Origin of the sequence: Streptosporangium sp. CA-115845, assembly GCF_050943795.1 — a bacterium.
In the GTDB taxonomy this organism is placed as follows: Bacteria; Actinomycetota; Actinomycetes; order Streptosporangiales; family Streptosporangiaceae; genus Streptosporangium.
In genome coordinates this window covers 4,330,530-4,445,872 of sequence record NZ_CP191988.1, presented here as the reverse complement: position 1 = coordinate 4,445,872, position 115,343 = coordinate 4,330,530, and the positions used below count along the sequence as shown (strand labels likewise).

Here is a 115,343-nt window from a genome sequence, read left to right as displayed (position 1 = left end):
CGCCAACCACATCGCTGACAACCGCTGAGCAAGGACGGTCACCCGGCGATCCGGGTTCCTATGTGCAGGCGGCCGGAAAAAGCGCGGAGGTCGACCTCGGGCCTACCAGCCTGCCGCCGGTGACGTGGTCCACCCCCGGCGCGTGCCGCTCGAACCGGGACGGCACGCGCCCCGGTTCCTGCCCGACGTCCAGCTGGGCACCCTCGCGCGACGGCTGTTCCGAACAGGTCACGAAAGCGGTGCTACCCGTCGCGCGTCACCCGATAGCTCAGCCGCGGACTCACCCGGTGTAGCGCGTTGAGCAGTCTGATTTTCCCCACATGGACGTGGTCGCGATCTCGGTCGACGGCCCGGGCGATGGTCCGGGCTGCGTCCTGCGGGCTGATCTTTCCCCTGCCACGGCCCGCGGTCATGTCGGTGTCGACGAGCGGCAGCATCGCCTCGGTGACCGCGACTCCCGATCCCGCGGCCTGTTCCTGATAGCGCAGGCTCCGGGTGAAGGTGCGCAGGCCCGATTTCGTCGCGCAGTACACCGCGGCCCCCCGCTTTGGCGCGATGGCCAGCCCCGAGGTCACGTTGACGATCCGAGAGCCCGGCCGGGCCCGTAGCAGCGGCAGGCAGTGCGCCGTCAACTGCAGGGGGCCGGTCAGGTTGATCGCGATCTCCCGGCTGATGCGATCGCAACCCTGATCCGGCGTCAGGTCTCCGAGTTCGTAGACGTCCTGGACGGCGGCATTGTTGACCAGCAGCGACAGCCCGCCCAGGCGGGCCGCCGCCTCGACCAGGAGAGGCAGTCGCGTCACATCGGCGAGATCGCACGGGACGGCCGTGGCCTGCGGCAGTGCGGCTGCGACACGGTCCAGAGCATCGGCGTCCCGGCCGCACAGCAGCAGCCGGTATCCACGTCGTGCCAGCTCGTGCGCCAGTGCGGCACCCACTCCGCGCGACCCTCCTGTGATCAACGCCAGGGGCATGACACGCTCCTCTCACTCTGATCCGTTACGTCTGTGTATCGTAACGTATCTAGGTGAGAGGATAAACCCATGCGTGACATCGACCGGCCGCGCGGCGGCAGACCCCTCGACAGTGACGCCTCTCAGCGCATCCTGCGGGCCACGCTCGAAATCGTCGCGGAGAACGGACTGGGCAGGACGACCATCGAGGCCATCGCGCGCCGCGCGGGCGTGGGCCGCCCCACCGTGTACCGGCGCTGGCCCGACATCGCCCCGCTGATCTCCGACGCGGTGGACATGGCCTTCACCCAGGTGGGCGAGACCACCGAGAAGGCCGACGACGTCGCCGCCGCCCTGGAAACCCTGCTCCACAAAAAGATCACTGTGCTGACGACCACCCTCGCCGGAGAGTTGATCAGACAGCTCGCACCGCATTTCGCTGCCGACGACGCCCTCGGAAAGGCCCTGTCACAGGTTCATCAGCACCAGCACGCGGCCCTGGCTCCCATCATGGAAAGGGCCCGGCGAGAAGACCGGCTGAACCTCCCAAGCGTCACGCTGGCCACGGAGGCCGTGCTGGGCATCATCTACCTGCGACTGCTGACCGCGATGCCACCGCTCCACCCCGCACAGGCGCCGGAGCTGGCCGCGATGGCCATACGCCCGCGTTCACCGTCGACGCCGACATAGATCACGACCGTGCACCACTGCCTCGACACTCGCGGGCGGATGACCACGCACTGGCCGCGCCGAGGCGAGACCTCGGCGGGTCACGGCGAGGCGCCGGGAGGCCGCACGGACCATGGCGCGACCAGTGAGGAGCAGTCCGCCGACGCGCACGGCGGTATTCGAGACGACCGGCGCCGACAGCACGAACTCAGCCGGGAACATCACCCACACCGTGCGGTTCGACATCAAACAGAGAACTCAAGGCTGTCTTGTTTAAATCTTCCTGCCATACGGTCCTGAGCAGTCAGCTTTTATCGATTCAAGGTACGCGTGTACCTGGTGCCGGTTGTAGCCACCTAAGGTGACACCGAACGCAGGCGCGGCAAGGGCTCTCCTCCTCTTGGTGGTGTCATTTAGCTGACGCACCAATGCCACGTAGTTGTCCACGTCCTTTCGGCTGTAACCGCGCACTGCCCTCTCGAAGAGAGGAGGCTCGCTGGTCTTCGGGTTCCTCTTTCGTAATACGTCGCGTACCATACCAATGGCGAGCCAGACACTAAGAAGTATGAAGGCCACGATTCCTGCGAGCTTGATTCCCGAAGGACGAGAAACCACCAAGCCTGCTACGCCGATTGCAAAAAACAGCGGTGGAGCAATAAACACAACGACTTTTTGCACGACAGGCAGGTCATCCCACCAAGGTCTGCCATCGACAGGACTCATGGGGTCAATGTGCCACGAGCAGAGCTTGTCTGTACATACCCATGATCATTATCCTCGATCCAACGGGAGCCAAGCGTCTCTGGCCGGCAGACTCGGCACTGATCCTGGTCCAGAATCGGACCGGTCGTGTTCGGGCGGCTCAGGCGAGATCGTCGAATTCGCCATCCCTGGCTCCGGACAGCCATGCGTTCCACTCTCCGGAAGTGAACACGAGCGTCTCCGCCGTGGGGGTGAGGCGCATCGCTATGTGGTCGTCAACGAACGCGATCGACAGACGGACGTCGCCCGGATTGGGGGTGGGCAGCCACTCGGCTGCGGTCAAGCCGAGGTTTCCGGCTTCCGGTTTGGGCAGGTGAGACGCTGTCTCGGGGAGGTGTCCTGGCAGGTCGTAGAAGCCGTTCCGTGCTTCGGTCACCAGGGATTTCCAGGCGTCGGGGGTGCACAGCAGCCTGGGACCATTCGAGTTCTTGGAGTCGCGGATGGCGACCCCGGATGCGGTTGATTTCATCTGGACGCACTGCTGGCCGCTGCCACTATAGCTACTGGTGATCCAACCCTGCTCGCTGGTCATCGAATCGCCTTCCTTACGTCCTTGATCAGCGTCACTGACTCGTCGGGGGCGAGGGCTTTGCCGCGTGCGGTCTCGGCGGCCCGGTAATACCGGGCGACGTCATCGGGTGCTTCCACGAAGATATCTCCGAAAAAACCTTCCTGATAGGCCACGGGTGAGTCTTCTTCGTCGGGAAAGTCCAGGATGGTGAATTCACCGTCCAAGCCGGGGTGACCGCCTGCGGCGAGAGGGATGATCTGAAGGGTGACCGCCGGGTGCGCGGCGACGTCGATCAAGTGTCCGAGTTGGGTGCGGGCGAGTATGGCAAACCTCACAACCGCTTCCGGATGACCGCCTGGTGCCTACCTGCAGGCAATGCGGCCCGGCGTGCTCGGGAGCTGTTCCGCGATCAGCTGGCCAAGCTTCCCCTGGCCGCCGACGTGCTCGACGAGCTGGAGATCGTGGTCTCCGAGCTGGTCACCAACGCCACCCGCTACGCCCCCGGACCCTACGAACTACGCCTCCTGCACCACCACGGCCTACCGGTCAGAGCCGAGGTCGTCGACGCCGGAGCCGGAACCACACTCATCGAACACCTCCTGCACCGCCCCCCGCCCATTCCCGAACGTCTCGACGACCTCGAACTCGGCGGCCGGGGCCTGCGGCATCGTCACCGAACTCACCCACGACCGCTGCGGCACCCAATGGACCCGCCTGTGCGGCACCGGCCAACTCGGCACCGGTGTCTGGTTCGACCTCCCCACCCGACCCCGACAGCCCTAACCTCCCCGACCTCCGGGTAGAAGGGATCCCCCGATCCCGCCGCCCCGGAGTCGGTCCACGCCGACGACTCCCCCCTGCCAGGCGTGGACCGTACCGAGGCCGGCGTCCACGGACCCGATCCCCCGTCCGGGACGTCGGCCTCCCCACCCCAAACCACGACGGAAAGCGACGCCTCCATGGTCACCCCGGCCAGCGAACCCCTCCGCCCCAGAGGCCGCCGCCGTCGCCGAGCAGGCCCCGCACGTACCAACCCTCACCCCGCGAACCCCGCGCCCAGCACGGACAACGCCACCGACCTGGCCCGCGACCTGGAATCCCGCCACCCAGGATGGGTCACCCCCTGGCGCCGCCGGGCCCGCCGCTACCGGGCCTTCCCACTCTGGCTCCCCAACGCCCCCGGACCCATCGAAGCCAGAAACGTCCAGGACCTGCTGACCCAGATGAACGACCTCGAACCCGGTCCCCGGCCACACCACGAGGTGCTGTGCTCCAGTGGTGTTCCCAAGGGCCCGACGTCGCCCCAACCGGTGTTTGTGTCGGGGCGCCTGCGGCGGATGGCATGCTGAAAGTGTGATCGAAGCTGACGTCCGCCTGCATATCGCCACCGAGTTGCTGCTGTTCCTGCCCGCGCGCCGGCGAGGCAAGTGGCAGCGGGTGACGCCCGACGGGACATCGACGCTGGGGCATGTCGTGGAGTCGCTTGGCATTCCGCTGCCGGAGGTGGGGCCCTTGACCGTCGAAGGCGCGGAGGTCGGCCCGTCCTACCAGCCCGCCGCCGGTGACGTGATCCATGTTCACGCCGTGCCCCGCCCCCAGCGGGTGCCACTCGAACCGGGACAGCAGGCGCCCAGGTTCCTGCTCGACGTCCACCTGGGCACCCTCGCGCGACGGCTCCGGCTGCTGGGCGTGGACGCGACCTACCACAACGACATGGACGACCCCTCCCTGGTCGTCGAGGCGAACCGGGAACGCCGCGTGCTGCTGACCCAGGACCACGGCCTGCTCTGCCGCCGGGCACTCTGGCTCGGCGCCTACGTACGAGGCATCAAGGCGAACGACCAGCTCCGCGACCTGCTGGAGCGATTCGCGCCACCGCTGCGGCCGTGGACCCGCTGCACGGCCTGCAACGGGGAGTTGATCCCCGTCGAAAAACACGAGATCGACCGCCTGCTGGAGCCCGGGACCAAGCGTTCCTACGACATATACGGCCGATGCTCGGAATGCGGTCAGATCTACTGGCACGGCGCGCACAGCGAGCATCTGGAAGAGATCGTACGATCGGCCATGCGCACGCCCTCCTAGGCGAACAGATCGGCGGCACACAGCCGTACCTGTTCCCGTTCGGCCCGTTCTTCGGCGGTCAGTCCGCCGCCCGGTGCGTACCGCAGGAATCGGGCACTGTCCTACAACCTGGGAACACCGCGAGTTGGAGATCAACAGTGACACAGGCCGGCTACGAGCTGGAGTTCGAGGACACCTTCGAGGGCGACCGCCTCGACGAAGGCCACTGGGTTCCTCGGTACCTGCCCCAGTGGAGCAGCCACGCGGCCTCCGCCGCCCGGTACGAACTGTCCGGCGGATACCTGCACCTGCTGATCGAGGAAGAGCAGCCGCCCTGGTCGCCCGAGCTTGAGGGATCGCTCCGCGTGTCGTCGCTGCAGACCGGTGTCTTCGCCGGGCCGGCGGGAAGCACGATCGGCCAGCATGGGCGCGATTCCAAGGCCGTCGTGCGTGAGGCCCAGCGCAACGTCCGGCTCTACACCCCGCAGTACGGGCTGATCGAAATGCGTGCCAGGGCGATCGACGATCCGAAATGCATGGTCGCGTTATGGATGATCGGCTACGAGGACGAGCCGGAGCGCTCCGCCGAGATATGCATATGTGAGATCTTCGGCCGCGACGTCGGATCGGACAGTGCGAAGATCGGGATGGGGGTTCATCCGTTCGGGGACTCGGAGATCACTGACGACTTCACGGTGGAGACCCTGCCCATCGATGCTCGGGAGTTCCATGTCTACGCCGCCGAATGGACTCCCGAGCACGTAGCCTTCTTCGTCGACGGGCGTCATGTCCGGACGGTTCGTCAGTCGCCGAGCTATCCGATGCAGCTGATGCTGAACATCTACGAATTCCCCGAACAGGGGGAGTCGCCGCGGCCTGAGCATCCCTATCCCAAGCGGTTCACGGTTGACTACATCAGGGGTTATCGTTCCATCGTCTCCGGCTGAGCCGGTCAACGTCACCGCCACAGCCCTACGGTCGCGAGACCATCGCGCTGCTCGCAGGTCGGCTCGTCAAGGCCGTCCTCGCTGCTGACTCCGCGCATCGTATCCGGCCTCCTTGACCGCGGCCGTGATCGCGGTGTCGTCGATCGGGCCGGCACTGTCGACGGTGAGCCGGCCGGTGGCCAGGTCCACCTCGGCACCGGTGACGCCGGGAACCGCGCCGACCTCTTCGGTGACCGAGCTGACGCAGTGGCCACAGGTCATGCCCTTGACCGTGTAGGTGGTGGTCATGACGATCACTCCTTCTGCGCGTTGGTTTCGCCGATCAGGAACGGACGAGCCGGGCGATGGCCTCGGAGGCCTCCTTGATCTTGGCCTCGGCCTCGGGGCCACCCTTGACGGCGGCTTCGGCAACGCAGTGCGCCATGTGCTCTTCCAGCAGGGACAGGGCGAAGGACTGCAGGGCCCGGTTGGCGGCCGAGACCTGGGTGAGGATGTCGATACAGTACTTGTCCTCTTCGACCATCCGCTGCAGGCCGCGCGCCTGGCCCTCGATCCTCCGCAGCCGCCGCAGATGATCCTGCTTGGTATCGGTGTATCCGGCCATTTCCCCCGCCTTTCGTCACCCTCGCGTCATCCGCACTAACACAATACCCCCCTCAGGTATTCCTGGGTGTTGAACACTCATGACGGACCACCCCCGGAGAACCGAGGTCACGCCGCATGTCCGGCAGCGCGACATCGGTGATCGAGGTGTCCGGATTCCTCACACCCGTCCACGGCGGCAGGACGCGACGGAGAGTTCGGGCGCGATGTCGACCCCCACGGGTGAGCGCGCAGGCCTCCGGCCCTTACCCGCACGGGCACCGCCTGCGGGTTTACCTCTAGCCCAGGTGTCGGTACTACGCCTACAGGCCCCACGCGCGTGAACCGGCCACACCGCACCGCGTCCGGCCGGGTACGTCTTCACGACACCGAAAGGCCCTTTCATGATCTCTTTTGTCGTGCCACGTCTGGCCGTCATGGCCGGCCTCACCGCGATCACCGCTGTCACCTCGGCCGGCTGCGGCTCCACCGGCGAGCACGCGACGCCGGCCGCCGGCCGCAACGCTCTCGCACCGGCCGTCGGCGGCACGAGCACGGCCGCGTTCAACGATGCCGACGTGCTGTTCGCCCAGATGATGATCCCCCACCACCGTCAAGCGGTGGAGATGGCCGACCTGGCCGCCACCCGGGCGACGGATGCCCAGGTCAGGAGGCTCGCCGCAACCATCAAGGCCGCCCAGGAGCCGGAGATCGCCACCATGACCGGATGGCTGAAGTCCTGGGGCAGGCCCGAGCCGAGTGCCGGTCACGGCGGGGATCACGGCATGAACCACGGCGAGATGCCGGGCATGATGTCCGAGACCTACATGGCCCGGCTCAGAGCCGCCTCCGGCAAGGACTTCGACAGACTGTTCCTCACCGGGATGATCGCCCATCACCAGGGCGCGGTCACCATGGCCAGGCAGGAGATCGCCAACGGTGCCAATCCGGGTGCCAAGGCACTCGCCGAGCGGATCGCCACCAGCCAGCAGGCCGAGATCGACACCATGAACAGGATCCTGGCCCGACTTTGACCTGAAAGCCGGAGCGCCGGCCCGCGATCCGATGCCCGGCCCAGCCACCACTCCCGGGCCGGCACGAGACAGATAGCGACAATATGTTGCTATAGTTCGCGACATGATGTCGCCAAATTCTCGTCAAAGCTGGCTTCCTCTCTTCGTGCTCGCGGTCGGTATGTCGATGGTCGTCATCGACGCGACGATCGTGAACGTCGCTGTTCCGGCGATGATCGATGATCTGGGGCTCACGGTCACCGATGTGGAGTGGGTCAACTCCCTCTACCTGCTGGTGTTCGCGTCCCTGCTCATCCCGCTGGGCCGTATCGGCGACCAGCGTGGCAGGCCACAGCTGTTCGCCGCGGGCATCGTGGTCTTCCTGGTGGCAAGCCTGCTGGCGGCGATCGCGGGGAGCGGCGCGATACTGATCGGGGCCAGAGGGATCCAGGGAGTGGGCGCCGCGATGGCCATCCCCATGACGCTCGCGATCATCAACTCCACCTACTTCGGCAGGCAGCGGGTGATCGGATTCGCGATCTGGGGTTCGATCGTCGGCGGCATGACCGCCATCGGGCCGCTGCTCGGCGGCTGGCTGGTCACCGACTACGGCTGGCGCGCGGCGTTCTGGATCAACCTGCCCATCGGCGCGCTGGTCCTGCTCGGCGCACTGCGCATCCCCGCCTCCCGTGAGGATCGGGCCACCGGTCACGACCCGCTGGGCATCGTGCTGATCGTGCTGGGCATGTTCTCCATCGTCTTCGGCCTCATCGAGGGTCAGAAGTACGGCTGGCTCGCTCCCCTGCGGACCGCCGAACTCTTCGGACTGCGGTTCGAGGGGGTCTCCCCGGCCCCCTTCGCGTTCGGCATCGGCATCCTGGCCGTGGCCGCCTTCATTCTGCTGGAGCGGCGACGCGAGCGGGCCGGGCGCCCCACGCTGATCGACCTGACGCTGTTCACGCTGCCCGGCTTCCGCTACGGCGCGATGGCCGCGATGATCGTGACGCTGGGCGAGTTCGGCGTGATCCTGGTGCTGCCGCTGTTCCTGCAGTCGGCGCTCGGCCACAGCGCGTTCACGGCCGGCCTCATCATCGCCACCCTCGCCATCGGCGCCTTCCTGGCCGGCGGCGTGGTCCCCAGTTTGACCAAGAAGTTGAGCTCACGGACGGTCGTGCAGATCGGCCTCGCCCTGGAGGTCGTGGGCGCCATCGGCATCGGCCTCTCCCTCGAGGCCGGCATGAGCCTGTGGCGGCTCGTGCCCTGGATGCTCGTCTACGGCATCGGCATCGGCTTCGCCACGGCCCAGCTCACGAGCGTGCTGATGGCCGACGTGCCCACCCGGCAGTCAGGTCAGGCCTCCGGGTTGCAGAGCGCGATCCGCCAGCTCGGTGCGGGGCTGGGAGTCGCCATCCTGGGCGGGGTGCTGGTCACCGGACTCGGCTCGTCGGTCGAGAAGAACATGGCGACCTACCCGGAGCAGGTCCGCACAGGCGTGGCGAACGCCGTGCAGGAGAGCGGTGGTGCGGCCATCCCGGGGCTGAGCGATCCAGCCGTCCATAAGGCGGCGGTCGCGGGCGCCGCGGAGGCGACCCGCAGGGTGCCGGTCATAACCGGGCTGCTCCTGCTGGCCGGGCTCGGCCTCACGTTCCTGCTCCCGCGCACTGCCGCTCCCACCCGGGACCGCGAGGACGGAGACGGGGACGGGGACGGGGACAATGACGGGGACGAAGCAGGGACGCCCGAGCCGGATACTGGAGGGCGCCACCAGGAGGTGTAGATGCCAAGGATCAGCGCGGCGACCGTCGCCGACCATCGGGCCAACCAGCATGCCGCCCTGCTGGAGGCGGCGCGCGAGATCCTGGCCGCGCAGGGTGTGCACGCGCTCACTCCGGCGGCGGTGGGCGCCAGGATCGGCCTGGCACGATCGAGCGTCTACCGCTACTTCTCCTCCACCGCCGACATCCTCGCCCAGCTCACCGAGGAGGCCTTCCCGCGCTGGGCCGACCGCCTGCGCGCCACCGTGGCGGAGCCCACGTCCGACGGGCCCGCCGTGTCGCTCGACGAGCGGGTCCGGGCGTACGGCAGGATCGCGCTGGAGTTCGTCGGCAGCCCCGACTACGCGCTGGTCCCGGCGACACAGACGCTCGGACTGCCGCCCGAGTGCCTGGCACGGCTGAACGAGCTGCACGAGTCGCTCATCGAACCGCTCGGCGACGTGCTCCGCGAGGCGGGATGTGACCATCCCGCGCTGCGGGCCGAACTCGCGTGGGGCGTGCTCCGTGCGGGCACCCGGCGCCTCGTCTCGGAGTCCTCCGGCGGCCCCGGCGCGGAAGACACGACCGAGATCATCGAGATCACCCTCGACATGTTCTGCCGGACTCTGCGCTGACCTACCGCCGGTCAAAATGACGGCGCTTTCCGAGTCCCCGCCCCGCCCGGCCTCGGCGGTCAGGAGAACAGGGCCCGGCCCCAGTAGTCGCCCGCGTCGCGTACGCCCGGCGGGCAGGCGAACAGGGCGCTGGAGACGTGCTTGATGTACTCGTTGAGGGAGTCCTTGCCCGCCAGGGAGCGCTGCACGGTGACGAACTGGCGGTGAGGGTCTCGCTGGTAGGCCATGAAGAACAGGCCGGCGTCCAGCCGGCCCAGGCCGTCGGAGCCGTCCACGTAGTTGTAGCCGCGGCGCAGCAGGTGCGCGCCGCCGTTGTGGGACGGGTGGGCGAGCCGCACGTGCGCGTCGTCGAAGATCAGGGCCTTTCCGTCGGAGCCCTTGGCCTCGAAGTCGATCAGGTCGAACTCGCTCTTCTTGCCCAGCGGGGCGCCCTCTCCCTTGTCCCGGCCGAAGATCTGCTCCTGCTCTGCCAGCGGTGCCCGGTCCCAGGTCTCGACCAGCATCCGGATCTTGCGGGTGACCAGGTAACTGCCACCGGTCATCCAGTCGGAGCCGTCACCTGGCCCCACCCAGAGCTGCTCCTTCAACAGCGACACGTCCTCCAGCTTGAGGTTGGCGGTGCCGTCCTTGAACCCCATCAGGTTGCGCGGCGTCGCCTGCGCGCGCGAGGTCGACGAGGTACGGCCGAAGCCGAGCTGGGACCAGCGCACCGAAACCCGGCCAAAGCCGATGCGCGCCAGGTTACGGATGGCGTGCACCGCCACCTGCGGGTCGTGCGCGCACGCCTGCACGCACAGGTCACCGCCGGAGATCTCCGGCAGCAGCGCGTCGCCGGGCAGGTGCGGCAGGTCGGCCAGCGCGGCCGGCCTGCGCGAGGCCAGCCCGAACCGGTCGTCGAAGAGCGATCCGCCGAAGCCGACGGTCAGCGTCAGCCCGGAGGCGGGCAGGCCGAGCGCCTCGCCGGTGTCGTCCGGCGGCGCCTCCGGCTGGCCACCGACCGCGCCGAACGTGCCCGCCTCCTGGCCCTGAGTCATCCTGGCCGCGGCGGCGGTCCACTCCTGGAGCAGCTCGGCCAGCTCCGCCTTCTTCTCGGTGATGACGTCGAAGGAGACGAAGTGCAGCCGGTCCTGTGCCGGGGTGACGATGCCCGCCTGGTGCTCGCCGTAGAAGGGAACCGCGTCGGAGACGGAGGCGACCGTGGTGGGCGCGGGCTCGTCACCGATCCCGCGCACCGCGATCACACCCGCGCCGGCGACCGCCACGCCGGCCGCCCCCATGCCGAACAGCTTCCTGCGGCTGATCCGCTCGTTCATCGCACCCCTCCCCCACACACGGAACGATCGTTACTTTGCCACCACCGCGGCGATCTTACTGATCGGCTCGGCGAGCGCGTTGATCGCGTCTGACAGCTTCTTGAGGTCGTCCTTGGACAGCTCGGTGTGCAGCTTCCAGCCTTCGCCCTTCTGGTGCGCACCGAGCGCGGCCTCGGCCCCGGCGAACTTCTCGTCCAGCGTCTTCACCAGTTCGGGGGCGCGCTCCTCCAGGACGGGGCGGAGCGACTGAACCGCGGCCTTGGAACCCTGCAGGTTGGCGTCGAAGTCCCACAGGTCGGTGTGCGAGTAGCGGTCCTCCTCACCGGTGATCTTCCCGGAGGCCACCTCGTCGAGCAGGCCCTTGGCACCGTTGGCCAGCAGCACCGGCGACAGCTCGGCGGAGTTGGCCTGCTCCACGATGGTCTTGATGTCGGCCATCAGCTTGTCGGCGATCGGGCCGTCCTTGCTGATGTCCTTCTTGACCCAGAGGTCCTTCTCGATCCGGTGGAAGCCGGTCCACTCCTCCCCCTCGGCCACGTCGTTCTCCCGGGCGTCGATGGCCGGGTCGAGGTCGCCGAAGATCTCCGCGACCGGCTCGATCCGCTCCCAGTAGGTGCGGGAGACCGGGAAGAGCGCCTTGGCCTTCTCGATGTCCTCGGCCTTGACCGCGTCGACGAACTCCTGCGCCTTGATCAGCAGCGTGTCGCTCTGCGACTTGATGTAGCGCTTGTAGCCGGCGGTCGCCTCGGCGAGCTGGGCGTCGTCGCTGAGCGGCTTGTGCTCGCCGGTGACCTTGAGCGGGCTGCGGACACCCTTGCCGACCATGCCGGGCTTGCAGGTGGCCTCGTAGCTGCCGGCCGGCAGCTCGACGATCACCTCGCGGGTCAGGCCCGGCACGATGTTCTCCACCTCGCCCATGACCCGGTCACCGGGTGCGTAGACGTAGAACTCGGTGACCTTGGCACCGCCGTTGGTGATCGCGAACGTCGAGGTGCCCGCGGCCAGCTCGGTGACGGCGACCTTGCACTCGGTGTCGGTGGCGGCCACCGCGACGGGGCCGCCCTTGGCCGGGGCGGCGGAGGCGCCCGCACCCGTGGCCGCGGTGGGCTCGGAGGAGCAGGCCACGAGGCCGGTGAAGGCGAGTGCACCCGCGGCGATGGCAAGGGAAGTACGCATGATCGTCCTGTTCAGGCGGTTTCAGCCCGCGGGCTGCGGGTCGGTCGACGGGGTGGCGGGTGAGGGCGTCGGGCGGCTACGCCACGGCCGCAGGAAGAGGATAAGCGTGGGCACCGCGTAGAGGGCCCACGCCACCATCTCCAGCACGCTCGGCTGCGGAGTGATGTTGAACATCCCGGACAGCAGGGTGCCGTACCAGGAGTCGGCGGGCAGCACGCCGCTGACGTCGAAGGCGTAGGTGGACAGGCCCGGCAGGACGGCGGCCTCCTGCAGGTCGTGCACGCCGTACTTGAAGATCCCGGCGGCGACCAGGATCAGCAGGAGACCGGTCCAGGTGAAGAACTTGGTCAGGTTGATGCGCATCGCGCTGCGGTAGATGGCCCAGCCCAGCACAACCGAGGTGATCAGGCCCAGACTGATCCCGATCAGCGGGACGGCGGTGGTGGTGGCGCCCTGCACCGAGGCGAAGAACAGCAGCGCGGTCTCCAGGCCCTCGCGCGCCACGGCGAGGAAGGCCATCACGACCACCGCGGTCGCGCCGACCTCCAGGGCCTCGCTCAGCTTGGCGCGCAGGTCGCCGGAGATCGTACGGGCGGCGCCCCGCATCCAGAAGATCATCCAGGTGACGAACACGGTGGCCAGCAGCGAGGTCGTCGCATCGAACAACTCCTGCTGCCGGTGCTCCAGATGGGCGACGGTGAAGGTGAGCAGCGCGCCGAACGCGATCGACAGCACGAGGGCGGCGCCGACCCCGGCCCAGACGAGGGGAAGCCGGTCACGTCGATCGCTTTTGACGAGGAGGGCGACGAGCACGGAGACGACGAGGGCGCCCTCCAAGCCTTCGCGTAGTCCGATGAGATAGCTGGCGAACACCGTCACTCCATGAGATGGAAAGCCTTACCTAAATTAGGGCAGGGCAACCTTACTCTTCACAAGGAGGTAATTCCCACAGGGGTACGAAAGACGTGAACAAGGCGGTGATAATGCCGTATGCGTACGATCAAGCGATTCACGCCATCTTGGGGCGTTCCACGCTTGACACCTCGTACCCTCTCCTACCTCGTCACCGAGGCCTCGGCGGCCCGCAGAGATCGCCAGATCCGCTCGGGAAGCAGCCGGGACGCCTCATCCAGGTCGATGCCGGGAACTCCGGCCAGCCAGCGGCGGGCCGTCTCCGCGACCGGGCCGACGACCAGCATCTCGATCAACTTGTCGGGCAGCTCCACGACCAGCCCCGCCTCGACGTACGGTCGTAGCCAGCCCAGGATCCAGGTCAGCCTGGGCTCCCTCTCCGCCGCGATCAGATCCGCGTGCGCGGCCAGGAAGTCGGCGTAGGCGGAGGCGTGGACGAAGCGCGCGGCGGCCCTGTGCTCGCGGGTGAAGCCGAGATATCCGGTGACCACGGCCCGGACGCCGGCGGCGGCCCGCGCCTCCGTGCCGTCGCGGGGGCCTCCCTCCTGCCCTTGCGGCACCGCGTCGAGTGCGGCGATGACGGCGTCGAGCAGATCGGACAGGCAGCGCGCGTAGAGGGCGGCCGCCAGCCCGTCGAAGCTGCCGAAGTGGTGGTAGAGGCTTCCGACGCTGACGCCGCTGGTAGCGGTCACCGCCGTCATGGTGAAGCCGCCGGTGCCCTTCTCCGCGTAGAGGTCCAGTGCCGCCGCCAGCAGCCGCTCCCGGGTCTCCTCGCCACGCCGATGTCTAGGCGACACCGGTCAGCTCCGCGGCCTGCGTCCACAGTTCTCCCGCCCACGCGGGGTCGGCGGCCACGGAGGCGAGGGGCAGTTCGCGGTCGACGTCGAAGTACCGTCCGGTGCCGGCCTGGTCGAGCGCCAGCCGTACGACCGGAGCCGCGCCGTCGGCCGGTGCCTTCCACAGCAGCTTCGCGATCTTCAGCAGCACCCCCACCGGGCCGCCCCGGTCACCGAGCCCGGTCCTGATCACTCCGGGGTGGACGGCGTCGATCGTGATGCCCCGCGGCTTCCAGCGCTCGGCCCACAGCGGCATCAGCGCCAGGTTGCGGAGCTTGGTGTCGGCGTAGGTGCGCAGGGGAGAGAAGTCCGTACCGGCCGGGGTGCGCACGAGGTCGGCACGGCCCTTGACGTACAGGCCGGCGGTGACCTGGACGACCCTGGTCAGGCGATCCTCCAGCAGGTGGTTGAGCAGGAAGGGCGCCAGGTGGTTGACGGCGAAGGACTCCTCGAACCCGTCCTCGGTGAGCCGCCGCGCCGACGGCCAGACCCCGGCGTTGTGCACCAGCACGTCGAGCCGCGGGCAGGTTCCGGCCAGCGCCTCGGCGACAGCCCGGACCCCTTTCAAAGTTGAGAGATCTCCGGCGACCAGATCGGCGCCGAGCCGGGCGGCCTCGCCCGCCGCGGCGGGATTCCTGGCCACGATCACCACCCGGTGATCGCGGCGGGCGAACTCCTCGGCCGTGGCCAGCCCGATCCCGCGGTTGCCACCGGTGATGACGACGGTAGGTCCCATGGCAAAATCGTAGCCGATTCTAGAGAGTCTCTCTAGAATCGAGAAGCCGCCGGACTGCCGGGCCGCGCGGCCGGCGCCGCACGGCCCGGCAGTCCCTCAGGTGCGGAACGGGCCGGTCACGCAGTAGGTGATCCCTCCGGAGGAGGAACCCGACGTGCCGCGCCGGGAGGAGAAGTACAGGCGATTGCCGGCGGAGGTGAAGGCCGGACCGGTGATCTCCGAGGACGGATTCAAGGTGGCCGAGGCGCCGCCGCCGGGGTCGATCTCCGAGTTGGACACGTAGATCCAGCCGCTGCCGTCGGCGAAACAGGCACCGCCGTCGGGGGCGCTGTGCCAGGTGCAGGAGGTGCCGGAGACCACCTGGCCGGATCGGGCGATCACCTGGCCGGTGAACCCGGCGGGGAGTTGGATGCCGTTGGCGTCGGCGGCCGGCAGGGGACCGTAGGGGCCTGCGGCGTTCTGGGCCGGGGCCGCGAGGGCCATTGACAAAATAAAATTTTATGTACAAGCTTATTTTGTCTTTGAGGGGCGCCCCGGATCGGCCGGGCCTCCGGCTCGCCCGCCGGACGCACCGGTTCCGGCACGTGGGCGAAGGGCCGCTCCGGCGCTCGACGCCCGGACCGGAGAACCACCAAACGGGAGGTACGAGATGTTGCTGGAGAGCAAGAACACCGTGATCTACGGCGGGGGCGGGGTCATCGGCGGCGCGGTCGCCCGCGCCTTCGCCCGTGAGGGGGCGACCGTCTTCCTCGCCGGGCGCACCCTGGCGAGGCTGGAGAAGGTCGCCGAGGAGATCCGCGCCGCCGGCGGGGTGGCGCGGACGGCCGAGGTCGACGCGCTGGACGCGAAGATGGTCGACGAGCACGCCGACGCCGTGGTGGCGGAGGCCGGAAGCATAGACGTGTCCTTCAACCTGATCTCGCACGGTGACGTGCAGGGCACCCCGATGGCCGACATGTCGCCGGAAGACTACGAACGGCCGGTCGTGACCGCGGTGCGGACGATGTTCCTGACCTCGCGGGCCGCCGCCCGCCACATGAGGCGGCAGGGCTCGGGGGTGATCCTGGCGTTCGGCGGCTCGGGTCACCCACTGCGCGACTACTACCTGGGAGGCCTCCAGGTCGCGTTCGAAGCGATCGAGTCCATGCGGAGGCAGCTGGCCTCCGAGCTCGGACCGCACGGCGTGCGCGTCGTGACCCTGCGCACCGGCGGCGTGCCCGAGACCATCCCCGAGGGCTTCGAGGGGCGCGAGGCGATCGTCGGGGGAATCGAGAAGATGACGATGCTCGGGCGGGCCGCGACGCTCGACGACGTGGGCAACGTGGCGGCCTTCGTCGCCTCCGACCGCGCTCGCGCCATGACCGCCGCCACCGCCAACATCAGCTGCGGCTCACTCGTCGACTAGAGGTCTTTTCGGCACGGCGACGGCCCGTGCTCCGCGGCGAGTGACGGTATCGGGCACGTACCGACATATCCACGGCATGTCATAACCAGGCTGGTTCCTTCAACGACGAGGACAACCGGGCCGCGGTGCGTGCCGTGCCCTCCGCTGAGCTCCGCCTGGTCGGGCTCGCGGTGCACGGACCGCGCAACGGGGTCGACAAGGTGCTCAAGGGGCTCGCCCTGCACCCCTGAAAGGGATATCCCCGTCGACGTGGAAGCCCCTGCGTCTGCCTTGTCCTGGGGCGAGGCTCCAGGACAGGAGCGGCCCGGCCCCGTCGACGATGGCGGCCGGGACTACCCGGGTGGCCGGGCGAGCAGATGCCCGCCCGGCCACCCGGCGCGCCGCGGGAACACCCGCGGCGAGCTTTCCCCGGCATGGACGGCACGACCGCGCGTACCCGGTCCACGGTGTCACGGCTCCGTCGGTCAGGGCCTGGTGATCTGGGCGGGAGGTGTCCCCGCGGGCTTGGGAACACGAACGGTCTCGGAAGGCTTCTCTCCCTTGTTACGCGCGGTCAGGGTCGGATAGCAGTCGTAGTAGCAGTAGTAGCGGTCGCAGTACCGCAGATAGCAGATCCAGCCGTGCGCGGCCGTGTGCGAGCAGGCGACCGCCGGTGCCACCTGGGACGACGCGGCGTGGGCGCCGGTCACGGGAAGCACGCCGAGCAGGCCGGCACCGGCCAGAACCGCCCCTGCCAGGCCGATACGGGCACTGCGGATGAAGGTATTCATGATCCTCCTCGGTTACCTACGGAACACAACGCAACCAAAGGTAATCAACCGAATACCTGGAGTCACGCAACCGTCCGCCCCGTGTCGGGACGTCACGGAGCCGTGAGTGAGGACGTTTCGCGGGGTTCGGCGCCACCTTCCAGAACGCCGGTTACGGCTCGACCCCCTGGGGGACCCCCGCCGAGCGCCGGGCGATGGAGCGAACGATCTCTCCGGTGCGGACGGCGGTCATGGACAGCAACGAGGAGGCGATCCCGTGGGTGTCCTCGGTGGCCCCCTGGAGGTAGACGCCCCAGGTCCGGCCGGGGGCGGTGGCGACCCGGTAGTCGCGCTCCACCAGCAGCTCGCCCGTCTCACCCGTGAGGCAGTGCTCGCCCGCCTCGCCGAGCAGGTCTCGCGGGTCGCGCTCGCGGTAGCCGGTCGCGCAGACGACCGCGTCGGCCTCGATCGTGCTCACCTCACCCGTGGGCAGGAAGCACATCCTGACCCGGGCGCTGTCGCCGTCGTCGTCCACGCCGAGCAGACGGGAGGCGTTCAGCATGCGCAGCCGCTCGACGCCGGCGACCTTCTCCGCGTAGGAACGCCGGTAGAGCTCGTCGATGAGGTCGAGGTCCACCACCGAGTAGTTGGTGTTTCTGGAGTAGGCGAGCAGCATGCGCTTCACCTCCTCGGGGGCGGCGAAGAAGTGGTCGACGGCCTGCGGGTCGAAGATGCGGTTGGCGAAGGGGCTGTCGTCGGCCGGCGAGTAACCGTACCTGGTGAAGACGGCGCAGACCTCCGCGGACGGGTAGGTGCGGTGCAGGTGCTCGGCGGCCTCGGCCGCGCTCTGCCCGGCGCCGACCACGACGAACCGTCCTGGGACGCGCTCGCCGAGGGATTCGAGCCGGGCCAGCAGTTCCTCGGTGTGCCAGATCCGCTCGCCCTGCCGCACGCCGTCGGGCAGCACGGGTTCGAGCCCGGCCGCGATCACGAGGTTGCGCGTCAGGCAGGTGTGCAGCTCGTCACCACGCTCCACGACGACCTCGAGGGTGTCGTCGTCGTACGGACGCACCGCGACGACCTCGGAGTCGTAGCGCACCAGACCGGCGAAGGAGGCGGCGACCCATTCCAGGTAGTCGTGGAACTCCAGCCGGGTGGGAAACATGGTCTTGTGGTTGATGAAGTCGACCAGCCTCCCCCTGTCCTGGAGGTAGGACAGAAAGGAGTAGGGGCTTGTCGGATTGCGCAGGGTGACCAGGTCCTTGAGGAAGTGCACCTGCATCGTGGCGCCCTCGATGAGCATGTTGCGGTGCCAGCCGAACCTGGGTTGCCTCTCGAAGAAGACCGCGTTCACGCCGGAGCCGTGCTCCTCTTCCAGGGCCACCGCGAGCGCGAGGTTGGAAGGACCGAAACCGATGCCCACGACGTCATAGACCGGGCTCGACATGTTCGCCTCTCACATGTTGAGGAGATGGTCCCCCACCACCGAGCCGGCGGGGGGAAGGGGCGGACGGGGTGTGTCAGGACGTGCCGACGGCCTTGGCCGCCTCGGCGACCCGCGGCACGATCTGGTCGATCACGTGAGGGACCGCCAGCGGTGTCGGCGTGCGCAGCGGCCAGAACGCGGTGAGGTCCAGCGCCACGTAGGAGCCCCGTCTGACCACGTCGAGGCCGGCGAAGAGCTTGCCGGCCTCGATCCTCTTCTGCGTGGCGGCGTCGTCGTTGTAGTGGCTGAGCAGCAGGTCGACGTCGAGGACCTTGACCTTCTCCATGCTCAGCTCGGCCGCGAAGCCGTCGCCGGGAAGCGTCCTGATCGCCTCGGGCAGCACCAGCCCGAACTGCTCGAAGAGCTGGACGCTGATGTCGGTGTCGGACTTCAGCACGCCGATGTTCCCCGAGGGGAAGACACTGGTCAGCGCGAATTTCTTGCCGGCCAGCTCGGGATAGGTGATCTTGACCGAGTCGATTCTCGCTTCGACGTCGGTGACGAGTTTCTCACCCTCGTCGGCCTTGCCGACCGCCTTGGCGACCTGGCGGGCCACCGTCTGCCAGGAGTCCTCTGCGGGGCCGGTCTCGTAGGCGGTGGTCGGCGCGAGCCGGGAGAGGTTGGCGTACTCCTTGTCGATGTAGTAGTCGCCGCCCGCGAGGATCAGGTCGGGCTTGAGCGCGGCGATCTGCTCCAGCGAGAAACCCGACTCACCGGCCTTCAGCAGCGTCGGCTTGGCCCCGGAGATCCTGGGCGCGGTCCAGGGGGCGAGCCCGTCGGCCTGGACGCCGGTCAGTTCGGCCATGGCGATCGGCTGCACGCCCAGGGCGAGCAGGGTGTCCTGGTCGACCTCGCCGAGGGCGACGATGCGCCGGGGGGCGGATTCGATCGTGGCGGTGCCGAGCTTGTGCGTGATGGTGACCGGGAATCCGGAGGCGGCCTGGGTCGCGGGGGCGCTCGCGGCGGGCTGTTCGCCGCCGCCACCGGCGCACGCGCCCACCAGGCCGAGGCCCAGCAGCAGCGTTCCTGTCGCGGCCAGGCGGCGCATCGTGTCGCGCATGGGTATGGGTGTCCTTCCAGAGCCGGCAAGGGCTCTAAAGATTAGGTAAGGCTAACCTAACTTAGCAATCTTTGGAGGCCGTGTGAAGCGCCTTATTCCAGCCGGTTCACGAGTTCGGCGACGGTCTGGGCGGTCATCAGGGTCGCGATCCTCATTCCGGCGCAGCCCGGCTCCCTGCGGATCCGGCGCACCAGTTCCATGGCGAGCAGCGAGTGACCGCCCAGTTCGAAGAAGTTGTCGTGCGGCCCGACCGCGTCCACCTCCAGGACCTCGGCGAACGCCCGGCACAGCAGCGCCTCGCGGTCGTCGTCGCGCCGGACGGCGTGCCCGGCGCCGGCCTGGGTGACCGTACGGGCCTCGAGTGCCACCGGCAGGTCGCTCAGCCGCGTCTCCGGGTCGTCCGCGACGGTCTCCAGCACGTCGAGGAGCGCGCGGAGCATCGTGTCGATCGTGGCCGGATCGAACAGGTCGGCCGAGTAGTCGACGACGAGATGGAGTTCCTCTGCCCGCTCCCTGAAGATGAAGTCCAGGTCGAACTTGGCCGCGGGCGGGCTGAAGAGCGCCTCCCGCTGCCGCAGCCCGGGGAAGCGCACCTCGCCCATGGCCTGGTTCTCGTAGCCGACCATCACCTGGAAGAGCGGGTTGCGGCCGGGCACCCGGGGTGGCCGCAGCGCCTCGACGAGCGCCTCGAACGGCAGGTCCTGGTTGGCCAGACCGGCCAGGTCGGTGTCGCGGACGCGGGCGAGCAACTCGGCGAAGGAGGGGTCGCCCGAGGCGTCGGCGCGGAGCACGAGCGTGTTGACGAAGAAGCCGACCAGGTCACCGGCCGCCTCGTCGGTGCGGCCCGCGACGGGACTGCCCAGCGGGATGTCATCCCCCGCACCCGCGCGGTGCAGCAGCGCGGCGACCGCGCTCTGGCAGACCATGAACATGCTCCCCTGTGCCCCGCGCGCGAGCCCGCGGAGCCGCTCGACCAGCGCCTGGGGCAGCCGCCTGGTCACGGTCGCGCCGCGCTGGCCGACGGTGGCCGGTCTGGGCCGGTCCACCGGCAGCGGGATCTCCGCCGGCATGCCCGACAGCGCCTTCGCCCAGTAGGCGAGCTGGCGGGCGTGCGGGCTGCCCGGGTCGACCGGATCGCCGAGCAGCTCACGCTGCCAGAGCGTGTAGTCGGCGTACTGCACCGTGGGGGGCTCCCCCGTGGGCGCCGCTCCGTCCAGCCGCGCGGCGTAGGCCCGCGCCACGTCCCTGGCGAACGGCCCGAAGGACCACTCGTCGAACGCGATGTGGTGGAAGACCGCGAGCAGTAGGTGCTCGTTCTCCCCCTCCGGGATGAGGGCGACCCGCAGCGGGATCCGGGTGGCCAGGTCGAACGGGCGCGCGATCACCTCCTCCGGCGAGCAGGTCGTGATCTCCAGGGCGGGGCGTGCCGACTCCGGCGGCAGGACCCGCTGGTAGGGCACGCCCTGGTGCTCGGCGAAGACGGTCCGCAGGCTCTCGTGCCTGGCCGTCACGTCGCCGAGCGCGGCCTCCAGCGCGGCCACGTCGATCTCGCCGCTCAGGCGCACGGCCAGCGGCAGGTGGTACGCCTCACGGGGCCCCTCGTCCTCACGCAGGATCTGGTCGAGCAGCCAGAGCCGGCGCTGCGCGTACGACAGCGGGATGCGTTCGGGACGCCGCCGGGGAGTCAGCGGGGGCCTGAGCGCGACACCGGCCGCCTCGTGCAACCGGGTGGCGAGCTCGGCGACGTTCGGCGCCTCGAACAGGTCCCGGATCGCGAGTTCGGCGCGGAGCACCGCGCGGACCCTGCCGACCAGCCGGGTCGCCAGCAGCGAGTGCCCGCCCAGCTCGAAGAAGTCGTCGTCGATCCCGACGCCGGCGACGTCGAGCACCTCGCCGAAGAGCGTGCACAGCAGCTGTTCCACGGCGGTCCTGGCCGCGCGGCCACTGCCGCGCGGCCCCTGCCGGTCGGGGGCGGGCAGTGCCCGCCGGTCCAGCTTGCCGTTGACGGTCAGCGGGAGCGCGTCCAGCGTCATGACCGCGCTCGGCACCATGTAGCCGGGCAGCCGCCGCCTGAGCCCCTCGCGCACCCGGGCGGCGAGCGCCCCGTGGTCGCGGGCCGCCGCCGGGTTGTTCGCGTACGACGCGGGCCTGCGCTCCGGATCGGCCGGCAGGAAGGCGGCCCCGCCGCCGAAGACCGCGTCGTAGTGACCGATCTCGGCCGAGGGGGTGGTCACCACGCCTGGGTCGAGCGCGTACAGCAGTTCGGGTTCGACGCCCCGCGGGGATGCCCGCAGCAGCTCGCGCGCCTCCCCCGCGCAGGCCCCACCCTCGATCGCGCGTAGCGCGGCGAGCTCGGCGGAGAGCCTGGGGTCGGGGATGGCACGCACCCTGAGCGGCCCGGGAAGACCGCCGGACAGCCGGGTGGCCAGGTCGCCGAGGCCCGCCCAGTCCACGACGGAGGTCTCGGTGGGGGGCACGGCGGGTGGCTCGGCGGGTGACTTCCAGAGTGTCACGTCGTAGCGGTGCCTGCTGAGCTCGTTGTGGTGGACGCCGCGCTTGGTACGGACCTCCACCCGCGCGGCCAGGTCGAGGGCTGCGAAGAACGCGGGGTCGAGGAGGAGTTCCTTCTCCATCCGCACCGCCCGGTCGATCACCGCCACACCGACGCCGGCGCCGGCGCCGCCGTCCCTGCCGAGCTGGATCGCCGCGTGCAGGCAGCGCACCGACCGCAGGTCGCGCACGTCGCCGATGAACAGCGCACCTCCGGGGGCGAGCAGGTCCATCGCGGCGGCGATCACGTCGGCGAGGTATCCGGCACCCGGGAAGTACTGGACCACGGAGTTGACGACCACCGTGTCGAAGTGGCCGGCGGGCAACCCCGCGGTGTCGTGGGCGGGCCGGCAGCTCAGCCGTACCGGCGAGCCGGGGCCGAGGTCCGCCTGGAGCTTGGCGATGACGGGGGCCGCGAAGTCGGTACCCCAGTACTCCTCGCAACCGGGGGCGAGCCGTGACAGCAGCAGGCCGGTGCCGACGCCGATCTCCAGCACCCGCCGGGGGTTGAGGTCCTGGATGCGGGCCACCGTGGTGTCGCGCCACTCGCGCATGTGCGCAAGCGGGATGGGCAGCCCGTCGTAGCTGCTGTCCCAGCCCGCGAAGTCCTCGGTGTGGACCGCCGTGCCGATCTCGGTGTACTCGGCGTCGTAGATCTGCCGCCACTCCGCCAGGTGCTCGCGCTCGGCGTCGGGCCGCGCGGCGCCGTCGGGCACCACGTAGCCGATGAGGCGCTTCACACCGGGCACGTCGGTACCGACCGCGATGACGGCCGCCTGTCCGACGCCGGGCTCGGCCGCCAGCGCGCTCTCGACCTCCTCAAGCTCGACCCGGTAGCCGCGGATCTTCACCTGCTCGTCGGTACGGCCCAGGAAGTCGATGTTGCCGTCCTGGCGCACCCGTACCAGGTCGCCGGTCCGGTACATCCGGCCGCCGCCGAAGGGATCGGCCACGAACCGTTCGGCGGTCAGGCCGGGCCGGTCGAGGTAGCCTCGGGCCAGGCCCGCGCCCGCGATGTAGAGCTCTCCCGGCGCGCCCGGCGGTACCGGCCGCAGCCAGCCGTCGAGCACGTAGCCGCGGGTGTTCCAGATCGGCCTGCCGACCGTGGGCGTGGCGCTGTCCTCGGTGCCGCCGCCCAGCGTGTTGATCGTGTACTCGGTCGGGCCGTAGAGGTTGTAGCCGAGCACCCCCTCGGCCCGCGCGAGCCGGTCCCAGACCGCCACGGGGACGGCCTCGCCGCCCAGCAGCACGAGCGGCGGGCGGTGCTCCCCTTCCAGCAGCCCCTCCTCCAGGAGCTGCTGCGCGTAGGTTGGCGTCACGTTGATCACGTCGATCCGGTGACGCCGCAGGTATTCGGTGAGCGCCTCGGCGTCGCGCCGCAGCTCCTCGTCGCAGACGTGCACCTCGTGGCCCTCGATGAGCCAGAGCAGTTCCTCCCACGACATGTCGAAGGAGAACGACACGGTGTGCGCGATCCGCAGCCGGCGCCCGGCCGAGGCCACCACCGGATCGAAGATGTTGGCCCGGTGGTTGAACTGCATGTTGGTCAGACCCCGGTAGGGGGTGACCACCCCCTTGGGGCGCCCGGTGGAGCCGGAGGTGTAGATCACGTACGCCGGGTGGTCCAGCCGGCCCGGCACGTCCCTGCCGAAATCGGGCAGCTCCTCCCCGGTCAGCCCGGTGCCGGGCAGCGTGGCCAGCCTCGCCTGTACGGCCGGGTCGTCGAGCAGGATCGAGTCACCCGGGCAGGTCAGTCCGGCGGCGATGGCACGGTGCGAGACCAGGCAGACCGGGGCGGCGTCGGCCAGCATGAAGTCGAGCCGCTCGGCCGGGTAGTCCAGCTCCAGGGGCAGGTAGGCGGCGCCCGTCTTGAGCACCGCGAACAGCGCGACGACCATCTCCGCCGACCGGGGCAGTGCCAGGGCGACCACCCGCTCGGGGCCCGCTCCGTGCGCCCTGAGCAGCCTGGCCAGGCGGTTGACGGCGGCGTCCAGCTCGGCGTAGGTGAGCCGCACGCCGGGCTGGGAGACCAGGGCCGGCTCGTGCGGGGTGCGCTCGGCCTGCTCGGCGAGCAGCTCGGCGATGGTGAGGCCGGGCACGGGCCGTTCGGCCTCGGCCCAGTCCCGGCGCAGCCGGTCGTGCTCGTCGGGCAGGAGCAGGTCGAGCCGGTGGCAGGGGGTCTCGGGCGCGGCGGCGAGCGTCTCCAGGACCCGCACGTACCGGTCGGTGAGCCGTTCGGTCTCGGCCTCGGTGAAGGCGTCGCCCCGGTACATGACGCGCAGGCCCGCACTGGGCTCGACGACCATGGTGATCGGGTAGTGGGTCGCGTCGCGGACCTGGCGGCCGAGCACTCGCACGTCGCCTCCGGGGCCGAAGCCGCGGTCGGTGGGCATGCCGGGGAAGTTCTGGAACACGAAGAGGGTGTCGAAGAGGGTCCCGAGGCCCGCCACCCGCTGCACGTCGGCGAGCGCGACGTAGGAGTGGTCGAACAGCTCCGACTGGAAGGCCTGCGTCCGTTCCAGCACGGCGCGCAGCGGGTCCGCCGCGCCGGCCCGCACCCGGACGGGGACCGTGTTGAACAGCAGCCCGACGACGGACTCGACACCGTCGACGTCGGGGTGGCGACCGGACACCGAGACGCCGAAGACCACGTCGTCACGGCCGGTGAGGCCCGCCAGCAGCAGTCCCCAGGCACTCTCGTACAGGGCCGCGAGGGTGAGCCCGGACTCTCGGGCGAGGGCACCGAGCCGGGCGGTGAGGCCCTCGGGCAGCGCGCGGTGGATCTCCCCGGCACCGGCGAGGTCGGCCGCCTCGGGCCTGAGCAGGGTCGGCTCGTCGAGCCCGTCCAGAGCGCGGCCCCAGGACTTGATCGCGGCCTGCCGGTCCTGCCCGTTCACCCAGTCGAGATAGGCGTGGAAACCGGCCACGGGGCGGTCCCGCTCGGCGTCGGCGTCGGTGTAGAACTCCAGCAGCGAGGTGACCAGCAGGCCACCCGACCAGCCGTCCAGCAGGATCAGCTCGGAGGTGAGCACCAGCCGGAAGTCGTCCTCGCCCACCCTGGTCAGCGCGAAGCGGATCAGCGGCGGTGAGTCGGGGACGAACGGCCGGGCGCGCTGTGCCTCGACGAACGCCTCCAGCGCCTCCGCCCCGCCGGTCTCGGCATAGGTCCAGTCGACCTCGAACCGCTCCGGGACGAACTGCACGGCCCGGCCGCCGTCGGTGCGGAACCCGGCCCGCAGGTTGGGGAACTTCAGCAGCACCTGGCGCGCGGCCCCGGCAAGGCGGCCGGGGTCGACGGGCCCTGACAGGGTCACCACGGCCTGCTGGACGTAGACGTCGCGGTCCTCACCGGCCAGCATCAGGTGGAACAGCAGTCCTTCCTGCAGCGGCGAGAGCGGCAGCTCGGCCCGCGCCCCAGACGACCCGCCGGGGGCGCCGAGCGGGGGTGCGGTGCCGGCGGTCATGCCCTCGGGGTGAGCCCGCGCGGCGTCGGCGGGCGCGTCACCGGGCACGTCACCGGGCACGTCACCGGGCAGGGCCACCGCGATCCGGGCCAGGGCCTCGACGGTACGCGACCGGAAGACGTCGCGGACCGTGAAGGAGAGACCCGCGCGGCGGGCGCGTCCCACGAGCAGGGCCGCGCTGATGCTGTCGCCGCCGGTGCGGAAGAAGTCGTCGTCGGCGTTGACGCCGTCCCGCCCGAGGGTCTCGGCGACGAGCTCGGTGAGGCCGCGCTCGGCGTCGGTCCGCGGCGCCCTGCCCTCACGGGCCGCCGGCTCGGGCAGCGCCCGCCGATCCAGCTTGCCGTTGGGAGTGAGCGGCAGCCGGTCGAGGCCGACGAGCACGGAGGGCACCAGGTACTCCGGCAGGATCTCGCCGAGCCCGGCGTGCAGCGCGTCGAGGTCGAGGCCGGCCTCACCCACGACGTAGCCGACCAGGCGCGGGCCCGAGCGGGCCGCCACGGCCGCCTGCCGCACGCCGGGCCGGGTGGCGAGCACCGCCTCGACCTCACCGGGTTCGACCCGGAAGCCACGGATCTTGATCTGGTCGTCGGCCCTGCCCAGGAAGTCCAGGGTGCCGTCGCGGCGGCGGCGCACCCGGTCGCCGGTGCGGTAGAGCCGCGAGCCCGGCGGGCCGAAGGGGTTGGCCACGAACCGCTCGGCGGTGCGGGCCGGGTCACCGAGATACCCGCGCGCCAGGCCGTCCCCTGCCAGGTAGAGCTCGCCGACCGGCATCTCGCGGAGCCCGGCGTCCAGCACGTACGCGACGGTGTTGGCGATCGGGACCAGCCCGCCGCCGCCCTCGGCGATCAGGCTGTCCCCGGCCGCCTCCGAGCAGCCGTACAGGTTGACCAGCCGGGCACCGACCCGCTCGGCCAGGGCGGCGGGCAGGGCCTCGCCGCTGCTCACCCACGTGGTCACGGAGCCGAGCTCCCCGGTCTCCAGGAGCGCGGCCAGCAGGCTCGGCACGACGGTCACCAGGTTCACCCCGTGGCCGCGGATCAGCTCGGCCAGGGCGAGCGCGTCGGTGGCGGTCTCGTCGTCCGCGACGACGACGGTGTCACCGGCGATGAGGCCGCCGAGCAGTTCGGTGCTGCCGTCGATGAAGGCCGGGGAGCTCTTGGCCACCCGCACGCCGGCCGCGGCGAGATCGGCGCCCCAGGCGAGCCGGTTGGCCAGCGCCCGCTGGGTCCCGACGACGGCCTTGGGCGTCCCGGTGGACCCCGAGGTGAAGATCACGTACGCGGGGTGGTCGGGGTGGAGCCGGGGCCGGTCGCGGGGCGGCGCCTCCAGGGGCGGCTCGTCGGCGCCGACCACCAGCAGGGGCCGGGCGACTCCGAGCATCATCTCGATCCGGGAGCGGGGATAGGTCGTGTCGATGGGCAGGTAGGCCGCACCGGTCTTGAGCACGGCGAGCAGCGCCACGACGAACTCGGCCGAGCGGGGCAGCGCGATCGCGACGATCTTCTCGGGGCCCGCTCCCGCGGCGGCGAGCCGGTCGGCGAGGGCCTCGGCCCGCGCGTCCAGTTCGGCGTAGCCGAGCACGGTGCCGCCGCAGACGACGGCCGTGGCGTGCGGGGTGCGCGCCGCCTGTGCCTCGATCCGCTCGGCGACGGTGAGCGGGGGGAACTCGCGGACGGTGTCGGGCCTGGTGGCCGGGGCGCCGAGCGACGACAGGCGCCGCGCCGGGTCCTCGGTGACCCGATCGAGCAGTTCGCCGAGGTCGGTGAGCAGGCCGGTGACGGTCCCGGCGTCGAAGAGGTCGGTGGCGTAGGCGACGAACCCCTCGATCCGCTCCTCTCCCTCGGCGAAGTAGATGTCCAGGTCGAACTTGACGCCGCCGGTCTCGGGCAGGAACGGCTCGGCGCGCACGCCGGGCAGCCGCAGCCGCACGTCCTCCAGCCGCTGGTGGACGATCATCACCTGGAACAAAGGGCTGCGGGCGAGCGAGCGCTCCGGTGCGAGCCGCTCCACGACCTGCTCGAACGGCACGTCGGAGTTGGAGAACGCGGCCAGGTCGGTGTGCCGGACCCGCTCAAGCAGTTCGGTGAAGGTCGGGTCCCCCGACAGGTCGGTGCGGAGCACGACGAGGTTGACGAACACCCCGACCAGGTCCGCGAGGTCCGCGTCCGCCCGGCCCGCGATGGGCGAGCCGAGCGCCACGTCGTCGCCCGCGCCCGCCCGGTGCAGGAGCGCGGCCACGGCGGCGTGCAGGACCATGAACACGCTGGTTCCGGTCTCCAGGGCCAGCCTGCGCGCACCGGCCGGCGGCAGCTCGAACGAGGCCGACCCGCCCCGGTGGCTCGCCTCGGCGGGCCGGGGCCGGTCGGCCGGCGGCGTGCTCTCCTCTGGCAGCTCGTGGAGCGTCCGCTCCCAGAAGGCGAGCTGGTCGGCGAACTCGGCGGTCCGGCTCTGCCAGACGGCGTAGTCGGCGTACTGCACGGGCAGCGGGGCCCAGTCCGGCGCGGTGCCCGCGCCGCGGGCGGTGTAGGCGCGAGACAGGTCGGCGAGCAGGGGCGTGAACGACCACTCGTCGGCGGCGGCGTGGTGCTGGAGCACGACCAGGACGGACTCCTCGGCGGAGACACGCAGCAGGGTCGCCCGGATCGGCAGGTCGGCGCCGAGGTCGAAGACGTGCGAGGCGGCCCGTGCCTCGGCGGCGCGCAGCCGCTCCTCGGTCCAGCCGCGTGCGTCCACCGCGTCGAACGCGACCCCGCCGGCCTTCAGGACCCGCTGGACCGGCAACCCGTCGGGGCCCTCCACCAGCAGGGTGCGCAGCGCCTCGTGCCGTGCCACGACGTCGCCGAACGCGGCGCGCAGCGCGTCGACGTCGACCGGGCCGCGCAGGCGCAGGCCGAGCGGGAGCGCGTCGGCGGCCGAGGGGCCGCGCAGCCGCTCCTCGAACCAGAAGCCGCGCTGGGCCGCCGAGGCGGGGACGACCTCGGATCTGGTCACGTCGCGCACCCTCGGCCGGGTGCCCCGCACCAGCCTGGGCGCCAGCGTGGCGACGGTGGGCGCCTCGAAGACGTCGGCGATGGTGAGCTCGGCGTCGAGCGTGGCGCGCACCCGGCCGGCGAGGCGGGTGGCCAGCAGGGAGTGGCCGCCCAGCGCGAAGAAGTCGTCGTCGATTCCCACCTCGATTCCCAGCGTGTCCAGGCCGAGCGTCTCGGCGAAGACCGCGCAGAGCGCCGCCTCGCGGTCGTCGCGCGGCCCCCGGCTCGACACCTGGACCTCGGGCGCGGGCAGCGCGGCCCGGTCGAGCTTGCCGTTGACGGTCCGCGGCAGTTCCTCAAGGGTGACCATCGCACCGGGCAGCATGTACTCGGGCAGCACTCTGGCCGCGGCGGCCCGCAGGTCCGCCTCCCGGAAGCCGGGGCGCGGCACGACGTAGGCGACGAGTCTCCGCTCGCCCGGGCTGTCCTCGCGGACCACGACGGCGACCCACGCGACACCGGGGTGGGCGGCGAGCACGGCCTGCACCTCGTCAGGCTCGATCCGGAATCCGCGGATCTTCACCTGGTCGTCGCCGCGCCCCAGGTACTCCAGCGACCCGTCGCGGCTCCAGCGGGCCAGGTCCCCGGTTCGGTACATGCGCTCGCCCGGCGGGCCGAAGGGGTCGGCGACGAAGCGTTCCGCGGTCAGATCCGGGCGGCCGGCGTAACCGCGGGCCAGCTGCTCGCCCGCGAGGTAGAGCTCCCCGGGGACGCCGACCGGCGCGGGGCGCAGCGCGGGATCCAGGACGTACGCGCGGGTGTTGGGGAACGGGCGGCCGATCCCCGTCGCAGGCAGGTCGGCGGAGGTCGCCCAGACCGTCGCCTCGGTCGGTCCGTACACGTTGACCGCCGACGCCGCCACCGAGTGGAGGGTCCCGGCGAGCGCGGCCGGCAGGGCCTCGCCGCCGACGAGCACCCGCAGCCCGGCGAGGGCGGCCGGCTCCAGCGAGCCCAGCAGCGACGGAGTGCCCTGGACGATGGTCGCCCCGGCGAGCAGGCCGCCCAGCGCCGCGGGATCGCGCACGGTCGCGCGCCCGGCCAGCACGACGGTCGCGCCGCTGATCAGCGGTATGTACAGCTCCAGCGCCGCGATGTCGAAGGCGATCGTGGTCACCGCGACGAGCCGGTCACCGGCGCCCAGGGCCAGGCGCTCCCGCATCGTGAGCAGGAACGCGGTGAGCGCGGAGTGCGGGACGGCCACGCCCTTGGGGCGGCCGGTCGAGCCCGAGGTGTAGATGAGGTACGCCAGGTCGCCGCCTCGGGCCGGGTGTGACGGCTCCGGCTCGGGCAGCGACCCGGACGGTGTCAGCACGGCGGTTCCCTCCGGGAGGAGGGCGGCGGTCTCCGGAGTCGCGATCACGCAGAGCGGGTCCGCGTCCTGGATCATGTAGGCCAGCCGGTCGGCCGGGTGGTCCGAGTCCAGTGGCAGGTAGGCGGCACCGGACTTCAGCACGGCCAGCAGCGCGACCACCAGGTCCGGGGTACGGGGCAGGGCCAGCGCGACGACCCGGTCAGGTCCCGCGCCACGCTCGCGCAGCAGCCGGGCGAGGCCCGAGGCCCGCCGGTCCAGCTCCGCGTAGGTGAGCGTGCCCGACTCACCGTCGACCTCACCGTCGACCTCACCCACGACGGCGACCGCGTCCGGGGTGCGCGCGACCTGCTCCTCGAACAGGGCGGTCACCGTCGTGTCCCGGACGGGACACCCGGTGTCGTTCCACTCCGCCAGCAGGGCCGGCTCGTCCGCGCCGAGCAGCTCCAGGTCGGCGATCCGCAGGTCCGGGCGGCTCAGCGCGCTCTCAAGCAGCGTCTCCAGGTGGACCAGGAGCGCGTCGACGCGCTCGTCGTCGAACAGCTCGCGCCGGAAGGTGGCCTCGACGGTCATGCCCTGTGGCCTGACGAACGCCTCAAGCGACAGGTCGAAGTGGGTGGTGCCGTTGTGGATGTGCGTCCAGCTCGTGGTGACGCCCGGCAGGTCCAGGTCGCCGATCTCCTGGGTGAGGAAGAGCAGCATGGTGTCGAAGAACGGCGACCTGCCGCGCTGCCGGGCGGGCCGCAGCTCCTGGACGATCGTGTCGTACGGCAGCGTCCGGTGGGCGAACCCCTCGGTGCAGGTGTCACGGACCCGGTGCAGGACCTCGCGGAAGGTGGGCGCGCCGGACAGGTCGGTGCGGAGCACGAGGGTGTTGCCGAAGTTGCCGGCCAGCCGCTCGATCTCGGTGTGCTCGCGGTTCATGACCGCCGAGCCGATCGCGATGTCGGTGGCGCCGGTGTAGCGGTACAGCAGCACCGCGTGGGCGGCGAGCATCACCATGTACGGGGTGACGTTCTCAGCGGCGGCCAGCTTCCGCATCCCCTCGGTGACCGCGTCGTCGAAACGGCGGGCCCGGCGTCCGCCCCGCTCGGAGACGGTCGCACCACGCGGGCGGTCGGCGGGCAGGTCGAGGGGCGCGGGCGGCGGGTCGAGGCGCCGCCGCCAGTAGTCCGTCTCCTCGGGAGAGTGCGGGCGGCCCTGTTCCCAGGCGGCGAAGTCCGGATACTGGACGGTCAGCGTGGGAAGCCCGTCGGGCTCCCCCAGGACGGCGGCCCGGTACATCGCCGACAGGTCGCGCGAGAGCGAACCCCAGGTCATGCCGTCCCAGGCGATGTGGTGCACGACCAGGACGAGGGCGTACCTCCGCGCGCCGAGCCGGAGCAGTTCCAGCCGGATCGGCCTCTCGGCGCACAGGTCGAAGGGGAGCGCCGCGAGTCGCCCGGCGCGCGCCTCGGCGTCGGCGCAGTCGCGCACCGGAAGGTCGAGGGAGTCGTCGGCGAGGACGTGCTGCACCGGCCCGCTCTCGTCATGGTCGTCGTAGACGGTGCGCAGCACCGCGTGGCGGCGGATGAGGGCGCGCAGCGCCTCGCGCAGCGCCTCCGGGTCGAGCTCACCCGACATGTGCACCAGCAGGCAGACGTTGTAGGCCGGGCTGGCGGGAAACGTCCGGTGGTGCAGCCACATGCTCTGCTGCGCGTAGGACAGCGGTGCGGGATCGCCGGACCCGCGTGGGACGATCCGGTCCCCGCCGGGGCTGAGCCCCGCCTCGGCCATCATCCGCCGCATCAGTTCGCGCCGCCGTGCGACGTCCTGCTGTTCCCGCACGCTCAACTCTTTCTTTGTGGGTCCGGGGGCCGGACAGCCGCCCCGCCTGAAGGTTAGGTTAGCCTTGCCTATTAAATCGACACAAGGTTAGCCTTACCTAAATTGATCGGATTTTCCGGTCCCTCAGAGGGGTGGGTCTTGTGTCCTTTGGCATCAGTACAGATGAGATGCGCACGGAGGTGGTCGTCGACAGCCCGGTCGATCCGCTGCACCTGGTCGCCCGTCTGGCCGGCTCAGGGCTGTTCGACGACTACACCGTGTACGAAAGACCGGGCCTGTGGACCTTCGCGGGCGGGGTGTCGGGCGAGGTGATCCTCAACCCCGGAGTCGTGCGCAGCCGCTGGCTGGACGGGCCTGCCGTGGACGAGGCCTGGTCGGGCCGGCCGGCCGCGGCGCTGGAGGCGGTGTTCGGCGCGGCCCCCTGGCCGGCCTGGAACGCCTACGGCTGGATCGCGTTCGAGTTCGCCGCGAGCGACCCGGCGGGCCGGCTCGCCCATCTGATCGTGCCTCGCACCGAGGTGCGCATCGAAGCGGGACGCGCGCTGGTGGTGAGCGCCGACGCCGGCGAGGCCGAGCGGGTCGCCAAGCTGCTGTCCGCCCCCGGCGCGTCCCGGATCGCGGCACCGTCGCCGGTCGACGTGCGCTCCGACGGCGACCACTACCGGGCGCGGGTCGCCCAGGCGATCTCCGAGATCGCCGCCGGGCTCTACCAGAAGATCATCGTCTCCCGCCGGCTGCCGATCCCGTTCCCCGTCGACGTCGTCGCGACGTACGTGTGCGGCCGTGCCGCCAACACCCCGGCCCGCTCGTTCCTCCTCGACCTGGACGGCTTCCAGGCCACCGGGTTCAGCCCCGAGGTGCTGGCGAGTGTCGACGGGCACGGCACGGTCACGACCCAGCCACTGGCCGGCACGCGAGCCTTCGGCCGGGGGGAGAGCACGGACTCACTGACCCGCCACGAGCTGGAGAGCGACCCCAAGGAGATCTTCGAGCACGCGGTCTCGGTGCGCACCTCGCAGCAGGAGCTGTATCGGGTGTGCGTGCCCGGCACGGTCCGGGTCACCGGCTTCATGGCGGTGAAGGAGCGCGGCAGCGTGCAGCACCTGGGCTCCAGTGTCAGCGGTGAACTGGCCCCCGGCCGCACCTGCTGGGACGCGCTCGACGCGCTGTTTCCCGGCGTGACCGCCTCCGGCATCCCCAAGCCGGAGGCGATCGACGCGATCACCCGGCTGGAGGAGCGCCGCGAACTCTACTCCGGAGCCGTCCTGACCGTCTCGCGGGACGGGTCGATGGACGCCGCCCTGGTGCTGCGCGCCCTCTACGCCGAGAACGGCCGGGCATGGCTGCGGGCCGGCGCCGGCATCGTGTCCGCTTCGACGCCCGAGCGCGAGTACGAGGAGACCTGCGAGAAGCTCTCCAGCATCGCCCCGTACGTGGTCGCGCGTGCGTGAGGGCGCCTTCCTCAGGTAGCGAACCGCACGAGCCGCCCGGGGGCCGGGTGGCTCGTGCGGGCGGGTGCTCAGCGCAGGCCGGCGGCGAGCTCCTTCTTGCTGACCTTGCCGACCGGGGTGCGGGGGAAGGCGTCGACCAGCTCGACACGGTCGGGCCACTTGTATCCCGCCACGCCGCGTTCCTTCAGGAACCGCTTGATCTCCCGCAGCGTCGGCGCCTGGTCCCGCACGATCAGGAAGGCGCAGGTGCGCTCCCCCATCACCGGATCCGGCGTACCGACCACGGCGGCGTCGTGCACCGCGGGATGGGCCAGCAGGTGGTTCTCCAGTTCCTCGGCCGAGATCTTGTCACCGCCCCGGTTGATCTGGTCCTTGACCCTGCCCTCCACGACGAGATGGCCGGAGGGGAGCATCCGCACCAGGTCTCCGCTCCGGTAGAAACCGTCGGGGGTGAAGGAGCGCGCGTTGTGCTCGGGCGCGCGGTAGTAGCCGCGCAGGGTGTAGGGACCCCGGGTGAGCAACTCGCCGACCTCGCCGGGGGCGACCTCCACGTCGCCGGAGTCGACCACCAGGATCTCGTCGGCCGGCGACAGCGGCCTGCCCTGCGTGGTGTCGACCAGCTCCCGGGGATCGTCCAGGCGGGTGAAGTTGAGCAGTCCCTCGGCCATCCCCAGCACCTGCTGCACCGCACAGCCCAGCACGCCGGGGACCTGCGCGGCCCGCTCGGCCGCGAACTTGGCGCCGCCCACCTGCAGCAGCTCCAGCGACGACAGGTCCTCCTTCGACCAGGACGCCGCCTCCAGCCAGAGCAGCGCGATGGGCGGCACCACCGCGCACACCGTCGCCCTCTCGCGCTCGATGAGGGGGAACGCCTCGTCGGGCGCCCCGGAGGGCGACAGCACGACCGTGCCGCCCTTGGCGAACACCCCGAGGATGCCCGGACAGGCGAGCGCGAAGTTGTGCGCGACCGGGAGCACCACGAGGTAGACGGTCTCGGAGGTGAAGCCACAGACCTCGGCGCCGGCCTCCAGGTTGTAGACGTAGTCGCGGTGAGTGCGCGGGATGAGCTTCGGAAGCCCGGTGGTGCCACCGGAGAGCAGGAACACCCCCACGTCTGCGGGGTCGGGCCGCTCGTAGGACACGTCCGCCCCCGCGCCGGTGCCGAGGTCGGCCAGCGCGCGGAACTCCTGGGCGTCCCCGTCCACCACGACATGTTCCACCGCCAGCGAGCGGGCCAGGTCGCGGTAGTCGAACCCGCCGTGCGTGTCGGGGATGACGTACGCCCTGGCCTCGCTCAGCTCGCACAGGTAGCCGATCTCGCTCCCCCGGTGCGCGGGCAGGGCCAGCACCGGAGCGGCGCCGATCCTGACCAGGGCGAGGAAGACGACGACGAAGGAGGCGGTGTTGGGCAGCTGCACCACGACGCGGTCACCCTGCCGGATGCCCAGCCGCGCGAAGCCGGCGGCGGTGCGTTCGGCGCGGCGATCCAGCTCCGCGTAGGTCAGCCGCTCCTCCCCGGCCACGAGCGCGGTCCGCTCCTTCTCGCCCCCGCCGAGCACATCACCGAGCAGCCGGTCGCCCCAGTAGCCCTCGGCCTGGTAGCGCGCCGCGAACTCCTCGGGCCACGGGGTGAACCCCTCCACCGGTCACCGCCCCGCGATCTGGGCCGCCGCACCGGCGACCGGTTCGGCCGGATCGGAGCCGAGCGCGACGACGCGGTTGGCGCCGTCCACGTGGACGACCTTGGGCCGGTGCGCCTTCGCCTCCGCGGCGTCGAACGTCCCGTACGAGATGATGATGACCAGGTGCCCCGGGTGGACCAGGTGGGCGGCCGCGCCGTTGACACCGATGATCCCGGTGCCGGCCTCACCGGTGATCGCGTAGGTGACGAGACGGGCACCGTTGTCGATGTCGACGACGTGGACCTGCTCACCCTCGACGATGTCGGCGGCGGCCATCAGCTCGGCGTCGATCGTCAGGGAACCCACGTAGTGCAGGTCCGCCTGGGTCACGGTGGCACGGTGGATCTTTCCATTCATAAGGACCCGCTGCACTGCTCTGTCCTCTCTCCCTAAGGTCAACTAAGGTTAGCCTCACCTTACTAACTCTGTCCGCCGAGGAGAACCCCGAAGATGTTGCGCCGCCTGGCCATGGACATCAGCCCGCTGAGAACCAGCAGGGCCTTCCGCGACGTGTTCGTCGCACGTACCGTGTCGGTCTTCGGCATCGGCATGCTCCTGGTCGCGGTGCCCGTACAGGTCTACGCGATGACCGGATCGACGGTACACGTCGGCGCCGTCTCCTCTGCCGAGGGGTTCGCCCTGCTTGCCGGGTTCCTGTGGGGCGGGGTGCTGGCCGACCGGCAGGACCGGCGCCGGTTGATGCTCCTGGCGCGCGGCGCGGCCGGCCTGGGCTTCGCGCTGCTGGCACTGAACGCCTTCCTGCCCTCCCCCTCGCTGGCCGCGATCTACGTGCTCGCGGCCTGGGACGGGCTGGCGACCGGTGTCAGCGTCACCGCACTGCTGGCCGCGACCCCCACCCTGGTCCCCCCGGACAAGCTCGTCGCGGCGGGCGCGCTCAACGCGCTGACCGTACGGCTCGGCTCGATGATCTCTCCCGCGCTCGGCGGCCTGACCATCTCGGCGTTCGGCGTCGGCTGGAACTACGCGGCCGCGGCCTTCGGCACCCTGGTCACCCTCGGCCTGCTGACGAGGCTCCCCGCCCTGAGACCGGCCGTCGTGGTCACCGAGAACCCGTTGAGGGCGATCGCCTCGGGGCTGAGGTTCGTGGCCTCGCACCGCGTCGTCGGCTCGCTCATGCTGCTCGGCCTGCTGTTCATGGTGGCGGGCGGCATCCCGGTGCTCATGCCCGCGTTCGCGACCCTGCAACTGGGCGGCGGCCCGGCCACGATCGGCCTGCTCTACACCGCGCCGGCCTGCGGCGCGGTGCTCGGCTCGCTCACCAGCGGCTGGATCGGGCGGTCACGCGCACCGGGCAGGGCGCTGCTCGCCGCCTCGGTCTGCGGCTTCGTGCTCCTGGCCTGCCTCGGACTGGCCGGGCATCCCGCGCTCGCGGTCGCGATCCTCTTCGGGTACGGCCTCATCTCCTCCATCGAGGAGATCCTCCGCTACGGCCTCATCCAGGCGCACACCCCCGACGGCTACCTCGGCCGGGTGAACGCCCTGTGGTCCGCCCAGGCGACCGGGGGCGAGGCCGTCGGCGCGCTCGGCGCGGGCGCGCTCGGCCGTTACCTGGCACCCGGTGCCGCCATCGTCGTGTACGGAGCGGCCAGCGCCGCGCTGGCGCTGGCCCTGGCCCTCACGCTCACCGGCCTGCGCGGTGCGACCCTGGAGACCGAACCTCAGGACGCCTAGCCGCGCCGCCCCGCGGTGACGACCGGTCAGTCGCCTCCGCCGCCCGTGCCCAGGCGCTCGGCGAGCTCGTCCTCGGACATGCCCTCCACCATGAGCCAGATCTCCGCGACCGCCTCCAGCCTGCCGGAGGTCTCCTCCACCTCGGCGAACCGGCGGGCGACGCCCGAGACGGTCCGCTCGGTGAACAGCGCCCTCAGCGGCAGGGACGAGGTGTCGAGCGCCTCGCGCAGCCGCGCGATGACGGTGGTGGCCAGCACCGAGTCGCCACCGAGCGCGAAGATGTCGTCGTGCGCGCCGACCCGCGGCACGCCGAGCACCTGGCCGACCACCCGGGCGAGCGCCCGCTCCAGCGCCGTGGCCGGAGCGGTGTAGGGCGTGCCCGGCTCCCCCGCAGCGGCGGCGACCAGGGCGGCGAGCGCCTTGCGGTCCACCTTGTTGTTGGCCGTGAGCGGCAGCGCGGCCAGGGGCACCAGCAGGTCCGGGACCATGTGCGAGGGCAGCAGCTCCCGTACGTGGGCGAGCAGCTCCGGCGTTCCGGTCTCCATTTCGGGCTCCTCCGCGAGCACGACCGCGGCGGCCAGCCGTGAGCCGGCGAGCAGGCCGACGGCCCTGCGTACCCGGGGGTGGCTCTCCAGCGCGGTCTCGACCTCGCCGAGCTCGATCCGGAACCCGCGCACCTTAACCTGGTGGTCGCGCCGCCCGAGGAACTCCAGCGTGCCGTCCGGCCGGTATCTGGCCATGTCCCCGGTCCGGTACCAGCGGGTGCCCTCGTGCACGACGAAACGGTCGGCGGTGCGCTCGGCGTCGCCGGTGTAGCCGTCCGCGACACCGGCGCCGCCGATCCACAGCTCGCCCCGCACCCAGTCGGGACGGTCGCGCCCGATCTCGTCCACGACCCGGCAGGCCACTCCCCGCAGCGGCACGCCGTAGGGGACCGCCGTCCAGTCGGCGGGCACCTCACCGTCGACCTCCAGCACCGTCGAGTGGATGGCCGTCTCCGTCGTACCGCCGAGCGCGACGAACCGGCACCTCGGCGAACGGTCACGCAGCAGCGCGGGCAGGTGGGTGCCGACCCAGTCGCCGCCGAGCAGGACCAGCCGCAGGCTCGGTACGGGGCCGATCCGCAGCAGCATCTCCAGCACCGAGGGCACGCAGTTCAGCACGGTCACCGACCATCGCTCGACCAGCTCGGCCCAGCGGGTGGCGTCGCGCCGCCCGTCCTCTTCCGGGATCACCACGGCGCCACCGCTGGACCAGGGCGCGAACAGGTCGAACACCGACAGGTCGAAGTCGAGGGCCGACACCGCGAGCGAGACGTCCGCCTCACCGAGCGAGAACCGCTCGACCAGGTCTCCGATCGTGTTCATCGCGGCCAGGTGCGAGACCTCCACCCCCTTGGGCTCCCCGGTGGAGCCCGAGGTGAACAGCACGTAGCCGACCTGCCCGGGAGGAACGGGCACCGGTCCTTCCAGCGGCGCGGGGTGCGTCACGGCCGCGGTGAGCGAGACCACGACTCCCGCCGCCTTCAGGATCCTCTCCCGGCGGGCGTCGGGCTGTCCGGGCCCGACGGGTACGTACGCGGCGCCGGCTGCCAGCGTGCCGAGCACCGCGACGGCCTGGTCGGGTCCCTTGGGTAGTTCGACCGAGACGCGGTCGCCGGGCCGCACCCCCCGCTCGGCGAGGTGGGCGGCGACGCGCAGGGCGCGGTCGGCCAGCTCGCCGTAGGTGAGCGTGCCGTCGGTGCCCCAGTGCAGCGCCGCCAGGTCCGGAGTACGCCGGGCCCGCGCGAAGAACCCCTCGTGCAGCGTCCGCGCGGGTGGCGGCGGCTGGGCGTTGAGCTCGTGCCGCCGGCGCAGCTGGTCCGGCGGGGCACCGATCCCCAGCGGCTCGCTCCAGTCGGCGCCCGGCGCGCCCAGGCGGGTGATCGCGCCCGTGTAGGCGGCGAACATCGCGTCGGCGACGCCGTCGGGGAAAGCCGGATCGCGCACGTCCCAGTTCAGCAGCAGGCCATCGGAGACCTCGGTGACCTGGGCGTCCAGCAGCACCTGCGGCCCCTGGGAGATGATCCATCCCGGCTCGCCGAAGCTGCGCCGCGCCCGCTCCCCGAACAGCTCGCCGAGGTTGAGAGCGCTGGTGTAGACGATCGGGGCCAGCACCTGCTCGCCCCGCGCCCGCGACAGGTCTCTCAGCACCTCCACCCCGGAGTAGTCGCTGTGCTCACCGGCCCTGTGCAGCAGCGCCTGCAGCTCGCGGGCGCGCTCGACGAACGGCAGTTCCCGCGACAGGTCCGCCTCCAGCAGGACGGAGCCGGTGAAGTCACCGACCAGGGCGTCCACGTCGGGGTGGATGGGCTCGCGGTGGAAGAGCGGCAGGTTCAGCAGGAAGCGCGGGGTCGCCGACCAGGCCCCCATCACCTCGGCGAAGACCGCGGCGAGCGCCATCGCCGGCGTGACACCCTCGCGGTGCGCGCGGGCGATCAGCCGCTGCCGGCCCTCGGGGGGCAACCAGTGGTGTTCGCGCACGACCTTCTCCCCCGGGAGCGGCACGACCGGCAGCTCCGGCGGCCCGGACAGCTCGCCGAGCCGCTCGCCCCACCACCTGCGGTCCCGGTCGCGGGCCTTCGCGCGGGGGTCGGCGGCGAGATAGCGCGCGTAGCCGTAGTCGATCGGCGGCAGGTTCTCGCCCTCGTACAGCGCGGCGAGGTCGGCCAGCAGCGTGCGGTAGCTCATCGCGTCGGCGGCGACCATGTCGACGTCCAGGTGCAGCCGCGCGGCCCCGGAGGGCAGCAGGCTCAGCCGCGCGTCGAAGACCCGGCCCGTCTCGATGGGAAGCCGTTGGGTGGACATCTGGGCGCGCAGCCGTTCCAGCTCCTGTTCGGAATCCGGCGCGGCGCGCAGGTCGTGCACCGTGACCGCGGGTCCCGGCCGCTCCGGCAGGACGCGCTGGGTGCCGTCGTCGCAGACGGCGACCCGCAGCATCGGATGCCGCTCGACGAGTGCCAGGACCGCCCTCTCAAGGCGTCCGGGGTCGATCTCGCGGCCGTCGAGCTCCACGTAGAGGTGTGCGGCGACGGAGCCGAGTGACTGGCCTGAGTCGCGGCCGATCCAGTAGGCGTGCTGCATGAGCGCGAGAGGGAACGACTCGCCCGGCTCCGTGGCCTCCCGCTCGGGATCGGGAACGCGGTCCTGGCCTGAACTCGGAACCGGGGCGAGGGCACCGCGTTCGGCGAGTAGCTCCCACCACTCGGCCAGCGTGGGCCGCCGCGCGAGTTCGGCGAAACCGATCTCGACGCCGAGGCGGCGCAGGCGGCCGGTCAATCCCATCAGCTGGATCGAGTCCATGCCCAGTTCGATGAGATTGTCGTCCGCCGCCACCGGCTCTCCGAGCAGTTCTGTCAGCGAATCACGCAGTTCTTCTCTGGTCAGCACAGAGCCCCCCTTAAGTTAGGTAAGGCTAACCTAATTTAAGGATGTTCGGGCGTCAACGCTCGCCTCCGGCCAACCGTGCGACCCGCTCACGCCCGCCCCCGCATCCCCTCGGCCGACAGCAGCCAGATCAGGTAGACGCCGCCCAGCACACCGGTGACCACACCGACCGGCAGCGTGACCGGCAGGTGCAGCGTCGCCAGGTCACTGAGGACGAGCAGCGCCGCGCCCGTCAGCGCGGCCGGCACGAGCTGCGTGCCGGGCCGGCGGGTGAGCCTCCGCACCAGCTGCGGTGCGGCCAGCGCGACGAACGGGACCGGTCCCACCGCCGCGGTCGCCACCGCCACCAGCCCCACGCCTGCCACCACCAGCGCGGCCCGCGTCCGCTGGACCGGCACACCGAGCGCCTGGGCCGCGTCGTCTCCGAGCTCCCCCATCCGCAGCCGGCGCCCGAACGCCAGCGCGACCGGGACGAGCACGGCCATGGCCATGGCCAGCGGCCACGCGTGCGGCCAGCCCCTGCCGGTCAGGCTGCCGGTGAGCCAGAACGCCGCCTCATACGCCTCGCGCAGTTCGGCCCGGGTGACGAGGTAGGCGTTGAACGACTCCAGCATCGCGGCCGCGGCGACCCCGACCAGTACCAGCCGGTAGCCGTGCACCCCGCCGCGGTAGGCGACCAGGTAGACGGCGAGCGCCGTCAGCACCGCGCCGAGGACGGAGCTGGCCGCGATGGCGGCGGTGCCGCCGCCGACGACCAGGATCTGCAGCAGCGCACCGGTGGCCGACCCCGTGGTGAACCCGATGAGGTCGGGACTGCCCAGCGGGTTGCGCGTGATGCTCTGGAAGATCGCACCGCTCAGGCCCAGGGCCGCCCCGGCGAGCAGGCCGGTGACGGCCCTGGGCAGGCGCAACGTGAGCACGATGAACTCCGTCGCGTGCTCTCCCCGCCCGGCCAGCGCCTCCACCACCTCGGTGACGGGGATGGGGAAGTCTCCACTGCCGACCGCGAGCACCGCCGCCCCCAGCGCGACGCCCGCCAGCACGACGCACACGGCGACGGCCCGCGGCCGCCACCGCACGGACATGCTCCCGACGCGCAGGACACGATTCACGCTCACAGCTGGGGAACCCTTCCGCGACGGACCATCAGTGCCAGCAGGGGTGCGCCCAGGAACGCGGTGACGATTCCCGTCTCCAGCTCGCCGGGCGCCGCGACCACGCGACCGACGATGTCCGCGCCGAGCAGCAGCACCGGCGCCAGCAGCAGCGAGTACGGCAGCACCCAGCGCTGGTCCGGGCCGGCCAGCGCCCGGGCCACGAAGGGCACCGCCAGCCCGACGAAGGCGATCGGCCCCACCGCCGCCGTGGCGGCGCCGCACAGCACCACGACCGCCAGCGCCCCCAGCGCGCGGGTCCGGCCCGCGCGTACGCCCAGCGCCTGTCCCGTCTCCTCCCCCAGGGCCAGCGCGTTGAGCGGGCGCGCCAGGCAGAGCGCCAGCACCGCCCCCGCCAGCAGGAACGGGCCGACCTGCGCGAAGACGCCGAGGTCGCGTCCGGACAGCGAGCCCACCTGCCAGAACCGGAAGCCGTTGAAACCACGCGGGCTGAGCAGCATCACCCCCGCCGTCAGCGAGCTGAACACCGCGTTGATCCCGGCTCCCGCCAGGACCAGCCGCGCGGGGGTGGCACCGGAACGGCCGCGCGACCCGATCACGTAGACCAGCAACGCGGCCCCGGCGGCCCCGAGGAACGCCGCCCACACGTAGACGAGGACCTCGTCCACCCGGAACAGGCCGACCACCGTCACGACCGCCATCGCCGCGCCGCCGTTGACGCCGAGCAGGCCGGGCTCGGCCAGGGGGTTACGGGTCAGCGCCTGCATCAGCGCGCCCGCCAGGCCGAGCGCCGCCCCCACGGCCACCCCCAGCAGCGTGCGCGGCAGCCGCAGCTCCTGGATGATCAGCGCGTTCTCCGAGCCGTCGGGAGCGAACACACCCGAGAGGACCTGGTCCAGCGGGATCTGCTTGGCGCCGATCGCGATGCCTGCCAGCACGGTGAGCAGCAACAGGCCACCGAGCAGACACAGGCCGGTCAGCCGTCTCCGGATATACGCGCTCTTCGCGGGGGGAGCCACAGAGATTAAGTTAGCCTAACCTAACAAGAATGGCGACGTACGGCCCCGAGCCTGCTCTTCGGCCTACACCCCGAGCCGATTGCCGCGGCGCTCCCTTGCCGCTTGCCCGGAGCCTGGCGACGCGAGAAGGCGGCCGAGGTCAGGAGATCTTTGTGAAGGTCATGTCCATCCAGTGCCGCCAATCCGAGCCATTGTCGACGCGTTCCCACCTGGCCGTCATGGTGTTGCGATCTTCAGCGATCACCAGTGTGGCCCGTTCTGTTTCACCGGTGAACGTCCAGACGCCGTCGTCGTTCACGCTCGCCCGCATCGTGACGAAGTTGCCCCGGTTGTCGAAGGAGCGCATGGGATAGGTCCGGGTCGCCGGATCGTAGGGGCCTATCATTTCGATGACTTCGACCTTGTCATCGTTGATGCGCACGTCCACACGGTGGATGAGGAAGAACCCACCCCCCAACCACTCGTATGTGTCGAATCCGGCGATCTGGATCACAGGTTCGACCGGAGTGGCGACCGCCTGCCCCTGTGAACGCCACCGGCCGACCAGCGCGTTCAGGCGCTCGTTCTCTGTCGTCGAGGCTCGATTCCTGTCAGTCATGACGTGTTTCCCCTGATCCGAAAAGTAGGTAAGATGTTGCTTAAATACTTACAATAGCTCCGGCGGATGCCGCAAGCGGACCCGAGGGAAGGCGGTGGACGGTGGACGAGGCGTTGCGAGCGGTCGCCGACCCAACCCGTCGCACGATCCTTATGCTGGTACGCGACCGTGAAGTATCGGCGGGCGACATTGCCCGGCATTTTTCCGATATCAGCCGCCCGGCGGTCTCCCAGCATCTGCGGATCCTGTTCACAGCCGGGCTCCTCGACATCCGTCGCGCCGGTAACCGGCGTTTCTATCGGCTACGCCCCGAAGGGCTCGCCGAGGCGGCGACGTTCCTGGAGACGATGTGGTCGGCCCCGCTTGGCCGGCTCAAGGACGCGGCCGAGCGAGAGGAACACGTGCGCACCGGTGAGGACGACGTGAAGGGATCATGATGAGCGCCAGGGAGAGCAGGACGATCGAGCAGACGTTGCGCATCCAGGCCCGGCCCGAGACGATCTGGCCGTTCTTCACCGATCCGGCCCGCTTGGCCCAATGGTGGGGTGCGGCAGAACTGGACGCCCGCTCTGGCGGCGCCTTGCGCGTGTACATGCAGGAAGGTCCGCGCCCGGTGATGTGCGGCCAGTTCGTCGAACTCGTGCCCTATGAACGGATCGTCTTCACCTTCGGATGGGAAGCCGCTCCCGGAGTGCCCGACATCCCGCCCGGCAGCTCCCGCGTCGAAATCACCCTCGTCCGAGATGGCGGCGGCACCAAGCTCACCCTACGACACAGCGGCCTGCCACCCCTGCTCGAGCACGAGACCAGCCACGGCTGGAGGCACCTACTCCACCGCCTCGGCGAAACAGCGGAACGCCAGTGCTGCTGACCATCGCAATGCGCACCACTACGCCGAGGCTTGTCTTCGCGCGGCGGGGCTGTTCGCCACCCTGCTTGCCGGAGGCGCTCTGGCAGCGACCCGGCCGCCCCACCCGGTGCGGCGAATCCCGACACCGAGGGCCGGCACGGGCCGTCACGACCGGCTCCGCCCCGCTCGGCGCGACGAGCGGGGCGAGAACCGGCCCCGCGGGCGAGCTACCCGGCCACCGCCCCGCGCGAAGCGCCGAGGTGCGCCGGAATCGCGGGAGTCGCCACCTCACGCCACGTCGAGCCGGGTGGCGTCTCCATCCGCGAGCGGATCCCCACGGTTTCGAGCGCCCGGCGATAGGCGTTCGTCTGCCTCTCCGGCGATCCGGCCCGACCCCAGAGGTCGCCGATCTCGCGCCAGAGCCTGGCCGACTGCCTGTCAGTGAGGGAGGCCGGATCGGCGAGTGCCTCCTGCGCCTCCGCCAGCGCCGGGCCGCCGTCTTTGGAGCGTGCCAATGCAAGCTCGGCCAGGACGACGTACGCCATGGCCGGCACCGCCCCGCGCACACCGGCGAGCAGGCCGAGAGCCCGGTCCGACAGGTCGGCGGCGGCGTCCACGTCGCCGGCGCGCAGCCGCACGCGGGAGAGCACGATCAGGCTCCGGGCGTGTTCGACCGCCCCGGGTGACAGGCGCGTGAGAACCTCGGCCGCGGAGGCGGCGAACTCGCCCGCCCGGTCAAGGCCGGCGTCCTCGGGGCTCGCGGCGACGATCCACGCCCAGCACATCGCGCTCCGGGCGTAGTCGGAGGCCATCCGAGTGGACCGGCCGGCGGCGATGGCGTCCTCCGCGAGCCGCAGGGCCAGCGCGGAGTCCTTCTCCGCCGCGGCCGCGCTGGCCTGCCACAGGCCGAGAACCTCCGGACCGCGGTCGACGGCCTCGGGCACGCCGGACGCCGACAGCACGCGCTCGGCATATGCCAGGTCGACCTCCGTCTCGGCGAGCACCACGGCGAGGTCGAGAGCCAGGGCGCCCTGGTCGAGCCCGAGCCGGACGGCCTGCGTCAGAGCGTTCAGCCCGAGATCCCGGGCGCGTAGCGCGTCCCCGGCTCGGTGGTAGCAACGGCAGAGCGCCACGACGACCGGCAGGTCGGCAAGGCGCTCGGGATGCGCCGCGGCCTCGCGGCGAAGCCGCTCGTAGGCCTCGACCGCCTGCGCCGTGTACCCCTGGGCCTCCAGCGCACGAGCCCGGCCGAACCTCGCCTGCGCGGCGAGCGCCGCGTCGTCGTCGCCCGCGGCCCTGACCGTTTCCGCGAAACGGTCGGCCGCCACGGCCGGATCCCCGTGACACAACTCCAGTTCGGCGTGGCGCAGGGCGAGCCCGGTGTCGACGCGCTGGTGCGGCTCGATCCCGTGGAGCAGGAACTCGACACCGCAGCCGAGCCGCTCGGCGAGCAGGCGCGTGACGTTCGGAGTGGGATTCCGCTTCCCTGACTCGATGAGCGAGACATAGCTGTCAGACAGGTCGGGCCCGGCCAGCTGTGCCTGGGACATGTGCTTGCTCAACCGCAATCTGCGGATGCGGTCACCGATGCTTGCTTGACTGACCATCAGCACACCCGTTCCGCCGGCGGCACGATGAGATCCACGCCCCACTCCTTACGCACGGTTTATTGTCAATTACAGTAGATCGTACTGCCCTTTGTGGCCAGCATTGTCGCGGCCCAAATGAGATCACGAACAGCTCACGACCTCGCCCGGCCCCGCCATGAGATCGCAGCCGTGCGCGCGACCACGACGGTCGCGGCCCGTCTCTGACCCCGTCGCGAGGTCCCCGGTACGGGTGAGCGGTCATGGCCGTTCCCGTCCGCTTTCCGTTGCCACCTCGGTGAGGGCGGCCAGCCGGGACGACAGGAACTCCCGCTCCGCCTCGTTGCCGGCGAGACCGAGGGCGGCCCGGTCCGCCCCGGTGTCACGGTCATGGCCGGGTGACGTGCCTGGGACCTCAGGCAGGTGTGAGGATCACCACCGGGATGTCGCGGTCGGTCTTGCTCTGGTAGCCGGCGTACTCGGCGTGGATGCCGACCATCTGCCGCCACAGCGCGGGCTTCTCCTCGGCGGTCGCGGTCCGCGCGAGGGCCGTGAACGTCTCGGCTTCCACCTGCACCTCGACCTGGGGCAGGACCAGCAGGTTGTGGTACCACAGCGGGTGGCCGGTGGCCCCTCCGTTGGAGGCGACGACCACGTAGGCGCCACCGTCACGGCCGTAGATCAGCGGGGTGCGCCGGCGCACCCCGGACCTGCGGCCGACCGTCGTCAACAGCAGCGTCGGCCGGCCGTGATAGAGGTGGCCCTCCGCGCCGTTCGACTCGACGTACCTGCGGGCGTGCTTGGCGACCCAACCGGTGGGAGAGTCGGTGATCTCATCGCTCATGCCGCGCACGCTATCGGCCACCGGCGACATTTCTTGATCCGATTCTTCCTGCCCGCACCCGCGAGGGGTCTCCCGGAGGGCGGCCGAACACCGGGAAGCACCACAGATCCTGATACGGGTGTCATCCGGCCCGCTCTCCGGGAGCACATCGGGCGCGGCCGTCGTACCAGGACCCCCGGACCAGTGCCCGTTCCGTGGCCGTGAGATGGACGGCGGCGGCGAGCCACGTCCAGGCGTACCGGTCGCCGCCGGAGTCGGCCAGGCGGCCGAACACGTCGCGGGTGCGGCGGTCGGCCTCCGCGGTGAGCGCGTCGACGAGGTCGGCGGCGGTCGCGAAGCCCGCGCGGCGGAGCGCGGCCCGCTGGGCGAGGGAGTCACCCCGCGCGGACTCCGCGACCGCCCGCCGCCCGCCGGAGACGGCCAGCTCCACCAGGCGGCGCGCCCGCCACAGGGGTGCGGCCGCCACCGGGTCCGTACCGGCCTCGGCCGCCTCCTCCCAGGGCCGGCAGTCCTCGCGAGACGGGAGGTGGGAACCGCGCAGGCGGTCGTATCCGAGATCGGCGCGGTCCATCCACTCGGCGGGCAGGCGCAACGTCGGACCGGCTCCGGGAACCGGCCCGATCGCGAGCGGGCGCAGGGTGGCGGCCCTGTCGGGGTCCAACCTGCCGATCACCCGTACCCTCAGCCCCGGCCTGGACGCGAGCTGCCGCAGGTTGGCGACATGGGCCAGATCGGGATGGGAGTCAGCCGGCGCGAGCCGGACCAGCGGTCCCCGGAGGGAGCCGTCGGCGCCGGAACGTCCGGCGGACGCGGGGAACGCATCCGCTCCGCCCCCCGGCTCCGCACGGGGCGGCAGCTCGCGGGCGAGCACCCGGTCTCCCTCGGCGCCGACGATCACCAGGTCGCATCCGACCGGCTGCCCCGCTCCCCCGCCGTCCTGCGGATCGTGCCAGGGGTTCCCGGAGAATGTCGCGCCGGCGGTCTCGGCGAGTGGCCTGGCGAACAGGTCCGCCAGCGGTGAGGCCGACCAGGACAGGCCCGCGACGGGGTTGGCCCGCACGCCGCGACCCGCGCCGAGACGGCCCTCGGGCGAGATCGTCGCGCCGGAGATCAGCAGTCCCCCTCTGGCCAGCCGTGCGTGGTCGAGAGCCGCGGCGCCGAGCGCGACCGTGGCGGTGGCGGCACCGCGGGCACGCGCCGATCCTCCGGGCCTGACGTCGGCGACGGAGAACCAGCGGCCGTCCTCGGCGACGAGGTGGGTGACCACCCCTCCGTAGCCGGTGGCGCTGATCACCGGTTCCCGGCAGACCCCGTACACCTTCAGTGCCTCGCCCTGCCGGTAGGCGCGGCGCGCGGTTCCCACCAGGGCCGGATCGGGGTCGGCCGCGGCGAGCCTGCCCGCGGTCAGCAGGAGTTCCCCGAGCGCGGAGACCAGGTCGGCCAGGCGGTGGCCGTCATGGCGTGCGCGAGCGGCACGCACGCCGCGCACCACGCGCAGGGCGGCGGCCTCGGCCCTGTGCAGGCCCGCCAGCCTGGCGGTGTGGGCCGCGCGGAGCAGCTCCGCCTGGGGTATCGCCCCGGCACCGGGCACCCCGCCTGCGAGCACCGCGGCGGCGGCGTCCCACAACCCGGCCGCGGCGGCCATCTGCCTGGACCCGGGACCGGCCTCCGGGGCGGCTCTCCCGGTCGTGTTCTGTACCGTTTCCTGGGCCGTTTTCTGGCCGGGAACCGGGTCGAGGGGCGCGTCCGAACCGGGTGATGCGCCGGCGACCGGCTCGGAGGTCTCGGGCAGGTCGGCCGCCGCGATCGGGCAGGCGCTCAGTACGGCGGCGCGGTGCAGGCAGCGGGGCGCGAGCAGGCAACCGCATCGGGCCGCGCCGGGGTCGGCGATCGTCCCCGAAGGGCCCGGAGTGAGGGTGACCACCGCGTCCTCGCCCCAGCTGATGGAGACGATCTGCCCTGAGGCGGTGACGGCGAGCCCGGCGCAGCGCTCGATCGCCGCGTCGAGCTTCTTCCGCAGTCTGGGGGTGAGGTCCTCCACCGCCGAGGCGATCACATGCGGCTCCACCGGTGGCAGTTGCCCGGCCGGGGAGGCGGGGGCCGGCAGGTTCAACGGGTCTCTCCTCGGAGGCGGTCGCCCACCCAGCGGGCGAGGGCGAGCGGGCTGAGTGCGGCGACGGGCATCCCTGCCGCGACGAGCTGACGCGCGACGGGCACCGAGTAGCGCGGGGCCCCGGTGTCGTCCAGGGCTGCGCAGCCCAGCAGGTGCACACCGGAGGAGACGAGGGAGCGGACCTCGCCGAGAAGCCCTCCGAGCGGGTAGCCCTCCTCGAAGTCGCTGACCACCACAACGAGCGTGCGACTCGGCACGGTGACCAGGGAGCGCGCGTGGGCGAGCCCGGTGGCGATGTGGGTACCGCCGCCGACCCGCACGTCGAGCAGCAGGGACAGCGGGTCGGCGACCCGGCCGGTCAGGTCGATCACCTGGGTGGAGAAGGCCAGGAAATGGGTGGAGAGGGTGGGAACGCCTCCCAGGACGGCCGCGGTCAGCGCGGACCAGACCACCGAGGCCTCCATCGAGCCCGAGACGTCGACCACGAAGACCAGCCGCCAGTCGGCCTCGTTGCGTACCCGAGTGCTGAAGACCGGCCGCTCCGGGACGACGAGAACCCTGCCGGCGCCGGTCCTGCGGGTGTGCGCCAGGTTGGCCCGGAGCGTGGCGGGCAGGTTGAGCCGGCCGCCGGGACGGCGGGTGGGACGTGGCGTCGCCAGACCGGTGAGCGCCGGGCGCATCCGGGTGGCCAGCTCCCCGGCCAGCTCGGCGACCAGGCGGCGGACCAGCGGACGGAGCCGGGCCAGCCGCTGCTCGGGCAGCCCGCCCGCCAGGGACAGGACAGAGGTCAGCAGCTCGATCGACGGGCGTACCGTGTCGGGGTCGAGCTCGGACAGTACGTCGGTCCGCCCGCCGTCGGCCGCACGGGCCAGTACCTCCTCCCGTACCTCGGTTCCGAACAGGGCGTCGAGTTCCGCTGCCCACTCGCGCGCGGAGGGGAAGGACACGCCCTGCCCGCCACAGTCGCCGCCGGGCCCGACCTCGGCCGCTCCCTCTCCCCTCCCCATCCCGTACAGCTCGTCCAGGGCGTCCGCGTAACGCCTGGCGTCGGCGGGCAGTCGCCCGGTCTCCCTGCCGAGGAGCAGCCGCCACCGGTCGGCCGGAGCGAGTCGCCGCGAGGCGGCCTCCCGGCCCGTGCCCGCGGGTACGGGCCGGAGCACCGGCTCCGTCCTTCCCGCGGGCACGGCCGGGGAGTCCGGCTCCCCGGCGACCGTGATCGCCTCGGCCGGCGGAGGGGAGAGGCCGGGCACGCGGAGCCGCAGCGCGTTCAGCGCGGCCAGCCCGGCGGCGTCCGCGGCGGTCCAAAGGGCCAGGATCTCGGGCGGGGCGCTCAGTACCAGGTCGAGCCGGTCGCCGAGACGGTCGGTCACGGCTCGCAGCAACCGGTCCCGTGCCGCTGGGGTGAGCGTGTCGAAACCACCGCGCAGTGCGGGAAGGCGGTCCAGGAAGCCCTGGTCGCCGAGGCCGTCGACACGGTCGAGCAGCGGGTCGAGGGCCTCGGCGGCCGACTGCAGGAGCGGGCCCGCGGCGACCAGCAGGCCGGCGAGCGCGCGGGACAGGCGATGGCGCCCCTCCGTGCCCGTGGCGCCGTCGACCCATCCCGCGACTCGGGCCCCGAGGGTGCCGGGCGTGTCCAGGTCGAGCAGGACCCGGGCGGCGAGCGCGGCCCCCTGGACGAGCGGTGAGCCGGTGCGCGCGAGCGTGCCCAGCGCGTCGTCGAGACGCAGGCCGAGCCGGTGCTCGGCGGAGCGGGTGGCGAGCGCCGTCAGGGCGATCGCGTCCTCGGGCCGGTCACTGCCGGCCAGGCCTGGCAGGGACCGTACGGCGGCCTCCAGCAGGGTGCCGAACAGCCCCGCGGCCCGCTCACGGCTCTCCGGCGTGGTTCCTGGAAGGTGCTCGCGGCGCAGCGCCTCCAGCAGGTCGAGGGCTTCGAGCAGGTCGGGCAGCCCCGCGGTGGCGGGGAGCACGGCGGCGGCGTCCTCGATGCGGTCCGCGACCAGGTCCCGCAGATCGCAGGCGGCCGCGGCCCGCAGTCCGGTGAGAATCGCCGCGCAGGTGGGGCCGCCCTCGGCGGACTCCCCGCGGAAGGTCTCGCGCAGCGTCCCCGCGGCGGCCAGGGCCGCGGTGACGCCCCGGATGCCCGCCAGGTCCAGCAGCGCGGCGACCGAGGGGGTCCAGGAGAGCGACCAGCGGGTGGTGATTGCCGTCGCATCGCCCGTGCCCGCCACCTCAGTCGGCCGGCCGTATCCGGTTCCGCACGCCAGCAGGCGTTGCAGCAGGATCTCACGGCGGCGGTCCAGGTCGGAGCGGAGCGGGTCGAGGCGGAGCTCGCGGGGACCTGGATCGCCGGGGTGGGGCAGCCGCAGCTCCGCCAGTTCGGCCTCGACCGCGGGGCCGAGCCCGGACCGGGGCGTGCCCGGCGCGATCCTGCCGCGCTCGGTGCCGACGAGGACCGTCTCGAGGGCGCGGGCGAGCGCCCGGCCGCGCCCGAGGGGTTCGCCCTGGCCGAGCACCGTCGTCACCGCCTCCAGCAGCTCGCCGCGCCCCGGCGCGGGCAGGCCGCGCAACCGGGCCAGGTCGCAGGCCAGCCGGAGCACCTCCACGGCCTCGCCGGTGCCCGCCGTGTGCCCGGCGGCGCGCAGCTCGCGGCAGAGCTCGGTGATCGTACGGGCGGCGGCGTCCCTGATCTTCCCGGGATCGCCGCACGCGGCGAGGACCGCCTGCTGCCAGCGCGGGTCACGGATGCCCGCCGGGTAGCCGGATCTGACGTCGAGCAGGTCGAAGGCGTACGGAACGAGTGATGTGGCGGGCGAGGGGTCCTTGGCCACCGGCGTGCCGGAGGCGCCGATGTCGCCCCCATGGACCACCTGATCGGGAGCGACCAGGGCGGGGGCGTGGAAAGCGCCGATCACGGCGGCGACCCGCCGGCCGCCGGCGACGGCCCCCGCGAGCACTCCGCGCATGTGCGCCTCGCGGACCAGGTCACCGGCCGGCACTCCGCCCGAGGCCTCCGCGTCCTGCCGCAGCGCCCAGCCGACGCCCAGCGCCGCTCGGCGTACCGCCTCGGGCGGGCACCCGGGGGCGAGCACCTCGACGGCGCGGTCCCACATGTCGTCCCCCTCCCTGCCCGTGGCCGAGGCGGTGAGGGCATCGGCGAAGGCCCTGACCGGCGGCACCTCCGCCGGGTCCGGCCGGGCGTCCGACCGGGCCCGGTCACTCTCCGACCAGCCGGAGTCGGAGAGCGGGAGGTCGCAGCAGAGCACCTCGGCCCCGCGTTCGCGCGCCCAGCGGATGGCGGCCAGCTCCGGCGAGAAGTCGGCGAACGGGTAGAACCCGAGCCGCCCGTCACCGCCCGTCCCGGCGAGGGCGACCGGCGCGAGGGTGGCCGGATCCGCCAGGTGGACCAGCCACGGCTGGAAGTCGGCGGGCAACTCAACGCAGACCACCTCCGCTCCGGCGGCGTCGAGCAGCGCCGGAACCGCCGTCGCCAGCGCGGGGCTGTGGTGGCGCACGCCGAGCAGGTAGGGCCGCGCGGCCCCGGCCAGCGCGTCGACCGCCTCCCGGGGGTGGGGACCGGCCGGCCCCCCGGTGCCCTGACCTGTCGTTCCCCGGGCATGCACGTCCCTCGCGCCCGTGCCCTGCGCGCTCGTCTGCCGATCGCCGGTCAACGCAGGTTCTCCCGCAGGTCCCAGAGGCGGCGCCACATCGCGGAACCGTCCTCGGCGCGGCGTCGCACCGGGCCGTCCCAGTAGCCGAGCAGCCGCGCGTGGTCGGCCGGGTCGTCCTTGCGGACCACGCCGAGCAGGTGGCCGGGCACCAGGTCGAGGACGTCCCCGCCGGGGAGGTAGGCCGCCGCCACCCCGAGGGAGGCCGCCACCTGCACCGCCTCGGCGGTGGACATCACGGTTCCCGGCCGTTCCACGTCCCAGCCCTCGGCCGAGCGACCGGAGCGCAGGTCCCGGAAGACGGTGACCAGGGCGTCCAGCACGGCGTCGTCGACGCCGAAGGCCGCGCCGGCCCGTCGCACCACGGCGGTGGCCTGTCCACGCACCAGGGCGGCCTCGGCGGCGGGGTCGGCGATGGGGGCGACCGTCTCGAAGTTGAACCGGCGCTTGAGCGCCGCCGACATCTCCGAGACCCCCCGGTCGCGCAGGTTGGCCGTGGCGATCACGGTGAAGCCCGGGGCCGCCGGCGTCAGCGCGTCGGGCGTGCTGGCGAGTTCGGGCACGCTGAGGCGACGGTCGGACAGGATCGACACCAGGGCGTCCTGCACCTCCGGCAGGCAGCGGGTGATCTCCTCGATCCGGGCGACCCGCCCGGACCGCATGGCGGACAGCACCGGGGAGTCGACCAGCGCCTGGCGGCTCGGCCCCTGGGCCAGGAGCAGGGCGTAGTTCCAGCCGTAGCGGAAGGCGTCCTCGGTGGTGCCCGCGGTGCCCTGCACGGTGAGCGTGCTCGTGCCGCAGACGGCGACCGCGAGAAGCTCGGAGAGCATCGACTTGGCGGTGCCGGGCTCACCGACCAGCAGCAGGCCGCGCTCACCGGCGAGGGTCACCACGCAGCGTTCCACCAGGGAGCGCTCGCCGACGAACTTGGGAGCGACGGCGAGCCGGGTGGGCGAATCGGGGCCTTCGCCCACGCTCGCCGGCCGGGATCCGGGCAGTTCGAGGGTCTGTCCCTCGCTGCCGCAGACGAACGTGACGACCGCGCGCGGGGTCAGCGACCAGCCGGGGGGCCGGGGGCCGTCGTCGTGGGCGGCGAGGAAGGCGAGCTCGGCAGCGTGCCGTTCCTCGGCCGGCAGCGTCTGCCGGTCGGAAGGCGCCGGGGGGACCGTCTGTTCGGTCATGGTCATCGAGAGAGATCCTTCTGTCTGTCGTACTGCCCGGTCGGCCGGAACACGCGGGGCGAGCCCATGCGCGTTCCGGCCGACCGGGCCGTTGAGAACCGGTGGTTCCTGGTGAGCGGTCCGCGGGGGCGGAGCCCGCCCCTCCTCAGCGGCGCCTGCCGCGCCGCACGCGGAGCTCCTCGAATCGGGGGATGTCTCCGTCGCGGACCCGCTGCCACGCCCTGGCGTAGAGATCGGCGGCGGGTTCGATGGAAACGGCCACGCCGAGCGGCGCGCTCTCCGCGCTGATCAGGTCGAACATGGGGAGCTTCCACTGTTCGAGCGGGAGGTTCGGAGCCTTGAGGTCCGTCCAGGCTCCCGGCAGGAAGAGTGAGCGACCGGCTCGGGCGCGGCCGGCCTCGACCACCAGGTCGGTGGCGGCCAGCTCGGCGCGGGCCGCCTTGAACCGCGCGGGCTTCCATCCGGTCCACCGGGTGACGTTCTTGTCCGTGGGGTCCGGCATCGCGAGCAGCGCCAGGTAGAGCGTGGCGGCGTCCTGGCCCAGCCCGTACCGCTCCGCGACCTCGGAGAGCAGCGCGGGCACCGAACGGGAGGGATCCTGCGGCCACCAGGTGCCGTCGGCCGCGCGCTCCCCCGCCACGGGGTCTCCGGGATCGGCGAGGAGCGCTTCGAAACGCGGGTCGCGGGCGGTGCGCAGTGCCGTCTCGACCGGGAACGGCTGCCCCTGGTCACCGGTCAGGGCCCGCAGGGCGGGCAGGTAGGGATCGCTCCCCGACGCGTCGAGCAGGGAGACGCGCAGGCCCGGTGCGGGCTGGTCGTCATGGGTGGCCATGATCACCGCGCCGTAGCGTTCCCAGCCCTCGGCGACCTCGGTGGGGGCTCCGGCGACCTTCCTGAATCCGGGGAGGTCGACGTAGCGGCCCAGGTCGAGCAGGAGCTCGGGGTTCGCCAGCCGGTCGGAGACCGCGGCCAGCACGGCCGGCAGCACGGCGCGCACGGCATCGCCCGGGGGCAGCCGGTGGGCCAGCCACGCGGTCAGCGCGACCGTGGAGACCAGCGTGGACTCGGTGAACCCGGGGCCGGCGCCGTCGACCGGGGAGACACGGTCGCCCTTCACCCGCCGGCGCAGGTCGGTGCTGAGCTCCGGCGCCGAGGCCGGGTCGAGCAGGGCGGGCAGTGCCCGGCCGGGCTCCCATCCGGTGCGCACCGCGCGGGCCGCCTCCCCGAGGAGCCACTCCGGGACGACTGCGCGCCGCCCCACTCTGTCGTTCCACACCCGCGCGGCGGCGGCGATGTCCGGGCCGTCGGTCCACAGCTCGGCCGGGTTCTCGGGCAGCAGCGCGGCGACGACCTCGCGCCGGATGTCGGCGTCCAGCCGGCGCAACTCGTCCTTGGCGACGGCGGCCTCCGCCGCCTTCAGGCCGAGCGCGGTCCGCACGTCGGAGGGCAGGAAGTTGCGCTGGTAGGTGTCCACGTACGGCAGCCCGGCGACGACCAGCCTGGCCGTCGTCGCGGTGACCCCGGTGAGCCGCGCGAACTCCTCGGCCCCCTCCGGCCGCCAGGGCGCGGGACCGCGTCCGGCGAGCTCCCCGAGGAACTCTCCGAGCCAGCCCGCGTGCCTGGCCTCGCCGACCGGGCCCAGGGAACGCACGGTGTAGGGGTAAGGGGCTTCGAAGCGGCCGGCCGGGTCATGGAAGAGCCCCGTGAAGCCGCAGCCGCCGCCGCTCTCCGGGACGGCCTCCAGGAAGGCGATGAAGGCGCCCCCCTCCAGTGAGAGCACTCCGCGCCAGCGGCTGTCGTACCATCTGCCCCTGACGTCGTCGAGCCAGCCGCTCTCCAGATGCGCCACGAGCCGACGCCACGAGGCGGGCTCGGCCGCGGAGGCCAGCCCGAGCGTGTCGATCTCGGAGAGCAGCCTCCGCAGCGCCTCCGTCCGCTCCGGTTCGAACGCCGACGCCGCCCGGTAGGCGATCGCGGCCGAGTGGTGGAGCAGTGGCTCCCAGCCCAGCCGGGAGTGCGCGAGTTCCTGGCCGTCCGGATGAAGGCGGACGGTCGGGCCGGAGGGAACCCGTTGCTCACGGCCGATCGTCCGCAGCTGCCGGAAGACCCCTCGGTACTGCTCTTCCCTCGACCAGCGGTCGTCCGGGACGCCGAGGCCGTTGAGTGCCTCGATGAGCAACCGGTCACCGGGCCCGTCCGGCTCCTGCTCCGCCTGCTCACCCGTGAGTGCGCCGGCGAGCCTGGCCGCCGCCGCGTCCAGGCTCGCCTGCTGTGCGGCGGCGAACGCCGTCACCCCGGCGACTCCGGCGATGAGCGCGTCGTGGGTGAGTCCCGGCAGCAGCGTGCGGACCTGCTCGCACAGCTCCTCCCGGGCCGAACGGGTGGCTCCCGGGGCCTGCCCTGACTGGGCGGGGTTCGCGAGCCGCGCGGAGTCGAGGGAGCCCGCGGCCTTCAGCAGGGCCGCCGCCGTCTCCCTGTCGATCCCGCGCAGGGCCAGCGAGCCCTCCGGGTCGCGGGCCCGCATGAGGTGCCAGTAACGCGGGGGCGGCAGCAGCGCGGTGCCCTCCGCGAAGGGGCCGGGCTCCCTGTCCGTCAAGGCCGTCGCGACGACGGCGCCCTCAGGATCGACGAGCTTGATCTCGTGGTGGTTCCTGACGAGGGCACACGGCCGGTCGTCGCCGGGGAACGTCACCGCGCGCGACGGTCGCCCGGGGCCGCCCTGGCCGCCGCGCAGGGTGACGGCACGACCGGCCAGATCCTCACCGCGTAGCGACCCGTCGGGCAGCCGGACCGTCCGCCAGCCGAGCAGGCCGCCCACCGGGACGCCGGCCGGGGCCGCCTCTCCTTCGAAGGGCAGCACCCAGCCTCCCTGGAAGGTGCTGCCCGCCGGTGCCGAGCTCAGCGCGTCGGCGAGGAACCCGGGTGTGCTCAGTCTGCCGTCCGCCATGCCGGACGGGTCGTGCTCGCGCCAGTGCTCGACGTCGCCGTCCCATGTCCAGAACGAGGTCCCATCCCCGATCAGCCGGCGCCTGCGGGGCACCGTGCTGTCACCCGGGTACAGCACTCCGGCGCCCGTGGCCCTCCCGCCGCCGGGCAGCGGCAGGGTGACCGTGTCGGCGTCCAGTTCCCACTTGCCGCCCGTCCCCTCCAGGGCCAGGACCGTCCCCGCCGAGGAGTGCCAGTATCCGCGCAGTTCGTCGCCCGCGCCGTTGGTGTGCCAGTAGACGAGCAGCTCGCCGTCGACGTGGTGGAAGCCGGGATCTCCCCAGGCGTCGTCCGGGGCGGGGCGCAGGTCGTGGGTGAGCACGGTCCCTTCCGGGCCGATGACCCTGGCCTGGGAGGGACCCGAGACGATCAGGTTCGGCCAGGCGTCGGCGACCTCGATCTCGTGCACGGCCTTCGGGCCGGCGAGATCGGCGACCGCGTCCTCCCAGGCCGGCCAGCCCAGCTCGTCGAGGAGTCCGCCGCGCAGCGTCCTGGCGAGTTCGGCGGCGAGATCGGCCCGTACCGCCTCGGCGACCTTCTCCCTCGCGAGGACCAGCGCCTCGCCGGGCAACCAGGTCAGCCGCCTGAGCGCGTCGGGCAGCTGCGGCAGGCCGGTGGCGACCGAGCGCCGGGCGACCTCGCCCACCCAGTCGGCCAGCATCGTCCGGCCGCCGGGTGACGCCGCCAGGCGACACACGGCACGCCGCCCGTCGGTGTCGTCGTAGAACCGGTAGGCGGCGTGATGGAACGCGGGCCGGAACCGGGGGTCGGCGGCCAGCGCGAGCAGGTCGCGCCCCTCCTCCTTCCGGGCCCAGGATTCCAGCGAGAGACCCACGCCGTCGCCCGGATCGGCGACCGGGACGTCCAGCGACAGCAGGAGGTCGAGCAGGTCGGGTTCCGGCTTGAACGGCACGCCCCCGCCCGTGCCGGCGAGCTCGGTGCGTAGCCGTCCCGCCACGCGCTCGACCAGCGTGTACAGGCCCGGCAGCCGCGAGCCGGACCACCGGCCCGGATTCCAGATGCCCAGAAAACGTCCGAGCCAGCCCGCCGTGCCGTCGGCGGGGCGCTCCCGCTCGGGCACCTCGTCCGCTCCCAGGCCCGCGACGGCTCCCGAGGCCTCCAGCATCTCCAGCCAGAGGGCGGGCATCTCGCCGTCGCCGTTGGCGGGCATCATGTTCAGCAGCGTCCCGCGGATCGCGGGCTCCCTCCGGGCGAGGGCCACCAGGGCGGGGCGATGCGCCTTCCACCAGCCCGGCGGCGCCCCTGCGGTGGCGGGCAGGCCGAGCAGGTCCGCCAGGTACGCCTGCTCCTCGGCGTCCGCGTCGCGCCCGGCGGCCCTGGCCAGGCGACGCAGCTCGGCGGCCATCTGCGCGGACGGCGACAGCCCGGCCGCCGTGCGGCGCACGCACAGCCGACGGACCCTGCGCAGGGCCTCGCCAGCCGGCACCCGGCCCGCCAGCTCCTTCGCGTACGCCGACAGGGCCTTGACCGGCAGGGCTCCCGCGAGCGCGAACTCCAGGAACACCTCGTCGAGCCGGTCCTCGTCGACGGGCAGTCCGTGCTCGGCCTCGGCCCTGCGCGCCTGGGTGAACAGCTGCGCCGCATAGGCGGTGTTCTCCACCGAGAGGAACACCCGGCCCGCCTGTTCGAGGAACGTCGGCAGGAAGTGCGGGACGGCCCCGGCCAGCTGCGTGGCGAGCCGCTGGTAGGCGTCGAGGGCGGCCTTCGGCTTGGACTTCACCTGCCTGCCCGCGCGGTCCAGCTCCGGCACCAGGGCGAGCGCGTGGTGGCCGTCCCGTGGGTGATGCACGAGCACCCACTCGGGGAACCCGAGCGAGCGCCGCAGGCCCACCCCGACGACGACCGGCTCGCCGTCCGGCTCCAGCCCGAGGAAGCGGGCCGCGGCATCCTCCGCGGCGCCCAGTTCCTCGGCGACCAGGCGCACCACCACCCGGTCCGCCAGCCCGGGGTGCCGGTAGGCGCGCGCGGTCAGCGGCACCGCCCGCTCGCCGCCCCCGCTCGTGCCGGACGGCAGGACCGCCCCGGCCTCCAGCGACTCCCGAGCCGTGGCCGCGCCCGTGACTTCGGCCCGCTCCGGCTCCCCGGACGGCTGAATCGCCGGGATGCCCGGCGACGACGTGGGGTGACTCACGCGTTCGTTCCCTTCTCGACGTCGCGGCCGGCGTACAGCGCCGCGGCCATGCGCATTCCCTCCGACCAGGCCACCGGGCCGACCTCCCGCGACGGCAGCCGCCTGCCCTTCCGGTCGTGCCAGGTCAGGTCGCCCGTCTCGGTCGCGCCGTCCCAGTAGGGCTCCCCGATCCAGACTGCGGCCTCGGCGCTGCGCCCCGCGTCGCGCACCACACAGGTGGCGTAGCCACCGGAAACGCGGTAGCCGAGCGAGGTCGCGCGGGCGGCGAGGCCGAACCGGGAGGCGAACCTTCCCCCGGCGAACTCCTTCACCTCCGCGGCCTTCTCCCCGGACTTTCCCGGCTCCGCGGGATCGACCGGCCTGCCCCAGGTCGCCCGGTGGATCTGCTCGACGCGCTGGGTCACGCCCAGCTCCGCAGCGAACTCCCTCAGCTCCTCCAGATCCGGCAGCAGCACCGGATGCGGCAGGGTCACCGTCTCCGGGGACAGCCGGACGGTCTCGCCGTCCAGGTTCACAATGCGCAGCTCGCCGGAGTCCGTGACGTCCCGCAGGAAACCCACCTCGTCTTCGCCGACCACCACCAGGTCGCGCAGCACCGACCGCCACGCCTCGTCCGGCCACACCCGGGCCACCAGCTCGGTGGGAACGGGCAGGGACGACACCATCCAGGCGTCCACCCGTGCCACGCAAGCGGCCTCGTGCCGGTCGAGCCACTCGGCCAGGCGGCGCAGCCGCTCGACCTCGGGATGCTCGCGCACCTGTTTGGGCAGCGACTTCAGCCGCCGTCCCGCCGCACGACCGGAGGTGGCCCTCGCCGCCACCCGGCCCTCCACAAGAGCGACCTCATACCCGTCGCCCGCCGCCAGCCAGCCCAAGGGATCCCGCCTCTCACCACGCACGGATTGCCGACGGTCGCGGGGATCTCCCCACCCGCGACCGTGATGCGCGGAACGCTAACGCCCCTGACCGACAAACCCGTACCCGGCGGGCATGGTCCGGGCCAGAACGGCTCCGGCGTCGGACGGCCCATGCCGAAGACAACCGGGCAGGTGGGATCCGGGCCGGGCTCGGCGTATTCGCCCGGTCGACGGGTGTTCGCCGGAGGCGAGGGGCCGCGCCACGACCGCGGTCTGTGCGCCACCAGGGGATTCACCCGCTAGAGCGGCCGGAAGTTCCGCCCCCACCAGGCGTTCCAGCGAGACTCCAGCTCGGCGAACGCCGCGTCGTCGAGGCCGTAGGCGGTGAGCGCCATCGTCGCGGCGCCGCCCGGGTTGACGTGCGAGGACGGGCTCTGGGCCGCGATCAGCAGGCCGTCGCCCCAGCCCTCGACGGTGAGACCGACCTGGTTGACCGAGCGGAACCGGACCTCACCGCGCAGCGTCTCGCCGGTGGGCCCCGACAGCTCGTACGGGCTCGTGGGGGGCAGTTCGGCCACGGCTGCGAGACCGGCGGCCTCAAGCACCGGTGTAGCCGAGCTGCCGGAGAGGAAGACGGTGCGCCGGTCGGCGCCCGGGTGCCGCTCCAGGGCGAAGGCAAGCTGGTGGACGAAGGTGATCCAGCCCTCGGTGACGTCGTCGTAGTAGGCGTCCCAGTCGGGGTTGCCACCGCGCGGGCCCCGGGTGATCCGCAGGCGCGTCCGGCCGCCGAGGTCGGTCAGCTCGAACAGGTCACCGCCCTGGATCTCCAGCCGGTGCTCGGCCGCCGACTCGACGACATCCTGGTGGTAGATGACCTCGATCTCCTTGTCGAGGCCGTCGAAGTGCCAGCCGTGCCAGCGCCGGATCCGCTCGGGATCACGCAGCGCGCCCCAAACGTCCTGGACGGGAGCGGCGATGGTGACCTCGACGAAGAAAGGCTTCTCTGTCATCGAATACCTCCAGTGGGGGAACGAACCTTGGTCACGGCGAGAGGATCAGCCGCCGGTTCCGCTCGTGCCGGGGGCCGGGTGCCCGCCGACGACGAGACGGTAGGGCCGCCCGCCGGGGGCGTCGAAGCGGGCGGCGACCTGGGAGACGGCCTCGGCGAGCATGTCGGTGAAGTCGTGCACGTCGCCGGGCTCGGCGAAGCGCACCCGCGCCTCGACGGTGAACGTCAGCAGCCGGACGCCCTGCCGGTCGGCGGCGGCCGCCATCCGGGTGACCTCGCGCACGGTGCCTGCGGCCGCCTCGACGAGATGCTCGGCGGCGTACCTGTCGGCGACGCGACGGAACCCCTCGTCGAACTCGGCGGTCTCGGCGACCTCGGTGGCCGGGGCGAGCACGCCGGGGTCGACGAGGAAGGCGTTGGCGGTGACGCGCATGACGCGCTCGACGAAGCCGCGCCGCGGACGCTCCTCCACCAGCTCGACCAGCCCGGCTTCCTCCAGCACCTTGATGTGGTAGCCGACCCGCTGGCGCGGCAGGTCGAACTCGGCCGCGAGCTGGACCGCCGAGGCGGGCTCGCGCAGGCGGTCGAGGAGTCGGCGGCGGATCGGGGTGAGCGCCACGCGCAGGCGGTCGGGCTCGTCCATGAGCGTCATCTCGGTCGCGGACATGTCTCAATGGAACCATTAGACAAATTAATCTGTCAATTGTGGCATGGCCGACCGGCCCCCGCGAAAGGACCATCGCGAGATCGCCCCGCCACCTTGGACCGCCGGGGCGACTCCCGCGAGCCCTCTCACCCGGGTCACCCGAGCCGGGACGGGAGCAGTTCAGCCCTCCCGTACGGGACCTGCCAGCCTCAGCGTCCAGCGGCGCGAGGGGTGCGCGTCACAGTCGTACTGCAACGCCGTCACGTTGTTGTCGGTGCTCACCCCACCGGCGATGGTCAGACACTTCCCCGTCTGCACATTCCTGACCTGGTACTGCCCCGTACCGGTCACATCGGCCAACCTCCAGCGGCGCGAGGGGTGCGCGTCACAGTCGTACTGCAACGCCGTCACGTTGTTGTCGGTGCTCACCCCACCGGCGATGGTCAGACACTTCCCCGTCTGCACATTCCTGACCTGGTACTGCCCCGTACCGGTCACATCGGCCAACCTCCAGCGGCGCGAGGGGTGCGCGTCACAGTCGTACTGCAACGCCGTCACGTTGTTGTCGGTGCTCACCCCACCGGCGATGGTCAGACACTTCCCCGTCTGCACGTTCGTCAGCATCAGGGTGTTGGCGGCCGCGGCCCTCACCGGGAGCGGAGGCCTCTCGGCGTTCGCCGCGGCGTGGGCGCCGGATGCCGCCCCAGGCCCGCCTCCGACTGCGGGCAGCGCCGCGGCGGCGAGAAGTGTGGTCGCCCAGGCGCACACCCTGGTCACGGTACGTCTTCGGGACATGAGACCCTCCTCGATCTCGAACCTTTCGACCGCGAGGGGAGAACGCCCCTGACCACTGGATGATCATTTGACCTGGGCAACGCCACCATAGGCGGTCGTCGCCGGCCGGGGCCACCCGCCACGCGGGACGCCGCCTGCGGGCCTTTCCCACGGTTGACACCGCCCCGGGCGAGCCTGCCCGCCCGAACCCGGCGGATGGCTCGGCCGTCGCGCGGGCCCCCTGCGGCGCTTCGTCGATGGCGAACACGTGTTCCGGGGGCGATGTCCGCTCGGTAGGTTGCCGGGGTGGCGACGATTCGACGAGACGGCGTGGAACTCGCGTACGACGAGGCGGGCTCCGGTCCCGCGGTGCTGTTCGCGCACGCGGGAATAGCCGACCGGCGGATGTGGGAGCACCAGTTCCTGGCACTGTCTGCGCGCCACCGGGTGATCCGCTACGACTGGCGCGGGTACGGCGAGTCCGGCCTGCTGACCGACGGCATCGCGGGGGCACGCCGGCTGGACCTGCCCCGGACGGGTCACCTACCGCCACTGGAGCGGCCGGTGGAGACGACCTCCGCGCTGGCGGGGTTCCTTGGCGCGCTTCATCGGCCCGCCGGGCGGCCGGGCCGGGGTGGCACGCGATGACGCCGGCCGTGAACGGCCACGCGCCGCGGATCTCCACCTGGCTGCGCACCCGCCCTGCCAGGGCGGGGCGCACCCGTGTCCTGGCCGTCGAGGGGCGGTCGGGGTCGGGGAAGTCCACCATCGCCGCCGCCTTGGCCGCGGAGCCGGCCACTCCCGTCATCCGGATGGACGACCTCTACCCGGGGTGGGACGGCCTGCTGAGTGGGGTCGACGCGCTGGTCGAGTGGATCCTGCTGCCGCTGAGCCTGGACCGGCCCGCACGATGGCGACGCTACGACTGGGCGGACGGCGCGTACGCCGAGTGGCACGAGGTTCCGGCCGCCGGGACCCTGGTCGTCGACGGCACCGGCTCCGGCGCGCTGGCCGCCGCGCCGTACCTGAGCGGCCTGCTCTGGCTGGAGGCGGCCGACGAGGTACGCAAGGAGCGCGCGCTGGGGCGCGACGGCGATCTCTACGCCCCGCACTGGGAGCGCTGGGCGGCCCAGGAGGAGAGTTTCCACATCAGCGACGACGTCCGTGCCCGCGCCGACCTGACGATCGTCACCGGCTGAGGCGCCGAACCGCGACCGCCCAGGAAATCCGAGACTTCCGATCCGGAAGTGCCTCTCCACCCCGGCGCGCAGGGCAGGCTGGAGAGACGCCGGGCACGCCGGTGCCGGCCCACAACGAGGAGAGCCCGTGACCACATGGATGCTGCTTGACTACGGCGAGGTCATCTCCATGCCACAGCCCGCCGGCGAGATAGCGGTCATGGCGGAGCTCGCCGGCCAGGATCTCGCGACCTTCCATGACCGTTACTGGCGCCACCGCGACGCCTACGACCTCGGCCAGGCCTCCCACGCGTACTGGAGCGAGGTCCTCGGCCGGACGCTCGACGACGGCGATCCCCTCGCGGCCAGGCTCGACGCGGCCGACACCGCGAGCTGGTCCCACCTCAACCCCGAGACCCTGCGCGCGATCGAGGGGTTCGCCGGGCGCCACCGGCTCGCCCTGCTGTCCAACGCCCCCGAGTCGCTGGCGGCGGCCATCGACGACGCGCCGTGGTCCGGGGCGTTCACCCATCGCTTCTACAGCTGCCGGCTGGCCCTGGCCAAGCCGGACGCCGCCGTCTTCGAGCAGGTCCTGCGCCGGCTCGACGCCGCTCCCGGTGACGTCACCTTTCTCGACGACCGGGCGGTCAACGTCCGCGCCGCGGCGGCGCTCGGTATCAACGCCGTCCTCCATCCGGCGCGACCGTCCCGGTGACATCGGGGCTGAGGTCAGGCCGAGAAGCGCGCCACCCACTCACGGGCGCCGGGAAGGACCTCCTCCACCGGCGCCACCTGCGGGTACCAGGTGCGTTCCCATTCCAGGCAGACCCAGCCACCGAAGCCGCGCAGCAGATCGCCGCACCCGTCGAGGGGAACCCCGCCCGCCCACATCGGCACCGGAGTGGTGTCGGTCGCCGAGACCGCGTCCTTGATCTGCACGTACGCGAGGTGATCGCCCAGCGCCGCCAGGGTGTCGGCGGGCGCCTCGCCGTGGCGCCACGGGTGCAGCACGTCCCACAGCGCGCCCGCGGTCCCGGGCACGCCCGCGGCGTCCAGCATCCGCCCGACCGCGGCACCGGTCGGCATGGCGTCGTGGGTCTCCACCAGCACCCGTACCCCGGACTCGGCGCACAGGTCCGCGACCGCGCGCAGCCGCCGCGCCCCCGCCTCGAGGTCCTGCCCGCCGGGAAAGACCCGCACGGCGGGAGCGCCCAGGTCCGCGGCGAGGACCAGGTCCTCGCGGAGTTCCCGTACGACGGGCTCGTCCGGGCCGGTCACGGCGATCCGGACATATCCAGCGAGGGCGGAGATCTCCAGCCCGGCTGCCCCGACGGCCGCGCGGACCTCCGCCCGCCGCGCCGGGGAGAGTCCGGCGTGGACCCCGGTATCGGGGTGGAGGCGGAGTTCGAGCCCGGCGCACCCGTACGCCACGGCCGTCTCGACGGCCCGCGTGAGGCCCTGCCCCGGCATGCCGAGCGTGCTGAATGCCAACCGCATCGAGCCTCCAGGAAAGCGTTTCCCAACGCCTTCATCGTAGACGCTAGGCCGCGTGGGCGCCTCCGTGGTCGGTGCGGGTCAGACGGCGGCGGAAGACCCAGTAGGTCCACCCCTGGTAGGCGAGGACCAGCGGGGTGAAGACGACGGCGACCCACGTCATCACCGTGAGCGTGTACGGGCTGGAGGCGGCGTTGTCGACGTTCAGGCTGTTGGCCGGGTCCAGCGCGGGCATCACGTCGGGCCAGAGGTTACCGAAGAGGGTGACCGTGACGGCGATGACGGCCACCGCGTTGGCGGTGAAGGCCCAGCCGTCGCGGCCGCGCAGGGTGGCGAGCAGCGCGCCCGCGATCCCGGCGGCGGCCAGCGCGGCGCTCGCCCAGGTGGCGGGCCTGCCCCCGATGAGCTGGGTGGCGGTCAGGAAGGCTCCGCCCACGACCAGCGTGACCACGGCGAGCCTCTTCGCCATGACGGCCGAGCGGGCGCGCAGGTCACCGTCGGTGCGCAGGGTCAGGAAGAGCGCGCCGTGCAGCACGAACAGCGAGAGCGTGGCCAGGCCACCCAGCAGCGCGTACGGGTTGAGCAGGGTGAGCAGCGTCCCGGTGTACTCGTGGTCGGCGTCCAGCGGGACGCCCCGGACGATGTTGGCGAAGGCCACGCCCCACAGGAAGGCGGGTAGCAGCGATCCGATGAACAGCGTGCGGTCCCAGCCTCGGGAGCTGTCGCTCTTGTTGCGGTACTCGATGGCCACGCCGCGCAGGATGAGCGCGACGAGGATGAGGAACAGCGGCAGGTAGAACCCGCTGAACAGGGTCGCGTACCACTCGGGGAAGGCGGCGAACGTGGCACCTCCGGCGACCAGCAGCCAGACCTCGTTGCCGTCCCAGACCGGCCCGATGGTGGCCAGGACGGTTCTGCGGTCGGCCTCGTCCCTGCCCAGCAGCGGCAGCAGGACGCCGACACCGAAGTCGAATCCCTCCAAGACGAAGTAGCCGGTCCACAGCACGGCGATGAGCACGAACCAGACGGTGGTGAGTTCCATGGGGGTTCCTTGGTGGGTGCCTCAGTAGGAGAGCGCGGGGGTGGTGTCTTCGGACGGCTTCTCGGTCTCGTCCTCGGGGCCGAGGCGGATGAACTTCAGCAGCAGCCGGACCTCGATCCCGGCGAGCACCGCGTAGAGCAGGGTGAAGCCGACCAGGGTGATCGCGACCTCGGTGATGTCGACGCCCGGCGAGACGGCGGCCGCGGTACGCATCAGCCCGAAGACGGTCCAGGGCTGGCGGCCCATCTCAGTGAAGATCCACCCCAGCGAGTTGGCCAGGAAAGGCAGGGCGATGCCGGCGATGGCGATCCGGTGGAACCAGGGGTTGGCGGGGAGCCTGCGGCGCCGGGTGAGCCAGAGCCCGGCCAGGGCCAGCAGCGCGGCCAGCATGCCGAAGCCGATCATCAACCGGAAGGACCAGTAGGCCAGGCCGACCACCGGCCGGTAGTCGCCGGGACCGTAGATGCTCTCGTAGCGGGCCTGGATGTCGTTGATGCCCTCCACCGCGCCGTCCAGCGTGTTGGTGGACAGCAGGCTGAGGCCGTAGGGGATCTGTAGGTTGATGTGGTTGCGCCCGTTTTCGACATCGCCGACGGCGAATATCGAGAAGCCGGCGGAGGTCTCGTCCTCCCACAGCGCCTCGGCGGCGGCCATCTTCATCGGCTGCTGCTCGGTCATGATCTGCGCCTGCCAGTGCCCGGAGAGGGCCACCCCGATCGAGGCGACCAGGGTCACGGCCATGGCCACCCGCGCCGAGATGCGGAAGAGCTCCACGTGCCTCTTCTTGAGCAGCTGCCAGGCGCTCACCCCGGCGACGAACGCGCCGGCGGCGATGAACGCGCCGAACAGCACGTGCGGGAAGGTGACCAGGGTGGTGGAGTTGGTGAGCACCGCCCAGATGTCGGTGAGCTCCGCGCGGCCGGTCTGCGGGTTGAGCCGGTAGCCGACCGGGTGCTGCATCCAGGAGTTGGCGGCGAGGATGAAGTAGGCCGACAGGTTGGTGCCGATCGCGGCGATCCAGATCGTGGCCAGGTGGACCCTGGGCGACAGCCTCCCCCAGCCGAAGATCCACAGCCCGAGGAAGGTGGACTCCAGGAAGAAGGCCATCAGTCCCTCCATCGCCAGTGGCGCGCCGAACACGTCACCGACGAAGCGGGAGTAGTCACTCCAGTTCATCCCGAACTGGAACTCCTGCACAATGCCGGTGACCACCCCCATCGCGAAGTTGATCAGGAACAGGCGTCCCCAGAACTTCGTCATCCGCAGGTAGGTGGGATTGCCCGTACGGTGCCAGGCGGTCTGGAATCCCGCGACGAGTACCGACAGACCGATCGTCAGCGGCACGAACAGGAAGTGGTAGACCGTCGTAATCCCGAACTGCCAGCGCGACAGATCCAAGACGTCCATCAATGCTCCGTCTCACGAGTGATATCTCCGCAAGGATTCCGATTAGGAGGGTTTGCCGCGTAGGGCCGCCGGGCCCTGATCGGAAGGACCTTGGTCCCGCCCCCTCGTCCCGGTATCCGGGACTTATGGCCCTCGCTGTGGAAGATCGCGGACGGCGGCGAGGTTTCCGCAGGTGAGGTGGCGGGTTAGGGGCGCGTGGCTGCGGGGGAGGCCTCAGGTGATGCCGATCGAGGAACGCGGAGCCGGAGGAGCCCCGGACTCGCAGCGACATCGACCTTCGCAGTGGGAGAAACCCATGACCGGACGCAGATCGGCGCCGGGCGACCTTGGCCGCCGGATCGCCAGACGACGCGAGGACCTCGGCCTCAGCCGGGAGGAGTTGGCGAGGCGGGCCGGAATCGATCCCGGTTATCTCGCCTACCTGGAGGAGTCCGTGGCCTCACCGAACACCGGCACCGTGAACCGCGTGGCCACCGCCCTGGACACCAGGCCCGAGGAACTGCTCGGCAAGTACACCGACCTGCCGCCCGGGCACGGCCGGGCAACGGGTCACCCCGTGCTGGAGAAGCTCGACCGGGACGAGTGCCTGCGGCTCATCACTCCCGGAGGGGTGGGCAGGATCGCCTTCGAGGAGGCCGGCGGTCCGGTGATCCTTCCGGTCAACTACGCCCTGCACGGCGACTCGGTGATCTTCCGCACCGCCTTCGGCGGCCCGCTCGACGCCCCCTTGCGCACCGGGGTCCAGGGGGTCGAGTGCAAGGTCGCCTTCGAGGTCGACCGAATCGACGACGCCTGCCACGAGGGCTGGAGCGTGCTGGTGCGCGGCGGGATCCAGCACGTCTCCTCCGAGGAGGACCGGGCCACCCTGGCGGCGCTGGGCGTCCGGCCGTGGGCGGGAGGCGAGCGGGAGCTGTACGTGAAGATCACCGCCGCCGAGGTCAGCGGCCGGCGCATCCGGCGCGGCGTGTGATCCCCGCGGAGATGGACGCCTGGGTCGTCACCCACCCGGGGCCGATCCCCTCGCGCCCCCTGCGTCCGGTCCGCGTCCCGGTCCCCTCCCCCGGGCCCGGTGAGGTGCTGGTCCGCGTCGAGGTCTGCGCGGTCTGCCGGACCGACCTGCATCTCGCCGAGGGTGACCTGCGGCCACGCCGTCCGAGGACCACCCCCGGCCACGAGGCCGTGGGCCGGGTGGTGGCCGCCGGTCCCGGCGCCGGGCGGCTGTCGCCGGGCACCCGGGTGGGCGCGGCCTGGCTCCGCTCGGCCTGCGGTCACTGCCGCTACTGCCTGCGGGGCTCGGAGAACCTCTGTCCCCGCTCGACCTACACCGGCTGGGACGCCGACGGCGGCTACGCCGAATACCTGACCGTTCCCGAGGACTTCGCCTATCCGCTGCCGGCGGAGACGCCGGCGGAGAAGCTGGCACCGCTGCTGTGCGCCGGGATCATCGGCTACCGCGCGCTGCTCCGCAGTGACCTTCCGCCCGGCGGGCGCCTGGGCATCTACGGCTTCGGCGCCTCGGCGCATCTGACCGCGCAGATCGCCATCGCCCAGGGCGCGACGGTGCACGTGCTGACCCGCTCGGCCAGAGCCAGGGAACTGGCCATGACGCTGGGCGCGGCCTCGGCGGGCGACGCCACGGACGCCCCGCCCGAACCGCTGGACTCGGCGATCCTGTTCGCCCCGGTGGGCGAGCTGGTACCGGTCGCGCTGGCCGCGCTGGACCGGGGCGGCACCCTCGCGGTGGCGGGCATCCATCTCAGCGACATCCCGCCTCTGACCTACCAGCGCCACCTGTTCCAGGAGCGCACCCTGCGCAGCGTCACCGCCAACACCCGGGCCGACGGCCGGGCCTATCTGCAACTCGCCATGGCCCACCCGCCCCAGGTGACCACGGTGCCCTACCCCCTGGCCGAGGCCGACCGGGCCCTGGCCGACCTGGCCGCCGACCGGGTCGAGGGCGCCGCCGTCCTGACGATCTCCTCCCCCTGACCGGTTCCGGCCAAAGGAGCTCAGACCTCCCTGAGGACGCGGTGCAGGATGGCCGTCGTCGCGGCCGGCTGCTCGGCCTCGATGCCCAGGCGGTTCAAGATGTGCCAGTAACGCTCGACGTCGGCGGCCTTGTCCAGGTAGAGGGCACCGGTGAGCTGTTCGAGGTAGACCACATCGGGCAGCTGTCCCTCGGGGAAGCGCAGGATGGTGGCGGGGCCGGTCACCGCGGCGGCGGCTCCGACGCTGAAAGGCATGACCTGGAACGTGACATGGCCGAGCTCGACGATCTCCATGAGGTGCCTGAGCTGGGCGCGCAGCACCTCGGGGCCTCCGACGGGGCGGCGCAGCGCCGCCTCGTCGACGATCGCCCAGAGCGTGGGGGGCTCTGGACGCCACAGGAGTCGCCGGCGTTGCATGCGCAGGGCGACGCGGCGCTCGATCTCGGACGTGCGGGCAATGGCAAGATCGTGGAAGCCTCGGCGGTCCGGCGAGTCAGCCGGCCGGACCGCACGCCGGGTCCTTACGGCTCCCGGAAACCGGCCCGGCCCCGATCCGACCCCAAGGAGAACGCGTGGACGGCGAGCGACTCCCCTCCGAATCCAACAAGCTCAACCCCCATGTCGCCCACAACGCCAGGGTCTGGAACTACTGGCTGGGCGGCAATTTCGAGGCGATGCGTTTCTGGAACGAGCACGCCAAGCCCCCGATCGTCGCCCGCAACGGCCAGGAGATCGCCGCCTTCCTCGACGGCCTGGAACTGCTCGAACCCGGCCTGGTCTCGTGCTCGCTCTGGCGTCCCGAGCTGGCCGGCATCGGCGGCGAGCCCACCCGGATCGCCCAGTACGGCGCCGTGGGCCGCAAGCCGTAGGCCGTGGACCGGATGTCGTGGGCCAGGCGCCGCTCCCGGCTCCCCCCGGAGCCCGGAGCGGCGTCCGGCTCCGGGCGGAGGTGATCGCCGGTCCCCCCGTTGCTAGCATCGGATCCATGCCACGCCCGCGAACCGTCAGCGACGAGGCGATCTTCGCCGCGGTCGCGGGGGTCGTCAGCCGGGTCGGTCCCGCCAGGCTCACCCTGGCGGCCGTCGCCAAGGAGGCGGGGCTCTCGCCCGCCACCCTGGTGCAGCGCTTCGGTTCCAAGCGCGCGCTGCTGCTGGGCCTTCACCAGGGCGACACCGAGGACGTCCGCCGGCGGCTGCGCGCGGCGGGCCCCCGGAACGGGATCCTTGAGACGCTGCTGGACAACCTGACGGACCTGGCCGGGCCGGTCTCCGACCCCGTGGCCTTCTCCAACCACCTCGCCGTCCTGCACCAGGATCTCAGCGACCCCGAGTTCCACGCCCAGGCGCGGGCACACGCCCGCGCCATGCGTGAGGAGATCCACGACCTGCTCGTCAGGGCCACGGAGGCCGGCGAGCTCCTGCCCACCGACCTCGCACAGCTGGCCCGCTCCGTGCAGTCGACCTACAACGGCGCGCTGGTCACCTGGGCGATCCATCGCGAGGCGCCGCTGGAGACCTGGCTCCGCCGCGAACTCGACGCGGTTCTCGCCCCCTGGCGCGCCACCGGGAAAGCACGGGAGCGGCAGGCACCCTAGGCGGGCAGGCCCCTACGGCCCCGCCTGCCGGGGCGGCAGCCGCCGAAGGCAGGACATGCCCGAAAAGGCTACACCTGGGCGAATAATACCTAAATAGGCCCTGCATCAATGAATATCCTCTCTAAGAGAGAGATTTCGATGAGTAGCACTAGAAAGGCGATATACAGGCAGGATATGCCTGAGTGACCGGGCGCACGGGAACGGCATCCGAAGAAGATCTAATCTCTTATTACCGGTTTTCCACTTCGTACTGTTGAATCCTCATAATTAGTGATCTCAACGTAGATGCCCCGGAGAGGAAGCCAGACCATGCCTGACGTCGGCCACATCCAGGTGGGGGATCCCGAACGTGTGGACGAGTACCGGATAACGGGGCGGCTGGGGGAGAACGTCTACCTTGCCACGTCTCCCTCGGGAGACCGGGTGGTCGTGCGACTGCTGCCCGCGGACGTGGACCGCGAGCGGTTCAGGGAGGCGATGGAGCCGCTACGGGAGATGCCCGCCTTCTGCACCGCGCAGGTTCTGGACAGCGGGGTGGACGGCGACAGGCCGTACATCGTCAGCGAGTACGTCGACGGCCCGACGCTTCAGGAGGTGGTGACCTCCGAGGGCGTTCTCGGTGCGGTCGCGCTGCACAGGCTGGCCGTCGGGACGATGACCGCCCTGGCCGCGCTGCACCAGGCCGGGACGGTCCACGGCGACCTGCGTCCCGGCAGCGTGGTGTTCGGCCCCGACGGCCCCCGGGTGATCGACCTCGGCATGGCGCGGGCGCTGGAGGCGACCGCGTCCACCACGACCCGCAAGGTCGGCGTCCCCGCCTACAGCGCGCCGGAGAGGCTCACCGGCGCCTCCCTCGGGCCCGCCGCGGACCTGTTCTCCTGGGGGGCGACCATGGTCTTCGCCGCCTCCGGCCGCTCCCCCTTCGATGCCGAGACGATGGCGGGCACGGTCAACCGCATCGTCAACGACGAGCCCGACCTCGGCGCGCTCCCCGACGATCTGCGCGGGCTGATCACGGCCTGCCTCGCCAAGGACCCCGCGCGGCGGCCGGGCGCGAGCGACGCCCTGCTCCGGCTGGTCGGCGAGTTCCTGACATCCGACCTGATCCCCCCGGACTCCCCCGCGCCCGGCGCCCCCTCCACCGGTCCGGCACGGCGCCCCCGCCCGCTGCCGCTGGCCGCGGGCGCGCTGGCCGTCGCCCTGCTCTCCGGCGGCACGGTCTACCTGGCGGTGTCGGGGAACGAGCCACCCGCGGGCGGGACGACCCCCTCCCCGAGCACCGCACAGGGCTCGCTCGCCCCGCTCTTCACCCCCCAGCCCTCTTTCAGCTCGGAGGTCACCGAGGCGGCATGGGAGAAGGTGGAGAAGGCCACCAGGGACATCGAGCTGCCCGGGACGGGCATCACCCTGCACGAGCATCCGAAGGACACGGTCAGGCTGGGCGCCTACCTGAGCGCCGTCCAGCCCTTCGGCTCGTTCGCCAGGGAGAAGGGGAAGGACACCTTCAGGCAGGTGGGCAGCTTCCTGCAGTCGGTGCTGTCACCACAGGGCGACCTGGTGGCACTGAACCCGTTCGTGAAGTTCGCCGACTCCTCCTTCGACTACCTGAGGATCATCGACCTGAGGGACGGCAGCCAGTTCACCGTGCCGACCGTCGAACGGCCGCTGGAGGGCACCCTCCCCGTGTGGTCCGCGGACGGTTCGAAGGTCCTGCTGTCGGTGCGGCAGTCGGACAAGCGCCAGTCCGACGGGTTCGTGGTGGTGGACGTGGCGACGCGCAAGGCCACCCACGTGCGCACCGAGTCCGTCGGCGCCGACACGCTGCCCTTCACCTTCGCCCCGGACGGTTCGGTCACCCGGGGGTACTTCAACGGCAAGAGCCACGGGGTCGACTTCTACGGTCCGGACGGGCGGATCGTCAGGACGATGCACTGGGTCGGCCAGCCGCGCGCCACCGACTGGTTCTCCCCCTCGGGCGCGCTCTTCTTCACCGGGTGCCCCGACGGGAAGTCCCTGTGCGTGTGGGACACGGTGAGCGGCAACCGGCGATACACGATCGCCGTCGGCAAGGACACGCAGAGCCTGGGCTGGTTCAACAACCAGCACCTGATCGTGAAGAACCCCGCCAAGAAGGGCTCCAGGATCGAGGTGATCGACTTCTACGGCAAGGTCGTCCGGGTGCTCGCCGATCTCAAGAAGGGTGACACCGCCTTCCTGAGCCTCACCGCCACGCCCGGATGACCGGGGTCACGCCACCGCTTCCCGGCGACCCCGCCGAGGTCGGGCCGTACCGGATCGTCGGCAGGCTGGGCCGCGGCGGTCAGGGGACGGTGTACCTGGCCGAGTCGCCCTCCGGGGCGCGGGTCGCGGTGAAGGTGCTCGGCCGGAGCGACGCCACCGACCAGACCCTGGCGCGCTTCAACCGGGAGATCGAGCTGGCCCGCCGGGTGAAGGCCTTCTGCACCGCGCAGGTGCTGGAGCACGGTGAGGTCTCCGGCACGCCGTACATCGTCAGCGAGTACGTCGACGGCCCCAGCCTCGCCCAGGTCATCGGCGAGCGTGGCCCGCTGCGCGGTGCCGAGCTGCGCAGGCTGGCGATCGGGACCCTCACCGCGCTGGCCGCCGTCCACCAGGCCGGCGTGGTGCACCGCGATTTCAAGCCCGCCAACGTGCTGCTCGCCCGCGACGGCCCCCGGGTGATCGACTTCGGCATCTCCCGCGCGCTGGACGCCGAGGCGACACTCTCCGACCAGCTCGTCGGCACCCCGCCGTACATGGCGCCGGAGCAGTTCGACGGGCGTGAGGCGGGACCGCCGGCCGATCTGTTCGCCTGGGCGTCGACCGTGGTGTGCGCGGCGACGGGGGAACCTCCCTTCGGCGGTGACGTGCTGCCCGCGGTGATCCACCGGATCCTGACCGCCGAGCCCAGGCTCGGCCCTCTGGACGACGGGCTGCGCGAGCTGGTGGGCGAGTGCCTGGCCAAGGATCCGCAGGCGCGGCCGGCGGCCACGCAGGCGCTGCTGCGGTTGCTGGGCCATCAGGTGGAGTCGCCGCGGTACGAGACGGGTGACGACCTGCTCGGCGAGGGCCGTGAACGGGCCGCCACCCCGCCGGCGCAGCGGCGCCAGGTGCGCGTGGCAGCCGCGGCTCTCACCGCACTGGCACTCACCGCGGGTATCACGGTCCACCTGGCGAGGGAGGACGGGGCCACCGAGACGGCCACGCGGCGCGAGGCGAGGCCGGACATCTCCATCACGCCCACCAGGCCCGCGACCGGGCCGATGGCCGCCGCCTCGACGACCGACCTGCGAATCCCGGGAACGAGGATCACCCTGCGGGAGAACCCATCGGACACCGAGCGGGTCACGAGCTACCGGGACTCGCGCGAGAACACCCACGCTGCCTACCTCCGGCAAGGGGGCAGTGCGGACTTCACGTTCCTGGGAACGTTCACGACCGCCGTGGTCGCCCCGGGCGGGGCACACGTCGCCGCCAACCCGGACAACAAGTTCCTGGCCGGGGAATTCGACCTGGTCCGGATCGTGGATCCGGCGGGAGGCCAGGACGTCCAGGTCAGGACCGTCGACACGCCACTGAAGACCCTCAACCCCCACTGGGACGGGAACGGGACGAGGATCCTGCTGACGATCTACGAGGGCCTGGAGGAGGAACAGCGCTCCAGGGGCTTCGTGATCGTGGACGTGGCCTCGCGCACGGCCCGCGCCTCCCTGGTACCGGGCGACGGCCTCAACGCCGAGTACGTCTGGGGCCCGGACTCGGCCTCGGTCATGCACGCCGGGCCGGACGGGTCGGTCCTCTTCCACCGTCTGGACGGTACGGTACTGCGGACGGTCCCGAAGGTGGGCGAGCTGACGACGGACGACGCCAGGGCCACCTTTCTCGGGACGGTCTTCACGACCCGCTGCTCCGGCGGATCCCGCGACGTGTGTCTGTGGGACGCCACCACGGCGGCGCGCCGGGCGACCGTCCCCATCCGGAAGGGGGTGAGGTTCGCCGGCTGGCTGGGCGACCGCCACCTCCTCGCCGTCATGCCCGGGAAGACCATGAAGATCGTCATGCTGGACCTGCGCGGCGAGATCGTGCGCGTTCTCGCGGACGGCCCCGCCGCGGAGCTGGAGAAGGTCACTCTCTGGTACACGCCCAGGTGACCGGCCACGGGGTGCATATCACGGCCCGGTGACCTGACCGCCCTCTCTCCCCTCGGCCGCCCCGAGTACGGGATCGCGGCAACCCGCAAAAAACGACATCCGTCTGGAACGCTCCAGAATTTCACCTCCCGCGATCATCGCCAGGGCATGCGGTACGGGCACCTCAAGCGGTCTCTTGCTCACCGAAGGTTCCGATATCTTCGCAAAGCAGTCGAAAAGCCGCGACAGACACAAATGACTTTGACCTGCCACCGAGGATTGGCCATATTTGCGCAATGGTTAATCTACGCCCCCTCGCGGGAGCGATTCTCACATCCGCTTTGCTGATCGGCTACACCGCCGCCACCCCCGCGGCCGCCTCGACCGCGGAGACCGTCACGGTTTCCGTCACGGAGGCGGCGGCACGGCCGAGCAACGGAAAGATCCTCTACTCCCGCTACAGCCGCGGGCAGGGCACCCTGAAGGTCAAGAACGGAAACCGGACGGACGCCGTCATCACCCTGGTCCGCGGCAGGTCCAAGGCGCTCAGCGTCTACGTCCGCGCACGGTCCACCGCCACCGTCAAGGTGGTCAGGGACGGCACCTACACCATCTTCTACACCTCCGGCTACAGGTTCAGCACCTCCAGCGGCAGGTTCACCCGCAACCCCTCCTACCAGCGCTTCGACGACCGGCTGAGGTTCGTCACGACCTCCACCAGCTCGACCATCTGGACTCTCACCCTCACTCCCAGCAGGGGAGGCAACGCCCGCACCCGCGGCGTCTCTCCGAGCGACTTCCCAGCCTGATCCCGCGGGGTCTCGCCCCCCTACACCCGACCGGTATCGCGACGCCCGCAGCGTCACCGAAGGGCGGCCGGGCCGTCTTCCCGCCCGGGGAGGCGGCCTGACCGCCCGCTCGGCGGCGGAACCCGGCGACCGCCACCCACCACCACGAGAGCCCCGGCGGCGGAAGCTCTCCGCTCCCAGCGAAGGACACGACGGCGAGCCAGGCGCCGCAGCACACCTTCGCGGGACGTACCTTGAACTGCACGGGTTGTTGTATCTGACCAGACCCGGGGAAGGTGTGAACACCATGGAAGCCGCCACCGTGGAAGGCACCGTTGAGGAAGACGAACTCGTCCTGACCGACGACGACGAGATGCCCGCCGCCCTGGAGGCGAGTGTCGGAGCGAGCACCGACCCGGTCAAGGACTATCTCAAGCAGATCGGCAGAATCCCCCTGCTCAACGCCGAGCAGGAGGTCGAGCTCGCCAGGCGCATCGAGGCCGGCCTGTTCGCCACCGAGCGGCTCAACGACAGCGATCTACTCCAGCCCGACGTGCGCGCGGAGCTCGAATGGCTCGCCGAGGACGGCCACCGGGCCAAGAACCATCTGCTGGAGGCGAACCTGCGCCTGGTGGTGTCGCTGGCCAAGCGCCACACCGGCCGGGGCATGCTGTTCCTGGACCTGATCCAGGAGGGCAATCTGGGCTTGATCCGCGCCGTGGAGAAGTTCGACTACACCAAGGGGTTCAAGTTCTCCACGTACGCCACCTGGTGGATCAAGCAGGCGATCACCCGGGCGCTCGCCGACCAGGCCCGCACCATCCGCATCCCCGTGCACATGGTCGAAGTGATCAACAAACTGGCGCGCGTGCACCGGCAGATGACGACGGACCTGGGCCGCGAGCCCACCCCCGAGGAGCTGGCCGTGGAGCTGGAGATGACCCCGGAGCGGGTCGTCGAGGTCCAGGGCTACGGCCGAGAGCCGATCTCCCTGCACAGCCCGCTGGGCACCGAGGGCGACAGCGAGTTCGGCGACCTCATCGAGGACTCCGAGGCGATCACCCCCGAGGACGCGGTGGCCTCCGCACTGCTCCAGGAGCAGCTGCACACGATCCTGGAGGCGCTGTCGGAGCGTGAGGCCGGGGTGGTGGCGATGCGGTTCGGGCTTGGCGACGGGCGGCCGAAGACCCTGGAGGAGATCGGCCGCGCCTACGGGGTGACCCGCGAGCGCATCCGGCAGATCGAGTCCAAGACCATGACGAAGCTGCGCCACCCCTCGCGCTCACGGGCCCTGCGCGACTATCTGACCTGACCGGCCGCCGGAGCTCAGCCGTCCATGCGCGCGGCGAGGGCGGCGGCCGTCTCCTCCAGGCCGGCGGCCGGCCGGCCGAGCAGGCGCGCGAGGTCGGGACCGGTCGCCGCCAGGGCACCCGCGCGCACCGCGGGGAACAGGCTTCCCAGCCGGCCGGCCTCCGCGTCGGTGACCTCCCGGTAGCCGACGGGGCTGCCCAGGACGCGTGCGAGGGCCACGGCAAGCTCTGGATAGGTCCAGAGCTTGCCGTGCAGTTCGTAGGTCGCGTTCTCGTGCCCGGCGCCGGTCAGGGCGGCGCTCGCCGCCAGCGCCAGGTCACGGAGCCGCGCGGTGTTGAGCGGCCGGCCGCCGGTGGAGGAGGTGATCTCGCCGGTCTGCCTCGCCTGGGCCAGTGCGGTCCCCAGGAACGCCTCGGAGTAGAGCGCGTTGCGCAGCACGGTGTAGGCCGTCCCCGACTCGCGAAGCGCCCTTTCCGTGGCCGTGTGGTCGGCGGCCGGGCCCTGGCCGTTCTCCGCGCCGGCGGCACTGGTGTAGACGATCCGGCGCACCCCCGCCCGGACGGCGCGGTCGATGACCGTGCGGTGCTGCCGCACGCGGACCCCGGGCGTCAGGTCCGGGCCGGACACCAGGAGCAGGACCTCGATCCCCTTGAGAGCGGCGTCGAGACAGGCGGCGTCGTCGTGGTCTCCCCGGCGCACCTCGACACCGCGTCCCGGCAGGTCGGCCGCCTTCTCCGGGGTGCGGGCGAGGGCGACGAGGTCGCCGGGAGGGACTTTGGCGAGCAGGTCCTCAACGACGAGGCGTCCTAGATTTCCCGTCACACCGGTCACAGCGATCCTGGTCAACTACGGCTCTTCTTTTCCGGCCCCCCGCGGGCGGCCTGGTCGGTGACAGCGTGGAGATGCCGAGGGAGCGTACCGGCGACGAGCCTTCGCCCGCCTCCGGTTTAACTCCCGCCACGCTCCGGGCCGTCACCGCCGCCCGGCGGGGGCCGGGCCACCCACGGGCTCTCCAGGCACACGACGGTGTCGCGCGTCATCCTCTCCCCGGCGATCGGACCGCCGACGTCCGGATCCCCGGCGTCGGCGGTCCCCGGCCACCGGCGAGGCCCCGGGGGACCTCGCCGCCGGCGCCGCTAGTACTTCCGATCGGGCAGGGCCGCCTTGGCCTGCTCGGGGGTGAAGGTGGTCTCCTCGGTGAGGACCCGCTGCGGGATCTGCTCGCCCTTGACCGCCTTCTTGACCAGGTCCATCAGTTGCGGGCCGAGGAGCGGGCTGCACTCCGCGATGAAGTTGATCTTCCCGTCGGCCAGGGCCTGCATGCCGTCCTTGACCGCGTCGATGGTAATGATCTTAATGTCGGTGCCCGGCTTGAGTCCCGCGCCCTCGATCGCCTCGATCGCCCCCAGACCCATGTCGTCGTTGTGCGCGAACAGGACGTCGATGTCCTTGTGCGCCTTGAGGAATGCCTCCATGACCTCCTTGCCCTTGGCGCGGGTGAAGTCGCCGGTCTGCGAGGCGATGATCTTGAACTTGGGGTCGGCCGCGATGGCGTCCCCGAAGCCCTTCTTCCTGTCGTTGGCGGGCGCGGAGCCCGTGGTGCCCTGAAGCTCGACGATGTTGACCGGGCCCGACTCGCCCTCGTACTCCTTGACCAGCCACTCGCCGGACTTCTGGCCCTCGATGACGAAGTCGGAGCCGATGAAGGTCCGGTAGAGCGAGGTGTCGGCGGAGTCGACGGCCCTGTCGGTCAGGATGACCGGGATGCCGGCGTCCTTGACCTCTTTCAGCACGGTGTCCCAGCCCGACTCGACCACCGGTGAGAAGGCGATCGCGTCGACCTTCTGCTGGATGAACGAGCGGATGGCCTTGATCTGGTTCTCCTGCTTCTGCTGGGCGTCGGAGAACTTCAGGTCGATGCCGGCCTCCTGGGCCGCCTCCTGGACGGACTTGGTGTTCGCGGTCCGCCAGCCGCTCTCCGCGCCGACCTGCGAGAAGCCGAGCGTGATCCGGTCGGATCCGCCACCGGTCCCGGCGTCACCACCGCCGCAGGCGGTGAGCACGAGGGTCAGAAGCCCTGCGGCCAGCGCCGCGGGCACTTTTTTGAACATGGTTTCTCTCTTTCAGTGAGGGGCGGGACCGCTGCTCTCCCTGACCACCAGTTCGGGTTCCACGATGCGCGGGCCTTCTTGCTCGGTGCCCTGGATACGGTCGAGCAGCAGCCGGAAAGCGTGCCGGCCGACCTCGCCGAAGTTCTGCCTGACCGTCGTCAGCGGCGGCCAGAAGTAGGCGGCCTCGGGCACGTCGTCGAAGCCCACCACACTCACGTCCTCGGGGACGCGCCGACCGGCCTCGCGCAGGGCCCGCAGCACCCCCAGGGTCATCTGGTCGTTGGCCACGAAGACCGCCGTGACCGACGGATCGTCGGCCAGCCGCTTGCCGAGCCGGTAGCCGGAGTAGGCGCTCCAGTCACCGGCCGCCGCCTCGGGCACCGGCCGCCCCTCGGCCTCCAGGACGGACCGCCACCCCTCGACCCGTCCCCTGGCGTCGATCCAGTTGGGAGGGCCGGACAGGTGCCAGACGGTCTCGTGGCCGAGGCTCAGCAGATGTCGCGTCGCCCGTACGGCGCCACCGCGCTGGTCGACCATGACGACGGGGACCGGGATGTCCTCCCCGGCGTCCACCGCGACCACCGGGAGACCGGGTGAGAGGTGGCGCAGGCCGTCGGCGGCCGACTCGTGGGGGGCGACGATGACGATGCCGTCGACCGACTGCGCGCGCAGCCGCTCGACCCCCTCACCGATCGACCTGCGATTCAGCGCGCCGAGGCTGGCGATGTTGACCACGTAGTCGTTCTGCCTGGCCGCCTGCTCTATCGCGTAGAGCGTGGAGGCGGGCCCGTACAGGGTGGTGTCGAAGCTGACCACGCCGAGCACACCCGAGCGGCCCGTGACGAGCTGGCGTGCGGCCGGGTTGGGCCGGTAGCCGAGCTTGTTAACCGCCGCCATGACGCGCGCCCGGGTCTCGGGGCGCACCCTGTCGGGCGCGTTCAGCGCTCGCGACACGGTCATGGCGGAGACCCCGGCGAGCTCGGCGACGTCGTCGAGCACCGCCGGTCTGGTCCGCGCCCTGCCGTCGTCGGAGCTCGGTGTCATGGGTTCCTCGCCAAGTTTCGCTGGGGTTACCAGAGTGTTTGCGATAACACCAAATCTGTCAATACCGAGGAAGGCACCTTTTCTCCACTCTGCCCGGCGAGCCGAATTTCCCTTTCCAGCCGGAGCTTCTTCCCGAATCGTGACACCGAATACTCTTGACGCCCTGGCTGGTAGCGCTAACAATCAGAGTCCGATAACCGCCCCTTCCAACCCGTACAAAGGCATGGATCCCCGATGACGGCGAACCCGTCCCGCGGTGGCGCCGGCTCGGCGACCATCCGATCCACCACCATCGCCGACGCACCTGGAATTGCTCTTCGCGGCGGTCCAGGGCGAGCCCCGGTGCCGTGTCGAGGGCCGTGTCGAGGGCCGTGTCGAGGAACTGCGGAAGCTGTACGGGGACCGTCTGGGCTGACGGCGGTCACCGCTCGGGAGCGGGTCCGGCGGTGTGCGGACCGTCCGGCCGGTGGACGCCGTCAGGAGCGTCCGGGTCAGAGCCGCGGTGAACCCGTCGAGAGGCCGGGCGGCCGGGCGCCCCCTTCCTCGACCGCGCGATCCTCGCCCCGGTTCAGCCGGCCTTGCCGCCCGCCCTCGCCTCCTCCAGGAGCACCAGGGCCAGCGCGTCGGCGGCGTCGACACGGCCGAGGGAGCCCGCGGCGCCGGCCATGGCGGCACGGGCGCCCGGATCCCGCAGGAGCGCGTCCAGCTCGGCCAGGAGCGCCTCGGCGGTGGGACCGTTCTCCAGCAGTGCCCGGGCGGCACCCGCCTCGGCGAGGTAGCGGGCGTTCTGACGCTGCTCGTCGGCGGCGGAGGGCACCAGAGGGATGAGCACGGACGCCTTGCCCACGGCGGTCAGCTCGGCGACGGTGCCCGCGCCACTGCGGGAGACCACGACATCGGCCGCGGCGAACACGTCGGCCAGCTCCGCGCCGACGTACGGCACAGGGTGGTAACGATCACGCAACCGCTCGGGGAGCCCCGCGGCGGTACGGGTGAGCTGGCCGATCCAGTCGGGGCCGCACTGGTGGAGCACCTGCGCCCTGGCGAGCAGTTCGGGCAGGATCGTCTCGACCATGGTGTTGATCTGGCGGCTGCCCTGCGCGCCGCCGGTCACGTAGACCACGGGCAGGTCAGGTGAGAGCCCGAAGTGGCGCCGTCCGGCGTCGACGTTGCCGCGCAGCAGATGGGGACGGACCGGGTTGCCGGTGACCACGGCCCGGTCGCGCACCCCGGCGGGCAGGTGCTCGATCGAGGAGGGGTGGGTCAGCGCGATCCGCCGGGCGAAGCGCGACAGGATGCGGTTGGCCAGACCCAGCGAGGTGATCTGCTCGTGCATGACCAGCGGGCGGCCCAGCACCCGTGAGGCGACGCCCAGCGGCACGCAGACGTACCCGCCGGTCGACAGCACCACGTCGGGGCGGTAGCGGGCGGCGATGCCGAAGGCCTGGAGCACGCCGACGGGGATCCGGAACATGTCCACGAGGTTGGTGGCCAGCTCACGCGGGTTGGGCGAGCGCCTGAGCTTCCCGGCCTTGATGGCCCGGAACGGGATGCCGTGCTCCGCCGCGATGCGGGCCTCCAGGCCGGTCGCCGTCCCGACCCAGAGCACGTCCAGGCTGAGCCCCCGCGCGCCGGCATGGTCGCGCAGGGCCGCGACTGTGGTCAGCGCGGGATAGGTGTGGCCACCGGTTCCGCCTCCGGTGACGAGCAACCGCAGGGTCCGGTGATTGCCGGCGTCCATCTCTGTCCATCCTTCCGATATCACGACGGTCCATCTTCGCGGTGTGCCGGACTGCTCCTGGGCCCCGGGCACGCCACCCGGGGTTCCGACGAGGCTCCACTGACGAGCGACCGCAGGGTCCGGTGATTGCCGGCGTCCATCTCTGTCCATCCTTCCGATATCACGACGGTCCATCTTCGCGGTGTGCCGGACTGCTCCTGGGCCCCGGGCACGCCACCCGGGGTTCCGACGAGGCTCCACTGACGAGCGACCGCAGGGTCCGGTGATTGCCGGCCTCCATATGTCGGTTCATCCTTCCGATGTCACAATGGTTCGTGTTCGCGGGGCGCACCGGAGTTCTCCGGGGCCCCGGGCACGGTACCCGAGGTCTCAGTGAAGATCCACTTTGCCCTTCGTCGCCGGACGGTCGCGCCCGGTGGTTTCTCCGACACGCCCGGCATCCGGGAGCGTCACTCGAACGGCGCATGGCATTCGTTGCGGTGAGTACCGTATGTGACATGGATTTGACGGAAGAGCATTTCGCCGGGGCGTCGGAGCGTCTTGGTGACGCGCTGGCGGTGCTCCGGCAGCGAGCCGGGGCCGGCGCGGAGGCGCTGGACTATTTCGGTGACATCGCCGAAGAGCTGCATCCGATCGGATCCTGGCTACGGCGACCGGCTCAGACCGGGGAGTGGCCGCACCACATCATGCCTCCCGTCTACGGCCTGCTGTTCGCCCAGGCGTGGTCGCTGGCGTTTCCCGGCGAGGCACCTTCGGTCTTCCCCCACGGCGCGGAGCGGACCGAGTCCGGGTGGACCGTACAGCGGGCCACCATCTGGTTCGGCGACACCTACGTTCCCGGGTGGCTGGATGTGAAGGCGCCGCTGATCGTGATCGGTTCGCTGGTGGTGGAAGGGCTTCTCGACGACGGCGACGTCTCGGAGAGCTATCTCGCGGTGACCGGTGACCTGCGGGCCCGCGCGATCCACAGCGCGGCGGACCACCTGGTGCTCGGCACCGTCGCCGCGGGAGTGATCTTCTGTTCCGGCAACGACGGCTCCCTCGTCGCGGGCGGGGACATCATGGCGGACCTGTTCGTGCCCGCCGAGCACGCGTACGAGCACTACGGCCTGCTGCGGGCCGGTGTCGTCGGCGTCGGCGACCGCGCCGACATCGTGGCCGAGCGGCTGGCACCGTGGCTGCCCTCGGGCTACGTCCGCCTCGGCGGGCTGGGCGAGCCGGTGGATCGCTGGCGTGTCCTGCAGGAGGCCGCCGCCGGGCGGTCACCGGTGCTTGCCCAGCCCCGGCCGGTGATGCTCCCGCCGCCGGCGCTCCTGCTCTCGGCTCTCGCCGCACCGGCCGGGGTGACGGAGCTCGACCTGTCCGGCAGCCGCCTGCATCGCGTCCCCGAGGACATCTCGGCCCTCACCTCGCTGACCCGGCTGGACCTGGAGCACACACCGCTGACCGGCCTGGACGGCATCGAGGGTCTGCGCACGCTGGAGCACCTGTCGATCAGGAACACGCCCGTGCGGTCGCTGGCCCCGCTCCAGGCGCTGAAGGATCTCCGTCACCTCGACGTCTCCTACTGCGAGGACGTCCAGGACTGGGCCGTGCTCCTCGACCTGTCCTCGCTCGACACGCTCGTCGCGCGCGGCTGCGCCCTTCCGGCGCATGTACGCGCGCAGCTCGTCGCCAGGCTCGGCGACCGGATCATCGGGCGGGGCTAGGCGAAAAGGACGGCCGGGCCCCGGGAGGGGCACCGGCCGGAGAGCTCTCACCGGCCATAACGGCTCTTGAGATGGCGCCACCAGTCGCGGAACATCCACTTGTCGAACTCGGTGATCTGACTGGCGCTTCCCGCCTTCAAGAGGAAGCCTCCGACGCCGGTGGGCGTCCAGACCCCGGGTCCGCCGGCCGTCGTGACGTACGCCCGGTAGTTGATCTGGCCGCAGCCGATGGCCACGGGTGGCAGGAAACGGAAGTGGAAGTCGCGGTCACGGAAGGCGACCGCGGAGACCAGCGCCCCGTTACCCCCGTCCTCGAAGGTGAACTCGGCGGGGGCGAAGCCCTCGGGCAGCAGGCGGGCGAGCGCGCCGGTGGGCACCCGGTAGCTGACGATCGCGAAGTCGTCCAGCTCCGTCCGCGCGTGGTACCAGCGCGGCGACGGTCTCGGGGTTCCGTTGAAGGCCATGAGCCCACAGGATAGGTCAGCCGAGGTTCACGACATCCCGCAGGCCGAGATTGAGCCCGAGTGGACGTGCGCGGCGTCCCCGGCCACCGGCACGCGACCGGCACGCGACCGGCACGGTGGCGGTCGGTCAGACAGGTTGACACCAACCCTGGTTGACGAGAGGTCTGCGCCTTCCCCCGAACACCGGGGAACACATCTGGAAGCACGGCCGCGGCCGGGATCCTCCGGGTTCCCCCCTGCCGGGAATTGCTGCCAGGATCGGCACATGCTGAGGATCGGACAGGTGGTGCTGGGCGTCACCGACATGCGACGTGCCGTCGACTTCTGGACGCGGGCGCTGGACTACGCGCCCCGCGAGGGCGAGACCGGGGACGACTGGACCGTGATCGACCCGGTGGAGGGTAACGGCGTCCCGCTGGCACTGGACATCAGCCGGACACCGGTGCGGGAACATCCCCGAACGCACCTCGACCTGTTCGCCCCCGACGCCGCCGGGCAGGCGTCCGAGGTGGAGCGGCTGGTGTCACTGGGGGCCGAACGGGTCGCCTGGGACCTTTACCCGGACGACCCCGACTTCGTGGTTCTCGCCGACCCCGAGGGCAACGTCTTCTGCGTCATCGACCTCAGTCACGGCTGAGAACCGGAGCGCGGCCACCCGGCCGGGCCCGTCTCGCCCCGTATCCAGGCGGTTTCCCGCCGGGCACACCATGCGGCCGACTACGACATGGGGCTCACCGGCGGCCCGGGGGTCACGCGCTGGAGGGCGTACCTGAACGACATCGCGACGGGCCGGCACCGGCGAGAACGGCTCCCTAGGCGGCCACGGCGGGCGAACGGTCGCCGGCGATACGGATGGCGAGACCCGCCAGCACGGTGCCCATCAGGTAGCGCTGCACGCGCATCCAGGTGGGCCGCCGGCCGAGGAAGGTCGCGACCGAGCCCGCGGTCAGCACGATCATCGCGTTGACCGACAGGGCGATGACGATCTGGGTGGCTCCCAGCAGGAGGCTCTGCGTGCCGACGTCACCCCGGGCCGGATCGACGAACTGGGGCAGCAGCGACACGTACAGGATGGCGATCTTGGGGTTGAGCAGGTTGGTGACCAGTCCCATGGAGAACAGCCGCCGCGGCGGGTCCGCGGGGAGGGCACCGGGGGCGAAGATCGGCTCACCGCCTGGCCTGACCGTCTTCCAGGCCAGCCAGAGCAGGTACCCGGCGCCCGCGAGCTTGACCGCGACGTAGACGGCGGGCACCATCGCGAAGATCGTGGCGATCCCGGCCACCGCCGCCAGCAGGTAGACCAGGAAGCCCGCCGCGACGCCCGCCAGCGAGATCAGCCCGGCCCAGCGCCCCTGCGTCACGGACCGCGACACCAGGTAGATCATGTTGGGGCCGGGAGTGAGCACCAGGCCGAGGGCGACCGCGGCGATACCCGCGAGAGCGCTGACAGAGATCATGGGCACATCATCGGGCATCCCTCCCGCCGGGAGAACGGCCAATTTCCAGAATTGGCCTGGTAGCCATCGATCCCGGCCGCCGGCCGATCGGACCATGGCCCGGGGACGCCCTCGTCAGGCCTCGCGGAAGCGGATGTCGCGAGATGACGCCTTGGGGGCGACGAAGTCGAGCAGGCGCGCTCCCTCCATCTCCAGATCCGCCCGCTCCCCCGCGCTCACCGGCGCGAACAGCTCCACCTCCAGGATCGCCTCGCCCCGTTTCCCCGTCACCTTCCACATTCCCCGTACGAAGCCGTCGACCAGTACCGTCGCCTTGATGATGCCGTTGACCGTGAAGACCCGTCCCCGATACTCCTCCTCCGTCATCCGGGTCCTGGTCCGCGGGGCGAACGACAGCAGCGTGTTGTCGAACTCCGACAGGTAGCGCACCGGGGCAGGGGTCCCGGCGTCGGGGCGCGGCGCCTCGGGCAGGTCGAACAGCTCCGTGCCGTCCTCGGTCGCGAAGGCCCGCAGGCCCATCCCGCGGACGATCTCCCCCAGCCGGGTCATGCCCGACCACTGCTGGACGTCCATCACCGTGGCGGGACCGTAGGCGGCGAGATAGCGGCGGATCGCCTCCTCGGCGGAGGGCCGCTCGTCCTGCGGCCGGCCCAGCCACGCCTCCGCGGTGGTGTGGGTGGCCTGGCCGCCCACCCCCCAGATGCCTCTCGGCGGGACCTGCACCAGCGCCAGCGTGTTGCGCACCCCGGCGGCCAGGGCGTCGGCGGGGGAATCCGGCCACCGCTCCCGCAGCACCGCCCCGAGCTCACGGAAGGTCAGCGGACGCTCCTCCACCAGCTCGCGCCCCGCGGCGGCCAGCTCGTCCAGGTCCACACCGGCCAGGCCCTTGCTGTGCATACCCCGCAGGCCCCGCGCCAGCAGCGGTCCCAGCAGCGGGCGAAGCGCCAGGCAGTCGTCGGCGGTGACCAGGTGGATGGTGGAGCGCATCAGTGCCAGCCTCACCACCAGGCGCTCGTTGATCAGCCGGGCGAGGTCGTCGTGGGCGAACCCGGCCAGGCGTGCCCAGAGCCCGACGTAGGGAGGGTTGGGGGCCTGTGCCTGCATGCCGTACAGGTGCCGGACCGCCTCCAGCGCGGACAGCTCGGCGCGGGCCAGCAGCAGCTGCCGCTCCAGGGTGGCCCGGTTGAGCGCGCGCCGGCTGAGCACCTCGGACATGCGTGTCCTCTCGTCGTGAGTCGCGGCGGCGCGGTCTCGTCTTGATCCACTTCAAGCTACCAGAACGGAATAATTCATCCCGTACTGCTTCCAGCGGACGGGATCGCAGGAGGTGCCAGGTCAGAGGGTCGGCGGCACCCACACGTACGGCGTCGTCGTCGTGATCGCCTCCAGGCCGAGCCTGGCCAGGATCGGGCGGCTGGCATCGGAGGCGTCCACCTGCACCAGGCGGAAACCTCGCGCCACCGCCAGCTCCGCCCGGTACGACACCATCGCCCGGTAGATACCCCTGCCCCGCCACTCCTTCAGGGTCGAGCCGCCCCACAGTGAGGCGAAGTCGGTGCCCTCGTGGAAACGCACCCATGCCGCGCACACCAACTGCCCGCCCGCCTCGGCGATCACCACCGTGCACGGATCTCCAGGGCCGGCGAGCTCGCGCTCCAGCATGCCGGGCAGCCAGCCGTGGTCGGCATCCCAGACCGTCTCCTCCAGCTCGCGGATGCGCTCCAGGTCATCCCTCCCCGCCACCTCGCGCAACCGCACCCCGGCGGGTGGCGCGTGGGCACCGGCCAGCTCACCGGCCTCGCCGACGAGCACCGTCTCCCGCTCCCCCGCCTCGAACCCGGCCACCGCGAGCCGCTCGGGCAGGTCGGCGGGCAGGTCATAGCCGTGGTACTTCCACTCGACCTCACGCCCGACCCGGGTGAAGAAGTCCCGCTGGCGCGCGATGAAGGCGTCCAGCTCGACACCCTCCAAACCACCAAGGTCGCGATATGTCAGGAAACCTTGGCCGTGGCCGTTCGACACGACCCTCAGCAACGGCCCGACCCTCTCGGCCGTGCGACCCGGCATCGGCCGGGCCCGGAGCTGCTCGTCATATGCCCGAAGGTAGGCGGAAACCCGCAATGAGATGTCCATTGGAGACAGCCAACCACACACTTATCGGCTTCGACATGGCGTTATGGACCTAGACCCGGTCCAGGCGCCGGTGCGGGAGCGGTGGCCGTTCCACCTCGATCGGATCGCCGGGCCGTACCTCACCGCCCGCCACCACCACGCCCATCACCCCGGCCCTGCGGACCAGCTCACCGTTCTCGTCCCGGCCCACCACCTGCCTGAGCAGGCCCGTCTGGAAGCCCTCGATCTGCCCGCAGGGGTTGCGCAGCCCGGTCACCTCCACCACCGCGTCCCGCCCCAGTCCGAGCAGTGTCCCCACCGGCAGGCCGAGCAGGTCGACGCCCCGGGTGGTGACGTTCTCCCCCAGCTCTCCGGCGGCCACCGAGAAGCCCGCGGCCCGCAGTTCGTCGTGGAGCTCGGCCTGGATCAGATGGACCTGACGCAGGTTGGGCTGGGTGGGATCCTGCGCCACCCGCGACCGGTGTTTCACGGTCACCCCGAGATGCGCGTCCCCCTCCACGCCCAGCCCGGCCAGCAACCGGATGGCGGGTTCCGTGAACTTGCCGAAGGTGTGGGTGGCACTACGGCTGACCGCCGTCACTCGTCCGTCCGTCATATCGCGATCCTTCCTCCTCTCAGGCGGGGATGGAATCCGGCGCCCGCGCCTTTGCCGGGTGGATTCATGCCACCCGGTAGGGTCGGCACGGTGAGCGTGCCAGCCGTCCCCGCCTCGCCCGGCCCCTCGATCGAGCCCGCACGGGACCCCTACCGGGTGTATCTCGACTCCCTGACCAGCGCCGAGTCCCGCCGCACCATGCGCGGCTGTCTCGACAGGCTCGCGGCGCTCGTCTCCGGCGACGAGGTCTCCAGCGGCGCGGGCCGGCCCTGGCACCTGCTGCGCTACGAGCACACGGTACGCATCCGCGCCCTGATGACCGAGCGCGGCTGGTCCCCCTCGTACGTCAACAAGCACCTGGTCGCGCTGCGCAGGGTGCTGCGCGAGGCCTGGCGGCTCGGCCTGATGACCGCCGAGGAGTACCAGCGCGCCGCCGACCTGCCGACGGTCGAGCACACCCGCCTGCCGGCGGGCCAGCACGTCCCGCCTGAGGTGGTGGGCGCCGCGCTGGCCGCCTGCGACCGCGACGACTCCCCCGCGGGGGCCCGCGACGCCGCCCTGCTGGCGGCGCTCTACTCCACCGGCTGCCGCCGCGCCGAGATCGCCGGGCTCGCACTGGGCGACTACGACCCCGGCTCCCGCTCGCTGCGGGTGCGCGGCAAACGCGACAAGGAGCGGATGGTCTACCTCACCACCGAGGCCATGGCCAGGATGGAACGCTGGCTGGCCGTACGGGGCCGCGCCGCGGGGGCCCTGTTCTGCCCCGTCAGCAAGCTCGGCCGGCTGCGGACCAGGGACGGCGGGCCCGCGCCCATGACGGGACAGGCGGTCGCCGACATCCTGGCCAGACGCCTGGCCGAGGCCGGGGCCGGGGCACGCACCCCGCACGACTTCAGGCGCACCTTCATCGGCGAGCTGCTCGACGCCGGGGTGGACCTGGCCACCGCGCAGGCCCTCGTCGGCCACTCCTCCCCCGCCACCACGGCCCGCTACGACCGCCGCCCCGAACGACGCCGCCGCGAGGCCGTCGACAGGATCACCCTGCCCGCCCCCAGGCCGCTCTGACCGTCGGCGCGGAACCGCGGGCGGTGATCCCACCGGCACCGACGACCCCCGATCTCGCCACGATTCACCAGCCGCGCGGTAACTGTCGGTGGCGCCCCCTACTATGAGCCACCTCAAGGAGGGATGACCGCTCATGGTGAACGCACTGAGGGTTTCGCTGCTGGTCACGACCGACCTGCCACCGGATACCGACCTGACGGAGTTCGGGCGGTTACTGGTCGACTCGGTGCGCACGCTCCAGCGGGACGAGGTGACCTATCCCGCGTTCCTGCGCGGCGGGGTGTTCTGGCTGGACCGGCCCCTGCCGCCGTCCGACGGCGGGATTCCCCTCGCGGCGGCCGAGGAGCTGCGGTTCGCGGCGCTGCTGGGTCATCTGTCGGCCGGTCACCCGCCGGGCTCCTCGAAGGAGACGGTCGCCGACGCCTGCCGGGCGATCACCGCCGCCGTCGCCGCCAGGTACGGTGACCTGGGCAGCCCGCCCGCCGTGATGGCGATCCGCAGCGAGGACGTGCGTGAGCGCACCCCCTCCTCGGCCGTCTCCGTCGGACCCGCGGAGACGTTCCCCAAAACCGCGGATCCCTCCGCCCGGGACGTATGGTCCCGGGCGGAGGGATCCGGGCAGGTGGAGGGTCAGCCCTTGGCGACGGCCCGGAAGGCCCAGGTCCCGGAGCCGACGGTGTAGACCGTCGCGCTGTCCGCCGCGAGGACCTGGACGGCGCCATGGCGGAGGGGCGGGGCGATCCGATTCAGAACCGTGGTCAAGACGTTCTCCTCTCACCGGGGATTGCCGTGGGAAGCGGGGTCAGCGCAGGAAGGCGGCGGCGACGCCGGCGTCCACCGGGATGTGCAGGCCGGTGGTCTGGGTGAGCTGGGTCAGCTGGAAGACCGCGGCGGCGATGTGCTCGGGCAGCACCTCGCGCTTGAGCAGGGTGCGCTGCGCGTAGTACTCGCCCAGCTTCTCCTCCTGAACCCCGTACACCGCCGCCCGGTTGGCCCCCCAGCCCGAGGCGAAGATGCCGGAGCCGCGCACCACCCCGTCGGGGTTGATGCCGTTGACCCTGATCCCGTACTGGCCCAGCTCGGCCGCCAGCAGCCGTACCTGGTGCGCCTGGTCGGCCTTGGCCGCCCCGTAGGCCACGTTGTTCGGCCCGGCGAACACCGCGTTCTTGGAGGAGATGTAGACGATCTCCCCGCCCATGCCCTGGTCGACCATCACCCGGGTGCTCTCCCGCGAGACCAGGAACGAACCGCGGGCCATCACGTCGTGCTGCAGGTCCCAGTCGGCGACGCTGGTCTCCAGCAGCGAGCGCGACAGCGACAGGCCGGCGTTGTTGACCACCAGGTCCACCCCGCCGAACGCCAGCACCGCCGCCTGGAGCGCGGCGATCACCTGTGCCTCGTCGGTGACGTCCACCCGCACGGCGGTCGCCACGTCCTCGGCCCGGTAGGCCCTGGCACCGAGCTCGGCGGCGACCTTCTCCGCGGCGTCCAGATCGCGATCGGCCACCACCACGCACGCGCCCTCGGCGGCCAGCCTGCGGGCGGTGGCCGCGCCGATGCCCGAGCCGCCCCCGGTGACCAGCGCGACCCTGGTGGCCAGCGGCTTCGGCGCCGGCATCCGGCGCAGCTTGGCCTCCTCCAGCTCCCAGTACTCGATCCGGAACTTCTCGCTCTCCTCGATCGGGGCGTAGCGCGACAGCGCCTCGGCGCCGCGCATCACGTTGATCGCGTTGACGTAGAACTCCCCGGCCACCCGGGCGGTCTGCTTGTCCCGGCCGAAGGAGAACATGCCCACCCCCGGCACCAGCACGATCGCCGGATCCGCGCCGCGCATGGCGGGCGAGCCGTCGGTGGCGTGCCGGTCGTAGTAGGCCGCGTACTCCTCGCGGTAGGTGGCGTGCAGCTCGCGCAGCCGGGTGACGGCGTCGTCGAGCGGCGCGTCGGCGGGCAGGTCGAGCACCAGCGGGACCACCTTGGTGCGCAGGAAGTGGTCGGGACAGGAGGTGCCCAGCGCGGCCAGTTCGGGGTGACGCTCGCGGGACAGGAAGTCCAGCACCTCGTCGGTGGCGGTGTAGTGGCCGACCTGCGCCACGTCGGTGGAGGCCAGACCGCGGATCACCGGGAAGAGCGCGGCGGCCCGCTCACGCCGGGTCTCCTCGGGAAGCGGCCGGTAGCCGGGCCTGCCCGGGCCGAACGGCTCGGCCGCGCCGTGTTCGGCGATGTGGGCCTCTGCGGCCCGGATGATCCACAGCGAGTTGGCCTCGCACTCCTCGGAGGTGTCGCCCCAGGCGGTGATGCCGTGGCCGCCGAGGATGCAGCCCACGGCCTGCGGGTTGTCCTTCTTGATCGCGGCGATGTCGAGGCCGAGCTGGAAGCCGGGGCGCCGCCACGGCACCCAGACCACCCGGTCGCCGAAGATCCGTGCCGTCAGCGCCTCGCCGTCGGCGGCGGTGGCGATCGCGATGCCCGCGTCCGGGTGCAGGTGGTCCACGTGTGCCGCGTCCACCAGGCCGTGCATCGCGGTGTCGATCGACGGCGCCGCGCCGCCCTTGCCGAAGGCGCAGAAGTCGAACGCGGCGACCATCTCGTCCTCGCGTTCGACCCCCGGGTAGACACCGCTCAGGGCGCGTAGCCGGTCCAGCCGCAGTACGGCCAGGCCCGTCTCGGCCAGCGTGCCGAGGTCTCCTCCGGACCCCTTGACCCACATCAGCTCCACGTCGGAGCCGGTCACCGGGTCGACGGCCACGCCCTTGGCCGAGGTGTTACCTCCCGCGAAGTTGGTGTTGCGCGGGTCCGCGCCGAGCGCGCGTGACCGCTGCAGCAGTTTCTCAACCGGCGTTCTCATGAAATATCCCCCAACGAATGAACCGTGTTCTCAGCATGCGAGGCGCGGGTCTCAGGCGCCCCAGCCGGCCTGGGCGCCACCGACGCGCTCGGCGGCGATCTTCTCGAAGTACCCCGAGCGCGCGTAGGCGGCCATCGGGTCGGGGTCCAGCCCCCGCTCGGCGCGCACCTCCGCCAGCAGCGGGCGCACGTCGGTGTTGTAGGCGTCCATGAACACCCCGTTGGCCCCCAGCACGTCACCGGCGGACTGCGCCGCCGCCAGCGCCGCCCGGTCCACCAGCAGCGCCTTGGCCGTGGCCTCCTGCACGTTCATCACCGACCGGATCTGCCCGGCGATCTTCGGCTCGATGTTGTGGCACTGGTCCAGCATGAACGCCACGTCCTCGGTGTATCCGCCACCGCGAACCACCTCGAACATGATACGGAAGAGCTGGAACGGGTCGGCGGCCCCCGCCATCAGGTCGTCGTCGGCGTAGAAGCGGGAGTTGAAGTCGAACCCGCCCAGCTTGCCCTCGCGCAGCAGGAACGCCACGATGAACTCGATGTTGGTGCCCGGCGCGTGGTGCCCGGTGTCGACCACCACCTGAGCCTTGGGGCCGAGCTTGACGCAGTGGGCGTAGGCGGTGCCCCAGTCGGGCACGTCGGTGGTGTAGAAGGCCGGCTCGAACAGCTTGTACTCCAGCAGGAAGCGCTGGTGCTCGCCCAGCCGGTCGTAGACCTCGGCCAGCGACTCGGCCAGCCGGTCCTGCCGGGAACGGATGTCGTCCTGGCCGGGGTAGTTGGTGCCGTCGGAGAACCACAGTTTCAGCGTGTCCGAACCGGTGGCGTCCATGATGTCGACGCACTCCAGCAGGTGGTCGGTCGCCTTGCGCCGCACCTGCGCGTCCGGGCTCGTCACGCTGCCCAGCATGTAGTCGTCGTCCTGGAAGACGTTGGAGTTGATCGCGCCGATCCGCACTCCCAGGTTCGACGCGTGCGCCGCGAGGTCGGCGTAGTCGTCGACCTTGTCCCAGGGGATGTGCAGCGCCACGCTCGGCGCGGCGCCCGTGAAGGCGTGCACCTGGGCGGCGTCCGCGAGCTTCTCGTACGGATCCCGGGGCACCCCTCGCTGGGCGAACACCTTGAACCGGGTACCGCTGTTGCCGTACGCCCATGACGGGGTCTCGATGGCCTGCGCCAGCAGGGCGGCCTTGATGTCGCTCATCGAAGCTCCGGGGCGGCCCCGGCCTCGGCCGTGACAGCCCCTCCTCCTATCTTCCTGATCCAGTGGGGGTACGCGGTCCGACCGTTCCGGCGCGCACGCCGGCCGGTCCCACCGGGGCACGGCGCGCGGGTCGGGCGGGCCGTGCCGGTGGTGTCCGTCAGAAGTCGAACTGGTCGATGTTGGCCTTGTCGAAGGCGAAGGGCGGCCCCAGGATGATCTCCCCGTCCTTGCCGATGGTCCGCTCGCCGAGCCTGCCCGCCTTGAGCACCTCCCCCTCGGCGCCGGTGATCTGCCCCGAGGCCAGCGCCGCGGCGGCGTAGGAGGCCAGGTACCCCAGGTCCTTGGGGTTCCACAACGCGAACCTCTCCACCGTGCCGTCCTTGACGAACTGGCGCATCTGGTTCGGGGTGCCCAACCCGGTCAGCACGACCTCGCCCTTGTACTTGGAACCGGAGATGTAGCGGGCGGCGGCGGAGATACCGACCGTGGTCGGGGAGATGATGCCCTTCAGGTCGGGGTAGGCCTGCAGCAGTCCCTGGGTCTCCTGGAAGGACTTCTGGTCGTCGTCGTCGCCGTAGGCGACCTTGACCAGCTTCATCTGCGCGTACTCGGGCCTGCCCAGCTCGTCCTTCATGAACTCGATCCAGGTGTTCTGGTTGGTCGCGTTCGCCGTCGCCGACAAGATCGCCACCTCGCCCTTGCCGCCGATCATCTCCGACAGCAGTCTCACCTGGCTGCGTCCGATCTCCTCGGAGTCGGCCTGGTTGATGAAGAGGTCGCGGCAGTCCTTGGAGGCGTCGGAGTCGTAGGAGACGATCTTCACCCCCTTGTCGCGGGCCTGCTGGAGCGGGCCGCACACCGCGTTGGCGTCGTTGGCCGCGATCAGGATCGCGTCGTGGCCCTGCTGGGTCAGCGTGTTGATGTAGGGCACCTGTGAGGAGGCCGAGGCGTCGGAGGGGCCGACCTCCTTGGCCTTGCTGACCCCGGCCAGCGCCAGAACCGGAGGGGCCCCGTCGGGGGACGGCCCGAGTGGCGCCTCCCCTTCGCCCGGTGCGGTCACCGCGCCACACCCCTTCCCTGCTCTAAAAACGTTTTAGAAGACGGACCGGACGCTAATCCGCAGCATCGGACGTTGTCAATGGGTGGTGAAGGTCTCGTTTCCAACGCGTTACGACAACTACGCAGGCAGGGGGATGGTAGGCGCATCGTCATCTTTGAGTAGGGTCTTGTCGACATCGTGTAACACGTTTTAATCTATGCCGAGTCAAGGGGGGACAGTAGGTGAGCGGCGTCGGCATCAAGGAGGTCGCTCGGGTCGCCGGGGTCTCCCCCGGCACGGTGTCCAACGTGCTCAACCGGCCGGAGCGGGTCGCCCCCGAGACCCGGGAGCGCGTCAGGCGCGCGATCCGCGAGCTCGGCTTCGTCCGGCACGGCTCCGCCTCGACGCTGCGCGCCGGGCACAGCCGGACCATCGGGCTGTCGCTCATGGACATCGGCAACCCGTTCTTCACCGACATCGCCGCGGGCGCCGAGGACGTCGCCAGTGAGCTCGGCTACGCGGTGATCCTCGGCAACTCGGGAGGTTCCCGCACCAAGGAGGAGCACAACCTGCGCGTGTTCGCCGAACATCGGGTGCGCGGCGTGCTGATCACGCCGTCGGACGACGATCCCCGGCGGCTCGACGGGTTGCGCGAGCACGGCATCAGCGTGGTGCTGGTCGACCATCCGGCGTACCGGCCCGACCTGTGCTCGGTGAGCGTCGACGACGTGGCGGGCGGCCGGCTGGCCACCCGCCACCTGCTGGAGCGCGGCGCGCGGAGCATCCACCACATCACCGGCCCGCCGGCCATCCGGCAGTGCGCGGACCGCAGACGGGGCGCGGAGCTGGCTCTCACCGCCGCGGGTCTCGCCCCGGCGACCGCGCTGGAGACGGTGGAGATGCCCGCGATGACCGCGCAGGCGGGCCAGGAGGCGGCGGAGCGGCTGGTCCGCTCCGGGCGGCTGCCCGAGGCGATCTTCTGCGCCAACGACATGCTCGCCCTCGGTGTACTGCGCGGCCTGCACCAGGCCGGGGTCGGTGTGCCCGGCGACGTGGCCCTGATCGGCTACGACGACATCGACTTCGCGGTGGCCTCGGCGGTGTCGCTGAGCTCGATCCGTCAGCCCACCTACGAACTCGGGCGGATCGCCGCCGAACTGCTGCTGGACGAGTGCGGCAACCCCGGCGAGCACGCCCACCGGCAGATCATGTTCCAGCCCGAACTGGTCGCCCGCGAGTCCACCGGCTGAGCGGCGGACGGAACGGCGGCGGCCACCTGACCACGAGTGGTGAGTGACAGATGAGCGTTTACGCGGCGGTCGACCTGGGAGCCTCCAGCGGCCGGGTGATGACGGCGCGGATCAAGGACGAGCGGATCAGCCTGACCGAGGCGCACCGCTTCGCCAACCGCCCGGTCCGGGTCGGCGGCACCCTGCACTGGGACATCCTCGCCCTCTATCGAGGGGTGCTCGACGGGCTTCGCGAGGCCGGGCCGGTCGACTCGATCGGCATCGACTCCTGGGCCGTCGACTACGGGCTGCTCGACGGCGCGGGCCGGCTCATCGGCAACCCGGTGCACTACCGCGACGGGCGGACCAGCGGGATCATGGAGCGAGTTGTCGCCGACCTGGGAGGCGACACGCTCTACCAGGTCGGCGGCTTGCAGTTCCTGCCGTTCAACACCGTCTACCAACTGCTCGCCGAGCCGGGCCTCGACCGCGCGGAGACGCTGCTGATGATCCCGGACCTGCTGACCCGCTGGCTGACCGGTTCCGTCGGCGCAGAGGTCACCAACGCCTCCACCACCGGCCTGTACGACGTGCGGACCGGCGACTGGGCCCGAGGGCTGGCGGAGCGACTGGGCCTGCCGGCCGGGCTCCTGCCGGAGCTGCGGCACCCAGGAGCGCCCGCCGGGACGCTCCTGGCCGAGGTGGCCGCGGAGACCGGGCTGCCGGACTCCACCCCGGTCACCGCGGTCGCCTCGCACGACACCGCCTCCGCGGTGGCGGCGGTGCCCGCGAGCACCGGGCGGTTCGCCTACATCTCCTCCGGTACCTGGTCGCTGGTCGGGCTCGAACTCCCCAGGCCCGTCCTGACCGAGGAGAGCCGGCTGGCCAACTTCACCAACGAGGGCGGCCTCGACGGCACCGTCCGGTACCTGCGCAACGTGATGGGCCTGTGGATCCTGCAGGAGTGCATGCGCACCTGGGGCGAGACCGATGTGACCGGCCTGCTCGACGCCGCCGCGCAGGCCGTCCCCTTCCAGGCGGTGGTCGACCCCGACGACCCGGCCTTCATGCCCCCCGGCGACATGCCGGCCCGGATCGCGACCTACTGCGAGCGGACCGGCCAGCGGCCCCCGCAGGGACGGGCGCAAACCGTACGGTGCGTGCTGGAGGGCCTGGCCCTGGCCTACCGGCGCACGCTCCGCGACGCGGTACGCCTCAGCGGCCAGGAGGTGGAGGTCGTGCACGTGGTCGGCGGCGGTGCGCGCAACGCGCTGCTCTGCCGGATGACCGCCGACGCGACCGGCCTGCCCGTGGTCGCCGGGCCGGTGGAGGCCGCCGCCCTCGGCAACGCCCTGGTCCAGGCCCGCGCCCAAGGGGTGGTCTCCGATATCCGCGCCCTGGTGCGGCAGAGCGAGCGGTTGGTCACCTACCTTCCCGAGGGGGGCGAGGAGCCATGGGCCCGTGCGGAGGCCCGGCTGGCCGGCCGCTGAGCCTCCCCCGCGGCGCCGCACCGGCGGTCCCGGCGGCCGGCCACCAGAAGTCTTGAATCTCCTCCTCGCGCGGCGAGGGCGGCGGAGTCCGATTCCCACCGTGAGCTGCGAGTGACCGGAGGCCGCCGGCCATAGCTGACACGCCGGTGACGGGAGAAGCGGAATAACCACCGGCGGACGTCCGTTAGAGTGATCGTGCCGATGTGGTTTGTGTCCCCCGGGCCGCAAATTACCGCCTTCACGGAATACCGTTCGGCTGGAGCCGTGTTGTGCCTCTCGCCGAGGAGGCGACCGCCACATCGGCACCAAAACATCGCGTCCCGCGAGCCCCCAGGCTCGCGGGACGCTTCTTTTTCACCGGGCCCGACCGGAGGATTTCGTCGGGCTCGCCCCGGAAAAGAGCCACGCTGTTGGAGGAGGGCCACAAACCCGGCGGCTCCGCTTGTGCGGGTGCGTACAACCGTCGGCCGTCGGGCCACCACCTAGTGTGGTGAACCCGTCTCATGAGGAGAGTCCGTGCTCTATCGCCTGACCAAGACCGTCAGCGCTCCGATCCTGCATCTGCTCTGGCCGACCACGGTCACCGGGCATGAGCACGTTCCCGTCACGGGTCCGGCCATCATGGCCTCCAACCATCTGTCGATCCTCGACTCGACCTTCCTGCCGCTGGTGCTCAAGCGCCAGGTACGCTTCGTCGCCAAGGCCGAGTACTTCACCGGTAACCCCGTCACCGCGATGTGGATGCGCGCCACCGGCCAGATCAGCATCGACCGGCAGAGCCCCACCTCGGCCCAGGACATGCTCGACGCGGCGGCGAAGGTGCTCGGCGACGGCGAGCTGTTCGGCATCTACCCCGAGGGCACCCGCTCTCCCGACGGCCGCCTCTACCGGGGCAAGGTCGGCGTCTCCTGGCTGGCCCTGGCCACCGGCGCGCCGGTGGTCCCGGTGGCGATGGGAGGCACCGACAAGGTGCTGCCGATCGGTGCCGCGAGGCCCAGGCCGGGCCGGGTGAGCGTCCGCATCGGCAAGCCGATGACCTTCACCGGTTCCGAGACGAGCGCGCGCGACCGGCGCAGGGTGACCGACGAGATCATGGCCGCGATCCAGGAACTGTCCGGGCAGGAGTACGTGACGAGCTACGCGCCCAGCCGCGCACAGGGCAAATGATCATTTATCGAGATATCTCGCGCAGGTCACGCTAGGCTGCGGCTCTGGGGCACCGAAAGCTGGGGGAGCACGTGACACGGGGTAGAACTATCGCGATCACATCGGCGGCCGTCGTGCTGGTGGCGGGGGCCGCCGGCGGCGGCGCCTGGTGGTACCTGCACACCAGGGGCACGCCCGAGGAGACCGCACAGCGATTCGTCAGTGCCTGGCAGAGCGGCGACCTGGCGGGCATGCGCGCCGAGCTGGGAGCGCCGGACCCGGCGTTCGGCACGGCGTACGACGACATGCGCAAGGCCCTGGCCGTGGAGAACACCGTCGTACGGCTCGACGGGGTGCGCGAGACCGGGGACGGCACCGGCCAGGCCTCCTACACCGCGACGCTGAGGCTGAAGGACGTCGGTGAGTGGAGTTACTCCGGCAGCGTCGACCTGGCGGTCGTCGACCGGCACTGGCGGGTCAGGTGGTCGCCCAGTGCCGTCCACCCCGACCTGACCGCGACCACCGCCTTCGCGCTGAGGACGAAGTGGCCGGAGCGTGCCGCGATCACCTCCGCCGACGGCGCCCGCATCGACGGTGCCGACGTGGGCGGCTCGGTGCAGCAGCTCGTCGGCTACCTGGAGAAGGCCACAGCGAAGAGCGTCGCGAAACTGGGAGTCCCCTACAAGGTCGGCGACGCGGTCGGCGCGAGCGGGTTGCAGAACACCTTCCAGAAGCGCCTGGCCGGCACCCCCGACACCGAGGTCGAACTCGTCGGCGCGGACAAGAAGACCGTCAAGACGCTCGGCAAGATCGAGGGCGAGGCCGGCGAGAACCTGGAGACCAGCTTGGACATGCGGGTCCAGCGAGCCGCGGTCGAGGCGGTCCGCGACCTGAAGAAGACCACCGCACTGGTCGCGATCAAACCCTCGACAGGCGAGATCCTCGCGGTGGTGAACAACGAGGGCGGCTTCAACCGGGCACTGGACGGCAACTATCCTCCCGGCTCGACCTTCAAGGCGGTCACCGCCGTGGGGCTGCTGGCGGAGGGGATGAACCCCGGCGATCGGGTCACCTGCCCCAAGGACGTCAAGGTAGGCGGCCTGCCGATCCGTAACTCCCACCATGCCGCCTACGGTTCGGTGTCGCTGTCCGACTCCTTCGCCCACTCCTGCAACACCACCTTCGCCCCCCTGACCAAGGAGCGGCTGGGCGCAGACAAGCTGCTGAGCACCGCGGAGCTGTTCGGTTTCAACAAGCAGCTCAGCATCGGCGTCCCGGCCGCCAAGGGCAGCTTCCCCAGGGCCCAGAGCGACGCGGAGCTGGCCGCGGAGTCCTTCGGGCAGGGCCGGATCACCGCCAGCCCGCTGATGATGGCCTCGGTGGCCGCCGCGCTGGCCGACGGCACCTGGCGCCCGCCGACCCTGGTCCCCTCGGTCAAGCAGAAGGCGGAGCCTCAGGCGCTCCCCGAGGCCATCATGCCCGGCATGCACCAGATGATGTCCGCGGTGGTCACCAAGGGAACGGCCAAGGACGCGGGCCTGCCCCGGGGCACCCGGGGCAAGACCGGGACCGCCGAGTACGGCGCGCAGGACGACCTGAAGACCCATGCCTGGTTCATCGGCTTCCGCGGCGACCTGGCCTTCGCGGTGATCGTCGAGGAGGGCTCCGGCGGCGGGGCGGTCGCCGCCCCGGTGGCCGCCGACTTCCTGCGCGCCCTCGGCTGACGGACGGCCGCGATCGCGGCGACGGTCACGGAGGCCGACAACGAGGGCCGCCAACGGGGGCCGCCGGCGACGGCTGTTGTCACAGCGGGAACGCCGCGGCCGCCTCGTGGCGCAGAACCATGATGAGAAGCGTGGCGATCAGCGTCGCGATCAGCAACCAGCTGAACATGATGATGACCGTCGAACGGCGCAGGCGCCTGGCAGAACGCCCCCGGCCCTTCTTGGCACCGCGTTTGCGGTCACCGCCGCCCTCCTTGCGCTGGACACGCTCGTTGAACGACTCCAGCCGCGCGGCGAGCCGCGGATCCTCGTCGACGAGATGGCGCTCGATCTGCAGCAGCATGCGCTCCTCGTCTTGTGACCAGGCCATGCATCACCTCCCCGGAACGCAAGCCATGTGCCGACGTTCTGCCCAATCGTGAAGATCATTATCCGTTCCGAGGGCTGCGATTTACCTCTTCTTTTCGCAGGCGCGATCCAAGCACGCGATCATGCCCTCCCCCGGGGCCGGAAGGGCCGTGGCTCAGGTGTCGGGCGATTCCCAGCCTTCTCCGCGATCTCGACATTCCCGCGGCCCGGATCGCCGCCATCGGCCACCCCGGGCACAACGCCTCCCGCACGACGTCGACAGATCGCCAGGCCGGCCTGACGGCAGGCCGGTGGCACGCGCCGGACAATCTCGAAGGCGACCCCACACTCCTGGCCGCCGCCGTCCGCTACGACGCGCCCGGCGTGCGCGACACCGGGCGCGGCGGTCACGAGCGCCCTCGCCGGAGCCCCGGTGGCGAGGAGCGCACATGATTCGACGCACCGACCGGCACCACCCTCGACCACGCACCGCATCCGTAACCGCACAGACTGTGGGTGATTGATGCCCGTAAAGGGTATTAAACCCCTCTGAGTGCCTAATCAAGGGCGTCGTCCATCAAGTACAACGGGGGAAACGATGACAGACACCAAGAACACCAAGGACAGTAAGAACAAGGCGGCGAAGAGCTCGGGTAAGAGCAAGAAGGCTGCCATAAAAGCGACACGCTCTGCCAAACAGGCGAAAAAAGAGGCCGGACAGCCCGAGACCAGGTTGCCCGAGACGGGGCCCGCCCACCCGGGTGGACGAGCCTCCTAGCCGCCGAGGGCGTGAAATCATGATCGGGCGACCGGCATGAAACCCGGTCGCCCGATCATGGAGTGACACGATGCCCGCCTACCTTCGTTTTCCGACGATCTTCGGCAACATGGTGGTCTTCGCCGCCGAGGACGACCTGTGGATGGTCACCGCCGGCGGCGGGCGGGCCTTCCGGCTGACCGCCGGGGTGGCCGAGGCGGGCTACCCGCGTTTCTCCCCCGGTGGCGACCGGCTCGCCTTCGTCGGCCGCGAGGAGGGGCCCGAAGAGGTCTACGTGATGCCCGCCGACGGTGGCGCGGCCCGGCGGGTGACCTACCACGGTGTCCGGTCCAGCGTCACCGGCTGGGATCCCGACGGCGGCATCGTCTACGCCAGCGACCAGGGCCAGCCCTTCGACGGCCGCAACCGGCTGCACCGGGTGGAACCGGATGGGATGCCCGAACTCCTGCCGTACGGCCCGGCCAACACCATCTCCTACGGCCCGCGGATCGTGCTCGGCCGCAACACCGCCGACCCCGCCCGGTGGAAGCGCTACCGCGGCGGCACCGTGGGCGATCTGTGGATCGAGACCGGCGACGACGGGCGGTTCCGGCGGCTCACCGCGCTTCCCGGCAATCTCGCCTCGCCCTGCTGGGTCGGGGACCGGGTCTATTTCATCTCCGACCACGAGGGCGTGGGCAACGTCTACTCCTGCGACGCGAACGGCGGCGACCTGCGCAGGCACTCCGACCACGCCGACTACTACGCCCGCAACCTGTCGGGCGACGGCCACCGGCTGGTCTACCACGCCGGGGCCGAACTCTACCTGGTGGAGGACGGCGAGTCGCGCCCCATCGAGGTACGGCTGCGCAGCTCGCGCACCCAGCTCAACCGCCGCTTCGCCTCGGCCGAGAACTTTCTGGACAGCGCCACGCTCAGCCCCGACGGCAGTGGCCTGGCCATCACCACCCGGGGCAAGGCGTTCTCCTTCGCCGCCTGGGAGGGTCCGGTACGCCAGCACGGTGCGCTGTACGGGGTGCGCTACCGACTACTGAACTGGCTCAACGACGGTGAGCGGCTCGTGGCGGCGGCCAGCGACGAGGGCGACCGCGAGGTGCTGGTGGTGCTCACCGCCGACGGCTCCGCCGACCCCGTCAGGCTCGACCACCTCGAGGTCGGCCGCGCCACCGCGCTGGAGGTATCCCCCACGGCCGACCTGGTCGCGGTGGCCAACCACCGCAACGAGCTGATCCTGGTCGACCTCACACCGGAGAAGTCCCCCAGAACCTCCCGGCGGAAAAAGGGTCTGGCACGGGGCAGGACCGTCGACTCCAGCGTGTTCGGCGCGATCGAGGACCTGGCCTGGTCCCCCGACGGCCGCTGGCTCGCGTACGCCTGCCGGGACACCGCGCAGACGACGGCGGTGAAACTGTGCCGGGTCGAAACAGGCGAGACCTTCTTCGCCACCCGGCCGGTGCTGCAGGACGCCCATCCCGCCTTTGACCCGGGCGGCGACTACCTCTACTTCATCGGCCGGCGTGTCTTCAATCCCGTCTACGACGAGCTCCACTTCGATCTGGGCTTCCCGCTGGGCTCCCGTCCCTACGCGATCGCGCTCCGCACCGACGTCACGTCTCCCTTCGTCCCCAAGCCCCGGCCTCTCACGGACGACGGCGACGACGAGAACAAGGAGGAGGACGAGGACGAGGAGGTGCCCGAGGTGGTCATCGATCTCGACGGCATCGAGAACCGGATCGTCGGCTTCCCGGTCCCCGAGGGCCGCTACGAGGGCATCGCCGGTATCAAGGGCAAGGCCGTCTACCTGACCTTCCCTGTCGAGGGCAGCCTCGGTGACGACTACGCCGACTCCTCCGAGGGCACCCTGCACGTCTACGACTTCGCCAAGCAGAAGCAGGAGACCATGGTCGGGGACGTGTCGGAGTTCCGGCTCGGCCATGACCAGAGCACGTTGCTCTACCAGGCGGGCAGGCGGCTGCGGGTGGTCAAGGCGGGCGAGGAGCCCGAGAGCGACGAGACACCGGGCCGGACGAGCGGATGGGTGGACCTGTCCCGGGTCAAGGTGTCCATCCGCCCCGAGGCCGAGTGGCGGCAGATGTTCAGGGAGGCCTGGCGGCTGCAGCGGGAGAACTTCTGGACCGAGGACATGGCCGGGCTCGACTGGGACGGCGTCTACCTGCGCTACCTGCCGCTGGTCGACCGGGTCACCACCCGAGGGGAGTTCTCCGACCTGCTGTGGGAGCTTCTTGGTGAGCTGGGCACCTCGCACGCCTACGAGAGCGGCGGCGCCTACCGGCCCCGGCCGCACTACCGGCAGGGCAAGCTGGGCGTCGACTGGGCCTTCGAGGACGGCGTCCACCGGATCGCGAAGATCGTCGGCGGTGACCGGTGGGACCCCGAGGCGACCTCGCCGCTCAACCGCCTCGGAGTGGACGTACAGCCGGGTGACGTGGTGCTGGCCGTCAACGGCCAGCCCGTCGGCGCCGAGGTCAGCCCCGACGAACTGCTGGTCAACCAGGCCGATCAGGAGGTCCAGCTGACCATCCAGCGCGGGAACGAAAGGCGGACCGTCACCGTCAGGGCCATCGACGACGAGCGGCCGGGCCGCTACCGCGACTGGGTGGAGGCCAACCGAGCCCGCTGCCACGAGCTCGGCGACGGCCGGATCGGCTACCTGCACATCCCCGACATGGGCCCGGAGGGCTACGCCGAGTTCCACCGCGGCTTCCTGACCGAGTACGACCGAGAGGCGCTCGTGGTGGACGTCCGCTTCAACGGCGGCGGCCACGTGTCGGCGCTGCTGCTGGAGAAGCTGGCCCGGCGCCGCCTGGGCTACAACTTCCCCCGCTGGGGCGTGCCCGAGCCCTACCCCGATGAGTCACCGCGCGGCCCGATGGTGGCGATCGCCAACGAGTGGGCGGGCTCCGACGGCGACATCTTCAGTCACACCTTCAAACTGCTCGGCCTGGGCCCGCTGATCGGCAAGCGCACCTGGGGCGGGGTGATCGGCATCTGGCCCCGGCATCACCTGGCCGACGGGACGGTCACCACCCAGCCGGAGTTCTCCTTCGCCTTCGACGACGTGGGCTGGCGGGTGGAGAACTACGGCACCGATCCCGACATCGAGGTCGACATCACTCCGCAGGACTACGCGGCGGGCGTGGACACCCAGCTGGACCGGGCGATCGAGGTCGCCCTGGAGCGCCTGGTCCTGCAGCCGCCGCACACCCCCAACCCGGCGGCCCGCCCCCGGCTCGTGGTGCCACGCCTGCCACCTCGCCGGCGTTCCCGCTGACCGCGAGCCGGCCCGGGCTCGGGCGCCGCCGGGCCGCCGGGCCGCCGGGCCGCCCAACGAATCGATTGTTCTCCTGGAGGCCGTCCGCTGCCCTGCTGAGGACGGTCGATCGACCAACTGAGGACGGTCGATTGACCAAGGAGACGCAAGGTCATCGTGCTCGACCGGGGCCGCGTCACCGGCCACGTCACCGGCCGCGTCACCGGCCGCGACCCGCTCGGCGAGCTGCTGGGGGGCTGTCCGGAGACGCGGCGGCTGTGCAGCGAGGAACTCGCCACCGAAACCGGGAGCTCGCTGTGGCGGATCCCGCGTCACGGGCACGCGGGATCCGCCACAGCGAGCAGGTGGAGGAATCAGGCGAGGTTCAGCTGCCAGGAGACGCCGAAGCGGTCGTTGGTCCAGCCGAAGCGCTTGCTGAAGCCGTAGGAGCCGAGCGGCATCAGCGGCTCGCCGTTCTCCAACAGCGCCGCGTACAGGCGCTCGATCTCCGCCTCCGACTCGCACTGCACGTACAGCGAGACCGACGGGGTGAAGGTGAACGCGTGCGACACGTTGCTGTCGATGGCCATGTACTCCTGGCCCGCCAGCCTGAACGTGGCGTGCTGCACACTGCCCTCCGTGCCGGGCCCCTCGGGGCCGTAGCGGGCAATGGCCAGGATCTCCGCGTCGTCGAACAGCGACGTGTAGAACGTCACCGCTTCCTCTGCTGCGCCCTCGAACATCAAGAAAGTGGTGATTTTTTGTGACATCGGGTGGACTCCTAGCAAGGTGCGTTAAAGGTGATGATGTTCCTGGCGATGGGAACGGCCTGCTCGTCAGCGGCCCCGGCTCCGGACCGGATCACCAGGAACGTCGACGTGCGCACTCGAAGACTATTTCAGTTTTACCTTATATAAGTCAAACTCGATATACCGGTGGGATCGCCACCCGGAGTGGGCAGCTGACGAGACGTCGGCGAGGAAACCGGATCCGCCTCCCACCTGGGCGCCTCCGGGCCGGTGAGCACTCCGGGCGAGGTTCGCCTGTTTCCCGCCCCGCGCCCTGGAGCACGGACCACCGGAGCCTGCGGTAGCGCTGCGGCCACCGGAACCCGTGGAACCGCTGGCCGCAGGGGGCACCCCGCGGCCAGCGCCCATCCGAGCAACGTTCGGCTGGTGCGCCGCTAAGGTGAACCGGACAAGATACAACCACGTCGCCCATCCCATGCCGCACACAGACCGACCAACGTCCCCGACATCCAGATGTCACCACGGCGATCATCACCGGGATCTCCGCCATCGGCGCCCATTCGATGAGACCGGCCTCGATCTCCCCCGTCGGACTCCCGACCAGCTCGGCACCCCGCACGGGGACCAGATTGTGCCCTGAGAGGGCATTTATCTATGCCCTGTGGGGATATATCGCCTTTGAGGCTATTTGCTTTGGGGCGCGTCGTCCTGAAGGAGTGCATTCATGCGGTCCGCAGTGGCGACCGGAGCGCCAGTTTGATTGGCGTACGTCACTCGGATTCCGCCTGACTTAGAGATGGTATGGAAACTCCCAACCAGCCACTGGCGTCGAGGGGCGCCACCGATCATGCAGTTCATGTAAAAACATTGCCATGACCGAACGGAAACCATACCCCAGCGATCCGCCCGATGCTCGATGGGAATTAATCGAACCCACCTTAACCGCCTGGCGGCAGGCCCGCCTCAAACCGGCCGACCTCAGCCCAACTGCGGGAGATCTTCAATGTGATCCTTTATGTCAACAGGACAGGAGTCGCCGGAAATACCTGCCCCGCGACTTCCCGCCACCCCCGGTAAGGGCGCGTCCACACCGACCACCCCGAGCCGGACACCCACCTTACCTTACCACCTGCACCTATTCGCAACGATGGGTTATCTGGCGTAAATCACCGACTGCTACGTCCGCGAATTTTAAGAGTCGGATTCTTTAATGGAAGCGAACATCTCGAGTTACGATCACATTTCTTACTGAAACGCACGCAAGAAGATCCATCAGGCGGAGCGGTGAGGGGTGACGTACATCGCACCCAACTGATTGCCGGCGTTCGCGATCATTCATCCGACCAGCGCATCGATCAACGACATCAGTCAATATCAAGCCTGTCGCCCCATCCTACCTGAAGCACGAACATACCCAGGAGGTCCCCCGTGACCACCCAGCAACGCCCCTCATTCTTGCAGGACGCGCTCGCCGTTGTCCGGAGCATTAGGCTCGCCATGTCGTCACCCGAGAGCCGCGCCAAACATGCCTATGAGGTCTTTCCACCGAGCACCTGGACCGCACTGAACAATCACAGCTCGTACCTCAATTTCGGCTACTGGCGCAATGAAGCCGACACGCTCGACGACGCGTGCCAGGCACTGGCGGAGAAGCTGGCGGACGCCGCAGGCTTTCAGGAGGGCGATCGCATTCTTGATGCCGGGTTCGGATATGGCGACCAGGATTTTATGTGGTTGAAACGGCACAGTCCGGCAAAGATCGTTGGATTGAACGTAACGCCAACGCATGTGCGGGTTGCTCAGGCCAAGGCCCACGAACGTGGTCTGGGCGATCGGCTGATCTTCCAGGAGGGGTCGGCAACCGCGATGACGTTCGAGCCCGGCAGCTTCGATCGGGTGGTCGCCCTGGAATCGGCCTTGCATTTCCGGACCAGGGACGAATTCTTCCGCCAGGCTCACCACGTCCTTCGACCCGGCGGGGTGCTCGCGACGGCAGATATCGTGCCGTTGAACGTCAACAAGGCCGACCGCCGAGATCTTTTCTCCACTTCAGTCCCCGGAGAAAACTTGTATGACGGCAACGAGTACGTTGCCCGCCTCCAGGCCGCCGGGTTCGTCCACGCCCAGTTGACCTCCATCCGCACCCACGTGTACGAACCGTGGTGCAGATGGGCGGAACAGAAGCTGGATGACCCGGCATTTCTGCAGAGCACCACCTGGGGCTACCGCCGCTGGTTGCGTCGTGAGCTGGCCGACGACACGCGCATGCGACAGAAGTTTGCCGGCTTGGACTACGTCATCGTCGTCGCCGAGAAGCCGATGTGAGAGGGTGTATGAGACTTGATCAGCCGGCCGTCGGCCGTTGGGTGATCATCCATTGGTGACCGGTGGGCTCGCACGCCACTGTGGTGCCGGAAAGCCGGCCGACAATGCCGCGCGCAACGTCCGTTCCAGCAGGTCATCCAACCGCCACGGCGAGCACCGTGACCGCCGGCGTCGATGGCGAGCACGACGGGCTTCTCGACGACTGCGTGTTCAAGCGAGCGGGTGACCACTCAGACCTGCGCTGCAGGCGTTGCGAGGGGATGGGGTTGGCCCGCAGATTCCCGACACGCCCGGGCCCGCGCGCCGCACCGCCCGGCGGCAGCTCACTCATCCCTCCGGCTGATCGAGCCGACATCGCCCACGCTCGCCGCGACCTCCTCGACCGCGATGCCGCATTCGCCGTCTACAACATCTGATCAACATGCCGGAACTGGACATAGCGAATCAACGCCGGGGCCCTGCCCCTGACCTGGAACGCAGCAGCCCGAGGGGCGAGTGCCGAGATCTTCAAAGGATTCAGTCGTCACTGGGTGTCGAAGCTGGAGAGAGTTCACGCCGAAGAGGACGTCCGGTGATTCCAAGATCTCGCCTCGCAGATTCCATTACGAGATATCGGGCCTGCCGCTTCGCACTTGTATCAGTAATGCGGTCAGGGCTTCTCAGGCTGACATGCAGAGCGTACGTGTAGTCATGTGCGCTCTGAGCCAATTCAGGAGAACAGACGAGTTCAACATTTTTCTTGGCCAGCCACAACTGATGGAGGCTCTCCTTCGAGTCCGCTTCACCTGGTGAATCCTTAGATTCAGCGTGTTCATCCAGGGCCATCTCGATCCGCTGAGCCGCATCGAGAAAAGAAAGGATGGCGGCTTTCCGTTCAGTACGCATAACGACAATCTGGTCGTGTTCCAGACGCTTCCTGTCAACACGTGTGGCCAGGTGCTGACCCAGGAGAGTTCCACCTGTCCCCAGTAACACGCCGAGCAGGGGCAGAACAGTTGTGCTGAGCGTCTCCCAATTCATACACCGAATGATCCAGCAGCGATGGTGTCTTGCATAGAGCGGGATATCGGCCCCTTCCCTACTGATCAAGAAGTGTGGGCGTGAGGTAACTACCAGGCGCCTGCCAGGTGGTATTTGTCCAGGTGGCAGTCTTGAAGGATGAGGTACTCCGATAGAAGCGGAGGACTGTCCGCGCCAGAGCGGGACCGTCGGCAGAGGCTGCGGTTCCGGGCCGCGGACATGTTCGCCGGGGGAATCACCCCGACCCGGGTCGCCCAACTGCTGGGCATCACACTCAAGTCCGCGTATGAATGGCACGCCCTGTGGAGTCGTGGAGGCAAGGCCGCGCTGGTCTCCAAGGGCGCCGCGGGCAACGGCTGCAAACTCACCGCCGAGCAGTTGAGGCTGCTGGAGACGCTCCTGGGCCAGGGCGCCGCCGTGCACGGCTGGGACGACCAGCGCTGGACCAGCCCGCGTATCGCCCTGCTGATCGCGCGGAAATTCCACGTCTGCTATACCCCGCGTGCGGTGGCCTACCTGCTGCGGCGGCTGGGCTGGTCGTTCCAGGTGCCCGCGCACCGGGCCGGCCAACGCGATGAGGCGCGGGTCGCCACCTGGGTGAAGCGGGTGTGGTCGGCGATAAAAGCACCCGGGCGGCCTGGGGCTCGTGGCTCGTCTTCGCCGACGAGTCCGGCCAGAGCCTAAGACCGCCCAAAGGCAGAACCTGGGCACCCAAGGGCCACACACCGGTCCTTCCGGTGTCCTATCGCGGCTCGGGCCGTACCTCGATCGCCGCGCTGCTGTGCGTCCGGCCCGGCGAGCGGACCCGGCTGATCTACCGCACGCTCACCTATCACCGCCGTAAACACGAGAACAAAGGGTTCAACGAGGTGGCGCTGCAGTCCCTGCTGAACTCTGCACACGCCCAGTTGGGCGGCCCGATCTCGCTGGTATGGGACAGCCTGCCCGAACACGTCTCGGCTCGGATGCGCGCCTGGATCGCCAACCAGAAAGACTGGCTGCCGGTCTACCGGTTCCCACCGTATGCCCCCGACCTCAACCCCGCCGAGGGCATCTGGGCGGCGCTGCGCACCAAGCTGTTCAACTTCACCGTGGATGACATCGACCAGCTGACCGCCCTGATCAAGAACCGGCTCAAGCCCATGCAATACCAACCCGAACTCCTGGCCGGATTCATCGCCGAGACCGGCCTCGTCCTGTCCGACCCACCGTAGCAACGCCCAACTTTCAGGCTCAGTACCGGCTTGCCCAGCTTCCGCCCGATCGCCGTGAAGAACTCACACAGGAGGTCCAGCTGTTCCTGTCCCTGCAGCTCCTGCAGATCGACATCGAAGTCGATCGTGTCCTTCGACAGGAACCGAAAGATCGCCAGTACACCAGGAGCCGGTCAGACGCGCAGACTTGGGCAATCGCCATCCGCGAGCCGGGACAACACGTGCGCGGCGTGAGGCAGAGGCATGACGATGTCGCCCTCGGAGTACTCGTTCCTCCAGCCATGGGCCTCGATCAGATCAAGGGCTGCCTGTCAGTCGCCGACCGAGGCATTCGCAATCCATACATCCGGCAGTGTCCCCATCAGATCAGGGTCGAAGAAGCTCCTGACCTCATCCCACAGCAGATCCGGTACTCTGCCATGCTGCCCGTTGAAGGAAGCCAATGCATCTCGCTATGACAGCTCGACCCCGCAAGGTCGCTCTGACTGGCGATGCGAGACCAGGCTGCCCGCTCGGTAGTCGTCATGTGCCACGTCAACGACGCCGCCACGCAAAGGTTCAACAACATCGTCCAGGCGATTGGGAGCCTTCAACAAGTGGGTGGGATGTGGCTCGTCACCGCATCTGGCGCGCGAGTATGCCCATGGATATGCTCGCAGACTAAGCCTTTGAGTATTCCGGACCTCCCAGTCGAGGAGTCGTGTTCGGTGGAAGAACGTAGAGCTCGACCCAACGGGTCTGCCTCATTTCGAATTGAGATCGGTCTCGGGCCGTGGGGGTTGCCGGAAGAGGTCGCCCAAGCCGCCGTTCTCCTGCGCCGGGACCTTCTGCAGCTCGACATTCTCGCAGTCGACGCGATTCCGAGCGCTCTGCCCGAAGGCGCGAAAGGTGTTGACGTTGGCACCATTGGCGTGATGCTCGTCAGCCTTGTCGAGCCCGTTGGAATAACGGCCGTGATCGATCTGATCAGCGCGTGGGTCGGCCGGGGACCGGGGCGTTCGGTGAGGATCGAGCTCGGCGAGGACGTCCTGGAGATCACCAGGGTTTCCCGGGCGGACCAGCGTCGGCTGATCGACCACTGGATCGAGCGTCATGCCAAGCCCTGAGCCTGGTTCGTACGCACTGATTGTGGGAGCTGACACTTACGCCGATAAGGCACTGGGACAGCTGAGATCTCCGACGCACGATGGCCGCGAACTATCCAATGTCCTGTCGGATCCAAGAATCGGCGGCTTTTCCACCCGCCAGCTGTTCAACCGGCCCGCCTATGAGGTGGCGGAGGAGATTGAGGGATTCTTCGCTGACCGTCGGGCCGACGATCTTCTGGTACTACACCTTTCCTGTCACGGAGTTAAGGATGAGTCGGGTCGCCTCTATTTCGCGATGTCGTCGACCAAACTTGATCGGCTGGCGGCCACCGGCCTTTCCGCGGCATTCGTCAACGAACAGATTGACCGCAGCAGGTCGCAGAAAATAGTTCTGTTATTGGATTGTTGTTATAGTGGAGCGTTCCCACAAGACCTCATTCCTCGATCGTCCGACCGTATGGACCTGGATCGGTTCCAGGGGCGTGGCCGGGTGGTGATCAGTGCATCCACATCCCTCGAATATGCGTATGAATCCGACACTGGACTCATGAGCGGGACCGGTCGGCCATCAGTGTTTACGGGGGTGCTGGTCGAAGGGCTTCGGACCGGCGAGGCCGATCTCGACAGAGACGGCACCGTGTCGGTGGACGAACTGTACGACTACCTCTTCGATCACGTTCGTCAGATCACACCGCACCAGACTCCCGAGAAGATCAGTACAGTACGAGGCGAGCTGATCATCGCTCGTAACCCTCGATTGGCACCCCACGCGCAACTCGCCCCTCCCGTCAGTGCTGACCTCCGACAAGACGACGCCGAGGATGAGTCAGCCAAGGGCACCCTGCCTTTCCGGATGCCGGTGGCCAACAAGTACGTACCCCTGGTAAGGCCAGGGTCGAAGGTGCCTGACCAGCCATCCCCGGACTCGCGTCCGAACCCGCGTCCGAACCCGCGTCCGGCTCCTTCGCCGCCGCCTTCCGCCGGAGGCGATCTCGTTGCGGATCCGGCCAGACGGCGCCGGAACGGCGGGACCGAAGGCCCGGATAGCAGCCAGGTGATCTCTCCCGATGCGGCAGCGCCGGCCCCCGCCGCCATCGTCGTGCCGGTCATGATCGCCCTCATTGCCGTCGGCGTACCGGTCATGATCGCCCTCATTGCCATCGACGTGCCGGTCAGGATCGCCCTCACCGTCATCGGCGTACCGGTCATGATCGCCCTCACCGCCATCGGCGTGCCGGTGATCGCCCTCAACCGCATCCCCGACCTCGCACCGATCGCCACCCTCACCGGTCACACCGGCGCTGTCTACTCGGTGGCCTTCAGCCCGGACGGGGCAACCCTCGCCACCGGCAGCACCGATCACACGGTGCGGTTGTGGGACGTGGCCGGCTACGAAACCGTTGCCACCCTCACCGGTCACACCGGCGCTGTCTACTCGGTGGCCTTCAGCCCGGACGGGGCAACCCTCGCCACCGGCAGCACCGATCACACGGTGCGGTTGTGGGACGTGGCCAGTGGCGAAACCGTTGCCACCCTCACCGGTCACACCGGCGCTGTCTACTCGGTGGCCTTCAGCCCGGACGGGGCAACCCTCGCCACCGGCAGCACCGATCACACGGTGCGGTTGTGGGACGTGGCCAGTGGCGAAACCGTTGCCACCCTCACCGGCCACTCGGTGGCCTTCAGTCCGGACGGGGCAACCCTCGCCACCGGCAGCGGCGACACCATGGTGCGGTTGTGGGACGTGGCCAGTGGCGAAACCCTTGCCACCCTCACCGGCCACACCGGCTGGGTCTACTCGGTGGCCTTCAGCCCGGACGGGGCAACCCTCGCCACCGGCAGCGGCGACACCATGGTGCGGTTGTGGGACGTGGCCAGTGGCGAAACCGTTGCCACCCTCACCGGCCACACCGGCGCTGTCCACTCGGTGGCCTTCAGCCCGGACGGGGCAACCCTCGCCACCGGCAGCGGCGACAACAGCGTGAAGTTGTGGGACGTGGCCAGTGGCGAAACCGTTGCCACCCTCACCGGCCACACCGGCTGGGTCTACTCGGTGGCCTTCAGCCCGGACGGGGCAACCCTCGCCACCGGCAGCGGCGACAACAGCGTGAAGTTGTGGCCAACCCGCTGACCCCGCCACCCCGACAGCGGCCATTACGGCCCGGAAATTCAGAGACCATGAGCAGCGACTCGGGGAGAGGTTTCTCGCGCTGGTCACTACTCCCTGCTCACCTTGGTCCTACTGGCTTATGACTTCAGGGCTCAACGGCCCGACGGCTTACAGTGCTCACATGGCGTGGCTCAGCGACGAGGGAACTTCCAAGCCGAAAAGCGCTTAGCTTGTCCACTGGGAACGTCTTGTCGGAGCCGTAGGCCCTGGAGCCCAGCCTCCCGTGGGAGTCGTTCGGGGACCGCGCAAGATACGTGCAATGATCTTGCTGATCACAACGGAACGACGGGATCGTGCCGCAGGTCAGGAGCTACGAGCGGACGGGAACGGTCACGGGCTGTAAAACCGTCGGCAGTCCGGATCCCCTGTACCCACCATCCTTCGCGATGCGGTCGGGGAGTGAGCCTGACTCAGGAGGAGAGATCGGTGACTGGAATCTCGTCCTCGGCGTCGCGTCCGACAATGGTGATCGCGAGCAGGGGTAGCAACCGCCCGGGGATGGACCCTGAGGGGGTCGCACCGATTCTGGTGGCGCCCATGGCCAGGTAGAACGGTTCCGCGTTCGGGTCCGCGTCGATGGTCAGGCGCGCGAAGCCGAGGTCCGCCGCAGCGGCGACGGCATGCTCGAACAGGCGGCGACCGATACCTTGGCCGATGGCGTCCGGTTCGACGAAGAGCATGCCCAAGGCCCCCTCCGGGGGGTTTCCTTCCAGGGTGGCGAAGCCCAGGACGCGGCCGTTGTGTTCGGCCACCGTGGTTCGCAGCTTCTCGACCTCCGAGGCCGAGATGGCCAGTTCGTCCCGGCAAACCGCCATGAATGCCTCGTCGTAGCCCCAGTGCGCCTTGGATCGAACCGCCAGCTCGCTCAGGAGGTCCGCCTCGACCACCCGCGCCGCTCTGATCAGCATGATCGCCTTTCGTCATCCCCGACATCCTCCTCAGCCCGCAGGCGGAGAATTCCAAAAGCAACTATCCCAGTGCCCGGATCGCGGTCGGTGCGGCCAGATGATCTCCTCGGCGGGAGACCGCGAAGCGCCGAGGTCAGGGCGGGGTGACGGCTGCGGAGGTGAGGAGGCGGGTGGCGAGGGCTCTGATCTCGTCGCGTAGTTCGGCGGGGGTGATGACGGTGAACGGCCAGCCGAGGCCGGCGAGCATCTGGGCCATCCCGGCCAGCCGGTCGGCCCTGGTGGCCAGCAGCACCCCGGCCGGCGTCTCGGCCAGGGTCGCCGTGGCGGCGGGGATCCGGGCGGCGGCCTCCTCCAGCGTGGTCTCCAGCAGCACCCTGACCTCGTAGCGGTAGGGCACCGCCGACAGCGATCCGACCACGTGCGCGACCGGGTCGAAGTCGTCCGGGGCCGGGAACCTCCGCTCGGTGCGCGCGGCGCTCGCCACCCGGTCCACCCGGAAGGTCCTGATCTCCCCGCTGTCGTGGTCGAGGCCCGCGACATACCAGCGGCCGGAGTGGAAGACGATGCCGTACGGGTCCAGGTCGCGCGTCGAGGCGTCGCCGCGCCAGGAGCGGTAGGCCAGCCGGACGGTGACCCGGCGACGGGCTGCGTCGGCGAGGGCGAGCAGCGGGCCCGCCTTCGGAGCGGGTGCCCGGGTCGCGGCGCCGGTGTGGCCCAGCGTCTCCGAGATCGCGTCGACACGCTCGCGCAGCGGCCCCGGGAGCACCCGCTGGATCTTGGCCAGGGCGCTCTCGGTGGCCGTCTCCCCCACCGCCAGCCCGGTCCGCCGGCCGGCCAGCAGCCCCAGCACCACCGCGGTGGCCTCGTCGTCGGTGAGCATCAGCGGCGGCAGCTTGTAGCCGGGCAGCAGCCGGTAGCCGCCGTGGCGGCCCCGCTCGGCCGAGACCGGCACGCCGAGCTCCGACAGCCGCACCGCGTAGCGGCGCACCGTGCGCTCGTCCACCTCCAGCCTGGCGGCGAGTTCGGGGCCGGTCAGGCCGGGGGCGGCCTGCAGCAACTCCAGTAGCGCGAGGACCCTCGCGGCGGTCATTCACGTTCTCCTCAGAAATCAGGACCGATACTGTCCGGATTCGATCCTAGGGTGAAACCAGGCGAACGAAGGAGAGATATATGAGCACTTATGTGCTGATTCCCGGTTTTTGGCTGGGCGCGTGGGCCTGGGAGAAGGTCACCCGGCCGCTGCGCGAGGCCGGGCACGAGGTCCACCCGGTCACGCTCACCGGGCTCGGCGACAGAGCCCACCTGGCAGGTCCTGGGGTCGACCTGGAGACCCACATCCAGGACATCGTCAACACGGTCGTCTTCGCGGACTCCAGCGAGGTGATCCTCGTCGCCCACAGCGGGGCCGGTGCACCGGTCACCGGCGCGGCCGACCGGATTCCCGAGCGCGTCGCCCGGATCGTCTACCTCGACAGCGGTCCGCTGGCCGACGGCATGACCCAGTTGGACGCCACCGAGCCCGGCTGGCGGGCGTTCATCGAAAGACGGGTCGCCGAGCAGGGCGACGGGGTGGGCTACCCGCTCCCGTCCTGGGAGGAGCAGGAGCGGGCCGGGGCCAGTCTGGAGGGGCTGGGCGAAACCGAACGCGAGTGGTTCGCCTCCCGCGCGACCCCGCAGCCGTACGGGACGATGACCCAGCCCCTGGCGCTCAAGGCCGGCGCGGACGCGTTGCCCAAGACACTCATCACGTGCTCGTTCCCGCTGGAGCAGGTGCACGCCATGATCGCCGCCGGTCATCCGTTCTTCGCGGCGCTCGCCGGGCCCGAGTGGAGCTTCGCCTCGGTGCCCACCGGCCACTGGCCGATGTTCTCCAAGCCGGAGGAGACCGCGGCCGCGCTCGCCGCGCTGGCGGTCTGAGACGAAGTCCTGGCGGGGCGGGAAGAGAAAGGGCGAGGTTGAGAGCGGCCGGCACGCTCCGCCCGATGCCCCCCACGACAGGGCTCGTGGAGGCCCGCCGTGCACACCGGGGGCCTCCACACTGCGGTTCCGGTGACGAGCCAGGAGTTCCGCGAGCACCGAGAGGTGACATTTGTCCCGGGCGGCCCTGGATCGATGGATCTACCTGGGACCCCGCGCCCTCC

At 70.9% G+C, this 115,343-nt stretch carries 93 protein-coding genes and 3 pseudogenes (1 of these 96 only partly in view); 42 read left to right on the top strand and 54 right to left on the bottom strand.

What is annotated here, in order from left to right; all coding sequences use genetic code 11:
• Positions 1–28, top strand: the 3' end of a protein-coding gene (kstD, locus tag ACQP0P_RS22475; RefSeq protein ID WP_433380355.1) for a 3-oxosteroid 1-dehydrogenase. The gene continues 1,742 nt to the left of window position 1, outside the view; the window shows 28 of its 1,770 coding nt (coding positions 1,743–1,770); its start codon lies off the left edge, out of view; it ends in the stop codon at positions 26–28.
• A gap of 30 nt (positions 29–58) precedes the next feature.
• Here kstD and ACQP0P_RS22470 read toward each other — a convergent pair whose 3' ends face one another.
• Positions 59–232, bottom strand: coding sequence for a hypothetical protein (locus ACQP0P_RS22470; protein ID WP_433380352.1), 174 nt, complete (start codon positions 230–232; stop codon positions 59–61).
• Between the two features lie 10 nt (positions 233–242).
• Complete coding sequence (locus tag ACQP0P_RS22465) at positions 243–974, bottom strand: SDR family NAD(P)-dependent oxidoreductase (RefSeq protein ID WP_433380349.1); 732 nt, start codon at positions 972–974, stop codon at positions 243–245.
• A 69-nt stretch (positions 975–1,043) separates the two neighbouring features.
• Between ACQP0P_RS22465 and ACQP0P_RS22460 the strand changes: the two genes are divergently transcribed.
• Positions 1,044–1,643 (top strand): TetR/AcrR family transcriptional regulator, encoded by a 600-nt coding sequence (locus ACQP0P_RS22460; protein ID WP_433380346.1) that lies wholly within the window; start codon positions 1,044–1,046, stop codon positions 1,641–1,643.
• A 252-nt stretch (positions 1,644–1,895) separates the two neighbouring features.
• Here the strand turns inward: ACQP0P_RS22460 and ACQP0P_RS22455 are convergent, their stop codons facing one another.
• The 3 genes from ACQP0P_RS22455 to ACQP0P_RS22445 form a co-directional block, all read right to left on the bottom strand.
• A complete protein-coding gene (locus ACQP0P_RS22455) occupies positions 1,896–2,345 on the bottom strand; it encodes a hypothetical protein (RefSeq protein WP_433380343.1) in 450 nt (149 codons plus the stop codon).
• Positions 2,346–2,484: 139 nt separating this feature from the next.
• Positions 2,485–2,916, bottom strand: a complete 432-nt coding sequence (locus tag ACQP0P_RS22450) for a DUF397 domain-containing protein (RefSeq protein ID WP_433380340.1) — start codon at positions 2,914–2,916, stop codon at positions 2,485–2,487.
• A complete protein-coding gene (locus ACQP0P_RS22445; RefSeq protein ID WP_433380337.1) occupies positions 2,913–3,191 on the bottom strand; it encodes a Scr1 family TA system antitoxin-like transcriptional regulator in 279 nt (92 codons plus the stop codon). Before ACQP0P_RS22445 ends, ACQP0P_RS22450 begins: the two co-directional genes overlap by 4 nt.
• Positions 3,192–3,242: 51 nt before the next feature.
• Between ACQP0P_RS22445 and ACQP0P_RS22440 the strand changes: the two genes are divergently transcribed.
• From ACQP0P_RS22440 to ACQP0P_RS22425, 4 genes are all read left to right on the top strand, one after another.
• Complete coding sequence (locus ACQP0P_RS22440) at positions 3,243–3,698, top strand: ATP-binding protein (RefSeq protein ID WP_433380334.1); 456 nt, start codon at positions 3,243–3,245, stop codon at positions 3,696–3,698.
• Positions 3,699–3,761: 63 nt separating this feature from the next.
• On the top strand, positions 3,762–4,244 hold the full coding sequence (locus ACQP0P_RS22435; RefSeq protein WP_433380331.1) for a hypothetical protein: 483 nt from the start codon (positions 3,762–3,764) through the stop codon (positions 4,242–4,244).
• A 4-nt stretch (positions 4,245–4,248) separates the two neighbouring features.
• Positions 4,249–4,980, top strand: a complete 732-nt coding sequence (locus ACQP0P_RS22430) for a Mut7-C RNAse domain-containing protein (protein WP_433380328.1) — start codon at positions 4,249–4,251, stop codon at positions 4,978–4,980.
• A gap of 137 nt (positions 4,981–5,117) precedes the next feature.
• Positions 5,118–5,906, top strand: a complete 789-nt coding sequence (locus ACQP0P_RS22425; RefSeq protein WP_433380325.1) for a glycoside hydrolase family 16 protein — start codon at positions 5,118–5,120, stop codon at positions 5,904–5,906.
• A gap of 66 nt (positions 5,907–5,972) precedes the next feature.
• Here ACQP0P_RS22425 and ACQP0P_RS22420 read toward each other — a convergent pair whose 3' ends face one another.
• Both ACQP0P_RS22420 and ACQP0P_RS22415 read right to left on the bottom strand, forming a co-directional pair.
• Entirely contained in the window at positions 5,973–6,194 is a 222-nt protein-coding gene (locus ACQP0P_RS22420; protein WP_433380322.1) for a heavy-metal-associated domain-containing protein, read from the bottom strand.
• A 34-nt stretch (positions 6,195–6,228) separates the two neighbouring features.
• Positions 6,229–6,510, bottom strand: coding sequence for a metal-sensitive transcriptional regulator (locus ACQP0P_RS22415; protein ID WP_433380319.1), 282 nt, complete (start codon positions 6,508–6,510; stop codon positions 6,229–6,231).
• Positions 6,511–6,892: 382 nt separating this feature from the next.
• On the opposite strand from ACQP0P_RS22415, the gene ACQP0P_RS22410 reads away from it, so the two are divergent.
• The 3 genes from ACQP0P_RS22410 to ACQP0P_RS22400 all read left to right on the top strand — a co-directional run bounded on the left by ACQP0P_RS22410 (position 6,893) and on the right by ACQP0P_RS22400 (position 9,890).
• Positions 6,893–7,522, top strand: coding sequence for a DUF305 domain-containing protein (locus ACQP0P_RS22410; RefSeq protein WP_433380316.1), 630 nt, complete (start codon positions 6,893–6,895; stop codon positions 7,520–7,522).
• Between the two features lie 145 nt (positions 7,523–7,667).
• Entirely contained in the window at positions 7,668–9,278 is a 1,611-nt protein-coding gene (locus ACQP0P_RS22405; protein WP_433380313.1) for an MFS transporter, read from the top strand.
• A complete protein-coding gene (locus ACQP0P_RS22400) occupies positions 9,279–9,890 on the top strand; it encodes a TetR/AcrR family transcriptional regulator (protein ID WP_433380310.1) in 612 nt (203 codons plus the stop codon). It abuts the gene before it with no gap.
• A 59-nt stretch (positions 9,891–9,949) separates the two neighbouring features.
• Here ACQP0P_RS22400 and efeB read toward each other — a convergent pair whose 3' ends face one another.
• The 6 genes from efeB to ACQP0P_RS22370 all read right to left on the bottom strand — a co-directional run bounded on the left by efeB (position 9,950) and on the right by ACQP0P_RS22370 (position 15,352).
• Complete coding sequence (gene efeB / locus ACQP0P_RS22395) at positions 9,950–11,203, bottom strand: iron uptake transporter deferrochelatase/peroxidase subunit (protein WP_433380307.1); 1,254 nt, start codon at positions 11,201–11,203, stop codon at positions 9,950–9,952.
• A gap of 30 nt (positions 11,204–11,233) precedes the next feature.
• Positions 11,234–12,379, bottom strand: coding sequence for an iron uptake system protein EfeO (efeO, locus tag ACQP0P_RS22390; RefSeq protein ID WP_433380304.1), 1,146 nt, complete (start codon positions 12,377–12,379; stop codon positions 11,234–11,236).
• Between the two features lie 21 nt (positions 12,380–12,400).
• The gene (efeU, locus tag ACQP0P_RS22385; RefSeq protein WP_433380301.1) at positions 12,401–13,252 is read right to left on the bottom strand and encodes an iron uptake transporter permease EfeU; all 852 of its coding nucleotides are present in this window, start codon (positions 13,250–13,252) and stop codon (positions 12,401–12,403) included.
• A 182-nt stretch (positions 13,253–13,434) separates the two neighbouring features.
• Positions 13,435–14,088 carry a TetR/AcrR family transcriptional regulator gene (locus ACQP0P_RS22380; protein WP_433380298.1) on the bottom strand — a complete coding sequence of 218 codons (654 nt, stop codon included), beginning with the start codon at positions 14,086–14,088 and terminating at the stop codon, positions 13,435–13,437.
• Positions 14,078–14,863 (bottom strand): SDR family NAD(P)-dependent oxidoreductase, encoded by a 786-nt coding sequence (locus ACQP0P_RS22375; RefSeq protein ID WP_433380295.1) that lies wholly within the window; start codon positions 14,861–14,863, stop codon positions 14,078–14,080. Before ACQP0P_RS22375 ends, ACQP0P_RS22380 begins: the two co-directional genes overlap by 11 nt.
• 96 nt (positions 14,864–14,959) lie before the next feature.
• Complete coding sequence (locus tag ACQP0P_RS22370; RefSeq protein ID WP_433380292.1) at positions 14,960–15,352, bottom strand: hypothetical protein; 393 nt, start codon at positions 15,350–15,352, stop codon at positions 14,960–14,962.
• Between the two features lie 160 nt (positions 15,353–15,512).
• Between ACQP0P_RS22370 and ACQP0P_RS22365 the strand changes: the two genes are divergently transcribed.
• The gene (locus ACQP0P_RS22365) at positions 15,513–16,268 is read left to right on the top strand and encodes an SDR family NAD(P)-dependent oxidoreductase (RefSeq protein WP_433380289.1); all 756 of its coding nucleotides are present in this window, start codon (positions 15,513–15,515) and stop codon (positions 16,266–16,268) included.
• 134 nt (positions 16,269–16,402) lie between these two features.
• Complete coding sequence (locus ACQP0P_RS22360; RefSeq protein ID WP_433380286.1) at positions 16,403–16,498, top strand: DUF2000 family protein; 96 nt, start codon at positions 16,403–16,405, stop codon at positions 16,496–16,498.
• 234 nt (positions 16,499–16,732) lie between these two features.
• Here ACQP0P_RS22360 and ACQP0P_RS22355 read toward each other — a convergent pair whose 3' ends face one another.
• The 4 genes from ACQP0P_RS22355 to ACQP0P_RS22340 all read right to left on the bottom strand — a co-directional run bounded on the left by ACQP0P_RS22355 (position 16,733) and on the right by ACQP0P_RS22340 (position 31,742).
• On the bottom strand, positions 16,733–17,038 hold the full coding sequence (locus ACQP0P_RS22355) for a hypothetical protein (protein WP_433380283.1): 306 nt from the start codon (positions 17,036–17,038) through the stop codon (positions 16,733–16,735).
• Between the two features lie 151 nt (positions 17,039–17,189).
• Positions 17,190–18,464 (bottom strand): lysine N(6)-hydroxylase/L-ornithine N(5)-oxygenase family protein, encoded by a 1,275-nt coding sequence (locus ACQP0P_RS22350; protein ID WP_433380280.1) that lies wholly within the window; start codon positions 18,462–18,464, stop codon positions 17,190–17,192.
• Between the two features lie 73 nt (positions 18,465–18,537).
• On the bottom strand, positions 18,538–19,563 hold the full coding sequence (locus ACQP0P_RS22345; RefSeq protein ID WP_433380277.1) for an iron-siderophore ABC transporter substrate-binding protein: 1,026 nt from the start codon (positions 19,561–19,563) through the stop codon (positions 18,538–18,540).
• Positions 19,564–19,655: 92 nt separating this feature from the next.
• A complete protein-coding gene (locus ACQP0P_RS22340) occupies positions 19,656–31,742 on the bottom strand; it encodes an amino acid adenylation domain-containing protein (protein WP_433380275.1) in 12,087 nt (4,028 codons plus the stop codon).
• Between the two features lie 167 nt (positions 31,743–31,909).
• On the opposite strand from ACQP0P_RS22340, the gene ACQP0P_RS22335 reads away from it, so the two are divergent.
• The gene (locus tag ACQP0P_RS22335; protein ID WP_433380272.1) at positions 31,910–33,193 is read left to right on the top strand and encodes a salicylate synthase; all 1,284 of its coding nucleotides are present in this window, start codon (positions 31,910–31,912) and stop codon (positions 33,191–33,193) included.
• Between the two features lie 68 nt (positions 33,194–33,261).
• Here the strand turns inward: ACQP0P_RS22335 and ACQP0P_RS22330 are convergent, their stop codons facing one another.
• Together ACQP0P_RS22330 and panD are read right to left on the bottom strand one after the other, a co-directional pair.
• Positions 33,262–34,836 (bottom strand): (2,3-dihydroxybenzoyl)adenylate synthase, encoded by a 1,575-nt coding sequence (locus ACQP0P_RS22330; protein WP_433380269.1) that lies wholly within the window; start codon positions 34,834–34,836, stop codon positions 33,262–33,264.
• A gap of 3 nt (positions 34,837–34,839) precedes the next feature.
• Entirely contained in the window at positions 34,840–35,247 is a 408-nt protein-coding gene (gene panD / locus ACQP0P_RS22325) for an aspartate 1-decarboxylase (RefSeq protein ID WP_350923836.1), read from the bottom strand.
• Positions 35,248–35,325: 78 nt separating this feature from the next.
• Here panD and entS point away from each other — a divergent pair, with 78 nt between their 5' ends.
• Positions 35,326–36,567, top strand: a complete 1,242-nt coding sequence (gene entS, locus ACQP0P_RS22320) for an enterobactin transporter EntS (protein ID WP_433380265.1) — start codon at positions 35,326–35,328, stop codon at positions 36,565–36,567.
• 26 nt (positions 36,568–36,593) lie between these two features.
• On the opposite strand, the gene ACQP0P_RS22315 is transcribed toward entS, so the two are convergent.
• The 4 genes from ACQP0P_RS22315 to ACQP0P_RS22300 all read right to left on the bottom strand — a co-directional run bounded on the left by ACQP0P_RS22315 (position 36,594) and on the right by ACQP0P_RS22300 (position 42,724).
• The gene (locus tag ACQP0P_RS22315) at positions 36,594–39,995 is read right to left on the bottom strand and encodes an amino acid adenylation domain-containing protein (protein WP_433380262.1); all 3,402 of its coding nucleotides are present in this window, start codon (positions 39,993–39,995) and stop codon (positions 36,594–36,596) included.
• A gap of 86 nt (positions 39,996–40,081) precedes the next feature.
• On the bottom strand, positions 40,082–41,110 hold the full coding sequence (locus ACQP0P_RS22310; RefSeq protein ID WP_433380259.1) for a FecCD family ABC transporter permease: 1,029 nt from the start codon (positions 41,108–41,110) through the stop codon (positions 40,082–40,084).
• Positions 41,107–42,126 (bottom strand): FecCD family ABC transporter permease, encoded by a 1,020-nt coding sequence (locus ACQP0P_RS22305; RefSeq protein WP_433380256.1) that lies wholly within the window; start codon positions 42,124–42,126, stop codon positions 41,107–41,109. Before ACQP0P_RS22305 ends, ACQP0P_RS22310 begins: the two co-directional genes overlap by 4 nt.
• Positions 42,127–42,265: 139 nt before the next feature.
• Positions 42,266–42,724 carry a DUF1579 family protein gene (locus tag ACQP0P_RS22300; RefSeq protein ID WP_433380253.1) on the bottom strand — a complete coding sequence of 153 codons (459 nt, stop codon included), beginning with the start codon at positions 42,722–42,724 and terminating at the stop codon, positions 42,266–42,268.
• A 101-nt stretch (positions 42,725–42,825) separates the two neighbouring features.
• Between ACQP0P_RS22300 and ACQP0P_RS22295 the strand changes: the two genes are divergently transcribed.
• Both ACQP0P_RS22295 and ACQP0P_RS22290 read left to right on the top strand, forming a co-directional pair.
• A complete protein-coding gene (locus tag ACQP0P_RS22295) occupies positions 42,826–43,161 on the top strand; it encodes an ArsR/SmtB family transcription factor (protein ID WP_433380250.1) in 336 nt (111 codons plus the stop codon).
• Positions 43,158–43,595 carry an SRPBCC family protein gene (locus ACQP0P_RS22290; protein ID WP_433380247.1) on the top strand — a complete coding sequence of 146 codons (438 nt, stop codon included), beginning with the start codon at positions 43,158–43,160 and terminating at the stop codon, positions 43,593–43,595. The genes ACQP0P_RS22295 and ACQP0P_RS22290 overlap by 4 nt, the downstream gene beginning before the upstream one ends.
• 206 nt (positions 43,596–43,801) lie before the next feature.
• Here the strand turns inward: ACQP0P_RS22290 and ACQP0P_RS22285 are convergent, their stop codons facing one another.
• The 10 genes from ACQP0P_RS22285 to ACQP0P_RS22240 all read right to left on the bottom strand — a co-directional run bounded on the left by ACQP0P_RS22285 (position 43,802) and on the right by ACQP0P_RS22240 (position 61,407).
• Positions 43,802–45,181, bottom strand: a complete 1,380-nt coding sequence (locus tag ACQP0P_RS22285) for a helix-turn-helix domain-containing protein (protein ID WP_433380244.1) — start codon at positions 45,179–45,181, stop codon at positions 43,802–43,804.
• A gap of 394 nt (positions 45,182–45,575) precedes the next feature.
• On the bottom strand, positions 45,576–46,004 hold the full coding sequence (locus ACQP0P_RS22280; RefSeq protein ID WP_433380241.1) for a nitroreductase family deazaflavin-dependent oxidoreductase: 429 nt from the start codon (positions 46,002–46,004) through the stop codon (positions 45,576–45,578).
• A gap of 121 nt (positions 46,005–46,125) precedes the next feature.
• A complete protein-coding gene (locus tag ACQP0P_RS22275) occupies positions 46,126–48,117 on the bottom strand; it encodes a hypothetical protein (RefSeq protein WP_433380238.1) in 1,992 nt (663 codons plus the stop codon).
• Positions 48,114–51,785 carry a vWA domain-containing protein gene (locus ACQP0P_RS22270; RefSeq protein WP_433380235.1) on the bottom strand — a complete coding sequence of 1,224 codons (3,672 nt, stop codon included), beginning with the start codon at positions 51,783–51,785 and terminating at the stop codon, positions 48,114–48,116. The genes ACQP0P_RS22275 and ACQP0P_RS22270 overlap by 4 nt, the downstream gene beginning before the upstream one ends.
• Positions 51,782–52,969, bottom strand: coding sequence for an ATP-binding protein (locus ACQP0P_RS22265; protein WP_433380232.1), 1,188 nt, complete (start codon positions 52,967–52,969; stop codon positions 51,782–51,784). The genes ACQP0P_RS22270 and ACQP0P_RS22265 overlap by 4 nt, the downstream gene beginning before the upstream one ends.
• Positions 52,970–53,108: 139 nt before the next feature.
• Positions 53,109–58,100 carry a DNA-binding protein gene (locus tag ACQP0P_RS22260; protein WP_433380229.1) on the bottom strand — a complete coding sequence of 1,664 codons (4,992 nt, stop codon included), beginning with the start codon at positions 58,098–58,100 and terminating at the stop codon, positions 53,109–53,111.
• Positions 58,097–58,975 (bottom strand): DUF4132 domain-containing protein, encoded by an 879-nt coding sequence (locus ACQP0P_RS22255; RefSeq protein WP_433380226.1) that lies wholly within the window; start codon positions 58,973–58,975, stop codon positions 58,097–58,099. The genes ACQP0P_RS22260 and ACQP0P_RS22255 overlap by 4 nt, the downstream gene beginning before the upstream one ends.
• Before the next feature lie 281 nt (positions 58,976–59,256).
• Positions 59,257–59,967 carry an SRPBCC family protein gene (locus tag ACQP0P_RS22250; protein ID WP_433380224.1) on the bottom strand — a complete coding sequence of 237 codons (711 nt, stop codon included), beginning with the start codon at positions 59,965–59,967 and terminating at the stop codon, positions 59,257–59,259.
• Between the two features lie 45 nt (positions 59,968–60,012).
• Entirely contained in the window at positions 60,013–60,633 is a 621-nt protein-coding gene (locus tag ACQP0P_RS22245) for a helix-turn-helix domain-containing protein (protein ID WP_433380221.1), read from the bottom strand.
• 159 nt (positions 60,634–60,792) lie between these two features.
• Positions 60,793–61,407 carry an RICIN domain-containing protein gene (locus ACQP0P_RS22240; RefSeq protein ID WP_433380218.1) on the bottom strand — a complete coding sequence of 205 codons (615 nt, stop codon included), beginning with the start codon at positions 61,405–61,407 and terminating at the stop codon, positions 60,793–60,795.
• Between the two features lie 285 nt (positions 61,408–61,692).
• On the opposite strand from ACQP0P_RS22240, the pseudogene ACQP0P_RS22235 reads away from it, so the two are divergent.
• The 3 genes and pseudogenes from ACQP0P_RS22235 to ACQP0P_RS22225 all read left to right on the top strand — a co-directional run.
• Positions 61,693–61,869 (top strand): annotated as a pseudogene (locus tag ACQP0P_RS22235) (alpha/beta fold hydrolase); the annotation flags it as partial.
• Positions 61,870–62,030: 161 nt separating this feature from the next.
• Complete coding sequence (locus ACQP0P_RS22230; protein WP_433380216.1) at positions 62,031–62,585, top strand: hypothetical protein; 555 nt, start codon at positions 62,031–62,033, stop codon at positions 62,583–62,585.
• 127 nt (positions 62,586–62,712) lie between these two features.
• A complete protein-coding gene (locus ACQP0P_RS22225) occupies positions 62,713–63,279 on the top strand; it encodes an HAD-IA family hydrolase (RefSeq protein ID WP_433380213.1) in 567 nt (188 codons plus the stop codon).
• Between the two features lie 14 nt (positions 63,280–63,293).
• On the opposite strand, the gene ACQP0P_RS22220 is transcribed toward ACQP0P_RS22225, so the two are convergent.
• Genes ACQP0P_RS22220 through ACQP0P_RS22210 form a run of 3 tightly spaced genes read right to left on the bottom strand, consistent with a single transcriptional unit; the run spans position 63,294 to position 66,507 of the window.
• Positions 63,294–64,061 (bottom strand): sugar phosphate isomerase/epimerase family protein, encoded by a 768-nt coding sequence (locus ACQP0P_RS22220; protein WP_433380210.1) that lies wholly within the window; start codon positions 64,059–64,061, stop codon positions 63,294–63,296.
• A 43-nt stretch (positions 64,062–64,104) separates the two neighbouring features.
• The gene (gene cydB, locus ACQP0P_RS22215; RefSeq protein WP_433380207.1) at positions 64,105–65,100 is read right to left on the bottom strand and encodes a cytochrome d ubiquinol oxidase subunit II; all 996 of its coding nucleotides are present in this window, start codon (positions 65,098–65,100) and stop codon (positions 64,105–64,107) included.
• Positions 65,101–65,121: 21 nt separating this feature from the next.
• Entirely contained in the window at positions 65,122–66,507 is a 1,386-nt protein-coding gene (locus ACQP0P_RS22210) for a cytochrome ubiquinol oxidase subunit I (protein WP_433380204.1), read from the bottom strand.
• A 295-nt stretch (positions 66,508–66,802) separates the two neighbouring features.
• On the opposite strand from ACQP0P_RS22210, the gene ACQP0P_RS22205 reads away from it, so the two are divergent.
• A complete protein-coding gene (locus ACQP0P_RS22205) occupies positions 66,803–67,477 on the top strand; it encodes a pyridoxamine 5'-phosphate oxidase family protein (RefSeq protein ID WP_433380201.1) in 675 nt (224 codons plus the stop codon).
• An 11-nt stretch (positions 67,478–67,488) separates the two neighbouring features.
• Complete coding sequence (locus tag ACQP0P_RS22200; RefSeq protein WP_433380198.1) at positions 67,489–68,496, top strand: zinc-dependent alcohol dehydrogenase family protein; 1,008 nt, start codon at positions 67,489–67,491, stop codon at positions 68,494–68,496.
• A gap of 20 nt (positions 68,497–68,516) precedes the next feature.
• Here the strand turns inward: ACQP0P_RS22200 and ACQP0P_RS22195 are convergent, their stop codons facing one another.
• Entirely contained in the window at positions 68,517–68,912 is a 396-nt protein-coding gene (locus ACQP0P_RS22195; protein ID WP_433380195.1) for a DUF5753 domain-containing protein, read from the bottom strand.
• A 155-nt stretch (positions 68,913–69,067) separates the two neighbouring features.
• On the opposite strand from ACQP0P_RS22195, the gene ACQP0P_RS22190 reads away from it, so the two are divergent.
• The 6 genes and pseudogenes from ACQP0P_RS22190 to ACQP0P_RS22165 all read left to right on the top strand — a co-directional run.
• Positions 69,068–69,364: an SAM-dependent methyltransferase gene (locus ACQP0P_RS22190; protein ID WP_433380192.1), complete on the top strand. Its 297-nt coding sequence runs from the start codon at positions 69,068–69,070 to the stop codon at positions 69,362–69,364.
• Positions 69,365–69,480: 116 nt separating this feature from the next.
• Positions 69,481–70,089 (top strand): TetR/AcrR family transcriptional regulator, encoded by a 609-nt coding sequence (locus tag ACQP0P_RS22185; RefSeq protein ID WP_433380189.1) that lies wholly within the window; start codon positions 69,481–69,483, stop codon positions 70,087–70,089.
• A gap of 309 nt (positions 70,090–70,398) precedes the next feature.
• Positions 70,399–72,330, top strand: a complete 1,932-nt coding sequence (locus ACQP0P_RS22180) for a protein kinase domain-containing protein (protein ID WP_433380186.1) — start codon at positions 70,399–70,401, stop codon at positions 72,328–72,330.
• Positions 72,327–74,258: a protein kinase domain-containing protein gene (locus ACQP0P_RS22175; protein WP_433380183.1), complete on the top strand. Its 1,932-nt coding sequence runs from the start codon at positions 72,327–72,329 to the stop codon at positions 74,256–74,258. The genes ACQP0P_RS22180 and ACQP0P_RS22175 overlap by 4 nt, the downstream gene beginning before the upstream one ends.
• 275 nt (positions 74,259–74,533) lie before the next feature.
• Complete coding sequence (locus ACQP0P_RS22170; RefSeq protein WP_433380180.1) at positions 74,534–75,046, top strand: hypothetical protein; 513 nt, start codon at positions 74,534–74,536, stop codon at positions 75,044–75,046.
• Between the two features lie 322 nt (positions 75,047–75,368).
• Positions 75,369–76,337, top strand: a pseudogene (locus tag ACQP0P_RS22165) (RNA polymerase sigma factor); the annotation flags it as partial.
• 14 nt (positions 76,338–76,351) lie between these two features.
• Here the strand turns inward: ACQP0P_RS22165 and ACQP0P_RS22160 are convergent.
• The 4 genes from ACQP0P_RS22160 to ACQP0P_RS22145 all read right to left on the bottom strand — a co-directional run bounded on the left by ACQP0P_RS22160 (position 76,352) and on the right by ACQP0P_RS22145 (position 81,232).
• The gene (locus ACQP0P_RS22160) at positions 76,352–77,182 is read right to left on the bottom strand and encodes an NAD(P)H-binding protein (protein ID WP_433380177.1); all 831 of its coding nucleotides are present in this window, start codon (positions 77,180–77,182) and stop codon (positions 76,352–76,354) included.
• Between the two features lie 290 nt (positions 77,183–77,472).
• Positions 77,473–78,447, bottom strand: a complete 975-nt coding sequence (locus ACQP0P_RS22155) for an ABC transporter substrate-binding protein (RefSeq protein ID WP_433380174.1) — start codon at positions 78,445–78,447, stop codon at positions 77,473–77,475.
• 12 nt (positions 78,448–78,459) lie between these two features.
• Entirely contained in the window at positions 78,460–79,491 is a 1,032-nt protein-coding gene (locus ACQP0P_RS22150) for a LacI family DNA-binding transcriptional regulator (protein WP_433380171.1), read from the bottom strand.
• Positions 79,492–80,059: 568 nt separating this feature from the next.
• Complete coding sequence (locus ACQP0P_RS22145) at positions 80,060–81,232, bottom strand: UDP-N-acetylglucosamine--N-acetylmuramyl-(pentapeptide) pyrophosphoryl-undecaprenol N-acetylglucosamine transferase (RefSeq protein ID WP_433380168.1); 1,173 nt, start codon at positions 81,230–81,232, stop codon at positions 80,060–80,062.
• A gap of 497 nt (positions 81,233–81,729) precedes the next feature.
• Between ACQP0P_RS22145 and ACQP0P_RS22140 the strand changes: the two genes are divergently transcribed.
• Entirely contained in the window at positions 81,730–82,941 is a 1,212-nt protein-coding gene (locus ACQP0P_RS22140; protein WP_433380165.1) for a leucine-rich repeat domain-containing protein, read from the top strand.
• Positions 82,942–82,988: 47 nt separating this feature from the next.
• Here ACQP0P_RS22140 and ACQP0P_RS22135 read toward each other — a convergent pair whose 3' ends face one another.
• Complete coding sequence (locus ACQP0P_RS22135; RefSeq protein ID WP_433380162.1) at positions 82,989–83,405, bottom strand: DUF2071 domain-containing protein; 417 nt, start codon at positions 83,403–83,405, stop codon at positions 82,989–82,991.
• 265 nt (positions 83,406–83,670) lie between these two features.
• Here ACQP0P_RS22135 and ACQP0P_RS22130 point away from each other — a divergent pair, with 265 nt between their 5' ends.
• On the top strand, positions 83,671–84,042 hold the full coding sequence (locus ACQP0P_RS22130) for a VOC family protein (protein WP_433380159.1): 372 nt from the start codon (positions 83,671–83,673) through the stop codon (positions 84,040–84,042).
• Positions 84,043–84,217: 175 nt separating this feature from the next.
• Here ACQP0P_RS22130 and ACQP0P_RS22125 read toward each other — a convergent pair whose 3' ends face one another.
• The 4 genes from ACQP0P_RS22125 to ACQP0P_RS22110 all read right to left on the bottom strand — a co-directional run bounded on the left by ACQP0P_RS22125 (position 84,218) and on the right by ACQP0P_RS22110 (position 87,590).
• Positions 84,218–84,862, bottom strand: a complete 645-nt coding sequence (locus tag ACQP0P_RS22125; protein WP_350964825.1) for a LysE family translocator — start codon at positions 84,860–84,862, stop codon at positions 84,218–84,220.
• Positions 84,863–84,976: 114 nt separating this feature from the next.
• The gene (locus tag ACQP0P_RS22120) at positions 84,977–86,077 is read right to left on the bottom strand and encodes a winged helix DNA-binding domain-containing protein (RefSeq protein WP_433380155.1); all 1,101 of its coding nucleotides are present in this window, start codon (positions 86,075–86,077) and stop codon (positions 84,977–84,979) included.
• Positions 86,078–86,197: 120 nt separating this feature from the next.
• Complete coding sequence (locus ACQP0P_RS22115) at positions 86,198–86,995, bottom strand: GNAT family N-acetyltransferase (protein ID WP_433380152.1); 798 nt, start codon at positions 86,993–86,995, stop codon at positions 86,198–86,200.
• Between the two features lie 49 nt (positions 86,996–87,044).
• Positions 87,045–87,590: an MOSC domain-containing protein gene (locus ACQP0P_RS22110; protein WP_433380149.1), complete on the bottom strand. Its 546-nt coding sequence runs from the start codon at positions 87,588–87,590 to the stop codon at positions 87,045–87,047.
• Between the two features lie 90 nt (positions 87,591–87,680).
• Here ACQP0P_RS22110 and ACQP0P_RS22105 point away from each other — a divergent pair, with 90 nt between their 5' ends.
• Both ACQP0P_RS22105 and ACQP0P_RS22100 read left to right on the top strand, forming a co-directional pair.
• Positions 87,681–88,655 (top strand): tyrosine-type recombinase/integrase, encoded by a 975-nt coding sequence (locus tag ACQP0P_RS22105; RefSeq protein ID WP_433380146.1) that lies wholly within the window; start codon positions 87,681–87,683, stop codon positions 88,653–88,655.
• Between the two features lie 133 nt (positions 88,656–88,788).
• Positions 88,789–89,337 (top strand): hypothetical protein, encoded by a 549-nt coding sequence (locus ACQP0P_RS22100; protein ID WP_433380143.1) that lies wholly within the window; start codon positions 88,789–88,791, stop codon positions 89,335–89,337.
• 120 nt (positions 89,338–89,457) lie between these two features.
• Here the strand turns inward: ACQP0P_RS22100 and ACQP0P_RS22095 are convergent, their stop codons facing one another.
• The 3 genes from ACQP0P_RS22095 to rhaS all read right to left on the bottom strand — a co-directional run bounded on the left by ACQP0P_RS22095 (position 89,458) and on the right by rhaS (position 93,763).
• Complete coding sequence (locus ACQP0P_RS22095) at positions 89,458–91,500, bottom strand: bifunctional aldolase/short-chain dehydrogenase (RefSeq protein WP_433380140.1); 2,043 nt, start codon at positions 91,498–91,500, stop codon at positions 89,458–89,460.
• Positions 91,501–91,551: 51 nt separating this feature from the next.
• Complete coding sequence (gene rhaI, locus ACQP0P_RS22090; protein ID WP_433380137.1) at positions 91,552–92,703, bottom strand: L-rhamnose isomerase; 1,152 nt, start codon at positions 92,701–92,703, stop codon at positions 91,552–91,554.
• A gap of 157 nt (positions 92,704–92,860) precedes the next feature.
• Positions 92,861–93,763, bottom strand: a complete 903-nt coding sequence (gene rhaS / locus ACQP0P_RS22085) for a rhamnose ABC transporter substrate-binding protein (protein ID WP_433380134.1) — start codon at positions 93,761–93,763, stop codon at positions 92,861–92,863.
• A gap of 221 nt (positions 93,764–93,984) precedes the next feature.
• Between rhaS and ACQP0P_RS22080 the strand changes: the two genes are divergently transcribed.
• From ACQP0P_RS22080 to ACQP0P_RS22065, 4 genes are all read left to right on the top strand, one after another.
• A complete protein-coding gene (locus tag ACQP0P_RS22080) occupies positions 93,985–94,992 on the top strand; it encodes a LacI family DNA-binding transcriptional regulator (RefSeq protein WP_433380132.1) in 1,008 nt (335 codons plus the stop codon).
• A gap of 50 nt (positions 94,993–95,042) precedes the next feature.
• Complete coding sequence (locus ACQP0P_RS22075; protein ID WP_433380129.1) at positions 95,043–96,461, top strand: rhamnulokinase; 1,419 nt, start codon at positions 95,043–95,045, stop codon at positions 96,459–96,461.
• Positions 96,462–96,977: 516 nt separating this feature from the next.
• Entirely contained in the window at positions 96,978–97,628 is a 651-nt protein-coding gene (locus ACQP0P_RS22070; protein ID WP_433380126.1) for a lysophospholipid acyltransferase family protein, read from the top strand.
• 71 nt (positions 97,629–97,699) lie between these two features.
• Complete coding sequence (locus ACQP0P_RS22065) at positions 97,700–99,331, top strand: penicillin-binding transpeptidase domain-containing protein (protein WP_433380123.1); 1,632 nt, start codon at positions 97,700–97,702, stop codon at positions 99,329–99,331.
• A gap of 79 nt (positions 99,332–99,410) precedes the next feature.
• On the opposite strand, the gene ACQP0P_RS22060 is transcribed toward ACQP0P_RS22065, so the two are convergent.
• Positions 99,411–99,674: a DUF3040 domain-containing protein gene (locus ACQP0P_RS22060; protein WP_433380120.1), complete on the bottom strand. Its 264-nt coding sequence runs from the start codon at positions 99,672–99,674 to the stop codon at positions 99,411–99,413.
• Between the two features lie 853 nt (positions 99,675–100,527).
• Here ACQP0P_RS22060 and ACQP0P_RS22055 point away from each other — a divergent pair.
• Positions 100,528–103,749: a S41 family peptidase gene (locus ACQP0P_RS22055; RefSeq protein ID WP_433380117.1), complete on the top strand. Its 3,222-nt coding sequence runs from the start codon at positions 100,528–100,530 to the stop codon at positions 103,747–103,749.
• A gap of 353 nt (positions 103,750–104,102) precedes the next feature.
• Here ACQP0P_RS22055 and ACQP0P_RS22050 read toward each other — a convergent pair whose 3' ends face one another.
• Positions 104,103–104,498: a VOC family protein gene (locus ACQP0P_RS22050; RefSeq protein ID WP_433380114.1), complete on the bottom strand. Its 396-nt coding sequence runs from the start codon at positions 104,496–104,498 to the stop codon at positions 104,103–104,105.
• Between the two features lie 851 nt (positions 104,499–105,349).
• On the opposite strand from ACQP0P_RS22050, the pseudogene ACQP0P_RS22045 reads away from it, so the two are divergent.
• The 3 genes and pseudogenes from ACQP0P_RS22045 to ACQP0P_RS22035 form a co-directional block, all read left to right on the top strand.
• Positions 105,350–105,541, top strand: a pseudogene (locus ACQP0P_RS22045) (transposase); the annotation flags it as partial.
• Positions 105,542–105,905: 364 nt separating this feature from the next.
• Positions 105,906–106,802, top strand: coding sequence for an SAM-dependent methyltransferase (locus tag ACQP0P_RS22040; protein ID WP_433380111.1), 897 nt, complete (start codon positions 105,906–105,908; stop codon positions 106,800–106,802).
• 158 nt (positions 106,803–106,960) lie between these two features.
• Positions 106,961–107,218 carry a hypothetical protein gene (locus ACQP0P_RS22035; RefSeq protein ID WP_433380108.1) on the top strand — a complete coding sequence of 86 codons (258 nt, stop codon included), beginning with the start codon at positions 106,961–106,963 and terminating at the stop codon, positions 107,216–107,218.
• A 100-nt stretch (positions 107,219–107,318) separates the two neighbouring features.
• Here the strand turns inward: ACQP0P_RS22035 and ACQP0P_RS22030 are convergent, their stop codons facing one another.
• Positions 107,319–107,822 carry a hypothetical protein gene (locus ACQP0P_RS22030; RefSeq protein WP_433380105.1) on the bottom strand — a complete coding sequence of 168 codons (504 nt, stop codon included), beginning with the start codon at positions 107,820–107,822 and terminating at the stop codon, positions 107,319–107,321.
• Positions 107,823–107,960: 138 nt separating this feature from the next.
• Here ACQP0P_RS22030 and ACQP0P_RS22025 point away from each other — a divergent pair.
• The 3 genes from ACQP0P_RS22025 (at position 107,961) to ACQP0P_RS22015 (ending at position 112,255) form a co-directional block, all read left to right on the top strand.
• Positions 107,961–109,036, top strand: a protein-coding gene (locus tag ACQP0P_RS22025) for an IS630 family transposase (RefSeq protein WP_433380102.1) whose coding sequence is annotated in 2 segments (ribosomal slippage) — positions 107,961–108,504 and positions 108,504–109,036 — 1,077 coding nt in all. Because the reading frame shifts where the segments join, the coding sequence is not laid out codon by codon here.
• A gap of 707 nt (positions 109,037–109,743) precedes the next feature.
• On the top strand, positions 109,744–110,142 hold the full coding sequence (locus ACQP0P_RS22020; protein WP_433380100.1) for a hypothetical protein: 399 nt from the start codon (positions 109,744–109,746) through the stop codon (positions 110,140–110,142).
• Between the two features lie 22 nt (positions 110,143–110,164).
• Positions 110,165–112,255, top strand: a complete 2,091-nt coding sequence (locus tag ACQP0P_RS22015) for a caspase, EACC1-associated type (protein WP_433380098.1) — start codon at positions 110,165–110,167, stop codon at positions 112,253–112,255.
• Positions 112,256–112,704: 449 nt separating this feature from the next.
• On the opposite strand, the gene ACQP0P_RS22010 is transcribed toward ACQP0P_RS22015, so the two are convergent.
• Both ACQP0P_RS22010 and ACQP0P_RS22005 read right to left on the bottom strand, forming a co-directional pair.
• Positions 112,705–113,202 carry a GNAT family N-acetyltransferase gene (locus ACQP0P_RS22010; RefSeq protein ID WP_433380096.1) on the bottom strand — a complete coding sequence of 166 codons (498 nt, stop codon included), beginning with the start codon at positions 113,200–113,202 and terminating at the stop codon, positions 112,705–112,707.
• Between the two features lie 133 nt (positions 113,203–113,335).
• Positions 113,336–114,292, bottom strand: coding sequence for a helix-turn-helix transcriptional regulator (locus tag ACQP0P_RS22005; protein WP_433380092.1), 957 nt, complete (start codon positions 114,290–114,292; stop codon positions 113,336–113,338).
• Positions 114,293–114,372: 80 nt separating this feature from the next.
• On the opposite strand from ACQP0P_RS22005, the gene ACQP0P_RS22000 reads away from it, so the two are divergent.
• Positions 114,373–115,119 carry an alpha/beta fold hydrolase gene (locus ACQP0P_RS22000; RefSeq protein ID WP_433380089.1) on the top strand — a complete coding sequence of 249 codons (747 nt, stop codon included), beginning with the start codon at positions 114,373–114,375 and terminating at the stop codon, positions 115,117–115,119.
• Positions 115,120–115,343 lie beyond the last annotated feature (224 nt).

What these genes read in the sequence shown, in the direction of transcription:
- ACQP0P_RS22440 (WP_433380334.1), top strand. Translation starts at nt 3,243, where the DNA reads ATGACCGCCTGGTGCCTACCTGCAGGCAATGCGGCCCGGCGTGCTCGG.
- ACQP0P_RS22220 (WP_433380210.1), bottom strand. Translation starts at nt 64,061, where the DNA reads ATGCGGTTGGCATTCAGCACGCTCGGCATGCCGGGGCAGGGCCTCACG.
- ACQP0P_RS22460 (WP_433380346.1), top strand. Translation starts at nt 1,044, where the DNA reads ATGCGTGACATCGACCGGCCGCGCGGCGGCAGACCCCTCGACAGTGAC.
- ACQP0P_RS22005 (WP_433380092.1), bottom strand. Translation starts at nt 114,292, where the DNA reads ATGACCGCCGCGAGGGTCCTCGCGCTACTGGAGTTGCTGCAGGCCGCC.
- ACQP0P_RS22450 (WP_433380340.1), bottom strand. Translation starts at nt 2,916, where the DNA reads ATGACCAGCGAGCAGGGTTGGATCACCAGTAGCTATAGTGGCAGCGGC.
- ACQP0P_RS22280 (WP_433380241.1), bottom strand. Translation starts at nt 46,004, where the DNA reads ATGAGCGATGAGATCACCGACTCTCCCACCGGTTGGGTCGCCAAGCAC.
- ACQP0P_RS22060 (WP_433380120.1), bottom strand. Translation starts at nt 99,674, where the DNA reads ATGCTGCTGCAGATCGAGCGCCATCTCGTCGACGAGGATCCGCGGCTC.
- ACQP0P_RS22030 (WP_433380105.1), bottom strand. Translation starts at nt 107,822, where the DNA reads ATGAATTGGGAGACGCTCAGCACAACTGTTCTGCCCCTGCTCGGCGTG.
- ACQP0P_RS22140 (WP_433380165.1), top strand. Translation starts at nt 81,730, where the DNA reads ATGGATTTGACGGAAGAGCATTTCGCCGGGGCGTCGGAGCGTCTTGGT.
- ACQP0P_RS22240 (WP_433380218.1), bottom strand. Translation starts at nt 61,407, where the DNA reads ATGTCCCGAAGACGTACCGTGACCAGGGTGTGCGCCTGGGCGACCACA.
- ACQP0P_RS22245 (WP_433380221.1), bottom strand. Translation starts at nt 60,633, where the DNA reads ATGTCCGCGACCGAGATGACGCTCATGGACGAGCCCGACCGCCTGCGC.
- ACQP0P_RS22300 (WP_433380253.1), bottom strand. Translation starts at nt 42,724, where the DNA reads ATGACTGACAGGAATCGAGCCTCGACGACAGAGAACGAGCGCCTGAAC.
- ACQP0P_RS22345 (WP_433380277.1), bottom strand. Translation starts at nt 19,563, where the DNA reads ATGCGCGACACGATGCGCCGCCTGGCCGCGACAGGAACGCTGCTGCTG.
- ACQP0P_RS22410 (WP_433380316.1), top strand. Translation starts at nt 6,893, where the DNA reads ATGATCTCTTTTGTCGTGCCACGTCTGGCCGTCATGGCCGGCCTCACC.
- ACQP0P_RS22290 (WP_433380247.1), top strand. Translation starts at nt 43,158, where the DNA reads ATGATGAGCGCCAGGGAGAGCAGGACGATCGAGCAGACGTTGCGCATC.
- efeB (WP_433380307.1), bottom strand. Translation starts at nt 11,203, where the DNA reads ATGAACGAGCGGATCAGCCGCAGGAAGCTGTTCGGCATGGGGGCGGCC.
- ACQP0P_RS22210 (WP_433380204.1), bottom strand. Translation starts at nt 66,507, where the DNA reads ATGGACGTCTTGGATCTGTCGCGCTGGCAGTTCGGGATTACGACGGTC.
- ACQP0P_RS22010 (WP_433380096.1), bottom strand. Translation starts at nt 113,202, where the DNA reads ATGCTGATCAGAGCGGCGCGGGTGGTCGAGGCGGACCTCCTGAGCGAG.
- ACQP0P_RS22420 (WP_433380322.1), bottom strand. Translation starts at nt 6,194, where the DNA reads ATGACCACCACCTACACGGTCAAGGGCATGACCTGTGGCCACTGCGTC.
- ACQP0P_RS22455 (WP_433380343.1), bottom strand. Translation starts at nt 2,345, where the DNA reads ATGAGTCCTGTCGATGGCAGACCTTGGTGGGATGACCTGCCTGTCGTG.
- ACQP0P_RS22075 (WP_433380129.1), top strand. Translation starts at nt 95,043, where the DNA reads ATGAGCGTTTACGCGGCGGTCGACCTGGGAGCCTCCAGCGGCCGGGTG.
- ACQP0P_RS22175 (WP_433380183.1), top strand. Translation starts at nt 72,327, where the DNA reads ATGACCGGGGTCACGCCACCGCTTCCCGGCGACCCCGCCGAGGTCGGG.
- ACQP0P_RS22110 (WP_433380149.1), bottom strand. Translation starts at nt 87,590, where the DNA reads ATGACGGACGGACGAGTGACGGCGGTCAGCCGTAGTGCCACCCACACC.
- ACQP0P_RS22170 (WP_433380180.1), top strand. Translation starts at nt 74,534, where the DNA reads ATGGTTAATCTACGCCCCCTCGCGGGAGCGATTCTCACATCCGCTTTG.
- ACQP0P_RS22200 (WP_433380198.1), top strand. Translation starts at nt 67,489, where the DNA reads ATGGACGCCTGGGTCGTCACCCACCCGGGGCCGATCCCCTCGCGCCCC.
- rhaI (WP_433380137.1), bottom strand. Translation starts at nt 92,703, where the DNA reads ATGAGCGACATCAAGGCCGCCCTGCTGGCGCAGGCCATCGAGACCCCG.
- ACQP0P_RS22285 (WP_433380244.1), bottom strand. Translation starts at nt 45,181, where the DNA reads ATGGTCAGTCAAGCAAGCATCGGTGACCGCATCCGCAGATTGCGGTTG.
- ACQP0P_RS22150 (WP_433380171.1), bottom strand. Translation starts at nt 79,491, where the DNA reads ATGACACCGAGCTCCGACGACGGCAGGGCGCGGACCAGACCGGCGGTG.
- ACQP0P_RS22155 (WP_433380174.1), bottom strand. Translation starts at nt 78,447, where the DNA reads ATGTTCAAAAAAGTGCCCGCGGCGCTGGCCGCAGGGCTTCTGACCCTC.
- ACQP0P_RS22125 (WP_350964825.1), bottom strand. Translation starts at nt 84,862, where the DNA reads ATGATCTCTGTCAGCGCTCTCGCGGGTATCGCCGCGGTCGCCCTCGGC.
- ACQP0P_RS22375 (WP_433380295.1), bottom strand. Translation starts at nt 14,863, where the DNA reads ATGGGACCTACCGTCGTCATCACCGGTGGCAACCGCGGGATCGGGCTG.
- ACQP0P_RS22185 (WP_433380189.1), top strand. Translation starts at nt 69,481, where the DNA reads ATGCCACGCCCGCGAACCGTCAGCGACGAGGCGATCTTCGCCGCGGTC.
- ACQP0P_RS22135 (WP_433380162.1), bottom strand. Translation starts at nt 83,405, where the DNA reads ATGGCCTTCAACGGAACCCCGAGACCGTCGCCGCGCTGGTACCACGCG.
- ACQP0P_RS22055 (WP_433380117.1), top strand. Translation starts at nt 100,528, where the DNA reads ATGCCCGCCTACCTTCGTTTTCCGACGATCTTCGGCAACATGGTGGTC.
- ACQP0P_RS22350 (WP_433380280.1), bottom strand. Translation starts at nt 18,464, where the DNA reads ATGTCGAGCCCGGTCTATGACGTCGTGGGCATCGGTTTCGGTCCTTCC.
- ACQP0P_RS22100 (WP_433380143.1), top strand. Translation starts at nt 88,789, where the DNA reads ATGGTGAACGCACTGAGGGTTTCGCTGCTGGTCACGACCGACCTGCCA.
- entS (WP_433380265.1), top strand. Translation starts at nt 35,326, where the DNA reads ATGTTGCGCCGCCTGGCCATGGACATCAGCCCGCTGAGAACCAGCAGG.
- ACQP0P_RS22120 (WP_433380155.1), bottom strand. Translation starts at nt 86,077, where the DNA reads ATGTCCGAGGTGCTCAGCCGGCGCGCGCTCAACCGGGCCACCCTGGAG.
- ACQP0P_RS22115 (WP_433380152.1), bottom strand. Translation starts at nt 86,995, where the DNA reads ATGGACATCTCATTGCGGGTTTCCGCCTACCTTCGGGCATATGACGAG.
- ACQP0P_RS22230 (WP_433380216.1), top strand. Translation starts at nt 62,031, where the DNA reads ATGACGCCGGCCGTGAACGGCCACGCGCCGCGGATCTCCACCTGGCTG.
- ACQP0P_RS22205 (WP_433380201.1), top strand. Translation starts at nt 66,803, where the DNA reads ATGACCGGACGCAGATCGGCGCCGGGCGACCTTGGCCGCCGGATCGCC.
- ACQP0P_RS22355 (WP_433380283.1), bottom strand. Translation starts at nt 17,038, where the DNA reads ATGAATACCTTCATCCGCAGTGCCCGTATCGGCCTGGCAGGGGCGGTT.
- ACQP0P_RS22130 (WP_433380159.1), top strand. Translation starts at nt 83,671, where the DNA reads ATGCTGAGGATCGGACAGGTGGTGCTGGGCGTCACCGACATGCGACGT.
- ACQP0P_RS22050 (WP_433380114.1), bottom strand. Translation starts at nt 104,498, where the DNA reads ATGTCACAAAAAATCACCACTTTCTTGATGTTCGAGGGCGCAGCAGAG.
- cydB (WP_433380207.1), bottom strand. Translation starts at nt 65,100, where the DNA reads ATGGAACTCACCACCGTCTGGTTCGTGCTCATCGCCGTGCTGTGGACC.
- ACQP0P_RS22365 (WP_433380289.1), top strand. Translation starts at nt 15,513, where the DNA reads ATGTTGCTGGAGAGCAAGAACACCGTGATCTACGGCGGGGGCGGGGTC.
- ACQP0P_RS22265 (WP_433380232.1), bottom strand. Translation starts at nt 52,969, where the DNA reads ATGACCATGACCGAACAGACGGTCCCCCCGGCGCCTTCCGACCGGCAG.
- ACQP0P_RS22415 (WP_433380319.1), bottom strand. Translation starts at nt 6,510, where the DNA reads ATGGCCGGATACACCGATACCAAGCAGGATCATCTGCGGCGGCTGCGG.
- ACQP0P_RS22335 (WP_433380272.1), top strand. Translation starts at nt 31,910, where the DNA reads ATGCGCACGGAGGTGGTCGTCGACAGCCCGGTCGATCCGCTGCACCTG.
- ACQP0P_RS22095 (WP_433380140.1), bottom strand. Translation starts at nt 91,500, where the DNA reads ATGAGAACGCCGGTTGAGAAACTGCTGCAGCGGTCACGCGCGCTCGGC.
- ACQP0P_RS22195 (WP_433380195.1), bottom strand. Translation starts at nt 68,912, where the DNA reads ATGCAACGCCGGCGACTCCTGTGGCGTCCAGAGCCCCCCACGCTCTGG.
- ACQP0P_RS22145 (WP_433380168.1), bottom strand. Translation starts at nt 81,232, where the DNA reads ATGGACGCCGGCAATCACCGGACCCTGCGGTTGCTCGTCACCGGAGGC.
- ACQP0P_RS22000 (WP_433380089.1), top strand. Translation starts at nt 114,373, where the DNA reads ATGAGCACTTATGTGCTGATTCCCGGTTTTTGGCTGGGCGCGTGGGCC.
- ACQP0P_RS22250 (WP_433380224.1), bottom strand. Translation starts at nt 59,967, where the DNA reads ATGACAGAGAAGCCTTTCTTCGTCGAGGTCACCATCGCCGCTCCCGTC.
- ACQP0P_RS22400 (WP_433380310.1), top strand. Translation starts at nt 9,279, where the DNA reads ATGCCAAGGATCAGCGCGGCGACCGTCGCCGACCATCGGGCCAACCAG.
- efeO (WP_433380304.1), bottom strand. Translation starts at nt 12,379, where the DNA reads ATGCGTACTTCCCTTGCCATCGCCGCGGGTGCACTCGCCTTCACCGGC.
- ACQP0P_RS22180 (WP_433380186.1), top strand. Translation starts at nt 70,399, where the DNA reads ATGCCTGACGTCGGCCACATCCAGGTGGGGGATCCCGAACGTGTGGAC.
- ACQP0P_RS22465 (WP_433380349.1), bottom strand. Translation starts at nt 974, where the DNA reads ATGCCCCTGGCGTTGATCACAGGAGGGTCGCGCGGAGTGGGTGCCGCA.